This is a genomic window from Sporosarcina siberiensis (genome assembly GCF_042681925.1).
In the GTDB taxonomy this organism is placed as follows: Bacteria; Bacillota; Bacilli; order Bacillales_A; family Planococcaceae; genus Sporosarcina; species Sporosarcina siberiensis.
Map to the genome: position 1 here is coordinate 4,255 of NZ_JBHUGI010000024.1, position 115,343 is coordinate 119,597.

At 35.9% G+C, this 115,343-nt stretch carries 113 protein-coding genes, 1 pseudogene and 2 riboswitches (1 of these 116 running past the window's edge); of the genes and pseudogenes, 76 read left to right on the forward strand and 38 right to left on the reverse strand.

The window, feature by feature from the left end:
- The first annotated feature begins 67 nt into the window (after positions 1–67).
- The 5 genes from ACFSFY_RS07950 to ACFSFY_RS07970 all read left to right on the forward strand — a co-directional run bounded on the left by ACFSFY_RS07950 (position 68) and on the right by ACFSFY_RS07970 (position 5,047).
- Complete coding sequence (locus ACFSFY_RS07950) at positions 68–796, forward strand: GntR family transcriptional regulator (RefSeq protein ID WP_381536944.1); 729 nt, start codon at positions 68–70, stop codon at positions 794–796.
- A gap of 44 nt (positions 797–840) precedes the next feature.
- On the forward strand, positions 841–2,133 hold the full coding sequence (locus tag ACFSFY_RS07955; RefSeq protein WP_381536947.1) for an aminotransferase class V-fold PLP-dependent enzyme: 1,293 nt from the start codon (positions 841–843) through the stop codon (positions 2,131–2,133).
- The gene (locus ACFSFY_RS07960; RefSeq protein WP_381536949.1) at positions 2,133–3,347 is read left to right on the forward strand and encodes a pyridoxal phosphate-dependent aminotransferase; all 1,215 of its coding nucleotides are present in this window, start codon (positions 2,133–2,135) and stop codon (positions 3,345–3,347) included. The genes ACFSFY_RS07955 and ACFSFY_RS07960 overlap by 1 nt, the downstream gene beginning before the upstream one ends.
- A complete protein-coding gene (locus ACFSFY_RS07965) occupies positions 3,344–3,778 on the forward strand; it encodes a RidA family protein (protein ID WP_381536951.1) in 435 nt (144 codons plus the stop codon). The genes ACFSFY_RS07960 and ACFSFY_RS07965 overlap by 4 nt, the downstream gene beginning before the upstream one ends.
- A 369-nt stretch (positions 3,779–4,147) precedes the next feature.
- On the forward strand, positions 4,148–5,047 hold the full coding sequence (locus tag ACFSFY_RS07970) for a hypothetical protein (protein WP_381536953.1): 900 nt from the start codon (positions 4,148–4,150) through the stop codon (positions 5,045–5,047).
- A 151-nt stretch (positions 5,048–5,198) separates the two neighbouring features.
- Here ACFSFY_RS07970 and ACFSFY_RS07975 read toward each other — a convergent pair whose 3' ends face one another.
- Together ACFSFY_RS07975 and ytvA are read right to left on the reverse strand one after the other, a co-directional pair.
- Positions 5,199–5,588: an SLAP domain-containing protein gene (locus tag ACFSFY_RS07975; RefSeq protein WP_381536955.1), complete on the reverse strand. Its 390-nt coding sequence runs from the start codon at positions 5,586–5,588 to the stop codon at positions 5,199–5,201.
- 35 nt (positions 5,589–5,623) lie between these two features.
- Positions 5,624–6,394 carry a YtvA family blue-light photoreceptor gene (gene ytvA, locus ACFSFY_RS07980; RefSeq protein ID WP_381536957.1) on the reverse strand — a complete coding sequence of 257 codons (771 nt, stop codon included), beginning with the start codon at positions 6,392–6,394 and terminating at the stop codon, positions 5,624–5,626.
- A gap of 446 nt (positions 6,395–6,840) precedes the next feature.
- Between ytvA and ACFSFY_RS07985 the strand changes: the two genes are divergently transcribed.
- Positions 6,841–7,389 carry a hydrolase gene (locus ACFSFY_RS07985; protein WP_381536959.1) on the forward strand — a complete coding sequence of 183 codons (549 nt, stop codon included), beginning with the start codon at positions 6,841–6,843 and terminating at the stop codon, positions 7,387–7,389.
- Between the two features lie 39 nt (positions 7,390–7,428).
- Positions 7,429–8,511, forward strand: coding sequence for a plasmid pRiA4b ORF-3 family protein (locus ACFSFY_RS07990; protein ID WP_381536961.1), 1,083 nt, complete (start codon positions 7,429–7,431; stop codon positions 8,509–8,511).
- A gap of 80 nt (positions 8,512–8,591) precedes the next feature.
- Here the strand turns inward: ACFSFY_RS07990 and ACFSFY_RS07995 are convergent, their stop codons facing one another.
- Positions 8,592–9,761, reverse strand: coding sequence for an MFS transporter (locus ACFSFY_RS07995; RefSeq protein ID WP_381536963.1), 1,170 nt, complete (start codon positions 9,759–9,761; stop codon positions 8,592–8,594).
- 21 nt (positions 9,762–9,782) lie between these two features.
- Positions 9,783–10,175, reverse strand: coding sequence for a MarR family winged helix-turn-helix transcriptional regulator (locus tag ACFSFY_RS08000; protein ID WP_381536965.1), 393 nt, complete (start codon positions 10,173–10,175; stop codon positions 9,783–9,785).
- A gap of 169 nt (positions 10,176–10,344) precedes the next feature.
- Here ACFSFY_RS08000 and ACFSFY_RS08005 point away from each other — a divergent pair, with 169 nt between their 5' ends.
- The 8 genes from ACFSFY_RS08005 (at position 10,345) to ACFSFY_RS08040 (ending at position 19,780) form a co-directional block, all read left to right on the forward strand.
- Complete coding sequence (locus ACFSFY_RS08005; RefSeq protein ID WP_381536967.1) at positions 10,345–11,568, forward strand: M20 metallopeptidase family protein; 1,224 nt, start codon at positions 10,345–10,347, stop codon at positions 11,566–11,568.
- Between the two features lie 164 nt (positions 11,569–11,732).
- Positions 11,733–12,290: a DUF4358 domain-containing protein gene (locus ACFSFY_RS08010; protein ID WP_381536969.1), complete on the forward strand. Its 558-nt coding sequence runs from the start codon at positions 11,733–11,735 to the stop codon at positions 12,288–12,290.
- A gap of 134 nt (positions 12,291–12,424) precedes the next feature.
- Positions 12,425–13,849 carry an MBOAT family O-acyltransferase gene (locus ACFSFY_RS08015; protein WP_381536971.1) on the forward strand — a complete coding sequence of 475 codons (1,425 nt, stop codon included), beginning with the start codon at positions 12,425–12,427 and terminating at the stop codon, positions 13,847–13,849.
- Between the two features lie 26 nt (positions 13,850–13,875).
- Positions 13,876–15,000 (forward strand): DHHW family protein, encoded by a 1,125-nt coding sequence (locus tag ACFSFY_RS08020; RefSeq protein WP_381536973.1) that lies wholly within the window; start codon positions 13,876–13,878, stop codon positions 14,998–15,000.
- Between the two features lie 156 nt (positions 15,001–15,156).
- Complete coding sequence (locus tag ACFSFY_RS08025; RefSeq protein ID WP_381536975.1) at positions 15,157–16,122, forward strand: alpha/beta hydrolase; 966 nt, start codon at positions 15,157–15,159, stop codon at positions 16,120–16,122.
- 25 nt (positions 16,123–16,147) lie between these two features.
- Positions 16,148–17,449 carry an aminotransferase class V-fold PLP-dependent enzyme gene (locus ACFSFY_RS08030; RefSeq protein WP_381536976.1) on the forward strand — a complete coding sequence of 434 codons (1,302 nt, stop codon included), beginning with the start codon at positions 16,148–16,150 and terminating at the stop codon, positions 17,447–17,449.
- A 168-nt stretch (positions 17,450–17,617) separates the two neighbouring features.
- Complete coding sequence (locus ACFSFY_RS08035) at positions 17,618–18,541, forward strand: catalase (RefSeq protein ID WP_381536977.1); 924 nt, start codon at positions 17,618–17,620, stop codon at positions 18,539–18,541.
- 51 nt (positions 18,542–18,592) lie between these two features.
- Positions 18,593–19,780, forward strand: a complete 1,188-nt coding sequence (locus ACFSFY_RS08040) for an MFS transporter (RefSeq protein WP_381536978.1) — start codon at positions 18,593–18,595, stop codon at positions 19,778–19,780.
- Between the two features lie 42 nt (positions 19,781–19,822).
- Here the strand turns inward: ACFSFY_RS08040 and ACFSFY_RS08045 are convergent, their stop codons facing one another.
- Positions 19,823–20,497, reverse strand: a complete 675-nt coding sequence (locus tag ACFSFY_RS08045) for a hypothetical protein (RefSeq protein WP_381536980.1) — start codon at positions 20,495–20,497, stop codon at positions 19,823–19,825.
- Between the two features lie 161 nt (positions 20,498–20,658).
- Positions 20,659–22,002, reverse strand: coding sequence for a trypsin-like peptidase domain-containing protein (locus tag ACFSFY_RS08050; RefSeq protein WP_381536982.1), 1,344 nt, complete (start codon positions 22,000–22,002; stop codon positions 20,659–20,661).
- A 305-nt stretch (positions 22,003–22,307) separates the two neighbouring features.
- Here ACFSFY_RS08050 and ACFSFY_RS08055 point away from each other — a divergent pair, with 305 nt between their 5' ends.
- The gene (locus ACFSFY_RS08055; protein ID WP_381536984.1) at positions 22,308–23,096 is read left to right on the forward strand and encodes a SurA N-terminal domain-containing protein; all 789 of its coding nucleotides are present in this window, start codon (positions 22,308–22,310) and stop codon (positions 23,094–23,096) included.
- A 68-nt stretch (positions 23,097–23,164) separates the two neighbouring features.
- Here ACFSFY_RS08055 and ACFSFY_RS08060 read toward each other — a convergent pair whose 3' ends face one another.
- Entirely contained in the window at positions 23,165–23,827 is a 663-nt protein-coding gene (locus ACFSFY_RS08060) for a reverse transcriptase-like protein (protein ID WP_381536986.1), read from the reverse strand.
- Between the two features lie 404 nt (positions 23,828–24,231).
- Between ACFSFY_RS08060 and ACFSFY_RS08065 the strand changes: the two genes are divergently transcribed.
- From ACFSFY_RS08065 to ACFSFY_RS08090, 6 genes are all read left to right on the forward strand, one after another.
- Positions 24,232–24,747 (forward strand): hypothetical protein, encoded by a 516-nt coding sequence (locus ACFSFY_RS08065; RefSeq protein WP_381536988.1) that lies wholly within the window; start codon positions 24,232–24,234, stop codon positions 24,745–24,747.
- Between the two features lie 121 nt (positions 24,748–24,868).
- Positions 24,869–26,401 (forward strand): DEAD/DEAH box helicase, encoded by a 1,533-nt coding sequence (locus ACFSFY_RS08070; protein WP_381537529.1) that lies wholly within the window; start codon positions 24,869–24,871, stop codon positions 26,399–26,401.
- Positions 26,402–26,438: 37 nt separating this feature from the next.
- Positions 26,439–27,281 carry a YqhG family protein gene (locus tag ACFSFY_RS08075; protein WP_381536990.1) on the forward strand — a complete coding sequence of 281 codons (843 nt, stop codon included), beginning with the start codon at positions 26,439–26,441 and terminating at the stop codon, positions 27,279–27,281.
- 217 nt (positions 27,282–27,498) lie between these two features.
- Complete coding sequence (locus ACFSFY_RS08080; RefSeq protein ID WP_381537531.1) at positions 27,499–28,287, forward strand: tryptophan-rich sensory protein; 789 nt, start codon at positions 27,499–27,501, stop codon at positions 28,285–28,287.
- Between the two features lie 84 nt (positions 28,288–28,371).
- On the forward strand, positions 28,372–29,556 hold the full coding sequence (locus tag ACFSFY_RS08085) for a DEAD/DEAH box helicase (protein WP_381536993.1): 1,185 nt from the start codon (positions 28,372–28,374) through the stop codon (positions 29,554–29,556).
- Positions 29,557–29,580: 24 nt separating this feature from the next.
- A complete protein-coding gene (locus ACFSFY_RS08090) occupies positions 29,581–30,168 on the forward strand; it encodes a class I SAM-dependent methyltransferase (RefSeq protein ID WP_381536995.1) in 588 nt (195 codons plus the stop codon).
- A gap of 172 nt (positions 30,169–30,340) precedes the next feature.
- Here the strand turns inward: ACFSFY_RS08090 and ACFSFY_RS08095 are convergent, their stop codons facing one another.
- Positions 30,341–30,775: a DUF6526 family protein gene (locus ACFSFY_RS08095; protein WP_381536997.1), complete on the reverse strand. Its 435-nt coding sequence runs from the start codon at positions 30,773–30,775 to the stop codon at positions 30,341–30,343.
- 208 nt (positions 30,776–30,983) lie between these two features.
- On the opposite strand from ACFSFY_RS08095, the gene ACFSFY_RS08100 reads away from it, so the two are divergent.
- On the forward strand, positions 30,984–32,456 hold the full coding sequence (locus tag ACFSFY_RS08100; RefSeq protein WP_381536999.1) for a protein adenylyltransferase SelO: 1,473 nt from the start codon (positions 30,984–30,986) through the stop codon (positions 32,454–32,456).
- 87 nt (positions 32,457–32,543) lie between these two features.
- Here the strand turns inward: ACFSFY_RS08100 and ACFSFY_RS08105 are convergent, their stop codons facing one another.
- From ACFSFY_RS08105 to ACFSFY_RS08115, 3 genes are all read right to left on the reverse strand, one after another.
- The gene (locus tag ACFSFY_RS08105; RefSeq protein ID WP_381537001.1) at positions 32,544–33,032 is read right to left on the reverse strand and encodes a hypothetical protein; all 489 of its coding nucleotides are present in this window, start codon (positions 33,030–33,032) and stop codon (positions 32,544–32,546) included.
- Positions 33,033–33,215: 183 nt separating this feature from the next.
- Positions 33,216–33,437 (reverse strand): small, acid-soluble spore protein tlp, encoded by a 222-nt coding sequence (locus ACFSFY_RS08110; protein ID WP_381537003.1) that lies wholly within the window; start codon positions 33,435–33,437, stop codon positions 33,216–33,218.
- Positions 33,438–33,514: 77 nt separating this feature from the next.
- Complete coding sequence (locus ACFSFY_RS08115; RefSeq protein ID WP_381537005.1) at positions 33,515–34,171, reverse strand: TetR/AcrR family transcriptional regulator; 657 nt, start codon at positions 34,169–34,171, stop codon at positions 33,515–33,517.
- An 83-nt stretch (positions 34,172–34,254) separates the two neighbouring features.
- On the opposite strand from ACFSFY_RS08115, the pseudogene ACFSFY_RS08120 reads away from it, so the two are divergent.
- Positions 34,255–34,482, forward strand: a pseudogene (locus ACFSFY_RS08120) (carboxypeptidase M32); the annotation flags it as partial.
- Positions 34,483–34,527: 45 nt separating this feature from the next.
- Here the strand turns inward: ACFSFY_RS08120 and ACFSFY_RS08125 are convergent.
- Positions 34,528–35,739 (reverse strand): NAD(P)/FAD-dependent oxidoreductase, encoded by a 1,212-nt coding sequence (locus ACFSFY_RS08125; RefSeq protein WP_381537006.1) that lies wholly within the window; start codon positions 35,737–35,739, stop codon positions 34,528–34,530.
- A gap of 305 nt (positions 35,740–36,044) precedes the next feature.
- Between ACFSFY_RS08125 and ACFSFY_RS08130 the strand changes: the two genes are divergently transcribed.
- The 8 genes from ACFSFY_RS08130 (at position 36,045) to ehuA (ending at position 45,263) form a co-directional block, all read left to right on the forward strand.
- A complete protein-coding gene (locus ACFSFY_RS08130; RefSeq protein WP_381537008.1) occupies positions 36,045–37,706 on the forward strand; it encodes a PucR family transcriptional regulator in 1,662 nt (553 codons plus the stop codon).
- Between the two features lie 210 nt (positions 37,707–37,916).
- Positions 37,917–39,107: a M24 family metallopeptidase gene (locus ACFSFY_RS08135; RefSeq protein WP_381537009.1), complete on the forward strand. Its 1,191-nt coding sequence runs from the start codon at positions 37,917–37,919 to the stop codon at positions 39,105–39,107.
- 151 nt (positions 39,108–39,258) lie between these two features.
- Positions 39,259–40,662 carry an aldehyde dehydrogenase family protein gene (locus tag ACFSFY_RS08140; RefSeq protein WP_381537011.1) on the forward strand — a complete coding sequence of 468 codons (1,404 nt, stop codon included), beginning with the start codon at positions 39,259–39,261 and terminating at the stop codon, positions 40,660–40,662.
- Between the two features lie 61 nt (positions 40,663–40,723).
- The gene (locus ACFSFY_RS08145; RefSeq protein WP_381537013.1) at positions 40,724–42,055 is read left to right on the forward strand and encodes an aminotransferase family protein; all 1,332 of its coding nucleotides are present in this window, start codon (positions 40,724–40,726) and stop codon (positions 42,053–42,055) included.
- 114 nt (positions 42,056–42,169) lie between these two features.
- On the forward strand, positions 42,170–43,054 hold the full coding sequence (gene ehuB / locus ACFSFY_RS08150) for an ectoine/hydroxyectoine ABC transporter substrate-binding protein EhuB (RefSeq protein ID WP_381537015.1): 885 nt from the start codon (positions 42,170–42,172) through the stop codon (positions 43,052–43,054).
- Between the two features lie 74 nt (positions 43,055–43,128).
- On the forward strand, positions 43,129–43,791 hold the full coding sequence (locus ACFSFY_RS08155; protein ID WP_381537017.1) for an amino acid ABC transporter permease: 663 nt from the start codon (positions 43,129–43,131) through the stop codon (positions 43,789–43,791).
- Complete coding sequence (ehuD, locus tag ACFSFY_RS08160; RefSeq protein WP_381537019.1) at positions 43,788–44,477, forward strand: ectoine/hydroxyectoine ABC transporter permease subunit EhuD; 690 nt, start codon at positions 43,788–43,790, stop codon at positions 44,475–44,477. The genes ACFSFY_RS08155 and ehuD overlap by 4 nt, the downstream gene beginning before the upstream one ends.
- 12 nt (positions 44,478–44,489) lie before the next feature.
- Complete coding sequence (gene ehuA / locus ACFSFY_RS08165) at positions 44,490–45,263, forward strand: ectoine/hydroxyectoine ABC transporter ATP-binding protein EhuA (RefSeq protein WP_381537021.1); 774 nt, start codon at positions 44,490–44,492, stop codon at positions 45,261–45,263.
- 74 nt (positions 45,264–45,337) lie between these two features.
- On the opposite strand, the gene ACFSFY_RS08170 is transcribed toward ehuA, so the two are convergent.
- From ACFSFY_RS08170 to ACFSFY_RS08195, 6 genes are read right to left on the reverse strand one after another with little or no spacing between them, the layout of a single operon-like run.
- Positions 45,338–46,009, reverse strand: coding sequence for an aspartate/glutamate racemase family protein (locus ACFSFY_RS08170; protein WP_381537023.1), 672 nt, complete (start codon positions 46,007–46,009; stop codon positions 45,338–45,340).
- On the reverse strand, positions 46,006–47,364 hold the full coding sequence (locus tag ACFSFY_RS08175) for a TRAP transporter large permease subunit (protein ID WP_381537025.1): 1,359 nt from the start codon (positions 47,362–47,364) through the stop codon (positions 46,006–46,008). The genes ACFSFY_RS08170 and ACFSFY_RS08175 overlap by 4 nt, the downstream gene beginning before the upstream one ends.
- Before the next feature lie 28 nt (positions 47,365–47,392).
- Positions 47,393–48,556, reverse strand: a complete 1,164-nt coding sequence (locus ACFSFY_RS08180) for an NAD(P)/FAD-dependent oxidoreductase (RefSeq protein WP_381537027.1) — start codon at positions 48,554–48,556, stop codon at positions 47,393–47,395.
- A gap of 18 nt (positions 48,557–48,574) precedes the next feature.
- Positions 48,575–49,783 carry an NAD(P)/FAD-dependent oxidoreductase gene (locus ACFSFY_RS08185; protein ID WP_381537028.1) on the reverse strand — a complete coding sequence of 403 codons (1,209 nt, stop codon included), beginning with the start codon at positions 49,781–49,783 and terminating at the stop codon, positions 48,575–48,577.
- Positions 49,780–50,079, reverse strand: a complete 300-nt coding sequence (locus ACFSFY_RS08190) for a (2Fe-2S)-binding protein (RefSeq protein WP_381537030.1) — start codon at positions 50,077–50,079, stop codon at positions 49,780–49,782. The genes ACFSFY_RS08185 and ACFSFY_RS08190 overlap by 4 nt, the downstream gene beginning before the upstream one ends.
- Before the next feature lie 15 nt (positions 50,080–50,094).
- Positions 50,095–50,346, reverse strand: a complete 252-nt coding sequence (locus ACFSFY_RS08195; RefSeq protein ID WP_381537032.1) for a (2Fe-2S)-binding protein — start codon at positions 50,344–50,346, stop codon at positions 50,095–50,097.
- 233 nt (positions 50,347–50,579) lie between these two features.
- On the opposite strand from ACFSFY_RS08195, the gene ACFSFY_RS08200 reads away from it, so the two are divergent.
- Positions 50,580–51,866: a purine/pyrimidine permease gene (locus tag ACFSFY_RS08200; RefSeq protein ID WP_381537034.1), complete on the forward strand. Its 1,287-nt coding sequence runs from the start codon at positions 50,580–50,582 to the stop codon at positions 51,864–51,866.
- A 61-nt stretch (positions 51,867–51,927) separates the two neighbouring features.
- Here ACFSFY_RS08200 and speB read toward each other — a convergent pair whose 3' ends face one another.
- From speB to speD, 4 genes are read right to left on the reverse strand one after another with little or no spacing between them, the layout of a single operon-like run.
- Entirely contained in the window at positions 51,928–52,773 is an 846-nt protein-coding gene (speB, locus tag ACFSFY_RS08205) for an agmatinase (RefSeq protein WP_381537036.1), read from the reverse strand.
- Positions 52,763–53,614 carry a polyamine aminopropyltransferase gene (speE, locus tag ACFSFY_RS08210; protein ID WP_381537038.1) on the reverse strand — a complete coding sequence of 284 codons (852 nt, stop codon included), beginning with the start codon at positions 53,612–53,614 and terminating at the stop codon, positions 52,763–52,765. Before speE ends, speB begins: the two co-directional genes overlap by 11 nt.
- A gap of 5 nt (positions 53,615–53,619) precedes the next feature.
- Positions 53,620–55,071 (reverse strand): aminotransferase class I/II-fold pyridoxal phosphate-dependent enzyme, encoded by a 1,452-nt coding sequence (locus ACFSFY_RS08215; protein WP_381537040.1) that lies wholly within the window; start codon positions 55,069–55,071, stop codon positions 53,620–53,622.
- A complete protein-coding gene (gene speD, locus ACFSFY_RS08220; protein WP_381537042.1) occupies positions 55,068–55,895 on the reverse strand; it encodes an adenosylmethionine decarboxylase in 828 nt (275 codons plus the stop codon). Before speD ends, ACFSFY_RS08215 begins: the two co-directional genes overlap by 4 nt.
- 324 nt (positions 55,896–56,219) lie before the next feature.
- Here speD and ACFSFY_RS08225 point away from each other — a divergent pair, with 324 nt between their 5' ends.
- On the forward strand, positions 56,220–56,405 hold the full coding sequence (locus tag ACFSFY_RS08225; protein WP_381537045.1) for a hypothetical protein: 186 nt from the start codon (positions 56,220–56,222) through the stop codon (positions 56,403–56,405).
- Between the two features lie 81 nt (positions 56,406–56,486).
- Here the strand turns inward: ACFSFY_RS08225 and ACFSFY_RS08230 are convergent, their stop codons facing one another.
- The 3 genes from ACFSFY_RS08230 to ACFSFY_RS08240 all read right to left on the reverse strand — a co-directional run bounded on the left by ACFSFY_RS08230 (position 56,487) and on the right by ACFSFY_RS08240 (position 59,338).
- Positions 56,487–57,308 (reverse strand): squalene/phytoene synthase family protein, encoded by an 822-nt coding sequence (locus tag ACFSFY_RS08230; RefSeq protein WP_381537047.1) that lies wholly within the window; start codon positions 57,306–57,308, stop codon positions 56,487–56,489.
- A gap of 96 nt (positions 57,309–57,404) precedes the next feature.
- A complete protein-coding gene (locus ACFSFY_RS08235; protein ID WP_381537049.1) occupies positions 57,405–58,235 on the reverse strand; it encodes a S1C family serine protease in 831 nt (276 codons plus the stop codon).
- A 215-nt stretch (positions 58,236–58,450) separates the two neighbouring features.
- Complete coding sequence (locus ACFSFY_RS08240; protein ID WP_381537051.1) at positions 58,451–59,338, reverse strand: LysM peptidoglycan-binding domain-containing protein; 888 nt, start codon at positions 59,336–59,338, stop codon at positions 58,451–58,453.
- 300 nt (positions 59,339–59,638) lie between these two features.
- On the opposite strand from ACFSFY_RS08240, the gene cax reads away from it, so the two are divergent.
- A complete protein-coding gene (gene cax, locus ACFSFY_RS08245) occupies positions 59,639–60,691 on the forward strand; it encodes a calcium/proton exchanger (RefSeq protein ID WP_381537053.1) in 1,053 nt (350 codons plus the stop codon).
- Between the two features lie 144 nt (positions 60,692–60,835).
- Positions 60,836–61,999, forward strand: a complete 1,164-nt coding sequence (locus ACFSFY_RS08250) for an aminotransferase class I/II-fold pyridoxal phosphate-dependent enzyme (protein WP_381537055.1) — start codon at positions 60,836–60,838, stop codon at positions 61,997–61,999.
- A gap of 79 nt (positions 62,000–62,078) precedes the next feature.
- On the opposite strand, the gene ACFSFY_RS08255 is transcribed toward ACFSFY_RS08250, so the two are convergent.
- Positions 62,079–62,609 (reverse strand): 3D domain-containing protein, encoded by a 531-nt coding sequence (locus tag ACFSFY_RS08255; protein ID WP_381537057.1) that lies wholly within the window; start codon positions 62,607–62,609, stop codon positions 62,079–62,081.
- Between the two features lie 232 nt (positions 62,610–62,841).
- Complete coding sequence (locus ACFSFY_RS08260) at positions 62,842–63,156, reverse strand: hypothetical protein (RefSeq protein ID WP_381537059.1); 315 nt, start codon at positions 63,154–63,156, stop codon at positions 62,842–62,844.
- Between the two features lie 463 nt (positions 63,157–63,619).
- On the opposite strand from ACFSFY_RS08260, the gene ACFSFY_RS08265 reads away from it, so the two are divergent.
- The 7 genes from ACFSFY_RS08265 to ACFSFY_RS08295 all read left to right on the forward strand — a co-directional run bounded on the left by ACFSFY_RS08265 (position 63,620) and on the right by ACFSFY_RS08295 (position 70,671).
- Entirely contained in the window at positions 63,620–64,648 is a 1,029-nt protein-coding gene (locus ACFSFY_RS08265; RefSeq protein ID WP_381537061.1) for a TRAP transporter substrate-binding protein, read from the forward strand.
- Between the two features lie 61 nt (positions 64,649–64,709).
- Positions 64,710–65,186, forward strand: a complete 477-nt coding sequence (locus tag ACFSFY_RS08270; protein ID WP_381537063.1) for a TRAP transporter small permease — start codon at positions 64,710–64,712, stop codon at positions 65,184–65,186.
- Positions 65,183–66,457 carry a TRAP transporter large permease gene (locus ACFSFY_RS08275; protein WP_381537065.1) on the forward strand — a complete coding sequence of 425 codons (1,275 nt, stop codon included), beginning with the start codon at positions 65,183–65,185 and terminating at the stop codon, positions 66,455–66,457. The genes ACFSFY_RS08270 and ACFSFY_RS08275 overlap by 4 nt, the downstream gene beginning before the upstream one ends.
- A gap of 16 nt (positions 66,458–66,473) precedes the next feature.
- Positions 66,474–67,541 carry a tartrate dehydrogenase gene (locus tag ACFSFY_RS08280; protein ID WP_381537067.1) on the forward strand — a complete coding sequence of 356 codons (1,068 nt, stop codon included), beginning with the start codon at positions 66,474–66,476 and terminating at the stop codon, positions 67,539–67,541.
- Between the two features lie 60 nt (positions 67,542–67,601).
- Complete coding sequence (locus tag ACFSFY_RS08285; protein WP_381537069.1) at positions 67,602–68,357, forward strand: SDR family NAD(P)-dependent oxidoreductase; 756 nt, start codon at positions 67,602–67,604, stop codon at positions 68,355–68,357.
- Between the two features lie 53 nt (positions 68,358–68,410).
- Positions 68,411–69,856, forward strand: coding sequence for an aldehyde dehydrogenase family protein (locus ACFSFY_RS08290; RefSeq protein ID WP_381537072.1), 1,446 nt, complete (start codon positions 68,411–68,413; stop codon positions 69,854–69,856).
- Between the two features lie 170 nt (positions 69,857–70,026).
- The gene (locus ACFSFY_RS08295) at positions 70,027–70,671 is read left to right on the forward strand and encodes a metal-dependent hydrolase (RefSeq protein ID WP_381537074.1); all 645 of its coding nucleotides are present in this window, start codon (positions 70,027–70,029) and stop codon (positions 70,669–70,671) included.
- Positions 70,672–70,949: 278 nt separating this feature from the next.
- Here ACFSFY_RS08295 and ACFSFY_RS08300 read toward each other — a convergent pair whose 3' ends face one another.
- Positions 70,950–71,627 (reverse strand): GntR family transcriptional regulator, encoded by a 678-nt coding sequence (locus ACFSFY_RS08300; protein ID WP_381537075.1) that lies wholly within the window; start codon positions 71,625–71,627, stop codon positions 70,950–70,952.
- Positions 71,628–72,079: 452 nt separating this feature from the next.
- Between ACFSFY_RS08300 and ACFSFY_RS08305 the strand changes: the two genes are divergently transcribed.
- The 6 genes from ACFSFY_RS08305 (at position 72,080) to ACFSFY_RS08330 (ending at position 78,052) form a co-directional block, all read left to right on the forward strand.
- Entirely contained in the window at positions 72,080–72,943 is an 864-nt protein-coding gene (locus ACFSFY_RS08305) for a transporter substrate-binding domain-containing protein (RefSeq protein WP_381537077.1), read from the forward strand.
- An 86-nt stretch (positions 72,944–73,029) separates the two neighbouring features.
- A complete protein-coding gene (locus ACFSFY_RS08310) occupies positions 73,030–74,184 on the forward strand; it encodes a saccharopine dehydrogenase family protein (RefSeq protein WP_381537079.1) in 1,155 nt (384 codons plus the stop codon).
- 33 nt (positions 74,185–74,217) lie between these two features.
- Positions 74,218–74,874, forward strand: a complete 657-nt coding sequence (locus tag ACFSFY_RS08315; RefSeq protein ID WP_381537081.1) for an amino acid ABC transporter permease — start codon at positions 74,218–74,220, stop codon at positions 74,872–74,874.
- Positions 74,875–74,910: 36 nt separating this feature from the next.
- Positions 74,911–75,681 (forward strand): amino acid ABC transporter ATP-binding protein, encoded by a 771-nt coding sequence (locus ACFSFY_RS08320; protein WP_381537083.1) that lies wholly within the window; start codon positions 74,911–74,913, stop codon positions 75,679–75,681.
- Positions 75,682–75,884: 203 nt separating this feature from the next.
- Positions 75,885–76,421 (forward strand): DUF420 domain-containing protein, encoded by a 537-nt coding sequence (locus tag ACFSFY_RS08325; RefSeq protein WP_381537084.1) that lies wholly within the window; start codon positions 75,885–75,887, stop codon positions 76,419–76,421.
- Between the two features lie 131 nt (positions 76,422–76,552).
- Entirely contained in the window at positions 76,553–78,052 is a 1,500-nt protein-coding gene (locus ACFSFY_RS08330; protein WP_381537533.1) for an amidase, read from the forward strand.
- 66 nt (positions 78,053–78,118) lie between these two features.
- Here the strand turns inward: ACFSFY_RS08330 and ACFSFY_RS08335 are convergent, their stop codons facing one another.
- Positions 78,119–78,559 (reverse strand): YflT domain-containing protein, encoded by a 441-nt coding sequence (locus ACFSFY_RS08335; RefSeq protein ID WP_381537085.1) that lies wholly within the window; start codon positions 78,557–78,559, stop codon positions 78,119–78,121.
- Between the two features lie 216 nt (positions 78,560–78,775).
- Here ACFSFY_RS08335 and ACFSFY_RS08340 point away from each other — a divergent pair, with 216 nt between their 5' ends.
- A complete protein-coding gene (locus ACFSFY_RS08340; RefSeq protein ID WP_381537087.1) occupies positions 78,776–79,219 on the forward strand; it encodes a HEAT repeat domain-containing protein in 444 nt (147 codons plus the stop codon).
- 41 nt (positions 79,220–79,260) lie between these two features.
- On the opposite strand, the gene ACFSFY_RS08345 is transcribed toward ACFSFY_RS08340, so the two are convergent.
- Positions 79,261–79,938, reverse strand: a complete 678-nt coding sequence (locus ACFSFY_RS08345; RefSeq protein ID WP_381537088.1) for an ABC transporter ATP-binding protein — start codon at positions 79,936–79,938, stop codon at positions 79,261–79,263.
- 1 nt (position 79,939) lies between these two features.
- Positions 79,940–80,974, reverse strand: coding sequence for an FtsX-like permease family protein (locus ACFSFY_RS08350; RefSeq protein ID WP_381537090.1), 1,035 nt, complete (start codon positions 80,972–80,974; stop codon positions 79,940–79,942).
- A gap of 204 nt (positions 80,975–81,178) precedes the next feature.
- A riboswitch (SAM riboswitch) is annotated at positions 81,179–81,279 on the forward strand.
- Positions 81,280–81,388: 109 nt separating this feature from the next.
- Positions 81,389–81,495: riboswitch (SAM riboswitch) on the forward strand.
- Positions 81,496–81,573: 78 nt separating this feature from the next.
- Between ACFSFY_RS08350 and ACFSFY_RS08355 the strand changes: the two genes are divergently transcribed.
- From ACFSFY_RS08355 to ACFSFY_RS08395, 9 genes are all read left to right on the forward strand, one after another.
- Positions 81,574–82,698 (forward strand): PLP-dependent transferase, encoded by a 1,125-nt coding sequence (locus ACFSFY_RS08355; protein WP_381537092.1) that lies wholly within the window; start codon positions 81,574–81,576, stop codon positions 82,696–82,698.
- An 18-nt stretch (positions 82,699–82,716) separates the two neighbouring features.
- Positions 82,717–84,573, forward strand: coding sequence for a bifunctional homocysteine S-methyltransferase/methylenetetrahydrofolate reductase (locus tag ACFSFY_RS08360; protein WP_381537094.1), 1,857 nt, complete (start codon positions 82,717–82,719; stop codon positions 84,571–84,573).
- A gap of 42 nt (positions 84,574–84,615) precedes the next feature.
- A complete protein-coding gene (metE, locus tag ACFSFY_RS08365; RefSeq protein ID WP_381537096.1) occupies positions 84,616–86,907 on the forward strand; it encodes a 5-methyltetrahydropteroyltriglutamate--homocysteine S-methyltransferase in 2,292 nt (763 codons plus the stop codon).
- A 141-nt stretch (positions 86,908–87,048) separates the two neighbouring features.
- The gene (ypfJ, locus tag ACFSFY_RS08370; protein WP_381537098.1) at positions 87,049–87,885 is read left to right on the forward strand and encodes a KPN_02809 family neutral zinc metallopeptidase; all 837 of its coding nucleotides are present in this window, start codon (positions 87,049–87,051) and stop codon (positions 87,883–87,885) included.
- A 77-nt stretch (positions 87,886–87,962) separates the two neighbouring features.
- Positions 87,963–88,637 carry a hypothetical protein gene (locus tag ACFSFY_RS08375; RefSeq protein ID WP_381537100.1) on the forward strand — a complete coding sequence of 225 codons (675 nt, stop codon included), beginning with the start codon at positions 87,963–87,965 and terminating at the stop codon, positions 88,635–88,637.
- A 164-nt stretch (positions 88,638–88,801) separates the two neighbouring features.
- Positions 88,802–89,251 carry a YusW family protein gene (locus ACFSFY_RS08380; protein ID WP_381537101.1) on the forward strand — a complete coding sequence of 150 codons (450 nt, stop codon included), beginning with the start codon at positions 88,802–88,804 and terminating at the stop codon, positions 89,249–89,251.
- Positions 89,252–89,367: 116 nt separating this feature from the next.
- On the forward strand, positions 89,368–90,579 hold the full coding sequence (locus ACFSFY_RS08385; RefSeq protein WP_381537103.1) for an ATP-grasp domain-containing protein: 1,212 nt from the start codon (positions 89,368–89,370) through the stop codon (positions 90,577–90,579).
- Between the two features lie 93 nt (positions 90,580–90,672).
- The gene (locus tag ACFSFY_RS08390; protein ID WP_381537105.1) at positions 90,673–91,083 is read left to right on the forward strand and encodes a CotY/CotZ family spore coat protein; all 411 of its coding nucleotides are present in this window, start codon (positions 90,673–90,675) and stop codon (positions 91,081–91,083) included.
- A gap of 155 nt (positions 91,084–91,238) precedes the next feature.
- Entirely contained in the window at positions 91,239–93,410 is a 2,172-nt protein-coding gene (locus tag ACFSFY_RS08395; RefSeq protein ID WP_381537107.1) for a YheC/YheD family protein, read from the forward strand.
- A 36-nt stretch (positions 93,411–93,446) separates the two neighbouring features.
- Here ACFSFY_RS08395 and ACFSFY_RS08400 read toward each other — a convergent pair whose 3' ends face one another.
- A complete protein-coding gene (locus tag ACFSFY_RS08400) occupies positions 93,447–94,682 on the reverse strand; it encodes an ATP-grasp domain-containing protein (RefSeq protein WP_381537109.1) in 1,236 nt (411 codons plus the stop codon).
- Positions 94,683–94,853: 171 nt separating this feature from the next.
- On the opposite strand from ACFSFY_RS08400, the gene ACFSFY_RS08405 reads away from it, so the two are divergent.
- Positions 94,854–96,233 carry a Mur ligase family protein gene (locus ACFSFY_RS08405; protein WP_381537112.1) on the forward strand — a complete coding sequence of 460 codons (1,380 nt, stop codon included), beginning with the start codon at positions 94,854–94,856 and terminating at the stop codon, positions 96,231–96,233.
- Between the two features lie 233 nt (positions 96,234–96,466).
- Entirely contained in the window at positions 96,467–96,991 is a 525-nt protein-coding gene (locus ACFSFY_RS08410) for a YhcN/YlaJ family sporulation lipoprotein (RefSeq protein ID WP_381537114.1), read from the forward strand.
- A gap of 60 nt (positions 96,992–97,051) precedes the next feature.
- Here ACFSFY_RS08410 and ACFSFY_RS08415 read toward each other — a convergent pair whose 3' ends face one another.
- On the reverse strand, positions 97,052–97,249 hold the full coding sequence (locus ACFSFY_RS08415) for a hypothetical protein (protein WP_381537116.1): 198 nt from the start codon (positions 97,247–97,249) through the stop codon (positions 97,052–97,054).
- A 175-nt stretch (positions 97,250–97,424) separates the two neighbouring features.
- Here ACFSFY_RS08415 and ACFSFY_RS08420 point away from each other — a divergent pair, with 175 nt between their 5' ends.
- Positions 97,425–98,081: a glyoxalase gene (locus ACFSFY_RS08420; RefSeq protein ID WP_381537118.1), complete on the forward strand. Its 657-nt coding sequence runs from the start codon at positions 97,425–97,427 to the stop codon at positions 98,079–98,081.
- Between the two features lie 181 nt (positions 98,082–98,262).
- On the opposite strand, the gene ACFSFY_RS08425 is transcribed toward ACFSFY_RS08420, so the two are convergent.
- Positions 98,263–99,747: a catalase gene (locus ACFSFY_RS08425; protein WP_381537120.1), complete on the reverse strand. Its 1,485-nt coding sequence runs from the start codon at positions 99,745–99,747 to the stop codon at positions 98,263–98,265.
- A gap of 362 nt (positions 99,748–100,109) precedes the next feature.
- Between ACFSFY_RS08425 and ACFSFY_RS08430 the strand changes: the two genes are divergently transcribed.
- Positions 100,110–100,808 carry a response regulator transcription factor gene (locus ACFSFY_RS08430; protein ID WP_381537122.1) on the forward strand — a complete coding sequence of 233 codons (699 nt, stop codon included), beginning with the start codon at positions 100,110–100,112 and terminating at the stop codon, positions 100,806–100,808.
- Between the two features lie 80 nt (positions 100,809–100,888).
- On the opposite strand, the gene ACFSFY_RS08435 is transcribed toward ACFSFY_RS08430, so the two are convergent.
- Both ACFSFY_RS08435 and ACFSFY_RS08440 read right to left on the reverse strand, forming a co-directional pair.
- On the reverse strand, positions 100,889–102,052 hold the full coding sequence (locus tag ACFSFY_RS08435) for a pyridoxal phosphate-dependent aminotransferase (RefSeq protein ID WP_381537124.1): 1,164 nt from the start codon (positions 102,050–102,052) through the stop codon (positions 100,889–100,891).
- A gap of 43 nt (positions 102,053–102,095) precedes the next feature.
- On the reverse strand, positions 102,096–102,872 hold the full coding sequence (locus tag ACFSFY_RS08440) for an ABC transporter ATP-binding protein (protein WP_381537126.1): 777 nt from the start codon (positions 102,870–102,872) through the stop codon (positions 102,096–102,098).
- 171 nt (positions 102,873–103,043) lie between these two features.
- Here ACFSFY_RS08440 and ACFSFY_RS08445 point away from each other — a divergent pair, with 171 nt between their 5' ends.
- Entirely contained in the window at positions 103,044–104,129 is a 1,086-nt protein-coding gene (locus tag ACFSFY_RS08445; protein WP_381537128.1) for an iron-containing alcohol dehydrogenase family protein, read from the forward strand.
- Between the two features lie 486 nt (positions 104,130–104,615).
- On the opposite strand, the gene ACFSFY_RS08450 is transcribed toward ACFSFY_RS08445, so the two are convergent.
- Positions 104,616–105,176 carry a thioredoxin family protein gene (locus tag ACFSFY_RS08450; RefSeq protein ID WP_381537129.1) on the reverse strand — a complete coding sequence of 187 codons (561 nt, stop codon included), beginning with the start codon at positions 105,174–105,176 and terminating at the stop codon, positions 104,616–104,618.
- Positions 105,177–105,359: 183 nt separating this feature from the next.
- Here ACFSFY_RS08450 and ACFSFY_RS08455 point away from each other — a divergent pair, with 183 nt between their 5' ends.
- The 3 genes from ACFSFY_RS08455 to ACFSFY_RS08465 all read left to right on the forward strand — a co-directional run bounded on the left by ACFSFY_RS08455 (position 105,360) and on the right by ACFSFY_RS08465 (position 107,598).
- The gene (locus ACFSFY_RS08455; protein WP_381537535.1) at positions 105,360–105,812 is read left to right on the forward strand and encodes a DinB family protein; all 453 of its coding nucleotides are present in this window, start codon (positions 105,360–105,362) and stop codon (positions 105,810–105,812) included.
- Positions 105,813–106,024: 212 nt separating this feature from the next.
- Positions 106,025–106,582, forward strand: coding sequence for a sigma-70 family RNA polymerase sigma factor (locus ACFSFY_RS08460; protein WP_381537131.1), 558 nt, complete (start codon positions 106,025–106,027; stop codon positions 106,580–106,582).
- Positions 106,579–107,598, forward strand: coding sequence for a DUF4179 domain-containing protein (locus tag ACFSFY_RS08465; RefSeq protein ID WP_381537133.1), 1,020 nt, complete (start codon positions 106,579–106,581; stop codon positions 107,596–107,598). Before ACFSFY_RS08460 ends, ACFSFY_RS08465 begins: the two co-directional genes overlap by 4 nt.
- 88 nt (positions 107,599–107,686) lie before the next feature.
- Here ACFSFY_RS08465 and ACFSFY_RS08470 read toward each other — a convergent pair whose 3' ends face one another.
- Positions 107,687–108,589 carry an aldo/keto reductase gene (locus ACFSFY_RS08470; protein WP_381537135.1) on the reverse strand — a complete coding sequence of 301 codons (903 nt, stop codon included), beginning with the start codon at positions 108,587–108,589 and terminating at the stop codon, positions 107,687–107,689.
- Between the two features lie 72 nt (positions 108,590–108,661).
- On the opposite strand from ACFSFY_RS08470, the gene ACFSFY_RS08475 reads away from it, so the two are divergent.
- The 9 genes from ACFSFY_RS08475 to ACFSFY_RS08515 all read left to right on the forward strand — a co-directional run.
- The gene (locus ACFSFY_RS08475; protein WP_381537137.1) at positions 108,662–109,207 is read left to right on the forward strand and encodes an NUDIX hydrolase; all 546 of its coding nucleotides are present in this window, start codon (positions 108,662–108,664) and stop codon (positions 109,205–109,207) included.
- A 53-nt stretch (positions 109,208–109,260) separates the two neighbouring features.
- The gene (locus tag ACFSFY_RS08480; protein WP_381537139.1) at positions 109,261–109,776 is read left to right on the forward strand and encodes a hypothetical protein; all 516 of its coding nucleotides are present in this window, start codon (positions 109,261–109,263) and stop codon (positions 109,774–109,776) included.
- A 93-nt stretch (positions 109,777–109,869) separates the two neighbouring features.
- Positions 109,870–110,319, forward strand: a complete 450-nt coding sequence (fur, locus tag ACFSFY_RS08485; RefSeq protein ID WP_381537141.1) for a ferric iron uptake transcriptional regulator — start codon at positions 109,870–109,872, stop codon at positions 110,317–110,319.
- An 83-nt stretch (positions 110,320–110,402) separates the two neighbouring features.
- Positions 110,403–111,302, forward strand: coding sequence for a site-specific tyrosine recombinase XerD (gene xerD, locus ACFSFY_RS08490; protein ID WP_381537143.1), 900 nt, complete (start codon positions 110,403–110,405; stop codon positions 111,300–111,302).
- 22 nt (positions 111,303–111,324) lie between these two features.
- Positions 111,325–112,518: a phosphopentomutase gene (gene deoB, locus ACFSFY_RS08495; protein WP_381537144.1), complete on the forward strand. Its 1,194-nt coding sequence runs from the start codon at positions 111,325–111,327 to the stop codon at positions 112,516–112,518.
- A 5-nt stretch (positions 112,519–112,523) separates the two neighbouring features.
- On the forward strand, positions 112,524–113,831 hold the full coding sequence (locus ACFSFY_RS08500) for a pyrimidine-nucleoside phosphorylase (RefSeq protein WP_381537146.1): 1,308 nt from the start codon (positions 112,524–112,526) through the stop codon (positions 113,829–113,831).
- A 252-nt stretch (positions 113,832–114,083) separates the two neighbouring features.
- Positions 114,084–114,437 (forward strand): STAS domain-containing protein, encoded by a 354-nt coding sequence (locus ACFSFY_RS08505; protein ID WP_381537149.1) that lies wholly within the window; start codon positions 114,084–114,086, stop codon positions 114,435–114,437.
- A complete protein-coding gene (gene spoIIAB, locus ACFSFY_RS08510; RefSeq protein ID WP_381537151.1) occupies positions 114,427–114,873 on the forward strand; it encodes an anti-sigma F factor in 447 nt (148 codons plus the stop codon). Before ACFSFY_RS08505 ends, spoIIAB begins: the two co-directional genes overlap by 11 nt.
- A gap of 3 nt (positions 114,874–114,876) precedes the next feature.
- Positions 114,877–115,343: the 5' portion of a SigF/SigG family RNA polymerase sporulation sigma factor gene (locus tag ACFSFY_RS08515; protein WP_381537153.1), read on the forward strand. 322 nt of this gene lie beyond the right edge of the window; only the first 467 of its 789 coding nucleotides appear in the window; it begins with the start codon at positions 114,877–114,879; its stop codon lies beyond the right edge, outside the window.

Below are 115,343 nucleotides of genomic sequence, written 5' to 3' on the forward strand. Positions count from 1 at the left end.
GTATGATGTAGATAGTTAGAGTAGTTCGTTAATAACAAGTAAATCATGAAGGAGGGAAGTACATCCGATGAATCATCTAAATAACAAAAAACCGATCTATCAAGTAATTTATGATTCCATTGCTGAGGAAATTCACAACTCCGTTTATAAAGTTGGAGATGCCTTGCCCTCAGAAAGTGAGTTGGAAAAACTATTTCAGGCAAGTCGGACTCCTGTTAGACAAGCATTGAGTAAGCTTGAATCGAACGGATTAATTTACCGATCTCAGGGGAAAGGGTCGTTTGTGGCAAACTTTAATCCCATCGGTCAATGGACAACAATGACCGGTTTTAAAAACAATTATATGAGAGATTGGAAAAAAATATCGGCAAGAACAATTGAAATTGTTGAAAAGGCATCGCCTTATTATGCGAGTGTTCTTGGAATAAGTAGCCAAGCAGAATTGATTCATCTGAAACGAATTCGTACGGATGATGGCGAACCAGTTATTTATTTAGAACATTATTTACCACCTCATTTATCGGTAGATATGTTCCAAAAAGATCCTGCATTTATATCGATTGATCAGTTATTTAAAGATGAAAAAAACATTGTGTTTACAACGATTAAAGAGGAATTAGAAGCTGTTTCGGCGGATTCTCAAGTCGCAAAACATCTTCAAATCAATGTGGGTGATCCAATTTTAAAAAGTACGAGAGTTTCATTCGATCATCAATCCATTCCAATGGACGTCACAGTTATTTTTCTGAAATCCGAGAAATGGAAGTACGTTATTGAATTTAACAAAACGCTGTAATTAAGAATACACTTTACCAACAAAAAACTGGGGGTTTTATCAAAATGGGAACACATAAAAATGGTGAATTATTCAATAATGAATTACTTGCAGAAATTAGAGAGAAGTTTGCTTATGTAGGCTTCGATCCCTTAAAACAAGTGGATCGCCTGTTTTTTGACAATGCAGGAGGGTCTTTTAGATTGAAACGCGCGAATGAAATATTTTCGCAGTTTGATTTGATACCCAATTGTCCGATGCGTGAACATGAAACATCGAAATATTTAACAGATATTGAACAAAAGGGAATCGATGATACTCGAATTATTTTTAATGCTAAAAAAGGAAGTATTGCAACGTACTTTACGGCTTCTAAAGCTATTTTTGAAATTACTCGTTTGATCGCTGAAAATATTGAGGGTACAAATATAGTAACTACTGTTCTTGAACATCCCTCCGCTTTCGATGCAGCAAAGTTTTATGCAGATAAGTCGGGTAAGGAATTCCGTGTTGCTAAAAGTAATCCTGTGACTGGGGGGGTTGACGTTGAAGAAATCACTAAACTGATTGATAAAGATACTTGTTTATTAAGCGTTATTTTCGCTTCGAATATATCGGGTGCTATTTTGGATATTGAAACGATTGTGAGAGAGGCTAGAAAAATTAAACCTGATCTCTATATTGTTGTAGATGCTGTACAACACGCTCCACACGGCATTATTGATATCGAAAAAACACCAGTGGACGCAATGAACTTTGCACCTTACAAATTCTTTGGTTCAAGAGGTATTGGTGTAGCTTATCTTTCTGAAAGAGCCGCAAATCTTCCACACCAGCGTTTGTTGGGCAAAGCAGATGGTGAATTACAACTGGGGAGTTCTGTTCCAGGTCATTTTGCCTCAATCAGTGAGGTTGTAGATTATGTATGTTGGATTGGAAGTACGTTTTCTGATGTGGAAGATCGTAGAAGTTTATATGTAGAGGGAATGAATCGAATCGCTTTGCAAGAAAGAGCCCTACTAGAAACAATGCTTAATGGAACGGCAAATGCGAAGGGGTTAAGAGAGATTCCCGGAGTGACTGTTCATCTGGATTATGAAGATTTGTCTAAAAGAGATTTGATAGTTGCCATCAGTATAAATGATTTGAACTTTCAAGAGGCTGTTCTACAATATGAAAAAGCAAATGTAATTGTATATGATCGTGTATCAACGAGTATTTACTCGAATCGAATGTTAGAGTCGTTTGGAATGACTGGTGCAATTCGAGTATCCCCTTTGCACTGCAATAGTGTCGAAGAAATAGAGAAGTTTTTAGAAGTTACTAAGAAAATTGTCGAAGAAATGGGGAATGAATGATGAGTTTATTAGATAAGAAGTTTTTAAAACTTGGGGCGGAGTTTGCACCTGGGCAAGAAGTAAGACAGACTGCTAATGAAGATGAAAATCTTGGTGAGGAAATCCCTGGAACTCCAGTAGATTTTTCGCATGGAGATGTAGATGCTTTTGAACCCATTCCAGGAAGTTTAGAGCATTTCGTTGAAGGCGTTCATCTTGGAGGAAAGCAAGCTTACACTGAGTACCGTGGAAGTAAAGAAATTCGAGAAAATGTCGCTGAAAAGCTTTCGGTTTTTACGGGTACGAGTATTAATGCGGACCGAAATTTCATCATAACACCAGGTACGCAAGGGGCGCTTTTCTTGGCCATGGGCTCTACGATTTCTCGAGGGGATAAAGTCGCTATTGTTGTACCCGATTATTTTGCCAATCGAAAACTGGTTGAATTCTTTGACGGAGAAATCTTTCCTATTCAGATGGATTACTTCAATTCGGATAAAAGTGCAGGTTTGGATTTGACGCAACTTGAGGATGCATTTATAGCGGGTGTGAAACTGTTTTTATTCTCAAATCCAAATAACCCAACAGGTGTGGTTTATTCACAGGATGAGATTCTTGGAATCGCGAATTTAGCACAGGAGTACGGGGCAACTGTTATTGTGGATGAACTCTATTCGCGTCAGATTTTTGATGGACAAAGTTATACGCATTTATGCGCACAAAACATAGTGGATCCGGAAAATGTGATTACTATTTTAGGACCATCAAAAACAGAGTCGCTAAGCGGCTACAGACTAGGTGTGGCTTTTGGCTCTGCAAAAATTATTGAACGAATGGAGAAACTACAAGCAATTGTGTCTCTTCGCGCAGGTGGATATAGCCAAGCAGTCCTTAAATCTTGGTTTGCGGAGCCAGAAGGATGGATGACGGATCGGATTTCTCAGCACCAAGCAATTCGCGATAATTTAATTTCCGTACTTAATGATTCTGGAGGTTTTAAAGTCCGAACAACTGAGGCGGGCAGTTATCTATTCCCCAAAATTGTAGATTTGGGTGTTCCGATTAATAATTTTGTGAAAATCCTAAGACATCGCGCAGCTGTTATTGTTACACCGGGGTCTGAATTCGGACCACAATTCACAGACAGCTTTCGCATAAACTTTTCACAAGATCATACATCTGCTGTCTCAGCCATGAATCGTATCGTTCAGTTGGCGAAGGAGTATCGCAAATGACCAGATTTGAAGAACTTAGCAATCCGATACCACAGGGGAAATATGCTCCTGCATCACGTTTTGGAAACCTAATTTATACAGCTGGAATGACACCAAGAAAGAACGGCGTACTCATTCAAAGCGGAAAAGTAAGTACTGGGGACTCGGTGATTATTTATAAAACAGCGGTTATACAAGCCGTTTCCAATGCACTTACTGCAGTGAAAAGTTTATTAACGAAAGAAGAACAGCTGGATCAGATTATTTCTATGACAGTTTATATTAATTCGGATGAAACATTTGAGGCTCATTCAAGCATAGCGGACTTTGCTTCAGAATATTTATATGAAGAATTAGGGGAGGCTGGCATAGGGAGCCGAGCAGCAATAGGTGTAGCTTCTTTACCAGGAAACGCACCGATTGAGATTCAATTGATTGCTGGGGTATCTTAAGAAAAAAGAATCTTTTGTTTAGACCGATTGAAGCAATTACCTGAAAAAAACAAAAGTTCAAACAAACTTGAAATTGAAAGTTTAGTTTGAAAATATGAAAACAGGAAACGGTATCTCAATATTGATGCTGTTTTCTGTTTTTTTGATTTATTTTTCAAATGAGCTTGGTAAAGAAAAGTATAACGAAAGATAGCGAAATATAGTAATTTCGTCAACAAGTACTAAAATGTACTTATAATTAGCAAGAATCATTTTTAACTAAAGATATTGTCGAACGAATTTATCATATAAATAACAGGATATGAACAAGATAAATAGAATATAGGTAAGAATACAACATTATTAATCGAGGACAGAGAGGTGATTAGATTGGAATCAGACAACGAAAGAACAAGAAGAATACAAGAAGTTTTATTAGAAGATCCATTGTATGCAGTACTTCGTAATACGCCCGAGGAACATACTTTGTATAGTGAGGCGTACTTGGAAGAAATCATTGAAAAGGAACTATATTCGACTATAGAAGTTGCTCGTTTTTTTGGTGTATCCATTAAGCAAGTACGCTATTATATTAAACCGTTTGAAACGTACATTTTTTCATCGGAAGAAAATCCTTCATCCCAATCCGTCATTCGTTTAACATTTACAGCTATTTTAAAACTTCGCATGATTTTATTGTTGAAAGATGAATATCGCGTGAAAGGATTATCCAACTTGCTTGGAATTAATGAGGAAGAGGATATCAATCCACATACTTTTTCGTCTCAAGATGAACTGCTGAAAAAAGTGGAGAGGCTGAGCAATATCGTGAACGGAATTGTTGGGACTGGTTTGTTTGAAGTAAAACAAGAGGGAAATGAGAAACAAGAAATCGCCATCAGTCTAGAGTTCATCCAAGAACAAGTTCTAACGGTTTCAGGAGATTCAAATGCACAAATTGAAGAAATAAAAGCATTAGCGCTTCATTATAGTCAAGAAAATGAAAGTTTGAAAAAACAACTGGAAGAAATAAGAGAACAAAGAATCACAGATGTTGCAATTTCCATTAGAGAACGTTCTGTGGAAAATAAAATAATTGCTCATTTACATGCTGAGGCAGTGGACGAGTTCTTTCATCAAAAAAAGTTTGGTAGGTTAAAAAAAATATTTAACTCTTCAGCAATTGAAAATGAAAAAGAGCTATTTATTGCGGATTATATCCATCGTTATTTAAATGATCGGTTAAAGCTGAAAATAGAGACCTATCATGAGTTACCATTGATAGGTTAGATGAAGTGGGTAATAATGAGAAGTGCTGGATACTAACAAAAACAGACTTATTTCAGTAGTATTCTATCAGTTGTGTGTAAAAACTCTTTCTATACTAGGAAGAGTTTTTGTTTTGAATAAATAGTAGTAGAAATGAAAAAACTAATTAAGTTTATTCGACAGGAAAAATTTGGACTGTCCATTCATCGTTCGCAATAACATTACCAAATACATCATCCGGTTTAAATACGAATGACCAAGGCATCGCTGAATAAGCCGGTATGATTACATCTATTGTGAATTCAGCACTTGCGTGGCTGGTGTTTTCTTTATTATTAACTTTCACTCGAGTAGTAGTTAACTTAAGTTCTGTTTCCGAGCCGTTGCAAATTAAAACAGTTGCGACCATACCACCATTTTTCTTTTGTTTTACAACTACGGTACAAATTGAAGTGGAAGTATTGTCAGAACTATACTTGCTTAAAATCTGTTCGTACTTCTTTTTTTCTGCAACGGTTAGTGTTTGCTCCCAAACAGGGTGATAGGCTATTCTAAACTTCATTTTAGATACCTCTCTTACTTTTTAAGTATAATTGGTTACCGAATCGATTTCAGTGCCTGCTGAATATTTTTGAATGTACGCAATTGATTACTACTATCAGTCGTGCCTGCTAAAGATTGTGCTACCTTTGGGGTTATTCCTGTTACGTAAAGTGTTCCACCCATTAGTTTGAGTATATCTTGAATAGTACTCATGCTTTGTACATGTGAGTTATCGCTCCAAAACAAACCTGTAATATCCAAAATGACGTTTTCTACATCATGTTTTTGAATATATGTTGTTAACTTTTGTGTCAACAAATTAAAACGGTCTGGTGTCATTTCACCGATTAAGGTAACTACAGCAATATTGTCTTGAATTTTCAAGATTGGAAGAGACAAAAGTTCAATATCTGCATCTTTCTTCATAAGCTCAGCACGTTGGCTAAATTCTAAAGAAATATTTGTTTGGGTGCCCGTAAAAAATAATTGATCATCAATTACTAATGGGCTAACGGAAATACGATTCCAAAACATTGTTCCGTCTTTTTTATAATTTTTTAATGTAACTGTTACTGGGATTTTATCCTGTATACCTTTTCTTAATTGTCCTACACCGATGGGATCTGTTTCTTCACCTTGCAGAAATCTACAATTTTGTCCGATTACTTCCGATAGTGGATAACCTGTCATTTTTTCAAAGGTGTTGTTTGCAAAAATAATGGGGTTATCGTGCTGAGATGGATCTGTTATTAACGCAGCCACTCGACTTCCGTCTAACATTGCTTCAAGAAGTTGTAATTGAACACTTGAAGTCAGATTCTTCAACTCTTTCACATCCCATCTTTATTTAACTATAGAGTTAGGTTTATTCTATCACAATAGTATCAAAGCGGATATCGAATTAGTAAATAAGTATGATAGTCGATATCCATTGCGAACCCTAAAATTATGAAATTAAAAAGGTAAGCCACAAATGGTAGTAATCACCACTTGTTGCTTACTTTTTTCAATCTAGTTTAACTTTTAGAATTGCTCCTGTATTTGCATCTGTTGCCAATGATTTTACCAATAGTGATTTTGGTTATTCGAATTCATAAGTGAGAGTCCTTTCTGTTGATTTTAGGTCGCTCTAAGCTATTCTATTCTTGAGTAAGATTTATGTGTTTTTTATAACTCCACCAAATTGTTATTTAATCGGGTATTAAATAAAGGACTTACCTACTTAGAAGTTGAAACAGAATAATATGGATATTGATTAGGGGGATGATGTAATGAGTACTTTACTGGAAAAGGATCAAACGGCTTTTGTTTTGGTAGATGTTCAAGGCAAATTGTCGGAAATGGTACACGATAGTGAATTGGTATTGGAAAACCTAGAAAAGCTTATACAAGGTTTACTAATTCTTGACATACCAATAATTTGGCTTGAGCAGTACCCGGAAGGTTTGGGTGGAACGAATGAGCAAATATCCAAACACTTAACGGGTTTAGAGCCTATAGGAAAAAGAACTTTCAATGCTTGCAATCATCCGGAATTTCTTACTGCTGTAAAAGCAACTGGGCGCCGGCAGTTACTTGTAGCAGGGATTGAAGCGCACATATGCGTTTATCAAACAGCTTTGGGATTGAAGAGTGCAGGCTATGACGTGCAAGTTGTAGCAGATGCTTCATCGTCCCGTACTGCATCAAATAAACACATCGGTTTTGAAAAGTTGAAACACAACGAGATTTCATTGACAAGTGTTGAAATGCTTTTGTATGAATTACTGGGAACTTCAGAAGGAGAACAATTTAAGAAGATTTTACGAATTATTAAATAAATAAATGAAAATAAGGTTTAACAAAGGAGTTTTCCAATTATGCAAATTGGTTGTACAAAGAAACTATTAGATGTGCTAAAAGCCGAATCTATAACAGCTTCAGAGGTGGATCCGTTATTCTCATGGCATGCAAATGTACTGATATTTAATCGGAAAAAAGTAGTTGTATTCATAAATGAGACTACTCGTTATGTCGTTGTACTGTTTGGAATAAAAGCAAAGGAGTTTAATAAATTTAATGAAGTTGTTTTGCAGGCAATCAGAGAATCTTTTCAATCGGAGGGCATCAAGGAAGAGGTCATTAATAACTATTTTCTTAGAGTAAACGAAGTAACCATTACGAAATCAAAAGATCGTACTTCTGTTGCAAGATTGAATAAGGCCAGTGAAAATGCATCTGTTTTTTATGATGTAATAGATGAAGAAGCTATTTTTCAACCCCAATTGGGAATGAAGTTAAACCGTCTTTTTGTTGGTGATGGAAAGAAGTCCTATATTTATCCGAGCGAAGAAATGTTTAAAGCTCTTCAGCTTTTTGCGGGCCAACCTATATTCGAAACGCAGGCGGTAGTTCTTAAAGTTACGCTTAGACTAGAAAATCATGAAGTGTGGCGACGTCTAGTAGTTCCTATCCACAATACATTTAACCAGTTACATACGATTTTACAAACTGCGTTCGGATGGCAAGATTCACATTTACATGGATTTACTATATATGATAAACCTCAAAATGGTAAAAAGTTAATCAAAAGTTTAGTTTGCCATGAAGAATTACTTTCCGATGCTGGAGAGGTGAGTACGATTCTTGAAAAAGGCATTAAGCTATCGGAATATATCCCTAAGTACGAACAACTTACATATACATATGACTTTGGCGATGAATGGAAACATGTGATCGAAGTAGAGAAAATGATTGAAAACCATGAGTTCAACTATGCCGTTTGTTTAGATGGAAAAGGAAACACACCACCTGAAGATGTAGGTGGTGAACACGGATATGATCATTATATAAATGTACTCAAGAATCCGAAAGACGATGACTTTGAATATTTGACGAAGTGGGGACGAATGCAGGGATATATGGATTTTGATAAGGACGCTATAAATAGGGCGTTGAAGTAGCTAAATGAAGCACATATCTAAAATTTAGGAGTAATAAAAAAACCAGGTTCTGAGTGAATATGAACCTGGTTTTTGTACTTCTAAGCTACCACGCTGATCTTTTTTCTTTCTAAAAGCACATAAATAATTGAAGCAATTAGAATAAGGAATGCAGCTATTAAATACACATTTTGATATCCGTAACTTATTGCAATAAGTCCAAAAACGAACGACCCAATAGCAAGTCCACTATCAAATAATGTGAAGAAAGTCGCTGTTGCATATCCGCTTCTCTCAGGATCCGTCGCTTGCATTGCAAGTGTCTGGAAGCTTGGTACAATCGATCCGTAACCAAACCCTAGAAAAGCACCTGCGAATAAGAACACAAATGTGGAATCCATAAACGCTAAAAGGATCAATCCGATTATAAAACTAATAAATCCAGGAATAATAACAAACTGTGGTCCTTTTTCATCGAAAATACGACCTGTAAACGGTCTTGCAACGAGCATTACTGCTGCATAAATCAAGAAAAATGTACTCGCCAATTCCAGTAAATCTTTTGCCTGTGCGTAAATGGATAAATAGGATAATACGCTTGCGTACGAAAAGGATATGACACTCGCCAAAAGGGAAATGGGTAGGGCCTTTTTCTCGAAAAGATCGCCTAATGCAAACTTCTTTTGAACTGAGGCGGCATCTGGAAAGTCCTTTTGAATGATTGACAATGATGTAATAACACCTATTATCATAATAAAACTCATTACTATAAAGAGCATATCAAATGAATAGTATTGTATGATGAAAAGTCCTATTAGTGGGCCAAGAACAACTGCAAGATTCGTTGACATTGTGTAGTAACCGAGTCCTGCACCGCGACGTGTCACGGGGATATTGTCCACTGCAAGTGATCCGGCTGCTGTAGTGATGAGACTAAAGAAAATACCTTGAACGAAGCGCAATGCTAATAATCCTTGAAAAGGTTCAATAAAGTAATAAAGGATTGTACACCCTAAATAGAGGACCAGGCCAATCCATAGCATTTTTCTTTTACCGTAAACATCTAATATTTTACCAGTAAACGGTCGTACCAAAATGGCCGATAGTAAGAAAATGGACATTAAAAGTCCGGCATCTTTATCTGTTTTGTTTAAAACATCCTTCGCATACAGTGGTAATGTAGAAACTAAACCATAAAAAACGATGAATACCGACAAGTTTGTTAAAAACAGACTAATAAATGATTTCGACCAAATGGGTTCTTTCTTCATTAATACACCTACAACCTTTAATTATATTTTACTTAATAGAGCCCTCAATAAAACTTGCTCCTCTTGCGTTATATCCGCCAAAAAGCTCTTTTCAAACTCAATTACGGACGTTTTTATAGTAGGAAAGGTACTTAATGCTGATTCCGATAAACGCACAATTTTTTCACGACGGTCTTTTCCTTCTACCGTTGTTAACCAGCCCAGTTTAATTAATCGGTTTACTGTTCGGGTAATGGTTGGTGCTTCAACATTTAAATACTTCCATATTTCCGTCAAAGTCATCTCCTTGTGCTGGTGAATACAATAAAGGACAGACCATTGAGCTGAAAATAAGTTATGCTCTTTTAATACTTCGTTTACTTCTTTACTAATGAGACGAGATTTTTGTAAAAGTTCATGAATGAATGGATTCAAGAAGAAAACCTCCTTTTGCTTACCTAGATAAGTATAAGTTGTTTTTTAAAGAGTGTATAGCAATTTGTTTGCAAGAGTTAAAAAAACTAAATCTATTGACAACATTTTTTCTTCGGTATACGGTCAATATAAGTACATTAAGATCATTCAGAAATGAGGGGTATATAAATTGAATTCTCACATAATAAATGAAAGATTCGAGAAATTAAAAGCAGTACATCCAAAAGTATATGAAAGTATTTTATCAAACTACGATAACCTTATTGAAATTCGCCGAGATTTAAGGAAACATCCTGAACTGGCCTTTGAGGAAAAGAGAACTTCGAAAATCGTTGCATCTTACCTAAAACAATGGGGCTATGAAGTACTGGAAGGCGTAGGAGGTACAGGAGTTATCGGGATCCTAAAAGGCCAAGTTGATGGTCCTGTTCTAGGATTACGTGCAGATATGGATGCTTTACCAATGCCTGACAAAATTGAAGAGTCCTATCGTAGTATTCATGAAGGTGTAGCACATGCTTGTGGTCACGATGTACATACGACGAACTTATTAGGTGTAGCAAAAGTATTCTCGGAAATCGGATTAGAAAGAGGAACGCTTAAACTTATTTTTCAACCTGCTGAAGAGATTGGAGCGGGAGCGTTAAAGATGATAGAAGACGGAGTACTCGAGAATCCAGCAATGGATATGATTGCTGGATTACATGTTGCTCCTTCGTTAAAAGTAGGCGAGTTCTCTGTATCGAAAGATGAATACAGTGGAGCTGCAGTTGATATATTCGAACTTACCATTAAAGGTAGGGGTGGACATGCAGCACATCCGCATTTGGCAATTGATGCAATCATGGTTACTGCACAGGTTCTTGTTGCGCTTCAACAAATTGTAAGCAGACAAATTGATCCGCTCGATTCTGTAGTACTAAGTGTGGGACAAATTCAAGGGGGCACAAAAGGAACAATTCTACCTGATACCGTGACTGTGAATGGAACCGTTCGAACTTTGAATCCAAAGGTCAGAGAAGTAATGGAAGAGCGGATTCAACAAATTGCTGAGAACGTGTCAAAAGCATTTGGGGGATCTTGCGATTTAAATTATGGATATATGACTCCATCTTTAAAAAATGATAATGCGACTAAAGCGTTTTTTGTATCCGCTACTCAATCTACATTCGGACCAGAATCTGTTAGTTTCTCTAATGCATCAATGGGTGGAGAAGACTTTGCATGTTTCTCACAAGAAGTACCATCAGTATTTTTCAGGTTAGGTACGTGTTCAGGGGATTCAACATCTAATGGACTCCATACAACTCAATTCAATATTGATGAGAAAGCAATCCTTTTTGGAATAGGTGCTGTATGTAATTTAGCATTATCCTTTTTTGATAAAAAATAGATTATTAAATTCTTATGAAGTGATTTTATTAATACTTATAATACGACTCCGTGTTTTTATACGGAGTCGTTTTCATTTAAAATAACATATGAAAAATTAAATTGAAACTTTCTTATCTATGAATCGACTAATCGTATGTTAATAAAAAAAATTTGGAGGACAACATGAGAAAACTCAAGGTAATGACAATCATTATGTTTTTGGTACTAGTAGCTGGTTGTACAAATCAGCCAAATAACGATAAGGAAGATTCAGACACAGCATCTTTTGACACTATTTTAGTAGATGTTAAAGAACAAATTGCACAGTCTTTTAAAGACGATGGTGTTGAAGAAGAAGTTCTTGTCGATGGTAAACTTACATTTTACTGGGAAACTGATTTAACAGCTTCAGAAGAAAGTGATCCAGCGATAGCCATTTGGGTAGAAAAGATGGGTTTAAACAAAGAGGAAATCGTGAACGGAACAGTAATTGCCGCTATGATGAATGTGAATGCAGATGAAATCATTTTGTTAGAAGCGAAGGACGAAAAAGATGTAGCATCATTAAAATCTGCTCTTGAAAAAGAATTGGAAGGTCAAATTCAAACTTGGAAGCAATATTTACCTGACCAGCTTGAAAAAGTTGAGAATAATATTATTACTACAAACGGAAAGTATCTAATGTATATTACTTATTCAAATCCAGAAAAAATCGAAAAGATTTTTAAGGATAGTTTTTGATTAAATGATTTATATAAATAGTTATAATAAATAATTGGAAATATAGGACTGTTCTTCTTTGAAGAGCACCATCGATAGCAAAAAGGCACATATTGTGCCTTTTTGTATTTCTAAGAGCGAATGGGGATATTGCAATGGTATTCAGTAGTTTGACTTTTATATTCTTTTTTCTGCCTTTTGCATTGTTGGTCTATTACATAAGTCCAAAAAAAATGAAGAATATTGTTTTACTCGTAGTAAGTTTGTTATTTTACGCTTGGGGAGAGCCCATTTATATTTTTCTTATGCTTTTTTCCGCAACGATTGATTATTTTCATGGACTCTTAATATTTAAATACAGAATTAGTCAGAAAATCAAAGCGAAAATGGCGTTAATTTCATCTTTAATTGTTAACATTTCTATTTTAACCTTTTTTAAATATGCTGACTTTCTTGTTGATAATTTGAATAACGTATTAAGCATGAATATCGCACCATTGGATTTGCCGCTTCCAATAGGTATTTCCTTTTATACATTTCAGACGATGTCCTATTCAATTGATGTATATCGTGGACATGTAAAGCCTCAAAAGAATCCTATTACATTAGCTCTTTATGTGACATTATTTCCTCAATTGATAGCAGGTCCGATTGTGCGTTACGAAAGGATCGAAAAGGAGCTTCAGAACAGGACATGGAATGCTCAACAGTTTTCAGATGGCGTTCGGATATTTATCATTGGTCTTGGTAAAAAAGTTCTTATTGCAAACACGATAGGACAACTATGGTTTAATATTGAAAACCAAAGCATTAATGAATTGACTATTTTTACTGCATGGTTAGGAATTATGGCATTTGCTTTCCAAATCTTCTTTGATTTTAGTGGCTATTCAGATATGGCTATTGGTCTTGGGAAAATGTTTGGCTTTAACTTTCCGAAGAATTTTAATTATCCTTATATCTCTAAAAGCGTTACAGAATTTTGGCGAAGATGGCATATATCTCTTGGTTCATGGTTCCGAGATTATGTATATTTCCCTCTAGGTGGAAGTAGAAAAGGAAAGCTCATTACATATCGGAATTTATTTATTGTCTGGGGAATTACCGGACTCTGGCACGGGGCAAGTTGGAACTTTATACTATGGGGACTATATTTTGGAGTCATTATCGCAATTGAAAAAGCGGGTTTATTAAAAGTACTAAATAAAATACATCCATTTTTTCAACACTTTTATTTGCTGTTCATAGTCCTTATAAGTTGGGTACTCTTTGTGTTCGAGGACTTCTCAAAAGGGATTCAGTATGCAAAAGTCATGTTTGGCATTTCTACAAACGCCTTCTACGATACGCAGTTCTTCTATTATTTGTACACGAACATTATATTGTTTCTAATAGCAGCTATCGCGTCCACACCCGTTATAAAGTATGTAAACCTGAAAGTACTTACTAAGTTGTCTGATCATATTCGTATACCTATACAAAAATTTGTGCCACTCTTTTTTTACATATTCATATTATTTTTGTCTACGGCATATTTAGTGGATGATTCTTTCAATCCATTCTTATATTTCAGATTTTAAATGTATAAAAGTAAAGGAGGTTTCTAATGAATATACTAAATCGAATCGTAATTGGAATCTTCTTATGCTTTATTGGCGGAATTTCATTCATGCATATTTTCACAAAGGATATCCGTTTTTCTGAAGGAGAAAACCGAGTACTTTCCACAATGCCAAAATTTACAGTTCAAAGTCTTGTATCAGGCAAATTTACTAAGGACTTTGAAATATATTTAAGCGATCAATTTGTAAAGAAAGAATTTTGGACAGGATTAAAGGCTTCTGCTGAAAAGACAACTTTGAAGCAGGAAAATAATGGTGTTTATTTTGGGAAAGATGGCTACTTACTAGAAAGGTTTGAAAGTCCAGGAGAACAGCTAATGAAGAATATTATTAGTATCTCTACGTTTACAAAAGCCACCAATGAAGCATCTTCTTATTTAATGGTAGTACCTACTTCGATTGAGATGTATCCGGAGAAACTTCCATTGTTTGCACAAACAGACAGTCAATATGCAGCAATTGAAGAAATTAAGGAAAACTTAACCGGTTCTATTAAATGGATTGATGCCTACAAATCACTTAAACGTTTAAAAAACGAAGACATATATTTTCGTACCGATCATCATTGGACGACACGAGGAGCCTATGGAGTATACAAGAACATAGCTGAAGAAATGGACTTTGAACCGTATGAAATAGACGATTTTACAATTGAAACTGTTTCTACCAATTTTTATGGGACCTATTATTCTAAAGCGAATGATCATAGTATCAAAGCGGATACGATTGAATTATTCAAACCTAAGTTTACTGTTTCATACCATGTTGAAATTGAAGACAGTGAATCTACTATGAATTCACTGTATAACTTGGATTATTTAAATAAACGGGATCAATATTCATTGTTTTTAGATGGTAATCATAGCAAAGTGAAGATTGTATCAAGTATGAAAAATGGACGTAAATTGTTAATTGTGAAGGATTCATATGCTCATGCAATGGTGCCTTTCTTAGCAAATCATTTCGAAGAAATCCACATGATTGACTTACGTTATTACCATAGCAGTTTGAACGAGTATGTGAAGAATAACGACATCACTAATACACTGTTTTTATATAATATCGTCACTTTTTCCGAAGATACAAATCTAATATGGCTGCGGCAATAGAATTAAAAGCTAGGGTGTTGACGAAGATATTTTAGATTGGTGTTATCTTTGTAGAAAACTCATGTAATTCATCGCTATCCGTTCATTTTCATAGATTTATCTACTATAATAGAGATAGGTATCATTCATACCCAAAGATAAAGAAATTAAAGGGGAATGAGTAAAATTCGAAACAATTGGAAGAAACTTCTTATTATTTTTGCTGTTGTCTTCGTGGCAATCCAGATCATTGGTAGTTTCTTTTTTTACGAACTAGCCGTCAAGCGGGGTCCGAAAGATTTTCTGGAAAAGAATGCGGATTTGGACGTGTCTGATGAAGCGATGGATCTTTACACAAATGGAGATTGGATAGATTGGGTGAATGACCAAAAGTTTGAACGACTTACTTTGACTTCACGCGATGGATTAGAATTATCAGGTTACTATTTACCAGCATCCAAACCTACCGATAAATTAGTCATACTTACTCATGGTTATTTAGGAAATGCAAAACAAATGGGGTTATTCGGTCAGTTTTATCATACTGATTTCGGTTATAACATTTTCATGCCGGATGCGAGGGGGCATGGAAAGAGCGGAGGGAATTATTACGGATTTGGTTGGCAAGATCGACTAGATTTAATTGATTGGACAGAGCTATTAGTAAAAAAGCTAGGGACTGAGTCAAAGATTAGCTATCATGGTTTATCCATGGGTGCAGCTACTGTTTTGATGGCAAGCGGAGATGACGGCCTTCCACGTCAGGTTAAAGCCATTATTGCAGATAGTCCATATGAATCTGTCTATCAGTTATTCTCCTATCAAATGAATCGGATGTTCCATTTACCTGCGTTTCCTTTGTTGGATAGTACAAGTATATTGACGAAAGTTAGAGCGGGTTATTCATTTAGAGAAGCAAGCGCACTGAAAGAAGTAGGGAAAACGAAAGTTCCAATTCTATATATCCACGGAAAAGGCGATACTTTTGTGCCTACTGAAATGGCGGAGGGATTATACCAACATACTTCTAGCGATTCTGAACTTTATCTAGTTCCGAAAGCGAACCATGGTGAGGCTTTTGCACTTGCAGGCGATAAATACAAAGAGAAAATAAATAGTTTTCTAATGAATACTATAAAATGATGGTTTTTAAAAGGAGAATGAATGTATGGAAAATAGTTTATCTTTGCGAGATGTATTTGAACATTCACGTACATATTTTCCGAGTCTGTGTCAATCGTATAAAGGTCATCCTGTTTTGTTTTTCGATAATTCAGCGGGGGCACAGGTTTCCAGTTTCGTAATTAATCGTGTTATTGATTATTACATTAATCGGAATGCGCAAAAAGGAACGATTTTCACTCGTACAGAGGAGATGCAAAAAACGATAATTGAGGGCCGACAGTTAGCTGCGGATTTTATCGGCGCTTCTGACCACACGGAAATTGCTTTTGGACTGAATGCAACAAGTTTCTTTCAATTATTTGCTCATAATCTGGGAAGAGATTTAACTGCAGGTGACTCTGTAATTATTACTGAGGCAGACCATCATGCTAACGTAGATCCTTGGATCGAATTAACTGAACGTGGCATCAACGTAGATATATGGAAGGTTGATGCAACAGGAGACTTAGACTTCGTTCAGTATAAAGAATTACTAAGTAAAAAACCTAAAGTAGTTGCGGTTGGATGGGCTTCGAATGCTACAGGTACAGTACATGATATGGAACGAATTACAAAAATGGCGCATGATGCCGGCGCATTAGTCGTAGCGGACGGTGTGCAAGCTGCAAGTCATATGGCAATTGACGTGAAGAAAGCTGGAGTCGATTTTGCAGCATTTTCAACGTATAAAATATTTGGACCCCATATGGGTTTCTGTTATGTCAATCGTGATAATTTAGAGCGGCTGAACGGCTGGAAAATTCAACAAGAACTAACGACAGATGCATATTTCTTTGAAGTAGGATCGCAAAATCATGAAGGTATTGAAGGGTTTATTGGTTCGATGGAGTATCTAGAACAAATTAGTAAAGATGCTGTGGAAAAAGGGTTATCCATTAACATGACTTCTTTAAAAGAATGTTCACCTAAGCGACAGAAACTTGCGGGTACAATGCACTGGGCATACTTATATGAGCAACAATTATCGGTATACTTTTTAGAAAGACTAAATCAAGTAGAAGATGTAGTTCTTTATGGTAAAACTATGGATCAAATAAACGAAAGACTTCCTGTATTTTCATTTAACATTGAAGGAATTGCTACGGACGATATTGGCCGGGCACTTAATAATTACGGGGTTGAGGCGCGAACGGGGAACTATTTGGCCATTAACCTAATGAATAATATAGCTTCTGAATTCAATGGCAGTGCACTGAGAATTAGCTTAGTACATTACAATACAATGAGTGAGATCGATCAGTTTTTTGATGCATTAAGCGAAATTCTTGCTCGAAAAGTCATATAAAATTTGTGCTTAAATTGTATATAGAATCGAAAACCTGAATAGAATGGGATTGTCCCATCTTTTCACGGCTTTTTAGTTGAGGACAAGCGATAATTTGATCTTTAAATCTTCTTTATATTAAGATTGTATAAAATGACCATACACTTTTTTAGGAAGCGAAGTGAGGATATGAATACAGATGAAGAGGAAATTGCTAAGGAAACAGTGGATGCTATTGAAAAAATAGTTGGAATTTCACCTGGATACAGAAGAGTTCATGCCAAAGGGATTTCATTTAATGCAGTATTCGAACCGAGTGGAATGGCTTCATCATTAACGACAGCTTCCCATTTGCAGAAAGAAAAAACGAGTGTGATTGTGCGTTTTTCACATACTTTCTCAAGCCCAGAACGTTATGAAGCGCTTGTTCCAATAAAAGGAATGGCCGTTCATTTTCTATTGCCAAATAATCAATTTACAGTATTGACGATGGTAAATGTACCTGTTTTTATTACAAAAACTCCAGAGGCATTTATAAATTTATTAAAGGTCATGTCAAAAGATTCATTAACAGGTAGAGTAAAATTCGAGAAATTACGTAAATCATTTGAATGGAGTACAATCCCTAAAGTATTACTTAGTTTGAAACCTGTAGCTAGTTTTTCTACTGAAACGTATCATGCACTGCATACTTATTATTTAATAGGCTCGAATGGTGAGAAACAAGCTGTTCGATTCAAATGGGTGCCAATTATAAATGAGTCTTTGGAGAAAAGTTCTTTGAAACATGGTGATTTGGAAAAAGAAATAGCTACTAAACTAGATAAAATGCCGATTCGTTTCCGTCTCATTCTTCAGTTGGCAACTAGCGAAGATCCAATTGAGGATCCAAGTGTTGAGTGGCCAGATGAGCGGCAAACGATTGATGCGGGTCTACTCACGTTAAAAGAAGTAATCGCAGACGGTGCCGAAGATTTAGTATTCGATCCTACTGTTGTTACTGAAGGTATAGAATGTTCGGAGGACCCAGTTTTACAATTTCGTTCATCTGTATACAAAGAATCTGCTCTTCGGAGACACGGAGAACGAAAAAAGCTTTATCCAGATGAGTGATTATATTTAACTAAGTCGTAAAAGAACACTTGTAGTTGGAGGCGTAAGTTTGTGAAGTTTCGTACATATGTAAATAAACATCGTTTTTGGGTACTCGTTCTAATCGTTTCAATTTCTGGTTTTTCACAAGGGATGTTGCTACCGCTCATATCAACAATTTTTGAAAGAGACGGTGTTTCAAGTACTTTGAACGGCCTAAATGCAACGGCTTTGTACATAGGAACTTTACTTGTATCACCATTTATGGAAGCACCGTTACGTCGATTTGGATATAAGCCTACAATTATTTTTGGTGGAGTATTTGTCATACTATCCCTGTTGTCGTTTCCACTTTGGAAAAGTATTGCATTTTGGTTTTTCTTACGTATATTGATTGGGATTGGAGACCATGCACTGCATTTTTCTACACAAACATGGGTGATAAGCTCAGCTTCACCTGGTCGGCTTGGTCGAAACATTTCTATATATGGACTTTCCGTGGGTGTAGGATTTGCAGTGGGTCCAATGTTCGTACCTTTAGTAGATATATATGAAGGATTGCCGTTCATCGTTTCTGCAGGTTTAAGTTTACTTGCCTGGTCTTTTGTGTTTTTGTTGAACAATGATCATCCCGAAGCCATGATGGGGGATTCATCTCAGGTTGGATTTATTTCACGTGCCAAGGCTACGCTTGTTGTATCATGGATAGCGTTCTTAGGTCCATTTGGATTCGGTTTTCTTGAGTCTTCTTTAAATTCTATGTTTCCTATTTATGCTTTGCGAAATGGAATCCCCCTGGCTATGGTGTCATTAATAATACCGGCCTTTTCCGTCGGAGGAATCCTTACGCAGATTCCATTAGGTATTCTATCGGATAAGATTGGTAGAAAACCCGTTCTATTATTAACACTAGGTGGGGGAAGTGTCGCTTTTGCAGGTGCCGGACTAATGGGAGAAAATGCTGTTGGTATTATGATGATGTTCTTTATTGCTGGTCTTTTTGCAGGATCGATTTTTTCATTAGGTATTTCTTATATGTCGGATCTAACTCCGAAATCACTGTTGCCGACGGGGAATTTACTATGTGGAATCTTTTTCAGCATCGGTAGCCTAACCGGTCCAATTCTAGGAGGATTTTTCTTAGAGCTTCAAACAGAATTCAGTTATCTTTTTTTATTCACGCTGTTTTTGGGAACTTTATTCATAATCACTTTGGTATCTAAGCCTACTAAATTCGTGCAAATTGAAACGGGCATCTAAATAGTATTATAAAAAAGAAAACAGGTTAATGAAACCTGTTTTCTACTCTATACTTTCTATTACAGATGTTACTTCGAAAATATTACCATTTTCTTTGGCAATGTACTCGCGCTTTATTTCCCCGAATCCAACAGCAAAATAACTTCTTGAAAAAGCTTCCTCTTCATATTGTTGTTCAAGAACAATAACATTCGAAAAAAATTGTAAAGGTGTATCCAGCTCTTCGGAGATGGATACAACCGTCCATTTATCGATAACCGTACCAACCTCTAAAGGAAATGTTAAATAGTCTCTTATTGGCTGCATCTTATCTAGTTCTTCAATAGTTACAGTGTATATCTCAGTCTCCTTAGGCACTTCTTGCAATACTACGATAGTGTCATCCTCCAAACGATAAGACGTTACAAGTTCCACACCACCATTATCCTCAAATACATTCACGTGATGATCGCCTAACCATTCAGTACGAGATGTGTAAGTAGAGAATTCAATTCCATCACCTTTAAAATAGGCAGTTGTTTTATCAGGCAGAAAGAATTGAGACAAATCCGTTTCTGTTTGTTCTACCGATTCCTCATTAGATTCTTCTTCAGAATTATCTACTTTACCTGGGAGAGTGGCGGTTTTTTCAGTATCGACATTAGGAATGGTGTTATCGATGGTACAAGAAACAAGAAGTAGAACTGAAAGTAATAGTAACGGTATCCATCGCCACATGAAATAACCCAACCTTTCTTATTAAGAATATGTACTACAGTTATCAAAGTTATCCCAATTCATGGTGCATTCAAGCCGTTTTAGTATTCATCCTCATAATCTTATACAAATGAAAAATTAGTACAACAATGGGATTAAACTTCATTGTTGTACTAAAATAGTTACTCATAAATATAGATATCAGAGATTCTGTAAAATCCGTTATCATCGTATACAACTGTATATTCTTTTGTTCGCTCATGAAGGGAATACTCGCCACTCGCGGATATAAACTCGAAAACTTCAAATGTAGTTACGATTGCGTAATCACCTTGGTAACTAATATCAAGAACGGTATTTTCAATAAACTCAAAGGTCATTCCTTTACTAGAAATCTCTTCGATGTAATCGAGCAGTTCGAAGTAAGCTGTGCTACTTGGTAAAATCATATCTTCAATCCAATAAAACTCTTCGTACTCCAGTGCCATTTCATAAGAATCCCTATAATTGAGGATGAAATATTCCAAAGAGTACTCATCGTATATAATATCCGATTCATATTCTTCTACATATTCATCATCAAAAGAGTCATTGTTATAATCGTCTTCAAAATAAGTGTAATCGTCATAGACATCAAATTTCCCATACACTTGCTGTTCGGTCATAGGTGAGTCAGCCCAAGAATTGACGAGATCTAAAACGCTGTACATTGGAATTGAAAAACCAATGCCCACATTCTTTGTATAGAGTAAAGAATTTATGCCGATAACTTTACCAGATTTCGCATCGATTAACGGACCGCCACTACTGCCTTGGTCTATTAGGGCATCAATTTGATACGTATTATCATACGTAAATCCGTATTCAATATTTCGCCCAATGCCTGTTAAATATCCTATAGATGCTGTGTTTTCAAAACCTTGCGGACTACCAATGGCTATTACTTCAGTGCCAATTTCTGATTCCTTTAATTCAGTTAGAAGGGGATCGATGTGAACATAATCTTGTGCGTAAATTAAAGCAATATCGGATTTGTCGGAAATACCGATTACTTTGCCAGGAGTGTCTATACCATTGGAATTCCTGACAACTACATCTGTGTAGCCAACTACCACATGGGCATTTGTTATAATGAAGCCGCCTTTTTTATATAGAAATCCAGAACCAAATCCATCTTCAGTGAAAATGGTGAATACTTTTGGCATTGATTCTTTAATGACGATTGTTTTATCTTTTTCATTAATGACAGTTGAAATTGGTTTAATAACTTCTTTTTTTTCAGGAGCAATAAAAAGTGTTTCTTTTGGTGCAACGATAGTTTCATTATCAATTACTTGTATTTCATTTTTTGGCCATACTTGTATGAATAGATAACTTATACCGGCAATACATAATAAAGAAAACAACAATCCGGAAATCAACCATTTTCGACTTGGTGATTGTTTGTTTTGCTCAATTTTAGTTCCACAATTTTCACAAAAATGTGCAGAGTCAACATATTCTTTACCACATTCACGGCAAAACATTTTATACACCTCCGAGAACTACTTGAAAAAACTATTCAATAATAGTCATTCTGAAAAGTCTGTTTTATACTCTATTATACTATAGAAAGATATAATGCATACCCTTTGAGGGATAAGTCGATTCGGGAATAGTGTTTCGATAGTTTAAAACTTTTACTATTGACTATATAGTTTGCTAAATTACAGCAATATCACAAATGTGTGTCTTGGAGGGTTATCTGTTTAACTCTTGTGGAATATTGGTTAAGATACAGTCTAAGCTTTAATTTACAAAATCAATGCATTTGAAAAGGAGTTTGTTGGATATGAAAATTAAAAAAATCCTATTTCCATTTATAGTAGGTGCACTAGCATTTAGTTTAGCTGCATGTGGTGATGATGACAAAGCAAAAAAAGAGGAAACTCCTAAAGGTGAAGTACAAGAAGAAGCAAAAGAAGAAGTAAGTGAAGATGCAAATGCTGAGCAGGAATCTGCTGAAGAGATGCAAGCAAAGTTAGAAGAACAACAACTGGACGCGAAAAAATTAGTTGCTGTAGTAAATGATGAGGAACTTACAGGTGAGGAATACAACGTTGCATTGGCATCGATTCAAAGTCAAATGATGCAAACTGGACAAGACTTAACTAGTAAGGAATCGATTGAACAAATAAAAGAACAAACAATTGATACGCTTGTGAATCAAGCATTGATTCTTCAAAGTGCAAAAAAAGAAGATATAAAGGCATCAAAAGCTGAGATTGATGAAAAGTATGTAACATTTGAAGAACAATTTGGTGGTAAAAAAGAATTAGAACAAGCGCTTAAAGATCAAAAAGTGGATGAAAAAACTTTTGAAAATCAAATCATTGACTCAATAATATTTGCAAAATATCTTGAAAAGATGATTCCGACCGAAAAAGTATCGGATGAAGAAATTCAAAACTACTACGATCAAGCTGTCGCTGATGCAAAAGAAGCAGAACAAGAGGTTCCACCTTTTGAAGAAGCAAGCGAACAAATCGCAGGTATTCTTTCACAACAAGAACAGCAAAAAAACTTAGCTGCACATGTTGAAGAATTAAAAGAAAATGCTAAAATTGAGTTGAAAATATAAGAACTCATTTTCAAAAGAATATGACATGGGCCACTTAACCTAAACGGTTTTGCGGTCCATGTCTTTTTTTATTCTTTTGCTAATTCACTCGTAGCTGTAATGTCTATTCCGTTCAAGGACTGTGTAGCAAGTCTGTCTGCTTCTGCATTTTGTTTTCGTTGTACGAGCTTATATTCAGGTTGAATACCAAGTTGATTTAATTTCTCTTCTACTTGATCCGCCCAGGCTGAAAGTACTTTTTCTACTACAGACCACTCATCGCTTAGTTGGTTTATGACTACTTGTGAATCTCCAATGAATTGAACGGGTAGATGATGGACTTTCAACTGTTCAAGTTCTTCTATCCCTAAGTACAATGCGGCATATTCTGCCTCATTGTTTGAACGGTGTTCAATTGAGGATGCATTTTTTCTTAATCGAAACGATTTTCCGCTTTGCGTATAGTAGATAACGCAACCCAGTCCGGATTTATTTGTAGATACATCAAAGCCGCCATCAAAATAGACAGTCACATTATGTGGCTCGGTTTCAATTTCGTTCAAATAGGTATTTAATTCTTTTAAAGTCCAATAGCTTTCATATTCATCAATGAAGCGTATATGTTTTGTACGTCCTGTTCTCTCCAAATCTTTTGAAAATAATAGAGCTTTTTCAGCAGACATATCCTTTGATTGAAATATGGTTTCTGCTCCGTTGGGAGTTTTATAAGCCCATTCAATTATTAGCTTCATCTTCAATCCTCCTAATCCATTTCTCATATTATATGAGTTTACCCACTATTCAAGTTATTCATCAAACTTCATGAAATACAAATTGTAATAGGTATATACTATAATTGCAGAGATAAACAATAAGTAAAGTACTTCTTTCTAAATGGAATTGTACTTTATGTGGATCCCAACGATTAAGAGTGAAAAGTAAATTAGAAACACTTGCTATTGAAGAGGCTATGGTGGTAGAAGAAAATGAAAATAGTTAAGATGAGTATTCTTGCGAATAATGTAGACTTTTAATACTTGCAATATAATGGCGATATATATTCATTAAAATAAAATAAAATTATACAGTTTAAAATAGCACGGCTAAACTTTAGCCATGCTACAATTTTAAATTCGAATAGACTGGAGGACTAAAAATGTATGATCCAACTGTGTTTGAAAATTTAAAAGTTGCATTTGAAAATCAAATATATGACCTGGATAATATTGAACAAAAAATAACGATTTCGAACCGTTTAGACCGAATGGACTTATCTATTTTGGCAAGAGATTTCGCTTTGGAGTTTACATTAATCGGAAAACCAGATGTTGCCGTGGAGATCGTTTTAAAAGCATCCTTACAAGATTTATCCGATGAAATATTGGAAAGAACTTCAGTAAATTTAGGTTGTTCTTTATTTGTTAAGTTTAAGAAACAAGTTCATAATGTCGATGTGCAGTGTGAACAGATTGACCAAATATTAAAAAATGCTTGGGAAGATGAAATTAAAATCGTTCAAAAGATCAGTTTTATATATCAAGATGAGTCTTCAACATATTTCGACAATATCGAAATTGAATTCCTTGAAAAAATCAATGAAGAACATATAAGTGATATCAACACATTTTTAAAGCAGATATTGAAAACATTAGAAGAGCTAAATTGTACTTGACCAAAACTTTTATAAGGTCTGTTAACAACCTCACCAGCACATATGGAAAAATTAATTTGTCATAGGAAACACTTTTAGGGACAACCTAATCAGCAATAAGAAGCTGACTGAGGTGAATCAGTTGATAATTGAAAAATCATTAGAATGGAAAGAGGGCTTTATAGAACGGGTTGAAAATCGTGAAGGTTGGGATAATTGGAAACTGTACACTATGAGTTATGAAATAGTGGAAAAAAACTTAATAAAAGAGTTTGATGGTCTGCAGTCTCTTAGATACTTACTTGATTTTACCCCACTCGACCATCAATTAGAGGTAGCGAAGACGGTCATTGAGAGGATGAATGGCAAGGCGCTCCTAGCCGATGAGGTTGGACTTGGAAAAACGATTGAAGCGGGTCTCATCTTAAAGGAGTATTTGGTCCGGGGACTTGTGAAAAAGGCGCTGATTTTAGTTCCAGCCTCTCTTGTCAATCAATGGATTGAAGAACTAAATCAAAAATTCCACATACCGGCTATACAGTATAGAAAGAATTATGATTTAAATCATTGTGATATCGTCGTCATGAGTATGGATATGGCGAAAAGAAGCCCCCACAAAGAAAATATCTACGAACAAAGTTATGATTTAATTATTATTGATGAAGCGCATAAACTGAAAAACCATAAAACGAAAAATTATGAGTTTGTGCAAAATTTAAGAAAAAAGTTTTGTTTATTATTAACTGCCACGCCAATTCAAAACGATGTATTTGAGATTTTCTATTTAATATCCTTGCTAAAGCCAGGACATCTAGGAACTTATGAAAGCTTTCAATCGTCTTTCTCTGCTCGTAAACACAGTTTAGAGCATAATGAATATTTAAAGGAATTAGTGAGTCAGGTGATGGTGAGAAATAGAAGACAAGATACAGAAATTGAGTGGACAAACCGTCGAGTTCAGATATTGCCTCTTGAATTTACGAAAGAAGAAAAGGAAGTATATGATTTAATTTCACAATTAAAAGATGTTTCAACTGTTTTTACAGATTCTTTTTCTATGATCACATTGCAAAAGGAAATGTGCAGCAGTAAAGAAGCTACTTTCTTAACCTTAATAAAAATGCTTGATAAATGTACATGCCTTGAAGATATGTCCCATATGGAAAAAATTATTCGAAAGTTATCCGTATTAGAAATAAACTCAAAAGCTGAAAAAGCATTTGAAATTATTTCGAAGGCAAATGATAAAGTAATCCTCTTCACAGAATACCGAGCAACTCAAGACTATTTACAGGAATTTCTTAATTCGAAGGGAATCTCTAGTGTTATTTTTAATGGACAATTAAATAAAAACAAACGTGAGTGGATCAAACAATTATTCAAGGAAAAAGCACAAGTGCTGATTGCTACAGAATCAGGTAGTGAGGGAATAAACCTTCAATTTTGTCACCACGTTATTAACTACGATTTACCATGGAATCCTATGAAGTTGGAGCAAAGAATTGGACGAGTCCATCGGTTAGGTCAAGAACACGATGTTCATATTTACAATATGGCTATTAAAAATACAATCGAAGATCATATATTGGACTTACTTTATGTTAAAATAGGCGTCTTTGAAAAAGTTGTAGGTGAGTTGGACGATATTTTATCAGCGTATAAAAAATCCATTTGAGATGCATTTGAAGCTTAATATCAAGGGGAGGATGTATATGTATCCGCAACAGATTCACAACTACTTACTTCAATTTTTCAAAGAAAACAAATGTCCGATTTTAAGTAACAATGATTACTATGTTATTGTCCAACTAACAATTGAGATGGATAAAAAAATCATGAACCGGCCATTTTATTGGAAATACCAAGAGAGTATAGGCAGTGAACCAAATCCAGCACAAATAACCTTTATTACAAATAAAAACAAACTAGAGGAAGCCATTACGGGTGAGGTAATCCATTTTGGTTCGCCTCGTTTGGCACAACTTTTTCAAGTAACAAAAGAACTCGGTTCATTTGTACAAATGTTTGAGGAAGTACCTGATGAATTTGGAGATAAAACAATATTAACGCCTTGGTTAGGCATTAATTATAAGGTATCGTACTATAGTGACCAAACAAAAGAGACACTTTATTCTCTAGGTTTAAATTTAATCAATGGCGAACTTGTAAATAACTTTCAAGAAACAATTCGTACTCTCAAATTAGACAAAGATGTTTCAAATAACACATTCAACTTACCCTATGTTATCAAACCAATACGCGCTTTGGAACGATTGGATTCAACCGTAGAAAAAATCATACAAGAAGATGATCACTCATGGGCTGAGGAAGCAAAAATCAGACGGCAAAAAGATGAGAAAACATTGGAGTATTTCTATGCAGAAGTGGAAAATAAGCCAGAGTGTTATGAGATTGAAAAAGAAGCAATGAAACAACAATACGAATCACGAATAAAAATTGAAATCATAAATGGCGGTTTATTTTACTTGAAAAATGTAAAAGAATTTCTTTCAAAAAATAAAAATGAAGGAGTATTGGAAAGTATGTATCGATAGAATTTCTGGTGTGACTATACACCAAGGCCAAACCTTCACCACTTACCGTTGTATAGGTAGGTGGTGTTTTTTAATATGTTTAAGGCCTGTTAACAAAAGGAATATAACTTATTATTAGGTTCAACTGAATGATTATATACATATTCAGAATTTAAATGAATAGAATGGGAATAACATAACAATCGTATAGTCATATTAAAAGGGAGGGTTCTCATTGGTGAAAAATGATACAAGAACATCTATTAAGATCATTGTGACGGTAACATTTTTGATGATGGTAACAATGAATATATTAGCGAATGTTTTACCAATAAACGGCATAACAACAGGTGAAGTATCGGATAAGTACAGCAATTTATTTGCGCCAGCAGGATATACCTTTGCAATTTTGGGGCTAATCTATATTCTCTTGGCAGGTTATACAGTGTACCAACTTGGAATTTTTCAAAAAGTAAATGAGAATTATTTATTGTTGAATAAAATTGGCGTATACTTTTCAATATCTTCTATTGCGAATGTATTATGGATATTGTCATGGCATTTTGACAAGATTGGCTACTCAGTAATTTTGATGGTGGCCATACTTCTATGCTTGATCCAAATAAATCGCATGACATCCAATGAAATCCTTTCACCGATAGAGAAGTTATTCATCCGCCTTCCATTTAGTATCTACTTTGGATGGATCACGGTTGCTTTGATTGCCAATATTACTACTTACTTGGTGAGTATTGGTTGGAGTGGTTTTGGCATTTCTGAAGTGGTGTGGACAATACTCATTCTTTTGGTCGGGGTTATAATCGGAACTATTACAATGTTAACAAATAGAGATGTCGCTTATGGACTTGTATTTGTATGGGCTTATCTAGGCATATTAGTTAAGCATGTATCTGTAAATGGCTATAATGGAGAGTACCTGTCTATAATTGTAATGGCCGCAAGTTGCATACTTTTTTTGATTGTTGAGCTCCTTTATTTATTCAAAGCCAATCGTATTGAACTATAATATGAAAGGCTTTATTCTTTATTTAAGATGAGTTTTCACAGCTATACAAATCTAGGAACCGTATTTTGAAATGAGGTCCACTATATGAGCGAAAACACCTTTGACAACTACCAGTTTGACGACGAAATTAAAAGAGCCCTAGCTTTATTAAAATATGAAATCCCAACAAAAGTTCAAATAGAAGTCATACCAAAAGTATTCGAAAACCGAGATCTTATTGTGAAGTCTCAAACTGGAAGTGGAAAAACAGCATCTTTTGGTATTCCAATTTGCCAAATCATAGAATCAGATTGCATAAATCCGCAAGCCTTAATTTTAACACCAACTCGTGAACTAGCAACTCAAGTACGCGATAACATATCAGATATTGGACGTTTTAAACGTATTAAAACAGTAGCTCTTTATGGTAAAGAACCGATTTCACAACAAATAGAGGAATTCGAACAAAAAATACATATTATCGTAGGAACGCCTGGACGCTTGAAAGACCATATCGAAAGAGGAACCTTTATACTCGATGAAATAAAATACCTGATAATAGATGAAGCAGATGAAATGCTGAATATGGGGTTTTTAAAAGATGTAGAAGCTATTCTTACAAAACTCCCTATAGATAGAAGAACAATGGTTTTTTCAGCAACATATCCTAAAAAGGTTGAAAATATCTGTCGTCAATATATGACAGATCCTATCAATATTTCAATTGCTTCTGAAAATATCCTAACAAATAAAATCGAACAACAAATAATTGAAGTCAATGAAGCAGGGAAGATATCAATGCTTAAGGATATCACAATTGTTGAGAATCCGGATAGTTGTATTATTTTCTGTAAAACTAAAGGACGTGTTGATAAAGTATTTGCCGAATTGGAGAAGTCCAATTATTCATGTGAAAAGATTCATGGTAGTATCAAACAAAATGATCGTTTTTCGGTAATGGAAGGTTTTAAAATAGGGAACTTTCGATATCTTGTAGCGACGGATGTTGCAGCGAGAGGAATTGATGTTAATAATATATCCTTGGTGGTCAATTTTGATATTCCTATTGAAAAAGAGAGCTATGTTCATCGAATAGGTAGAACGGGTCGTGCAGGGAAAACTGGCAAAGCAATTTCTTTTAAAACACCAAGTGACGGCGAAAATTTAAAAGCTATTGAAAAGTACATTGACTATGAAATACCTGTTAGAGTACCGCCAACCACACAAGAAATAGTAAAGATGAAAAATCTTTTCGAGAAAAAAGTTCGAGGTCGCAGAAACGGTATTTAAAATGGGGAAAAAGGTGTAGATGGTATGGGGAAATGGTTTCCACGTTTGTATGATGTAGCAATGAAGCCTTTAGAAAAAACACGGTTTAATAAAATTAGAACCGAGCTTGTTGGCGAAGCAAAGGGAAGAGTCTTGGAAATTGGTTCAGGGACGGGTGTTAATTTTCCGTATTATAAGAACGCTATCCGAGTCGATGCAATCGAACCAAATCCTCTAATGAGTAAGCAAGCCCTAAAACGCATCCAGGAATCACACGTACCGATTGAATTATATTCAGCATCAGCTGAAGAACTTCCATTTGCAGACTCTACATTTGATACCGTCGTTTCAACTCTCGTTTTTTGTACCATTCCTGATCCAGTTAAAGCGTTAAAGGAAATCAGACGGGTTAGTAAAACAGACGCTGAAATAGTGTTTTTTGAACATGTACGAATGGATCAACAAGTATTGGGGAAAGCACAAGACTTATTAACACCACTATGGAAAAAAGGGTTTGACGGATGTCATTTAAACCGCAACACATTAGAAGTAATAAAAGAGTCTGGCTTAGAAATTGAGGGTGTCGATTCTAATTATGGAGGACTATTTCTCACAATTAAGTGTTTGAACTAAAATAATGCAGAAGAGATTTTTTTAAACGAGATAGAGAATAAATGTTTTATCTGAAGAATTAAACATAATACGGTTTCGAAGTTACCTGTCGACTTATTTAGACTTTTTTATTACGGTTCAAAGAAAAACACACAGTCTATAAAATATGGATAGACTGTGTGTACATATTAAGTTAAACACGATGATAATCGGAACGCCAATCAACTATAGATTTTTTTATTGAGTCTGGAGTCATACCTTCTTCAGCAGCTTTCTTTGCCAAAACTGGGAGTTCGGCATCAGATGCAAAACGAAGTGCAATCAGCTGTTGTATTGTTAATCTTGGGTCGATAGGTTCCTTTGTTAAAATAAAATATCTAAATTGTTCTTCTGTGCGAATTAATCGGTCTTGCATTTTTAGTGCATAACTGCGTGCTAAGACACCTGGAATAATACTTAATACAACCAATCCGACTAATAAAAGAGTTTCAAATGTGAAGCTACCATTAATTAACTGCATTACTAGATAAACAATTGTTCCAATAAGCATCAGGAAACTAAGTGGTAACCAGATATAATGCTGTAATGGATAGTATCGTGAGTGATTTTCGTACGATTGTTCTTTCATTTCATACATTCCTCCAAATGGTATAATACCTATAGAGGTATTATACCTCCTATTAAGAAATAGTACATTTCTTTGCTTAGATAATAAAAAATATCATTGCATATAAGATGAAAACATTTTATTAAGTGAGGATAAGGGTATAATGTATTAAAAGTGGTAGACACTGAGTCGGTGAACCTTGAAAAAAAGAAAGAAGAAAGGAGTATTTATGACTAAAATAAATAATATAGACGAAGCAGGATGGAATCTTGAAAACAGCTATAGTCGTTTATCAGAATCCTTTTTTTCTATCGTCAAACCCAACCTTGTGCAATCACCTAAACTTGTTATATTTAATAACTCCTTAGCTGAATCGTTAGGTTTCAATATAGAGCATTTTAAAAGTGAAAAAGGTGTAGCAATTTTAGGTGGAAACGAACTTCCTGAGGGTGCTGTTGGTTTAGCTCAAGCTTATGCAGGCCATCAATTTGGTCATTTTGCGATGCTTGGTGATGGACGTGCTTTGTTAATCGGAGAGCAAGTCACTCCTACAGGCGAGCGTTTTGACATTCAGCTTAAAGGGTCAGGTTTAACACCATATTCTAGAGGAGGGGATGGCCGAGCTGGGCTTGGGCCTATGTTGCGTGAGTACATAATTAGTGAAGCCATGAATGCACTAGGGATTCCGACTACTCGTAGTCTTGCGGTTGTTACAACTGGGGAATCCATTGCGCGCGAAACGTATCTTCCGGGGGCAATACTAACCCGCGTTGCTTCAAGTCATTTGCGTTTTGGTACATTTCAATACGTCGCAAAATGGTGCACACTCGACGAACTTAAATCTTTAGCAGACTATGCAATTAAACGTCATTATCCAGAAATTGAACTGGATGAAAATAGATATCTTTCATTCATTCAAGAAGTCATCAAACGACATGCTTCTCTAGTTGCAAAATGGCAACTGGTTGGTTTTATTCATGGTGTTATGAATACCGATAATATGACTATAAGCGGAGAGACCATCGATTATGGCCCATGCGCTTTTATGGATGATTACAGTCCAACAACTGTTTTCAGTTCAATTGATGTACAGGGAAGATACGCTTACGGCAATCAGCCACATATTGTTGGTTGGAATCTTGCACGATTCGCGGAAACTTTAATTCCATTACTGGATGAAGATGATGCCGAAGCTATTAAGCTGGCACAAGAAGCAATCTCAGAGTATCCAGGACTTTATCGTAGCAACTGGCTAGAAGGCATGAGACACAAGCTCGGCCTATTTAATGAAGAAGCTGAGGATGAAGATCTTTTTAATGAATTGCTTACTGTAATGGATAATAATAGTTCAGATTATACAAATACTTTTGTTGCACTTTCATTCGATAAGTTGCAAGGGATTTCTCTTTTTGACACAGTAGAGTTTACCGAGTGGCATGAAAAATGGCAGGTAAGATTGAGTAGACAATCAGAAACAATTGAGTTGTCTCAGCAATTGATGAAAGCTAATAACCCTGCACTAATTCCACGAAATCATCAGGTAGAACACGCTTTAGAATCTGCAGTTAATAATGGTGATTACGGAGTGATGGAGGATTTGCTTAAAGTTCTTTCGGTCCCTTATGCTCATACAGCCGATCAAGTTAAGTATTCCAAGCCCGTACAGAATTCAGTTCCTTATCAAACCTTTTGTGGTACTTAATTGTTTTTATAGAAAAAGAAATCACCAATTACCTGGTTAAAGGTAATTGGTGATATTTTATTTGGGACAGTATTATTATATGTTTAACTAACATATAACAATGATTTTAAAAGGAGTTGTTTGTGCAGGTATGCTTCTTGTGGTGGGGCCATAGGTGACGATTAAGTTGCGGTTAATAGGATTATGATTAAAGGATTGACCATTTTCTAAAACAATTTCAGTGCCGGAAGATATATTTAACATTAAACTTCCATCGCTACTGATTAACTGACTGTTAAAAAAGTCTACTTTCACATTTTGATAGGGATGTTCTTTGGTCATAACGATTGCTCGATACTGTGGTGGATAGATTAATGGAACAGGAGCATTGGCGTCATAAAACCCGGTTACACGATCTCCAACAGCCACCATTTCATGGTCAATGAAATAAGTCTCTGGTTCAATGACAAAATTCACTACATTTCCATAGCCACTATCTACTGAGAACAGTTGGTAACAACCTCTATTTTCATCGTTTGTACTTATTTGGAAATCACTAATTGATGTAACAGTCCCACTGAATTGTTGAAAGTTCATAAAACCATTTCCTTCCTAATGAAAGAATATTCACCTCATCTAGCCTATGCTTTACTGGGACTGTATGTTAATGTCTTGAGAACAAAAAGAGTCAGCTTTAATGAGCTGACTCTTTTTGATGCTATTTGTTTTAAAGGCATAGAGTGTTCAAATAGTATAGTCTATTCCGAACTTGTTTACTGCTTAAGAAAAGTCTTTATTCCGTGATTTTTCTTCCTCTTTTATAACGTGTTGCAAGTCCTTGATACTTTCTTCACGACGTTCATTTTTTTCTTTAATTGTTTTATGTTCTTTTCCAACTGCAAATTCCGCCGCAGCTTCTGCGGCTTCCATATTACTAATTGTTTTCTTTAGTATATTTACATTCGAATCGGAGTCATTGGGTTTTGGTTTAACCGGGGACATTTTCTTTCCTCCTTTTATTCAATTAAAAGTTAGTATGTCCCAATCTAATTAGATTATGTATAGGCAGTTGGTTGCGCCTATTTTTCTGTTTCATTCACAATTATTTTTGTTATGTATTTCATCGTCATTTTTAAAGCTTCATCGATATCATAATTTGTTCGATTATTTAAAACGGTAGTTAGCATTCCTTGCCATACTAAATTTGTCATTTCGTTAATATCTTCCGCTTGGTTTTTGTTAATAAGACCATTATTGACTGCGATATTCAACATTGATTCTCCTCTTTTAAAGACGCTTCGTTGCAGCAGTATAGGTTTGATACTTTCAGGAATATTAATAAGATCCGATGGATAAATTTCATAGTATTCTTCCAATAATTTTTCGGGTTGAGCACCCAAATCCATTATGAAAACAGTGTGAAAAATTTCGGGTTGTGAAAAAGAGTATTTGGAAAAACATTCCCATGCTAGTTTATATTTATCTAAGGGAGTATCTCCTAATTTAATATAAGACGCTAATTCATTTGTATAATCTTTCAGTAGAGTCATAGATGCAAAGAAGGTTAAATGTGATAGATCTTTAAAATAATTATATATCGTTGAACTATTATAACCTGCACGATCTGCAACTTTACGTATCGTGACCTGATCCATTCCTTCTTCTTGTATTATGTTTACTGTTGCTTCAATGAAATACTTCCACATTCGACTTTTTTGTATTATTTTATTGGGCATGATTGTTCTTCCTTTCTTAAACTATGAATAAAGTATACATTAATTTCTGCAATAGACTAATAATTATGTATCGTTGTTTAAATTTGAGTATTACACCACCATCGGATAGAGATGGGATTTTACAAGATATTCATTGGTCGAGTGGTGATTTTGGATATTTTCCTTCATACACACTTGGGTACATGTATGCCACACAATTACATAATTCATTAAAGAAAGAAATGGACTTTGATGAACGTATAAGTTATAAAAGTAGCGAGTCATTCACTAATGGAATGTCTCGCTACTTTTTTTGCTTATTTTTATCATGAATTGAATCTGAAATATATGATTCATTTTATTTTCAAATATAATAGCTAGTTTTGTACACCTTTCTTACGATTGACCTTTACAATGTCTTCATATGGGTTTTTTTTATTGTTTATTAAATCATTCAATATTAAAGCACCAGCCATTGAATAACATGTTCCGTTTCCTTCATAGCCTAATAAATAATATACTGATTTCATTTGTGGATCCCTTCCGATAAAAGGAAGTCCATCTACAGAGGATCCAAATAAAGCATTCCAAGCATAGGAGATTTCAATGTCGATTTCCGGGAAAATGGATTGAATTTGATTTTTTATATCATTTGCTTTTGCTAAAATGAAGTTCTGATTTTCTTCAACATAATCTATTTCCTCGTCTAATCCACCAGCGATGATTCGATGATCTTTTGTTGTGCGAAAGTATAGATAAGGATTTTTAGTTTCCCAAATCATGACTTCATCTTTCCACGGTGAAGAAGATAAAGGTTTAGAGCAAAAAGCATAGGTACGATTTATTTTGCTTTTGTTATGAATAGCGGGATATTGTTTTACATATCCTGTAGTCAATATGAGATGTTCGCATGTAATTGAATGGCCATCAATAGTGAATACCTTATTTTCTATCAAGTTATCCAAATCAATTTCCGTATGTTCATAATAGCGAACACCTAGTTCGTCATTCATTTGTGTCAATGCTTGAATAAATTTGAAAGGATTTACTTCGGCATCACCACATGTTTTTATAGCACACGGCTTGTCAATTGAGTATCTTTTTATTAATTCTTCATTTGTAAGAAATTCCACTGGGAACTGATACTTCTTTAAATATTCGAATTCCACCTTCAACTTTTGAACATCTTCATCACTTGAGGCATAGTAGATGCTATCTTTATTAATGTATTCCGTATCATCGCTTAGCTGTGCATTGATTGAGTCTAGATGCTTCATGGCATTCAAACACATTTTATAAAATAATACAGCTTGTTCTTCGCCTATATCATCTACAAAATCACTGAGCATTTTATCGCTCGTATATTGCAATAAACCAGTATTCGCGGCGCTGCTGCCTTCTCCAATTCGATGACGTTCAACTACTGTTACTTCCATTCCGTTAGCTGCTAGTACATGTGCAGTTAAAGCTGCTGACATACCTCCACCAACAATAAGAATTTCTGTATGAAAAGATTTTGTAATTTTATCAAACTTAGAATTTGCATCCATTGTTTTATTCCAGTAAAGATCACCACTATGTAGCTTCATAAAACTTCCTTCTTTCCCAAATGTTTTATTAACTTTTACTTTCCCCTAATTGAAAACTTAAAAACAATATTCACGTAATTCTTCAATTAAACATGGAATCGAGTTAACAAATTTCACGAAGATCACATAGAAATGCTGTTCAAATGAACTGAACAATGAAGCAGAGTAGTTCTAAAGATATTAGAGTAATGTGAAACGGGGGACATCCAATGTTCTCCGTTTTTTATATTTAGTATCATTACATATAAAGTTGTGAGAAGATTACGTATAATGGTTCATTTAAATCGATAAAGGGGGTCCAAGAGATGTTTTTATCGATCAAAGATATTATGGAGTTGGAATTGTTAGCGAATGCAACGATTAAAGCTGGAAAAGAGATAATAACAGACAAAGTGGTGGAGTGGATCTCAGTGATTGAAAGCCCAGTAGAAAACTTTGTTCGTGAAAATGAACTCGTTCTAACTACGGGAATAGGATGCTTTAAAGACTCGGAAGAATTAATGGGATTTGTCCATGATGTATATGAATCGGGCGCATCTGCTTTAGCGTTCGCAACGGGAAGATATATTTTTGAAATTCCTGGAGAAATTATTCACTATGCTGAAGAAAGATCTTTTCCTATAATTGATATTCCGTGGGAAGTGCGGTTCGCTGATATTATTCATGAAGTGCTGTTTAAATTAAAAGATTTGAAGAAAGATGAAATGAAACGGAGTGAAAAAGCACAACAGCTTCTTATACAAATGATTATTCAAGGTAAAACGTTAGAACAAATTACTGCATATATAGAAAAGGAATTAGGAAAACCAGTAATCATTCGCAATCGGCTCGGTGAAGTAGTTGCAGGAACTAACATATCACCTGATATATTTAAAGTTTTAAATGAAGTGAACACTGAAATTGAAATTCAACAGTCACATCACCCGATTCATTCAGAAATAAAGAAAATAGAAAGTGCCACTCATCAATATTTACACTTTGCTATTCAGTCGAATGGTAATTATGACGGAGATTTCTTCATTCAACTAAAATTCGAGGAAAATCTAACTGAACAGGATATCGTAATTGTCGAACAGGCGGTGGTTGCGACCGCTTTGTGGTTTTCACGGACAAGTGCTGTCATGGAAGCGGAAAGCCGCATGCAGAATGAGTATATTTTGAGGTTAGCAAAAGAATCCGAAATGACAGATGAGTATGTAGAATCTCATGCTGCTTTTTTCGGATTTAATCTATCACTACCTTATGTATGTATCGTTGGTCATCCGCAAAATTTATCAGATTTAATTGAACACAAAAAAAATGTCAACGACTCTGCTAAAACTCATTTGAAGCAGATAAGTATATACGTCCGGGAAGGATTTACTTATGCCGGAGAAAATGTTCAACGCGAAATATTAATAGGAATCGATACAAACGAAGTAATCTTATTTTTAGAAGTGGATGAAGATTCGAAGCAAGAAACAGTAAATCAATATCTTGATTTAGTGGAACGAAGATTTAGTCATTTATTACCTGGCGCTACATTTTCATGGGGGATAGGGAGGCATAAGACTGGTTTAAAAGATTTCAATAAAAGCTATCAAAAGGCTAAATCCGCCCTGGACATGGGGATGAAACAGCGAGGAATTGGACTTCGCATACATTTTGAAGAAACAAAATTCAATCGTTTATTATTAAATCTGTCACTTAATAAGGAAGTGAGGGAAATTGTTACATCAACAATTTCTCCAATAGTAAAATACGATTTTAATAGAGATATGGAATTAGTGAAAACAATTACCGCATATACACGTAATAACGGAAATATCAGCCAAACTGCGAGAGACTTAAATTTGCATAGACAATCTCTGTTGTATCGATTGAGAAAAATAGAGTCATTAACAGATCTTTCACTTGTAGATCCAGATGACTATTTTTTAATGGATTTTAGTGCAAAAATTTGGACAGCGGGGATACTTGAAGAATAATACAATCACAATATTAAACACTCAAGAAGGTTTGGAAATGATTCATTTTCAAACCTTTTTTTTATGATTGAAAATGTGTATGAACTAATTCTTGAAAAGTTCATACACAATTGACGGTGTATTTAAATTATTCAGAATATATAATGATAGTTACCAACAAGAACTAGTTTAGCGAACCGAATTCAATTTAAAAAATAGGGAGGGGTTTAAATGTTGCAATTTAACATGAGTGAATTTATGGAAAGAATGAGTCAAACGAAAAAAAGCATGTATGAAAAAGGAATAGATGTTCTGTTAATTACAGATCCTGCAAATATGAATTATTTATCAGGTTACGATGGATGGTCTTTTTATGTAGACCAAATGCTTGTTGTTATCGCTGATGAAAATCAACCAATATGGATTGGACGGAAAATGGATGCCAAAGCCGCGCAATTGACAACTTGGTTATATCAAGAAAACATCATACCTTATCCAGAAGACCACGTCCAATCGAATCAGAAGCATCCAATGGATTTCGTCGCTAAAATACTTACACAAATAGGTCAATCAAATCGTCGCATTGGTACTGAAATGAGTTCCTATTATTTTTCAGCCTTAGCATATGAAAAATTAAGAGTAAATCTACCTAACGCTATTTTTTCCGATGCAAGTTTGCTCGTAAATTATGTTCGAATAATTAAATCCGATCAAGAAATTGATTATATGAAAAAAGCAGCTAAAATAGCAGAGCTTGGAATGGATATGGCTGTATCTTCAATTCAAGAAGGCGTAAGGGAATGTGATGTAGCTGCAAATATTTATCATTCGCTAATAAGTGGGACTACAGAATACGGCGGAGATTATCCTTCGATTGTCCCTTTATTGCCTGCAGGTGAAAATACATCTACTCCACATTTAACGTGGACTGATCGTAAATATACAAATAATGAATTGGTCATTATTGAACTAGCGGGCTGTCATAAACGATATCATTCTCCTATGTCAAGAACGGTTTCGCTTGGTAAACCAACAGAGGAGGCAACGGAGGCTGCAAGCGTATTAGTGGAAGGCATCAATTCCGTCATTGAATTTGTGAGACCAGGGGTGACATGTGAAGAAGTCGAAAAGGTATGGAATGATATAATCTCGAAATATGGAATTGTGAAAGAATCTAGAATAGGTTACTCCATTGGCATGAGCTATCCACCTGATTGGGGCGAGCGGACTCTGAGCATTCGAAAAGGGGATTTGACTATACTGCAACCAAACATGACGTTTCACCTCATGCCTGCGCTTTGGTTCGATAATTATGGTATAGAAATTAGTGAATCAATCCGAGTGACAGGTAATGGCTGCGAAGCCTTAGCAGATTATAAACGTGAACTCATTATAAAGGATCAACTTCATATTGCGTTATAGTTTATCGGGATATACACACGAGTCATTTTGACCTGGACGAGAAATGTCTGTTAATTGGGGTGACAATTCTTGTGGAATCGGCTTTAAATCTCTTAATTGAATAAGAGTTTTGGAAGGCCATCCGATTTGAAAGAGGAAGGCGTGATAAAAGATGAAAGTACAAGAGGCAAACAACTTTACTCGGATCGAAGTACTTAATCCACAGGACAATTCAATTATAGGTACAGTTCCTTCAGCGACGAAAGAAGATTTGCATCGGATAATCGAAGGTGCTAGGGAAGGTGCGAAAACAGCAGCTAAAATGACCGTTCATTTCAGAATGGAAGTGTTAAATAAAGCAGCAAATTACATTGCTGAAAATCATGAGAAATATGCAATAATGATTTCAAGAGAAGGCAGTAAAACAATAAGGGAAGCTAGATCCGAAGTGAAGCGCTGTATTCAAACATTGAAAATCAGCGCGGAAGAAGCAAGAAGAATAAACGGAGAAACGATTCCTTTCAGCCAATCCGAAGGGAATGAAAATAGAGTGGGTTATTATTACAAGGTGCCGATAGGAATTATCGCTGCAATCACTCCTTTCAACGATCCCTTAAATTTGGTGGCGCATAAGGTTGGTCCGGCGATAGCATCTGGAAATGCAATTATCGTCAAACCCTCGTCTGCTACACCTCTAAGCGCAATTCTATTGGCAGAAGCTTTTGAAAATGCTGGACTACCAGAGAAAGTGCTTTCGATAATTACAGGTAACGGGAACGTCATAGGAGATTTACTTGTATCACATCCCGCCATTCGAATGGTTTCATTCACTGGGGGTCTAGAGACAGGAGAAAAGATTGCACATAAAGTTGGTTTGAAAAAATTAAGTATGGAACTAGGATCCAATTCCCCAGTAATTGTGCTAAAAGATGCAGATTTGGAAGCCGCTGTGAAAGCCAGTGTTTCTGGCGCGTTTTATGCGGCTGGACAGAACTGCTTGGGTGTTCAAAGGGTTTTTATAGAAGAAGAAGTCTTCGATACATTTAGCGATTCGTTTGTTGAAATGACAAAAAGATATAAAGTTGGAGATAAAATGTTAGAAGCTACGGATATGGGCCCCCTCATTAATGAAAAAGAAGCGATTCGGATTGAAACTTGGGTTAATGAAGCGGTATCTAAAGGAGCAAAATTACTCACCGGTGGAATGCGTGATGGTGCATTTTACTCTCCTACGGTATTAACTGAGGTGCCTTCTAATAGCGTTATTGCCTATGAAGAAGTTTTTGGACCTGTTGTCTTACTCTATTCTATAGCTGACTTAGATGAAGCAATTGAAAAATCTAATGATGTGAACTACGGATTGCAAGCGGGAATATTTACAAAAGACTTGGAAAAAGCATTTGCTGCTATTCATAAAATGGATGTGGGTGGATTGATGATTAACGATAGCAGCGATTTCCGTATTGATAGTATGCCGTTTGGTGGGGTAAAAGGTTCTGGGCTTGGAAGAGAAGGAGTGAAATTCGCAATACAGGAAATGACAGAACCAAAAGTCGTGTGCTTTAACCTTAAATAATTTACTTCCAAAAATGAAAGACTTGAAAAGCTATTTAATTAAAAAGATGGAGGGAATATTTATGATTTTGAAAAAAAATGAGGATTTACAAAGCAAATATGAAGAATTGGCGGCTATTGATAAAAGACATTTTATGCATCCGACAACTTCTTTTAAACAACAACAAGAGCAAGGTCCTAAATTTATTTTTACAGAGGGAAAAGGTATCTATTTGAAAGATATAAGAGGGAATTGGATCATTGACGGATTATCCTCATTATGGAACGTAAATATTGGACATGGTAGACCGGAGCTTGGTATTGCAGCAATGGAACAGATGAAAAAGCTCGCCTTTAGTTCAACATTTGCTACGAATAGTCATGAACCGGTCATAAGACTTTCTGAAAAAGTTGCTGAGATGATGCCAGGAGATTTGTCGATGACTTTCTTCACTTCCGGTGGGTCTGAAGCAAATGATACTGCATTTAAAACAGTTCGACATTACTGGGAATTAAAAGGTTGTTTTGGTAAAAAGAAAATCATTTCACGGAAGAAATCGTATCATGGAGTTTCGGTTGGTGCGTCAAGTGCAACAGGATTACCTGCATTCAGAGCATTTCCTTCTTTAGCACCTGATTTTTATTACGTAGATTCACAAATAGAGTCCCTAAAAAATCTAATTAAAGAAGAAGGAGCAGATACAATTGCGGCATTCATCTCGGAGCCAATTCAAGGGTCCGGGGGAGTAAATTTACCACCTGAAAATTATTTCAAAGAGGTTCGTGAAATTTGTGATCAAAACAACATCCTGTTTATTGCCGATGAGGTGATTACTGGATTTGGTCGAACAGGAAAAAATTTCGGAATGGAAAATTTCGATGCAGTTCCAGATATCATGGTCATTGCGAAAGGAATCTCTAGTGGCTATGCTCCCATAGGTGGAATGGTAATTTCCGAAAAACTGAAGAACGAACTCATAGAATTGTCTGAAGGTGTCTTCATGCACGGTTATACGTATAGTGGTCACCCAATGTGTTGTGCAGTCGCATTAAAAAACTTAGAAATTATTGAAGAAGAAAATTTGATTGGAAATGTACGAAACATGGGTGATAAAATGCAAGAAGGCTTTAAATGGTTGAAAGATCGTCACGAAGTGATTTCGGATGTTCGAGGTATGGGATTATTAGGAGCTATCGAACTAATGAAAGACAAAGATACAAATACATCTTTTGAACAGCCTCTCTCAGTAAAAGTAGTGGAAGAAGCTTTAAATCATGGGTTGTTAGGACGAAGTATTATTTATGAAGGTCAGGATACTCTGGCTTTTGCACCACCATTTTGTATAAATAAAGAACAAGTAGAGAAGATCATTTCAATTATCGATACGTCTTTAACGAAGGTTTTAAAAGGATAAGTTATTCACGCTCAAATTTTCCTATAAAAATGACTAGGAACAGCAAAAACACTTCATATGTATTGTTATTCCACAATCCAATTTCAGATTTGAATACGGTTTAGGAGGGAAACAATGAGGAAAATATCACTATTAGTTATGCTTTTTGGAATTCTGTTATTGCTAGCAGCTTGTGGTTCTGAAGAAAAGGTGGAAACCGATGAAAAGAATGTTTTAGAACAACTTCAAAAAGCAGGGAAAGTTAAAGTTGGCTTTGCAAATGAAAAACCATACGCTTACGAAGATGATGATGGCGAGTTAAAAGGTGCTGCTGTTGAGATTGCAAAACAAGTACTTCATAATCTGGGTATTAAAGAAGTTGAAGGGCATCTTTCGGATTTTGGAAACTTAATTCCAGGTTTGAATGCGGGGAAATTCGATTTAATTACAGCGGGTATGGCAATTACTCCAGATAGATGTAAAAATGCGGCTTTTGGCGAACCTGAAATTCAATATGGTGAAGGATTGATTGTTGCTACAGGAAATCCCATGAATCTTCGAAGTTATAAAGATGTAGCAGATAATCCCGATATAAAAATTGCAGTTATGAGTGGAGCTACGGAAATAGACTTTTTACTTCGTGAAGGTGTAGCCGAGAATCAAATTATGAAAGTTCCTGATATTCCAGCATCCTTTTCAGCAGTTGAATCCGGAAGGGCACATGCGACAACTGGTACTGAAATGACAATTAAAATGGCATTGGAATCCGCGAATAAGGATAAGTTGGAGTTCGTAAATGATTTTGAACAACCTAAAATTGAAGGGAATCCAAGTTTTGGTGCAGCAGCTTTCCGTATTGACAATGTTGAACTAAGAGAAGCATACAATGCAGAGTTAACCAAATTGAAAAAAGAAGGTAAAATTGCTGCTTTAATTGAACCTTCAGGCTTCAGCGCTGAAATGAATGTTGTTGATGTTGATCTTACGACAGCCAGCATTTGTAGTGGTGAAAATTATTAAATTCAATTTGTGGTCATACCTTGCTGGGTTTGGCCATTTTTTTATAATTAGAATCCTAAAATGGAGTTGTTGAAATGAACTCAACAATCGATATTTCTCTTGTCTTGTTAAAAGGAATAAAAGTGACATTAATTGTTTTAGTATTTTCCGTTGTTTTATCAACTATTATTGCATTTGTGGCTGGTCTTTCAAGAGGATCTAACTCGGTGGTATTAAGCAGATTCACAGGGCTTTATGTGGAACTATTTAGAGGAACCTCTTTGATCGTCCAACTTTTTTGGTTTTCCTATGCTTTGCCAGGATTATTTAATATCCATTTAGGTAGTGATATTTGGGCGGGAATATTAGCAATATCTTTAAATTACGGTGCCTATATGTCTGAAATTGTGCGTGGTTCGATTCGCTCGGTACCAGAAGGCCAAACAGAAGCATCGATTGCGCTAAATTTGTCTGGATTTCAACGGATGCGCCTCATAATATTGCCACAGGCCGTCCGTATGATGCTGCCGGAATATGGAAATTACTTAATTCAAATTTTGAAAGGAACATCCCTTGTTTCGTTAATTGGATTGACGGACATCTTATATTACGGAAATATCTATAAAAGTACACATATATCAGAAACACCATTGGTTTATTTCGTAGTACTTATTTTTTATTTTCTTTTGGCATTACCACTTATTGCATTTACGCGTAAAATGGAAAAGGTTTCAAAGAAAGGAGTTGAACAAGGATGACATGGAGCTGGGAAGTGTTTTTCGAAGTAATTCCAATTATATTTAAAGGACTATGGATTACTCTCGGTTTAACCATCGCATGCTATCTCTTTGCAGTAGTTTTCGGTTTCTTTTGGTTACTCCTTAATGCAGTCCCCTCAAAGATTCTTCGTTGGCTTGCAAGGTGGGTTGCTGAATTCATCCGCTCAACTCCACCACTTGTTCAGCTGTTCTTTATTTACTATGCATTTCCAATGGTTCCAGTTGTCGGAATTTCACTGAATCCGTTTGCAGCAGCTATTATTGGGCTTGGTTTACATTTTAGTACGTACTTATCTGAAGTGTATCGTTCAGGAATTGAATCGGTTGAAAAAGGCCAATGGGAGGCTTCTACAGCGCTTAATTTATCTACAAAAGATAAATGGCTAAAAGTGATTTTACCGCAAGCCATTCCACCAGTGATTCCAATGCTCGGAAATTACCTGATTATCATGTTCAAAGAAGTTCCGCTTGCTTCCACAATTGGAGTAGTTGCTATGCTTCACTTGGCAAATGATTATGGTGCACAGCATTGGAAATATGTAGAACCTCTCACTGTAGTGGCACTCTTTTTCTTACTTTTAAGTTATCCGGCAGCTCTTCTTATTAATAAACTGGAAGTAAAATACAATCGGAATTACAACAAGAATTCAGTTAGTAAAACATAAGGGGGATGAACTATGGGAGAATTCGTTGCCAAATATCGGGATGTGCATAAATCTTTTGGAGATGTAAAAGTACTAAGAGGAATCGATTTAGATATTTCCCCATCTGAAAAAGTAGCATTAATAGGACCCAGTGGTTCTGGTAAAACGACAATTATTCGGATGTTGATGACTTTAGATACACCTACATCTGGTACTATTGAGGTCAACGGAAGAAATCTATGGCATATGGAAAAAAACAACGAACTTCTCCCAGCAAATGAAAAGCATTTGCGTGAAGTTCGTGGGGATATCGGGATGGTCTTTCAACATTTTAACTTATTTCCGCATTTAACTGTTTTAAAAAACTGTATGACTGCACCAATTAACGTTAGAAAAGAGAGTAAAGAAACAGCAAAACAACGATCTATAGAAATGTTGGAAAAGGTGGGCCTTGGTGATAAATTAAATCATTATCCAAGTCAATTATCAGGTGGTCAAAAACAACGTGTGGCAATGGCAAGGGCGTTAGTGATGCGACCCAAAATCATGCTGTTTGATGAGGTCACATCGGCATTAGACCCTGAGCTTGTAGGTGAAGTGCTTGAAGTAATTCGGGACCTTGCTGAGGAAGGGGAGATGGCAATGATCCTTGTGACACATGAGATGGATTTCGCACTGGATATTGCAGACCGAGTACTTTTCTTAAATGATGGTGTTATTGAAGCGGAAGGGCCACCGTCGGAAATACTTAAAAATCCAGAAAGTAAGAGATTGAAGGATTTTTTAAGCCGTTTTACATCCAGTTGATAGTGGTGTTTAGTCTACAGTAAAACCCGTTAATGTGCGCAAACACATCAACGGGTTTTAAGTGTTTTTATAATTCAAGCTAGGGATTCAACTACATAGTTCGTAAATTTATTTAAATCGAAAATGGGTAAGTCTGTAACTTCTCTCATTGCATGAATATAGGGTGGCATATTTGTACATTCCAATAGGATTGCTTTTATCTCGGGGTGACTATTGATCATTCGTTTTGTGACAGTCTTTATCTCGATAGCAACTTGTTCCATATTTAAGGGTTTACTTTGATCAATTATCGCGTCCGTAAAGTTGGGCATATCATCCATACCTTCAATAACTACGGGAATATTTCCAGCATCTACACCTAACAGATGCTGTTTCGTTAGGCTTGCTTTTCGTGCGGTTATAATCCCGACAGGTCTACCAGTAAGTGCATATGCAATTGGGATTTGCAGTAAACTAGAAGCATAAAAAGGCACATCAAGTTCACGTTGTATTTCTTTTTGAAAAAGAGCGAGAAAGCCACAACTCGTAGTAATGGCTTTAACTTCTCGTTCTTGTAATCTTTTCGCAGCAGCAATAAAGTGTTGAATTAGATTCGAGTCACCAACTTTTACTACACGTTCAATAGTTGCTGCTTCAATCCTTTCGTACGCAACAGGAAAAGTAAATGTAGATGGATTTCCGATATCACCAATAGGTCTATGAAACGAAGTATTCAGCATTAAAATTCCAATGACGGGTTTACTCAAAACACAATAAACCAAGCGGCTAATCCAACACCTAAGAAATAAAGTGAGTTAGGTAGAGCCAATACCATTACTTTTATAGGATCTACTTTTGTATTTAATATACCACCGATTAGCCCACATATAACAAAAGCTGTTAATCCGACAGGTGGCATATTTTGTCCTGCTGCTGCAATATGTGATGCACCTAAAGCAATAAGTGTTGGATCGACATTCAATTTTTCTAGTATAGGTCCTAGAAAGGTAACGTTCACTGATTGGGCAGTAGTTTGAGAACCAGTCATCATTCCAACAACAACTATTGATAAGGCACCACCGAGCTTTACGAAAGACTCAGATAGCCCTTCAGCCATTAATGCAACTTTATCAATCAATCCAGATGCATAAAATACTCCTACCATAATCCCTGCACTTAGTTGAATTTGAACCGTTTGACTTACTTTTCCAAATCCCCCTTTAAGTACGCCTTTCGATTGTTTCCAAACAGATGGGAAAAGAAAACTAACGAAAATGGCCACAATAATTGCCAACACCACAGGAAATGTAATTCCTTTGATAATGGGAATTTCTTTTAATGGATCTAGAACAAATGCTAGGAATTTAATTTCTGTGAAAATATTATATTTAAATATAGTATTAGTCAATACAATTGCAATGAGGACAATTAGAGGTATTAATGTTTTCCAACGTTCTCTCAAGATTTGAAAAATCGATTCAGTTGGAATTAATTCCTGTGGCATCATTTTTCCACGGACAAAACGGAAAGATTCCAATATCGCGAGAATTGCGCCGATGCTTACAGTTATATAAGCTAAATTAATTACTGGACTAGGGTCTATGCCAACTAAAGAAGCGGACAAAAATACGCCTTGCGTAATAGGAGGCATTATGGATCCAATAGAAGCACCGAGTAAAATTATCATTCCTATTTGCTCCGGTTTTAACTTAAGTTCTGTTAGAGAGTTAATAACAAGGAAGCCTATAACAGTAGCAGATGCAATTGCGTCACCAAGTAGGGAGCCTGCCAAAATAAGAGTGAGAAATATCGCAACAATTAATCCTCGTGGTGATTTACCGAATACTGCTCGAAAGCTATTGAGTGTTGTATCCATTGCACCTATCTTTACTTGCGATTCTGCATACAGACTTCCAAATATAGAAAGCATAATCACCCATGATAATCGATCAATTCCATCGATGAAACCAAGAAGTGTCTCTAATGGTGTTAGCCCAGATAGAATTGCGGAAGTTATTGCTGCAACAATCAGTGCAACACGAATATCTCCACCGATTTTTGGGATCTTTTTAACCAATACGATAATGAACAATAAAGCCAACGGTAAAATGATTTGAAACAAATTCTCATCCTTTCATTATAGTTTTTAATTATTTAGTCAATAAACGATCATAACTTAAAGGCTTTAGGAAGTTTTTATACTTTGAATGATTGTCTAATAAAGCTGTTACTAAATGACCTGTAATAGGAGCTAAGGCGATGCCATCACCTTCATGTCCAGCGGCAATTATATATCCTTTTATTCCGGGAACAAAATCGATTACTGGGAGACCATCACCGGTATAGGGTCTAAATCCAACCATCGAACGAATAATTCGAACAGAACTTAATGAGGGTACGATTCGTATTGCGTGTGCAGCGATAGCTTTTAGTAGATCAGAGGATACAGACTTATCAAACCCAACAAATTCTCGACTACCACCGATTAATAAATTACCGCTATCCGTTTGTCCAAGTGAAAGCCCAATACCGAATGGTGGGAGTTCATCTTCGTCAAGATTGGTTAAATGTTTTGCAACAATGTATTGTGAACATAATACATTTCCTGAAACGATTGGTTGTATTTTTTCTGAGATAAGAATGACACCTCGACGCGGTTGTATAGGCAGATGAACTCCTACCATTTTTGCTAAACTTGGGGAAAATGGACCTCCAGCATTAATAACGAGTTCAGTACCAATAAAACCATTATTCGTTTGAAGTCCTATAACTTTCCCATCATTCACTTCAATGGATTGTACTTCTGTATGTGTTTGTATTTCTACACCATATTGTTTAGCAGCTGAGGCAAATGCTTGACTGAGTAATAAGGGATTTACTTCAGCATCTTCACTGCTGTAAGTTGAGCCAATCGTGCGAGGTGAGAGACACGGTTGGATTTCCAACGTATCTTTTTGATTTAACAAATGTATATCCATACCAGCTGCCTTTTGAATATCAACAAAGTTTTTCATGAATTCTAAATGTGCTTCTGATTGAATTACAATCATTCCACCTGCACGTTTGAATTCAAAAGATACACCTAATTCTTCTTCTAAATTCTCATAGACTTTGCGACTGGCTTTTGCTAACTGACTTGGGAAGCCTGGTTTCTTTGATTGTAGAAATATGGCTTTATCGCAAGACGCAGAGGTTTCAGCTCCAATTCCTCCTTTTTCTATTAAAATGACTCGCCTTCCTGTAGCGCCTAATCTATAGGCGATTGATGTACCAATGACACCACCGCCAATAACGACTACATCCGCAGAATTCATAAAGGATAGCCCCCAAAGTTATAGTTTGAAATGTTTATTCCAAAGAATATCTGCTTTTTCCCTGCCGATTTCGATATGTTGTTGAAATGTGATAGGGGAGTTTTTACGTGTCTTTTTGACTTTTTCTTGAGCTTGTTTAATTAAATAAACAGAATTCTTTTTTATTAAACCCAATCGCTGACTAATAACTACACCAGCTAGTTCGCCTTGAGCCATTGCAATTTTGGCACCTTCAATTCCTGTACAATTTCCAGCGACAAAAATTCCTTGCTGAGTCGTTTCCATTTCGGGACTGTATAGAGGAACATGTCCACCGAGCTCTTCAATATAGATAAAATCACATTTTGCGGCTGCAGCCAGTTCAACTAAAGGGTATAAGCCACCCGAGATACAAACGCAATCAACGTCAATTTTATATTGTGAATTTTCAACAAGTCTGCCATCAGTGGTTACATTGGCAATTTGAATCTGTTCGACCTGATTGTCACCCTTTATTTCAATAATAGTCTTTTTCAAATAGAGAGGAATCCCCCAAACTTTAATTCCTTTTTGGGGATAATAGCGTGCGCCCATTGTTTGAATGAAGTTCGTTTTGGCCAAGTTTCCGGATAGCTTCAGCAGAGGACTGGGTGCTAAATTGGCCATAGTGGATAAATAGGAAATTATGTTTTTGGGATTGGATAGTCTATGAATATAATCTATAGGCGGAGGAATAAAAATACCAACTACATCAACACCGACTGTTTTCAATTCGTTTGCAGTAATTAGGGAAAGGGGATCAATTCCAATTATAGCAACCTTCTTTCCTGGCTTGACACGGTGATAATTGGTTAACATTTGTGCGGCGCCGATTGCCATAACGCCTGGGATTGTCCACCCTGGAATCGGAATTGCTTTTTCAACTGCTCCAGAGGCTATAAGGACATGATTTGTCTGAAGTTCCATACTGTTATTTAACAACACTCTCCACTTGGGAAAAATACCCCATACTTCAGTATTCTGAAAGATTGTGATGTTTAATTGTTTCATAGTTTTCTCTAGTTCATGTGCAATATCTTTGCCAATCCACCAACTATTTTTTGATTCTTTATGAAGCTGAGCTAATAGTTTGCCTCCTGCAACGGGATTTTCATCTACGACTGCAACCGTTGCTCCATTTTTCGAAAGTGTAATGGCTGCACTCATACCAGCGGGTCCAGAACCAATCACGACAGCGTCATATTTCATGAATTTTCCTGGCCTTGTGTGTGTATTTGCATATGTTCTTCTACATTTGTTATGCAAGTGCGAACACTTCTTTGTCCATTCACAGTCGCCCTGCATTCATAACAGTTACCGATACCGCAATATATACCTCTGGGCATATTTAGTTTTTCAGAATAACGAATAGTTCTAATATTATTTGCAAGTAATGCGGCAGCAATGGATTCGCCTTCTATTGCCTCATAGTTTACTTCGTTAAAAGTAAATGTGATTCGTTCTTTTCTTAAAGATCCAAATAAGGGATGTGTAAGTATTCTCATGAGAGCAGCTCCTTTCTAGTAGTTTTTGGCAAGTTCCGCTATTGTAAGCGGGCGGATTGGTATGTTATGTGTTAAGTGAGTTTTCTCGGGTAATTCTGAATTCGTATAAAATGAAATAACTTGTTCTAAAAGGGGGCGACATGTTTTAGACTGACAAATTCCCATAGCCGCTCTTGTTCGTAGTTTTACATCTTTTGAAGTTATTGCTCCACATTTTATTGCATCTAAGATATCACTTAGGTAAACCTCTTCACATCTACAAATCATGGTATCTTTAATGACAACTACCTCCTATCGGAAATACATAATCTACTATAATTTATGATTTGTTTATGGTATTTAGAATTGAATGCGTGGTAACAATAAAAGACAAGATTTGAAATAACGCAGCAATTCAACTATCAATACTATTAGATTAAATAATGTTTTTCTCACATCTTTATTTAATGTTAAATCGTGTATAGTATAAGTACATATGAACAAAGCAACGGAGGAAAAGTATGAGAAATATAATAGGTGGGGTTCAGTGGGCGATTTTTCTTATCGCTTCGTCCATTGCAGCTCCGATTGCAATTGCACATGTATTTGAAATGGATACAGGAGATACAACACTATTTATTCAACGAACCATATTTGTATTAGGGGTAGCTTGTATAGTACAAGCGTTTTTCGGTCACCGATTACCGATTAATGAAGGACCTGCGGGATTATGGTGGGGAGTATTCGTTGTGTATGCAGGTATGGTGGGGGTAATGTATCCTACAGCTGCTGATTCCTTAAGGGCATTGCAAAGTGGTATGTTGTACAGTGGTGTATTATTTATATTTTTAGCACTGACGGGCGTCGTCACCAAAATGAAACGATTATTTACACCAGCAATTACATTTACATATTTACTCTTACTTATATTGCAACTGAGTGGAACATTTCTCCAAGGAATGTTTGGCATAGAATCTGCGACAGATAGTATTGATGGAACTGTTGCGTTTGGTAGTATTGTTGTGATTTTTATTACCTTTATTACAATGAACCATAAAAGTAGTTGGGTATCAAAATACTCGGTACTCATTTCGATCGGTCTAGGTTGGTTATTATTTGCTGCACTTGGAAAGGCTTCCCATATAGAATCTAAAGCCACGAAACTCATTGCTTTCCCAGATGTTTTTGTATATGGAAAACCAATTTGGGACAGCGGAATGTTTGTCACTACTCTGTTTATAACATTATTATTAATTGCTAATATGATGGCTTCCATACGAGTTATGGAAAACCTGTACAAACATTCATTTGCTATCGAAGTTCCTGATCGTGTGAAAGAAGGATCTATTGCATCAGGTATTAACCATCTTCTATCAGGTGTTTTCTCCGCAATTGGACCCGTACCAATCTCGGGTGCAGCAGGATTTGTAGGGGCGACAAGAATGATTTCAATTAAGCCTTTTATCATTGGAAGCGTGATTGTTATTGGGATGACTCTTTCTCCAGCGGTTATGAGTTTTTTTGCAACATTACCAGCACCTGTTGCTTATGCAGTAACTTTTGCAATTTTTACTAAAATGGTTGAAATGGCATTTACAGAATTGGCAACAGATAAAAACCAATCACAGGCTTATAAAGTTGTTGCATTTGGATTAATGATTGGTGTTGGATTAATGTTCATGCCGGCAACTAGTATGGCGAGTTTACCAAATATCCTAGCAACGACATTATCGAATGGTCTTGTTACTGGGACAATTATCGCGATGATGATTGAACAGTATTTACTATGGAAAACAAAAGCAAGATAATATAAAACATCCCCTGTAAATGTTGCATTTACAGGGGATGTTTTTATCTACATTTATAAAATTAAAGCATTAAAATTAATTCACGTAATACTTTGCATGCAACGGCAGTTGAGACACCGCTTTGGTCGTAAATAGGGGATAATTCATTCACATCGCATGCGATGATATTAAGCTCACTTACATCGAGCATTGCTTGCAATAACTCAAGGAAACTAACTCCACCAGCTTCAGGTGTGCCTGTACCAGGGAAGACAGAAGGGTCTAATACATCTAAATCGATTGTTAAGTAAATCGGTTTACCCTTTAGTTTTTCAACGATTTCATTCAACCCATCGAAGTTGAATTTGTTTGTATATACATGATCTTTACCCCATTGAAATTCGCTTCGGTCACCTGAACGTATACCAAACTGGTATATTCGACCGTCCCCAAGAATATCCCACACTCTATGTATTACAGAAGCATGAGATAAAGATTCACCTAGATAATCATCTCGTAAATCAGCATGTGCATCAAATTGTATGACATGTAAATCAGGATATTTCTTAGCTGCAGCTCGAACTGCACCTAAAGTAACTAAATGTTCGCCGCCAATCATGCAAGGAATTTTATCGTCTTCTAAAACAAGGGCAGTAAACTCTTCGATTTGTGTAAGCGCCTTTTCGGGATTACCAAAACTGAGCTCTAAATCTCCGCCGTCAAAGACTGTAATATCTTCCAAATCTTTATCTTGGTACGGACTATATGTTTCAATCCCGAATGATTCACTTCTCATTGCCTTACTGGCAAAACGAGTTCCTGGACGGTAGGAAGTTGTTGAATCGAAGGGCGCTCCAAAAATAACGATTTTGGATTCCTCATACTCATTTTCACATCCGAGAAAAGTTTCAATGTTTTTACTCAGCATCTTCTAATTGTTCCTTCACATAATTTGGAAGGGCGAACGAGCCGACATGGATTTCAGTATTGTAATATTTTGTTTTCAGATCTAAAGCGTTCCATGCTGCGACATCCAAGTCTTTAATTGGATCGAATTTCTTTGAAGCGAATCCGAAAAGCCAATGGCCTGATGGATATGTCGGGATATGTGCTTGATATACATGACAGTTCGGGAAAAATTCTACAATGCGATTATGTGCACGTTGCATAGAAAGAGCATACTCAGCATAAAAAGGGCTTTCGTGTTGATTCACAAGAATTCCGTCTTCATTTAAGGCATTATAGCAATTGCCGTAAAATTCTTTTGTGAATAGTCCTTCACCAGGACCAAATGGATCGGTAGAGTCAACGATTATTAAATCGTATTCATTTTCCTTTGTACGAACAAACTTTAGACCATCCTCAAAAAATAGATTTACTCTAGGATCTGTTAGTTTTGAAGCTGTTAGGGGAATGAACTCTTGACAGACATCAACGACCATTTTGTCAATCTCAACCATATCTATTTGCTCAATCGTTTCGTATTTAGTTAGTTCACGAACAGTACCACCATCGCCTGCACCTATAACTAAAACCTTTTTAATATTTGGATTTGTCGCCATTGGAACATGAACAATCATATCATGATAAATGAATTCATCTTTTTCCGTTAACATAACTAAACCATCAAGAGTTAGAAGTTTACCAAACTCTGTTGTTTGTAAGACATCAATTTTTTGAAACTCACTCTGTCCTGAGTAAAGATGTTGTTCTATTTTCATGGATAGTCGGACTCCAGGTGTATGTTCTTCTGTATACCAAACGTTCATTGTGATCACTCCCTAACTATATTAATAAATTCAATTTGATTGTCTTCAGTTCCTGTTAAAAAGCAACCTTTTTCTTTACAATACTCAATATAAGCTAAAATCTCTTCGGTAATCCTTTCGCCAGGCGCGACAATTGGGATTCCGGGGGGATAGCACATTACGAATTCACTAGAAACATTTCCGGCACTTTCTGAAATTGGAAGCCTGTCTTTAGGTGAATAAAATGCTTCCTGTGGAGTCATAACAACTTCTGGATTAATGTATTCTTGATCAAATAAACCATTCTTTTCTTTACCATAACGACGTTTTATTTCCGCCAATGCCGCAACCAGTCGTTCGAGATCTCGATGTCGATCACCGACAGATATATAAGCCAACAAATTGCCTAAATCTCCAAATTCGATTTGAATATCGTACTCATCACGAAGGATATCATATACTTCGACCCCCGCGAGCCCAATATCCAGGGTATGGACAGAGAGTTTGGTAACATCAAAGTCGAAAATGGTATCTCCATTCAGCAATTCTTTCGAAAAGGCGTAATATCCATTGATCTTATTGATTTCATCTCTTGTGTATTGTGCCATATCAGAAACTTTTTGAAATATTTCTTCACCATTTAAGGCAAGGTTTTTTCTTGAAATATCCAATGATGACAATAACAAATAAGAACCACTAGTTGTCTGGGTTAAGTTAATAATTTGTCGAGTGTATCCAACGCTTACATTATTATTAATTAACAAAAACGAACTTTGTGTCAGGGAACCACCAGATTTATGCATACTAACGGAAGCCATATCAGCTCCAACCGACATAGCAGAGGCGGGTAGATCCTTTCCAAAGTAGAAATGTGTGCCATGCGCCTCATCTACGAGGACGAGCATTCCATGCAGATGTGCAAGATCTGTAATGGCTTTCATATTAGAACAAATTCCGTAATAGGTGGGATTGTTAATAAGAATTGCTTTAGCATCTAGATTTTCTTCAATTGCTCGTTTTACGTCGCTTAAACTCATCCCTAAGGGTATGCCTAAATCTTTATCTACTCCAGGATTTACGTATATAGGGATCGCACCGCTGATTATAAGAGAATTGATGGCACTGCGATGCACATTACGGGGCATAATTATCTTTTCACCCGATTTGCAAGCAGTCATAATCATTGCTTGCACGGCAGAAGTTGTCCCGTTCACCATGAAAAAGGCATGTTTTGCCCCAAAGGCTTCAGCGGCCAATACTTCTGCTTCGGCAATGACTGAAACTGGATGACACAGATTGTCCAAAGGCTTCATGGAGTTTACGTCCATAGTGAGACATTCTTCACCTAAAAAATCTGTTAGCTCTTTATTTCCTCGTCCACGCTTATGGCCAGGTACATCAAAAGGAACAACCCGCTTAGATTTATAGCGGGTCAATGCTTCCATAATAGGTGCTTTTTGTTGTGAGAGTTGTGTCATTTTTGTAACTCTAGTTCTTCGTATATATTTGTTCCACTAAAGATTTCAATCATTTCCCTACGTAAATTATTTGTTATTTGTAGCCTTTCTTTAGGGGGGATTTCATAAACATCTAAGTTAAACAAATAATCTTGTAGAACAATCTCTTTTATAAGTAATTTTGTATGAAAGATGTTGGATTGATATACGTTTACGTCGATTGCATCATACTTTTGTAATGTTTGTTTATCGATATAGTCTTGAATCGATGCCATTTTATGATCAATAAAAAGTTTTTTTCCTTTTTCATCACGTGTAAAACCTCTGACGCGGTAATCCGTAGTAATGATATCTGAATCGAAACTTCCTATTAAATAATCCAATGCATTTAAAGGCGAAATCTCTCCACATGTCGATACATCAATATCCACACGGAACGTGGCAATTGAGTTGTCTGGATGATACTCAGGATACGTATGAACAGTGACATGACTTTTATCCAAATGGCCAACAACAGTTTCACGTGTCTTCAAAATATCGATTTCACCACGGTTGCATGATTCGTCAATTAGGCCGACTGGAATAGATTCTTCGGATATGAGAATCGTTACACTTGCTCCTTGTGGATCATAATCTTGTTTGCTCACGTTTAATACAGTTGCGCCGATAATTTCGGTTACATTTACGAGTATATTGGTTAATCGTTCTGAGTTATACTGCTCATCAATATAAGCAATATAGTCTTTTTGCTCCCGCTCACTTTTTGCATAGCTCACATCAAAGATGTTGAAGCTAAGTGTCTTGGTGAGGTTGTTAAAGCCATATAGTTTCAGCTTATTTTCCAACCCTAACTTCACGCCCTTCATACATATTAGTGGATTATAATTTGAAATTTTGTTGGATAAATAAAGCCCGCCAAAATTTGAACTATAGATTCATTATAAAGTATAGCAACTCACAATAAAAGTAATACTCCAAATTTAACAAAAGTATATTAAATGTAACAAATTTGATAAAGAAGAATTTATATTTAACAGCTGCATATAATTAGTTAGAAAGCCCAGAAAAGTTTTTATTGATAAAAGTTCTCAGTTGGAGTATGATTAGGTTGAGAAGAGTTCTCAGTACAGTGCATATTTAAAGATAATGTAGTGGAAGGATGATGGATTGTGATTCGAATCATAATGTTGGCACTAGTAACGGGGAGTGTCCTAGGATTAACAACAAGTACTGTTTTCGGTGGAATTAATATAGATGGGGCTCTATTAGGAATTATGTCCATCATTTTCTTAGTTGTCGTAAGTTCTTCTATTATCTTTATAAATCAAAAGAGAGTACATCATAACGAAATATAATAAAATAAGTGTTTTATAAATTGATCATAAAAAAACGCAACTCTTTTAACAAAAGAGTTGCGTTTTTATTACGATATTCAATCAAACTTCTTTTTGTACTTCTTTTACAGCAGTTTCTACTTCAACCCTTGTCATTTTATCTTTACCGCTTTTTAAGGCTTTTAAAGTTTTATGTGCGAGTACTAAAGGGACTTTACAAAAAAGAACGATTCTTCTATGCTGAATACTTTTAATATATTCATCGGCTTTTGCTAAATTTTCCTCTGCATATGCAAACATGTCTTCTCTTGTCCAACCCTCTGGAAAGAATTGAACACCGCGTTCATTATCTTCATCCTTGTTACGTAATATATTAACCGCTTGCAGTCCGCGACCATAACTAATCGCCAATTCACGATCTGTGACAATATCCGCGTTTTCCTCCCATAAATCGGAAAGCATAATTCCTACAAGTCCAGCAACATAATATGTATATTCATCTAAGTCTTCTTTAGTTTTCACTTGCCAGTCTTTTTCTACCCACTTAGCCATACCGATTGCCATTTCACTTGTAGAAGCTTTTACTTTTGCTAGTGAAACAACCGGACAAAAATCCAACCAATCACCAAGTCGTATTGAAACTTCTGGCAATTGATCTTCGTATTCTGCTATAAGTTGTGCATAAGCAGTTTTATCAAAATCAGTTAGTAACATTTCACTCGTTTTAAGCAATAGATGTTGTTTTACTTCAGCATCTAATGTTTCATGATCTTCGATTTCATCAATAGCGCGCATACATAGATAAGCAGATGCGACAGCATTTTTTAATGTGCTGTCTAAAAAAGTAATGGGAATGTAAAAAGTTCTACTAGTTTCTTTAAGTACCGCCATAGCTTCTTTTTGTAAAGTTTTACTGTTACCCACAATAATGCCTCCAATTCTTACAATCCTTAGCTTGTATTTTATTTTATCTAATTATCAGGTAAAATGGTAGGGAAAACATCTTTCACATTATCCTTTTTATTCAGCAGATGAATTTAATGTCCTTAAATAATAGTCAATTGGAATGAATAAACCCACTTTCCCAAAGTCCTCGTGATTTAATGTGGCAAATATGATTCCAATTACCAACCCATTTTCATTTAATATTGGGCTACCACTATTACCACGATAAACAGGCGCTTTAATCATAATGACTTCTTCTTCCCAATCTTTTAATTGAATAGGCTCAATAATCGTTCCTTCATTGGCGATCCCGTGAAACCGAAGAGGGTTTCCAATAAACTGAATGGGTTCATTTTGTATGAAGGATTTTTCTTCAGAAAGTTTTAGAAAGGGTAAGTTTTTACTGTCTACCTTCAACACGGCAAGATCGATAGATGGGTACTCTTCTATAACCTTGGCCGAATATCGACCATCATCTGGAAAATAAACAGATACCGTTTCATTTCCTTCAATGACATGATAATTCGTTAAGATGGTTCCATCACTGGATATTGAAAAGCCGGTCCCTTTACTGTCTTCTGTTGAAATAACTACAACAGATTTTTTATACAAAGCTATCTTTTCATCACTTGAAAGTTCAGCCGATGTGCGTAAAAAATCAATCGCTGGAATTGAATATATTTCGAAAATAATCGAAAATGTATTTACTCCAAGTACAATAGCCATTAGCCAAAATATCCACTTTGGAAATTTCCGTTTCGTTTTTTGTTGTTCTTTTTCTTGGGCGGCTTTCAGTAATGCTTCGCGCTGTGCTTCCCAAACAAGTTCGTGCATCTCTTCTTCGTCAATATCTTCGTAGAACTCATTATCATGTCCATTATGTTTATCATCTAGGGATTCCTTCAATTATTCTCACATCCTTACGCAACTATACTAATGTTGCCATAGATGTTGTTACAATTCAAAATTTAATGATGGTTACGTTCATTATGATTGAGTGATGTGCTAAGAACTGCCACAAATGACAGGTAAGTTAGATTTAAATTTTTACTATTAGAAAACCGGATTCTGATTAGAATCCGGTTTTTTTCTTGGAGTATCGATTTTTCATCTTTTATTTGTTATTCTAAAATCTTTATTTTAACTGTTTTTCTACCCCAATTAAGTGCATCTTGCCTGTGTTCAATAAAGACATCGATAATATTTCCTTTTATAGCGCTGCCAATATCCCCAGCAATCGCCTCGCCGTAACCCTCGACCCATACCCTAGATCCAAGTGGAATGATTCTCGGATCAACTGCAATTACTTTTTGGTTTGGATTGGCACGTAAGTTAATGCCTGTGTATGTCGTTCCAGAACAGCCTTTACAATAGGCGGTATATGCAGTTGCCGTCATAGTCATTTCTTTACCAGGTCCGTTGTTTATGGTAGCTGCTTGAACTTTAGCTTTAGCAATAGGCTGAGAAGTTGATTTTGTTTTTACTTGAGCGATTTCTTGAGGCTTCTTGGGAATTGAGATTGTTTGTAATGTTGCTTGATGTGAAGGATTATTTATCCCGTTTAATACAAGTTCTTGACCTGGAAGGATTAACTCACTTGAAATTGTATTCCAATTAATCAATTCCTCTATGGATAGGTTGTTTTCTACTGCAATATTAATAAGCGTGTCTCCAGGTTTTACAATGTAGGTTTCCAAATCTTTTTTTACGCTGCTTTCAATTTCATTTCTAAACTTAGAAATTTTATTTACAATTAATTCTTGTGTTGGATGGATTATTGTCGAGTCCAGGTCATTCCACTTTAGTAAGTCATCGATGAGGACATTGTTTTCATTTGCAATTGACCATAAAGTATCACCTGGTTGAACAGTTTGATAAGATGACGACTCAAATTGTACCTCAATTGAATCCTCAATATGAATCGGAAATGGTAACGTCGCAGCAAAGGCTGTAAATCCTCCTGTAAATAGTACAGTGATTATAGCTAAAACTAAAATGTGTTTCTTCATAATAAAGACTTCCTCCTCTTTGTAGGTAAAAGAATGATATTAAGACAAACTCTTATGTCAATAGAATTTAACTATTAAATAGTTAAGAATTATGTCTTTAAGAGTAGTAGTAACCATGTCTTCTAAAATATATACATTCTGACTATCGATACTAGTGATAAGAGTGGCCGATTTAGTAACAGTTCGAGTATAGAAAATTAGTAATAAGTCGTTGTAGCTAAGCTCTTTTAAGTGATGTTTGTAAGTTCTTTATGGAGGGAAGGATAATGAGAAACTTAATTACATGAAGAGGTGTTTTATATGAATCGGATAATTGCAATCCTTGTATTTACAGGTGTTCCACTTGTAATTTTAGGAACAATTTTAAATTGGTCAGATATATTTATGTTTGTGATAAGTTCTTTAAGTATTATTGGACTTGCTGGTTATATAGGAAGAGCTACTGAAAGTTTAGCAATAGTAAGTGGTCCCAGAATTGGAGGATTATTAAATGCGACTTTTGGTAATGCAGTTGAACTACTTATATCAATCTTTACATTAAAGGCGGGAATGGTTGGGATTGTTCTAGCTTCGCTGACGGGATCCGTTCTTGGAAACTTACTATTAGTGCTTGGACTTTCGTTCTTTGCTGGTGGTATTAAGCATAAACGACAGAAATTCAGCTTGCATGATGCGCAATACAACTCTGGTTTATTGATATTCGCTATAATTGTTGCTTTTGTTATACCCGAAGTCTTTTCGATGTCCATGGATACAAAAACAACATTGAACTTAAGTATAGGAATTTCGGTCATACTGATTGCAATTTATCTCGCTGGCCTCTTTTTCAAATTAGTAACGCATCGTGGAGTTTTTTCTGCATCCGATGATTCTGGTCATGAACTCGAAAAGCCAGAATGGACAAAAAAGAAATCTATTCTTATTCTTTTCATTGCAACTATGGCAGTAGCTTTTGTATCGGAACGCCTAGTACATACATTTGAAACGATTGGGGAGCAGTTTGGTTGGACAGAGTTGTTTATTGGTGTAATTATTGTAGCGATTGTTGGAAATGCTGCTGAACACGTGTCAGCCATTACTATGGCTGTTAAAAACAGGGTAGATGTTTCTGTGGAAATTGCCGTCGGTTCGACATTGCAAGTAGCGATGTTTGTTGCGCCAGTTCTTGTACTAATCTCACTTTTTATGCCCGTACAAATGGCTTTGGTTTTTACGATACCAGAACTTGTTGCTATGATAACCGCAACACTTTTAGTCATTAATTTATCCAATGATGGGGAGTCAAATTGGTTCGAAGGTTTAATACTGTTCTCAGCCTATTTAATAATGGGGATAGGATTTTATTTACTTTAATAAAAACAGAAAATGCGGAGTTACAAAACAGTTCGATACTGTTTTGTGATTCAGCATTTTTCATTGTAAAAATATTCTTTCACTTAAGAAGAGAAGTTGTGATAGTATGATAATTAAACTTTTCATTACTAAGGGGAAATTGATATGAAGATTAATGTTTCTAAGAAAATGTCTGTATTCGCACCAGCAATATTTGGAGACTTAAGAAGGGCAGCGGAAGCCAAAAAAGCCGCAGGTTTCGAACTTTATGATTTAAGTTTGGGCAGTCCTGATTTACCTCCAGATGAAAGAGTTCGAAAAGTATTATCAGATAAAAGCTACTTGGCTGATTCATATGGGTATACATTAGGTGGAATAAAACGCTTTAACGAAGCCGTAGTTAATTATTATCAAAGACGATCTAACGTTACATTAAATCCAGAAACGGAAGTAATTCAGACAATGGGCTCACAAGAGGGGCTTGTTCATCTTCCTTTTGCTTTTTGTGACGAGGGAGACTATGTCCTAACGACAAATCCAGCATATGTAGCTTATGATGCAGGAATAAAACTAGCTGGAGCAGTACCTTATTACATGCCTTTATTAGCAGAAAATGATTTCTTGCCTGATTTAGATGCAATACCTAAAGAAATTGCGCTTCAATCAAAATTAATGATCTTAAACTTACCAGGAAACCCTGTCCCAGCAATGCCTGATCTTTCATTCTTTCAAAAAGTAGTGGATTTTGCCCATACATATAATATTATTGTGCTTCATGATGCTGCCTACTCAGAGTATTATTTTACTGGGAATTCGCCGGTTAGTTTTCTGTCTACACCCGGTGCAATGGAGGTGGGGCTCGAAATTAATTCGTTATCGAAGAGCTTTAGTTTAGCAGGTGCTCGAATTGCATATATTGTAGGAAATGCTGAGATGATATCCGTTATTAAGCAGCTGAAGTCTAATTTAGATTACGGTACGTTTGCTCCAATCCAAGAGGCTGCAATTGTTGCATTAGACAATGCAGAAGAAATAACGAATCGGCTTCGAAGTGAGTTTTCAGAACGACATAATGTATTGATGAAAGGCTTAGTAGACATCGGTTGGACACCAACACCTTCAAGCGGTGGAATGTTCGTTTGGGCTAAATATCCATATGAAATGGACGACAAGGAATTTGTGTTTAAATGTATTGAGAAAACAGGGGTTATTATGGTTCCAGGGAGTATTTTTGGTACGAATGGTGTTGGATACGTACGTTTAGCACTTGTTCAAAAAGTAGATGTACTCCAAAATGCAATCAAACAACTAAGAGATTTACAATTGTAATAAAAAAGTACACTACTAAATTCAATTTAGTAGTGTACTTTTTTATAGTGTTTCTCTAAAGAGGCTATAGCTTAACAGTTTAATTTAAGATTTTAATTTTAACTGTTTTATTGCCCCAAATGAGTGCTCGTTTTGTATTCGGAATGAAAACATCTATTTTATTACCTTTTATAGCTCCGCCAATATCTCCAGCAATTGCTTCACCATACCCTTCAACCCAAACGCGTGAGCCAAGTGGAATGACTTTCGGATCTACTGCAATGACTTTTTGATTCGGATTTGCACGTAAATCGATTCCAGTTGACGTTACCCCCGAGCAACCTTTACAAAAGGCTGTGTAAGCCGTAGCCGTTACAGTTATTTCAGCCGAATCTATTGAATTAGATGAGTTTCTAGTGTTTTCTAATACTAATTCTTTGCCTGGTATAATTAAATTGCTTGAAAGGCCATTCCACTCTTTTAAAGTCGCAACAGAGACATTATTGTTTTGAGAAATTGCCCATAGTGTATCACCTTTAACCACTGTATGTATGCTAGACGCTGATGTTTGAAGCGCAGTACCAATAGATAACAACATGGTTACTGAAAGAAATAGAAATATTTTCTTCATAAATAGAGTACCTCCTTTTGATCATTAAGGAATAGCATAGCACTCTAATGTTTCAGCAAGATTACAAAACTATGTGCGGAATAAATCAATATATAATTGCTTTGTAATATATGGAAGGATTCAAAATGTTTGAGGGAATTCTAGATAATAAAGAGACCAATTTTCCGTGTAAAAGTCTCATTCACTGTTCCTTTTGTTGTTTTATTTAGTATTAATAAAATTAAAGTAAGTTCTAATATAAAAAGGAATGTCCATCGCGTAAGTTTTTGTATTCTCGAATGAATTCTTTTGGATTCATGTCGATATCGTATGTGAAAACACCCTGGTTTGTATGTAAATAGAAAAGCCCAGTTCCTCCCGAAAAAGGTTTATATGAAATATCGTGTACATGATCCAGTTGGAATATGTGTTTCGAAGTTGTAATAGTATCTGAATATAAATAAATATGATGGATAGTTTGATGTTGTTTCTGCACAAACCAGTCAATCGTACGCTCAACCGACCGATAAGTTACGGAATGAATAACTGTTTTATTTTGTTCGTTCATTTCTATACCTCCCTAAGAAAAGGATAATAAATAGTATACTTACCCTAACAGTTTTTCATTATTACTTCCAAAAATAATGCTTATAGATTAGAGAAGTTTAAGTGTTCAATTTAAACTTTTATTGAAATATCTTTGATAGGGCGTATTATTACACAGGGTTTTATAATGAGAATATTTATTATGTAAGTGTAAATAATTAGACCATTCAGCAATAATTTTAAAAAAGCATTGAACTTTTTAAATTATGACTCTATAATAATAAAAGACGTTAGAAAGGTGTGAACACTTCTCAAAATAAAAAGCAATATATTGCATACTCTGTAAATGACCTACAATACATACCATGTATACAGGTGGATGTTCTGACGAGCTCAGAAAACAGATAATTCAAAGTCGTGGCACATTTTGCTGTAAAGTGGAAAATGATTTTCAAACTAAAGTACAATCACAGGGGGAATTTAATATGTTTAAGAAGAATATTTTAATCGCTCTAATGGCGGTTATTATGCTTGTATTAGCTGCATGTGGATCGGATAAATCAGATGGTGCGAAAGAAGATGGAGCAAAAGACGATAAAAAGGATGATGAAGTTTTCACGCTACAAGCAGGTCACTCATTGCCGAATGACCATCCTTACCATCTTGGATTTTTGGAAATGGCTGAAAATGTTAAAGAACGTACAGATGGACGAGTTATTATAGAAGTATTCCCGAACAGTGAAATTGGTGCTGAACGTGAACTGACAGAAGGTATGACACTAGGAACAGTGGATTTGGTAATGTCATCTACAGCACCAGTTACGAACTTTGTTCCTGAACTTGGAGTACTTGATGTGCCATTCCTATTCAAAGATCGTGATTCTGCTGTAGAAATATTAAACGGTGAAATTGGCGATGAACTATTTGAAAAATTAAAGGAAAATGGAATCATTGGTTTGTCTTGGGGAGAAAATGGTTACCGTCATATTACAAACAGCAAACACCCAATCAACAAACCTGAAGATTTAAAAGGACTTAAAATTAGAACACAAGAAAATGAAATACACATTGCTGCATTTAAAGAAATGGGTGCTCTAGCGACACCAATGGCATGGACAGAAGCACTAACTGGTTTACAACAAGGAGTTGTAGACGCACAAGAAAACCCAGCAATCGTTGCTGACCAGTTTAAACTTTATGAATCTAAACAAAAATACATGACATTAACAGGTCACGTATATTCAGTTGCTATGTATATGATGAGTCAAAAAACATACGATAAGCTTCCAGCTGACCTCCGAGATATTGTTATTGAAGAAGGTCAAAAAGCTGGTCCTAAAGAACGTGATTTAATCGTTGAAATGGAAAAAGAATCACTTAAAGTACTTAAAGAAAATGGCGTAGAAATCGTGGAAGATGTTGATATTGCACCTTTCCAAGAAGCTGTTAAACCCGTCTATTCGATGATTGAGTACCAAGAGTTATTGAACCGCATTTTAGATGCACAAAAATAAAAATTACAGTAAAAGGGGAGAGATTGTTTCTCCTTTTTTCTATTCAATGGGAGGGATTTAAGTGGATAAGTTTATTGGATATATGAACTTGACATTAAAACATTTACTTAATGTAATCATGGCTGTATTGACATTGTCTGTTTTTGCACAAGTTATATTCCGATTTGTAATTAAACAGCCACTTTCTTGGACAGAAGAATTAGCAGTTTACTGTTTAGTATGGCTGACATTCTTGGGTGCGGCTTATGCAATGTCACTTAAAGCCCATATTGGTGTAGAATTTTTCACAGATTTGTTTCCTTTGAAACTTAGACAGGTATTATTTGTCGTGGCAACAGTAGCTAGTATTTCTTTTTATCTAATCATGGTTATTCAAGGATACGACTTAGTTAGACAATCGTTAACCCAATTAACACCAGTGCTTAGACTCCCAATGGGATATGTATATTCTGTAATTCCAATTAGTGGATTATTTTTAATCATAAACTTAGTTCATCTATTCGTTAAAGAAATTAAGACTGGAGGTAAGACAGTATGACAGCACTATTATTTATCATGCTTCTTGTTCTTTTTCTTATTAATGTGCCTATTGCTGTCGCTTTGGGTTTATCTGCAGCTGTTGTGTTTTTTGTAGATGGACAAGTTTCTTTGATAGTACTTATGCAAAGGATGTTTAATTCAGTAGCATCTTTTCCGCTTTTAGCGATTCCATTTTTTATACTTGCTGGAAAGCTAATGGAGAATGGCGGTATTTCTAAAAGGTTGATTCATTTGGCAAATGTTATGTTTGGTCGCGTGAATGGCGGGTTAGCTATTGTTTCTATAATCGCATGTGCTTTTTTTGCGGCAATTTCGGGATCAGCAGCAGCAACGACCGCTGCAGTAGGTTCGCTCCTTATTCCAGCAATGGTTAAAAAAGGGTATGACAAAAGTTTTTCCACAGCGGTTCAAGCTGCTGGAGGAACTATTGGAGTTATGATTCCCCCAAGTGTTCCATTAGTTTTATATGGTGTAACTGCTGGAGTCTCTATTAGCTCACTATTTATTGCGGGTATTTTACCAGGACTTTTAGTAGTAGGTTCTTTACTAATACTTGTATACGCGATTTCATTAATCAAAGGATACGGTGGCGGGGAAGCTTTTTCTTTTAAAGATTTCCTTAAGGCATTATATGACGCAATCTTAGCTCTTCTTATGCCGGTTATTATATTAGGTGGAATTTATGGTGGTTTTTTTACACCTACAGAAGCCGCTGTTATAGCGGTTATGTATGGCTTAATTGTAGGAATATTTGTGTATAAAGAAATTAAATTTACTGATTTAGTCGAAATATTCTCTTCTTCAGTTGTCATTTCGGCAGTAATCATGTTCATAATAGGTGGTGCTTCTGCATTTGGTTATTATTTAACACGTGCTCGAATTCCTAAAGAACTAACGGAATTAATGCTGGGAGTAACCGATAACTGGATTATTGCTTTGTTGATTATTAACGCTCTACTATTAGTTGTTGGGGTATTCTTGGAAACTTCTGCTGCAATCATTATTTTAACACCAATTTTAGTTCCAATTGTTAGTGCTTTAGGAATAGATCTTGTTCATTTTGGTATAATAATGATTTTCAACTTGGCAATTGGTTTTATAACACCACCTGTTGGTATTAACTTGTTTGTTGCAGCAAATATTGCGGGTACAAAATTTGAAAGTTTAATGAAAGCAATTGTTCCTTTCCTAATAATAATGATTTTAGACATCATTATAATATCATTCATACCAGGGATTAGTTTGTTCCTAGTGGGATTACAAAAGTAAAAGTGGAGGTATATAGATGACTACTTACCGAATTGCGGTTTTACCGGGTGATGGTATCGGACCGGATGTGACTAATGAAGCTATTAAAGTTTTAAATCGATTGGAAAAAATGGATGAAACATTTAAATTAGATTTAGAAACATTCGATTGGAATAGTGAGTATTTCCTGAAACACAATACTATGATGCCAGAGGATGGATTGGACCAACTAAAAAAATTCGATGCAATTCTTTTTGGAGCAATTGGTGATTCTCGTGTTCCAGACGAAATATCAATTTGGCAACTAATCATGCCCATACGAAAACAATTCAAACAATATGTGAATATGCGTCCAATTAAACAGCTACCTGGAATAAAATCACCATTAAAAAGTGATGCTCCGATCGACTTTGTTGTATTTAGGGAGAACGCCGAGGGAGAGTATTCAAATATTGGCGGTAGTCTTTATGATGGACAATCACAAGAAATGGCAATACAAAATACAGTGATTACGGCACAAGGTGTTGAAAGAATTGCAAAGTATGCTTTTGAGTATGCTCAAAAAAACAATGTTAGAAAAGTAACAAGTGCGACGAAATCCAATGCGATTATTCACTCAATGAAATTATGGGATACAGTAGCAGAAAAAGTAGCTAATAATTATGAGGGAATTGAACTCGAAAGTGTTTTCATCGATGCGTTAGCTGCTTATTTTATTCAAAAACCTGAATCTTATGAAGTTGTAATTGCTTCAAATTTATTTGGGGACATATTAACGGATTTAGGAGCAGCACTTGTTGGCGGTTTGGGCGTTTCTCCTTCAGGAAACATCAATCCAGAAAGAGAATTCCCTTCAATGTTTGAAGCGATTCACGGATCTGCACCAGATATTGCAGGAAAAGGCATTGCGAATCCAATTGCCCAAATTTGGTCTGCAGCAATGATGCTTGAACATCTAGGTAGGGAAGACCTGGCCACAGTTGTTATGAATGCTATCGAAAAAGTGATTATGCAAGGCCAAATTGTTACACCAGACCTCGGTGGTACAAGCACTACCGAACAATTAGGGGATGCAATTGCAAATGCAATAGAAGAACAATTTTAACTTAATACAGCGGGAGAATAATCTCGGATGTATTAAGTTGAATAATAGGAGGAATTGCAAATGAACTTGAAAAACAAAGTAGTTGTTATTACAGGTGCTGCTGGAGGTATGGGAAGAGTTACTGTTGAAAAAGTTCTAAACTTCGGTGGAAAAGTAGTGGGCCTGGATATTAACATAGATTCCTTACAAGCTTTAAAAGAACAATACAAAGAAGATCTTCTTGTAATTAAAACGGATATTACATCTGAAGAGAGCGTTAATTCTTCAGTTCAACAAGCTGTAAAAACTTATGGGCAAGTGGATGTATTAGTCAATATTGCTGGTATTGCTCAAGCTGCAACAGAGATTGAAAACGTAACACTTGAAGATTGGTATCGTATTTTAAATATCAATACGACCTCTGTATTTTTAACTTCTCGTGCTGTAGTTCCTTTTATGAAAAAGAAAAGACAAGGTGTGATTATTAATATTGCATCGATTTCGGCTGAAAGACCGAGACCAGGATTAAATGCATATATTGCTTCAAAGGGTGCAACGATATCATTAACAAAAGCTTTGGCAATCGAGTTAGCGCCTTATAATATTCGGGTTAATGCCATTAATCCAGGTCCAGCAGATACGCAAATGCTTGGTGAGTTTACAGCAACCGGTACAAATGTAGAGGAAGCGAAAGAAAACATTTTCAAAAAAAGTGTTCCTCTTGGTAGACTTATTATTCCTGAAGATATAGCGAATAGCATAGTCTATCTAAGTTCCGATTTGGCAACGATGATTACGGGTAGTGTTTTGAATGTTGATGGTGGACGCGGTATTTAACAGTATTCAGCGGTAGTGTTCCGCTTTTATGAATGAGAAAGGTGTTTTACGAGATGAGTGAGAATCATTTGATGTATATTAATGGCGAGTGGGTTGAAAGTGTTAGTAAAGAAGTAATTGAAACGAAAAACCCTGCAACTGGTGAAGTATTAGGATCTATTCCTAGAGGAGTTACAGAAGATATCGAGTATGCTGTGAAAGTTGCCAGGGAGACATTTGAGTCGGAAGAGTGGCATACATTTGCTCCGATTGACCGTGGGCGGATTCTTTATAAAATATCTGAAGAGTTATTGAAAGAGAAAGAGGAAATAGCACTTTTGGAAACATTGGACACTGGTAAACCAATTTCCCAAGCAAGGAAAGATGTGGAAGCCGCGGCTTTGTATTTTGAATATTATGCCGGTGCAGCAGACAAGATGTTCGGCGAAACAATTCCAATACAGGCGGGTATTCTTAACTACACATTACGTGAACCAGTTGGGGTTACAGGACATATTATTCCATGGAATTATCCTCTTCAAATTTTGTCGAGAAGTACAGCGGCTGCAATAGCAACTGGCAACACGGTAGTTGCAAAACCCGCAGAAGATACGCCTTTAACAGCTATCAAGTTGGCAGAAATTATTGATCGTACAAAGTTGCCAAAAGGCGTTTTTAATTTAGTAACAGGGTATGGAAAAGAAGCTGGTCTAGCACTTGCAAATCATCCTGATTTAGATCACATTACGTTTACGGGTTCTGTTCAAACAGGCTCAGCCGTAATGACTTCAGCCGCTAAAAATATCACACCTGTCACGTTAGAACTTGGTGGAAAATCACCGAATATTGTATTTGACGATTGTGATCAAGAAGACGCGGTCGAATGGGTTTTACGTTCCATTATACAAAATGCAGGTCAAACATGTTCAGCGGGGTCGAGACTAATCATTCATGAGTCTATTAAAGATGAATTTGTTAAAAAGCTTGTCCAAAAGATTGAAAAGTTAACGATAGGACATGGCGTAGATGATTCAGACATAGGTCCAATTTTGAATGAAAACCAATACAACCGCATTGAACAATTTATGGAGATTGCACGAAATGAAAATGCTAATTTCTTAGTCGGTGGGGAAAGAGCGACGGACAAGAGACTTGAAAATGGGTTCTTTTTCAAACCGACTGTTCTAGATAATTTACAAGCAGATAGTTATGTTGCTCAAGAAGAAATTTTTGGTCCAGTTGTGTGCGTGTTCACGTTCAAAGATGAGGAAGAAGCGATTCGCCTTGCAAATGGCACAGAATATGGTCTTGTAACAGGTATTTGGACAAAAGATGGTGCTAGATCTCATCGTGTAGCGAGTAAAGTACGCGCCGGTCAAATCTTTATAAACAATTATGGTGCTGGTGGCGGTGTTCAAATGCCTTTCGGCGGATTTAAGAAAAGCGGATTTGGGCGTGAAAAGGGTATCGAAGCACTACGTAACTATACAGCACTCAAAAATATTGCATTAAAATATTAAGCGATTCTAAACAGAATGAACAATCCCTTTCACCTGAAAATCAGGTGAGGGATTTTTTAAAGATTTGTTTTATCGAGATTATGTATTCGGTTATAGCACAGTGTTGAACATTTGAGTTTCAAAGATGTTGTGAAATATAAATTAAAAAGAGTAGGTTAGGATTGGTATAAATGAAAGGCAGTTCACATTTAACATTAGGAATAGCAGCAGGTGTTGGCATTGGGTTATATACTCAAGCGGAGCCCGTTACAATTGGTGTATTTGCAGTTGTTGGAGGGGTAGCAGGTTTATTCCCAGACCTAGATACGAATGGGCTTGCAAGTAATAAGATCACATTATCAAAAAGTCTCATAAAAATGCCTTTAATGATTATGGGGATTTGCGTTATGCTTTATTCCCTTTTTGAATCATTTATGGCAATGAAGATTGATTTTCAAATTTGGGGAGGAATTTTAATCGGTGGTGTAATGATCCTATTATCCTCAGTTATAACTCAGAAAAGGATGTTGTCATTTACCGGTGTGGGAATCATACTAGGTGGAATAGCAGTGGATATGAGTTATTGGATTATATTAGTAGGTATATATATTGTAATTGCATCATTTTTACCACATCGTTCGTATACACATTCTATTATTGGACTCGTTTTTTTTAGTGTGATTTTGTATATGGCTCAAGAAGCATTGAATCTAGAAGGATTGTTTATTGTGGGGATGGTAGGTTACATAAGTCATTTAATAGCAGACATGAAGTGGCTGCCAATGAATCGAAGAGGGGTTAGGCTTTTTGCACCGATTTGGAATAGAGAGTTCTAAAATGCGGCACTACTGAGCAATCCTCAGTTGGATAGGTGTGGTATTGTTTTCCACTTTCCGTCGAATGTGCCCCAGCACGGGATAGAGAAGTGCCGCGTCTCTATGACTTACAGTATATTCATAATTACTTGAAACTATGCACGAGTAGAATAATAAACATAAAAGATGCTATCTATGAGTACGATGTAAAATCGTATCCATTCATAGCATCTTTTAATTTATCTACTTTCTAAGTAGTTTTATCTGTATAGGTAGATTGAACGTTACCTTAGGTCATATCAAAATAATTCATCGACATTTTGATAGACTCTGTCAGTTAATGCAAGGCTCTCAATTGCAAATTGATAGTGTAAAGTTAGCGTTTCTTTTAAGCCAGGTAAATCTTTCTTTTTCAATAAGGAAATAATGAGTGCGTGTCCAATGGGACTTTTGGGAGTAGTTGATAGTTCTTCGAAGAATGAATCAAATAGTATTAAGTAAATATTTGTTTGGTTAATTAATTTCTCGATAAATTCAACTAAATATTTATTTTCCGATCGCTCAGCAATGATCATATGGAATACTTTATTTGACTCAAGATAGTTCATTAAGTGCTTATTTTCTAATGCAATGTTTTCGTCTTTTATCGACTGTTCCATTCTTTTATAGTCATTTTCAGTAAGATAAGTTATAGCATCCCTTACGGCAATGATTTCAAGCTCTTTTCTTAAGTTATACGCTTGAATAATTTCATCTCTAGTCGGATTTACAACAAAAGCCCCTTTATTTGGGATATTGTTTACGAGCCCTTCTGCTGAAAGTTTTCGAATGGCATTTCTAATAGGTGTACGACTTACATTGAGTTGGTTTGAAATAGCCGTTTCTACGAGCTGATTTCCAGGCGCTAGTTTTCGTGAAAGTATTGCTGATTTTAAAGTGTTATATATCAATTGTTCAACAGATTGTTTTCTAGTCATTGATTGGACACCTTCCTTTACTGCGTTTATAAGATAATAGTAATCTTTATAAGATGCATAATAAACCTCGTATAAAAATTAATTATTCTAATACTTATGATGTAGTTTGAATTATACATTGTTCTACAACCTTGAGCAACAACGATTGCGCAGCGTGATATAGAAGTTCGATAAGAAAAGGAGTGAATCGACAATGTTTTCCATAACCATAGTGTTTTCTATACTTAACAGGACAATGTTGGAAATCTGAATATTACTAAGTGCCTGATAAAAAAGACATTGACAATTAAGACTTCGTGGGGGTATGATAACCAATATTGGTCTACAAAATGGAAGTACATTAGTGAGACTGATAGATAAATACCTCAATGTAAATTTTTTACGGAGGGAGTGAGTTTATAAATAATATGAAGACGCTTACAAAACAAAAGAGAATATGGGGAGGTCATGATTTGAAGAAGAAATTATTATTATCAATTTTCACTTTAGTTATTTTAGGAGTTTTGGCAGGTTGTGGAAATACGGATGACAAAGATAAAGAGACGGCAACGGATACTACAACAACACCGGAAACTAAACCAGAAACTGAAACAACAGAAGATACTTTGGGACCAGTATTAACTAGACTGGAAAGTTCTAAGACTTTAAATGTAGCATTTGAAGGTACTTACCCTCCATTCAATTTCTTGAATGATAAAGATGAATTCCAAGGTTTTGATGTTGATATTTCTAACGAAATCGCAAAACGTTTAGGTGTAGAAGCTAAGTTTATTGCCACAAAATGGGATGGTTTAATTGGTGGTCTGAAAGCAGATAAGTTTGATGTAATTATTGGACAAATGACTGTAACAGAGGAACGTAAAAAGAGTGTAGATTTTACGGATCCATATGTAATTACAGGATCAGTACTAATTACACGCGAAGATAACACGGATATTACAAAGCTTGAAGATATTAAAGGTAAAAAAGTTGGTGTTGGCGGCGGTACAACATTTGAAGAAGTTGCAAAAAGCGTAGAAGGTGCAGATGTTAAATTGTACAAAGCTATGAGTGATTATGTACAGGATCTTGCAAACAAACGTTTAGATGTAATTATTAATGATCAATTATTGATCAGTTACAATATCAAAGAACAAAGTTTACCTCTTAAAATTGCAAGTGAAATTGTAAACGTTGACGAAATTGGAATGGCCATTAACAAAGGAAATGAAGACTTTGTTATAAAAATGAATGAAACATTAAGCGAAATGAAAGAAGACGGCACATATAAAGAAATCTACAAAAAATGGTTTGGAACGGATCCATTAGAAAGTTAATTCCTTTTATTATAGGGTAATTCGGAAATATCACGAATTACCCTATAATAAATAATATTCAAATAATAGAGCGGAGGAAATTAAAAATGCACATAGTAGTTTTGGGAACAGGAATGATTGGTACGACGGTTGTGAGTGAACTAGCTAAGTTCGATGGTATTGATAAAATAACTGCAGTAGATGTTAGACAAGAAAGTATTGATAAATGTATCGAAATAGCTAATAGTGAAAAAGTTAGTGGAAGAGTAGCTTCACTTGCTTCTGAAGAAGATATTGCTAAAGTTCTTAAAGATGCGGATGTAGCCGTTGCATGTCTTCCGCACTCATTAAGTCTCCCTGCTATAAAAGCAGCAATTTCACAGAAATGTAACTTAGTAGATCTCGTTGGTTCAAAATACGTCGAGAAAAAAGAATTACATAAGGAAGCACAAGATGCTGGCATCATAATCGTTCCAGGTTGTGGAGTTGCACCGGGAATCACGAACTTTTTAGCTGCGCAGGGTATTGAGTTATTAGATGAAGCAGAAGAAGCAGTAATGATTTGTGGAGGTATTCCTAGACACCCAGTTGAACCTCTTTGGTATCAAGTCGTTTTTAGACTTGAAAGTGTTTTGGGGCTGTATGGTAAACCGGCTCTTGCTGCAGAGAATGGTAACCTCGTAGAATTACCGCCTTTATCAGGTTTGGAAGAATTGACATTTGCTAGTCCTGTAGGTCTTTGTGAGGCCGTAGTAACAGATGCACATAGTACGGCATACACACTTAAAGATAAAGTTACAAAACTGTATGAGAAAACAGTTCGTTATCCTGGCCATTGGAATAAAATGAGGGTACTTGCTGAACTTGGTTACCTAGATGATACTCCATTGGAAATTGAAGGTATTGTTACTACTCCACGTGCGATTTCTGAGAAAATCTTACTACCAAAAATGACTGGAATTTCAAATGAAGATATTACAGTAGTTCGAGTAGAAGTAACAGGTAAGAAAAACGGTAAGAAAGTGAAACATCAATGGGATATGATTGACTTATATGATCATGGTCGTGGAATTACATCAATGGCTAAAACAACAGCTCTTCCAGCAGCTGTGTTTGCAAAATGGATTGCTAATAAAAGTGTTACAGAAACAGGGATTGTCGCAGTTGAAGAAGTTATTATAAATGATAGATTCCAACCATTTATAGACGAACTAGAAGGACTGGGAATTTCATTTGAATATAAAGAAGAAGTACTTGACTAACATTAGCATCTTTTTTTGAAAGGGGGATATTGTATGGACTTCACGATTGTTATTGATTCATTACCATCTCTATTAAAAGCTGCTTTAATGACTATTTTCTTATCGGGCGTATCAATCATTATTTCACTGTTTATTGGATTTTTTACTGCTTTGATAAGAGTTGCAAAAGTGAAAATTGCCTATGGAATAGTTAGTGCATATATTTCTATTATCAGGGGAACTCCGCTTCTTGTTCAGATATTTGTCATCTACTACGGTCTACCGCAAATAGGAATTACTTTGGAACCAATTCCTTCGGGTATCTTAGCACTAAGTTTGAATGCTGGTGCATATTTATCAGAATCCTTTAGAGCTTCAATTCTTGCAGTAGATAAGGGGCAAATGGAAGCATCTATGTCGATGGGAATGACTTATTGGCAAGCGCTAAGAAGAATAATTCTTCCACAAAGTTTGCGGATTGCGATTCCTACACTTTCAAACTCTTTTATTACGCTAATAAAAGATACATCACTTGTCTCTGTCATAACAGTTACAGAATTACTTCAAATGTCAAGTTTAATAATAGCTATCAACTTTGAACCGCTAACAATTTACTTAGTAGCAGCAGCGATTTATTGGGTGATTATTTCGTTCTTTACGGCTTTGCTTGATCGATTGGAAAGAAATAGTTCCAAGCACTTAGCACGCTAAGGAAGTTGTTAGATATAGAAAAAGGAGGTGACTGCTTTGGCTGTTATAGAAATAGAAAATCTGAAAAAAACATTTGGCGATAATCCTGTGTTAAGAGGAATCGATCTTTCTGTAAATGAAAGTGAAGTAGTTGTAATAATGGGGCCAAGCGGTTCAGGAAAATCAACACTTTTGCGATGCATTACGTTTTTAGAAGAACCTAATGAGGGAATCATTAAAATAGGGGACTACAAAGTAGATGCTTCTAAAAAGAATGATAGACATCGTAAAAAAGATATTCGTGAAATGAGAAAGCGGACGGGCTTTGTTTTTCAAAACTTTAATCTTTTTCCTCATAAAACAGCAATTGGAAATGTCATGGAAGGTCCACTAACGATTCATGGTGCGAAAAAAGAGGATGCTCGACAATTGGCAGAAGCACTTTTGATAAAAGTAGGTTTAGGAGATCGTACCAATCATTATCCCGCTCAATTATCAGGTGGACAACAACAACGTGTTGCGATAGCAAGGTCGTTATCGCTAAGTCCCACAGTTATGCTTTATGATGAACCAACGTCTGCACTGGATCCAGAACTTGTTCGTGAAGTTCTTCAAGTTATTAAAGCTTTAGCAGAAGAAGGTATGACAATGGTGGTCGTTACCCACGAAATGAATTTTGCGAAAGAGGTAGCGGATCGTGTGATATTTATGGATGGTGGCGTAATTGTTGAACAAGGAACGTCGAAACAGATATTTGAAAATCCTCAAGAAGAACGCACGAAAAAGTTTTTGAGGCAAGTCGAAGAAGAAGTAATAGAAGTAAAATGAATTTTACGGAATTGTATTTTTATCTCAGAGGTCTGGGATAAAAACACAATTCTTTTTTATTTATTTGTATACTATTGAAAAACCATAAATTCGACATAAGTTAATGACAACAAAACAAATATTAATGCAAAAACGCTTCTTTTTATTATATTGTGATAAACTTATTAAATTGGATAAAAGAAATGTATTGGAGTGTTGAGTTTATGAATGGAAAACCATTTAAAAAGAGAAATTATCGACCACTTATCATACTATTATCAGTCGTACTGATTGGCGCTATCGGTATACTTTCTGGAGTGCCTGGTGTGGAAGACTTTAATGCTTTTGATGTAACGATTTTACCCCTTTTGAATGCAATATTTAATACGTTTACGTTTATCTTTTTAGTTTGTGCACTTGTTGCAATTTTAAAAGGAAAGGTATCAGTACATAAGCGATTCATTTACGCTGCATTTGGAACAACATTTTTATTTCTAGTCTCTTATGTGTCCTTTCATTATCTCGCGCCCTCAACTCCTTTTGGTGGAGACGGATTTTTAGCAGGTTTTTATTACTTTATTTTAATTACCCATATTGTGCTTGCAGCAGCCATTGTTCCGTTAGCTCTTACAACAGTAACACGAGCTTGGAATATGGAAAATGAACGCCATAAAAAAATTGCCCGTTGGACAATGCCGATTTGGCTGTATGTAAGTTTTACGGGTGTTCTTGTTTATATTCTCATTAGTCCATATTACTGAAAATTGAATAGGAACGTTCCAAAAAGATCAGAAAGGATTCTAATCCCCTGGTCTTTTTTGAATTTCAAAACTTTAGATGTATAAAATTTAATGATACAGTTAGAGAAGTATGATTATTGGGGGAGAAAGAAATAGATCTTTTAACATATAGTAAATTAGATGCTATGGATATTGCTCAGTCCATTCAACAAAAAGAAATGAAACCTAGTGAATTTGTTGAATTAAGTTTACAACAACTAAACAAAGTGAATCCGTTGTTAAATATTGTAACGAATACCCGTAAGGATAAAGTTTTAGACGAGGCGAAGACCAGTTTGCTGGGGGAGAGTCCTTTGTCAGGAGTTCCATTATTATTAAAAAATATTTCGCAAACAGTTAAGGGTGAACCAATAACAAGTGGTGCTCAATTATTTAAAAACGTAATAGCTACACATGATTCAAATTTTGTAACACGGCTTAGAAATGCAGGTTTATTGTTCGTTGGCCATACAAACTCACCTGAATTTGGTCTTAAGAACATTACGGAGCCAGTGTTACATGGACAGACTAGAAACCCTTGGAACGCTGATTATTCACCAGGTGGTTCAAGTGGAGGTTCAGCAGCAGCGATTGCATCTGGAGTGGTCCCAGTTGCTGGTGCAAGCGATGGGGGAGGGTCCATTCGTATACCGGCATCTTTCACTAGTTTGTTTGGTTTAAAACCAACACGTGGCCGTACGCCGGTCGGTCCGGGAGTAGGGCGACAGTGGCAAGGTGCGTCGATTGACTTTGTTCTAAGTAAGTCTGTTCGTGATAGTGCTGCAATGCTTGATCTACTTCAAGTAATTCAACCGTCTGCGGCATTTCAGACACCTTTATTTCCAAGAAGTTACAATGAGGTTATGAAAGAATCTTTTGGAAAAAAGTTGAAAATTGCTTTTTCCATTAAATCTCCAGTAGGAACAGAAGTTTCTGAAGATGCAGAGCAAGCTGTTAAAAAAACGATTAAATGGTTAGAAGAATTAGGACATGAGGTTTATGAAGTAGATAATGGAATTGACGGAGTTCAATTAATGGAAGACTATTATCTGATGAATAGCGGTGAAATTGCGACCGTTTTTAATGGTATTGAAAGATCTATAGGCCGTAAAATTCAAGTAGATGATGTTGAGATTGAGAGTTGGTTATTAAACGAGGCTGGGAAATCAGTATCTGCTGCACAGTTTTCAGAAAGCCTTTCCTCATGGGATACTGCTGCTGAAAAAATGGCTATCGTACATGAAACATATGATTTCTACATTACGCCTTCTACGGCATTTACAGCTCCTAAAATCGGGGAGCTTACACATTCACACGAACAACAACATATACTTCGGGATCGAATGAGCAGTGCAACTGAGGATAAGAAGCAGTCTATAATATATGAAATGTTTTTACCAAGTTTAACATATACTCCGTATACACAGCTTGCTAACTTAACAGGACAACCCGCGATGTCTGTCCCGGTCCATATGTCAAAGGATGGTCTACCGCTTGGAGTCCAAGTAATGGCATCTAAAGGAGACGAACACCGTTTGCTACAGCTTGCATATCAACTTGAGCAATCAGAACTTTGGGTAGGTATGAATGGGAATCCATATCTTACTAATTAAATTGAAAACAACCTCCGATTCTTTCTAGTTTCGGAGGTTGTTTTATAAAAATGAATAGATATTAAATTAACTATTCACTTTGTCGTTCTTTATAGCTCCATAATTGACGGTGAAGTTTGAACCAATATTAGGGTCTGTATAACCGGTTTGAAACTCTGTTTTTTGCTGCATAAGTTTAGCGTATTCTTGATCTACATATAACAGAAATCCACCGTTTTTAACTTCATTAAAATATCTTTCTGCTTCTTCTTGTGTGAAACCCATATGGATAAATGCGGATTTTACAGGTTCATCACCACTAAGAAATGAAATAAATCGCTTTAGCCAACCACCTTCAGAAGACCTTAAATCTACATCTGTTAATCCTCGAACGATAGATAATGTGTCCAAGTTATTTGTTATAACATAAATATCATTTTCTTTAAATCCTAAATCCTTCAACTCCGCAATTTTATCGAGTACATCGTTTTCTGTATGTAATGAGCCTACATACTTCTTATTCCCCATCTTAAGCAACCTCCCAATAGTTCAAAAATTCTTTCAGACTTATTATGTGTAAAGTACCCGAAACTTTAGTAATCAAACGTATTCGATTTATTTGTTTTTATTTATATGGGCTGAAAAAGTATTTGAAACAGCAGAAGATGGTACAATAGATAAGAAGAGTGTCTTGAAATGAAAAACATATTTTCAATTGGATTTAAAAAAAGGAGAATGGTTAAAATGAATAAAGCAATAATGAATGAATTACCACCAAATTATGATGAGCTGAAAAAGGCTGCGAATCGCACGTCGAATTGGCGGGAGCGCTTTGATGCAATTGAAGAATTAGGAAAATGGAAACATAAAAGAACAATTGATGTTCTTGTAAATAGAATGGAAAATGACGCAGTATATAAATTACAAGAAGCTGCTTATCGTCATCTAAAGGGTTTTGGTGAAGATGTTTCAATGCCAACTCAGAAAAAAGGTGATTTAATTAAGGATGCATCTAAAGTTTTTGTTAGAATTAAGAAAAGTTTACCTGCAGGACATACGTATGAGGAATATAAGGAAAAGTTGAAAAACATGAGACTGGACTTATACGACACGTATGAAGGTGAAAAGGGAACTGAATTTGATAGCTGGCTTAAGAACATATGGGAAGAAGCAGCTACAAGAAGATAAATATAAAAAGAACGCATGGAGATTTCTCCATGCGTTTCTTTTTATTTAACTACTAATCCATCTTTTACTGTAATAACATGATCCGCATAGCCCAGCATGTCTTCATCATGAGTAACCATTAATGTGGTAATATTCATTGTTTTAGTCAAGTCACGAATTAATAACATCACATCTTTTGATCTTTTAGAATCCAGGCTTGCAGTTGGTTCGTCTGCGAACAACATTTTTGGTTTGTGTATAATTGCACGAGCAATCGCAACTCGTTGCTTTTCTCCTCCTGATAGGGAAGAGGGATATGCATCTTTTCTATGATTCATATCTACTAATTTTAGGATTTTTTCAACTTCTGCTATTTGTGAATGTTTTTTCAATTTCGATTCTGAGACATCTAGCATTAACATCAGTTGTTCTTTAACTGTAAGGAAGGGGACAAGATGAGCAGATTGAAAAACAAAACCAAAATCACTTGATCGTATTTTACGAATCTGTTCTTGATTCATATTTGTTAAGTATTGTCCTTCGAATACTATATCGCCATCTGTTGCTTGCTGAAGCCCTGCCGCAATCGTTAAAATTGTACTTTTACCAGACCCTGAAGCGCCTACTAATGCAGTTATCTCTCCTTCTTTTAATGAAATATTAACCCCTTTTAAAATTTGTTCTTCTACATCACCATTTGTAAATGACTTTTTCATTTCATCTATTCTAAATATGGTCATATTAAACATCTCCTTGTTGAATAGCTTGTAGTGGTTCAACTTTTTTAATTTGTATACCAGAAAGTGTAGCCCCAATAAAGCCAATGATTATGAAAATGATTGATAATTGAATAGTCGTTTCATAAGGCAAATTATAAGGCATTCCCTTAGGAACAATAAAATTAAATCCTTGACTAAGTGCTATTGATAACGTTAAAGCAATCGCTGTTACGAAAAGCATTTGTGTCCACATCATTTTAAATAATGAGCTTGTTTTTACTCCAATCGCTTTAAGAATTCCGTATAATCCTATTTTTTGTACATTCATCATATAGAAGAAAATAGCGAACAACATACCACTAATGACAACTAAAAACCAAACAATCATATTTAGTGACATTTGTTCTGCACTGTAACTAGGAATAGTGTTTAAAAAGCTTTTATTAGAAAAAGATTGAAGCCCAGTGTACGTTTGACCCTTATCTTGTCCTGGAATAAATACCAATTGCATTTCATTAACACGATAGATTTCTTTGTAGTTTTCCATATTAATGTATGCAACAGGCGCATGACTGTATTTTTCTTGATCTACAAAACCTTTTACAATAAATTCACCACTGAACTGATTGTTTGTAAGTACATCGCCAATACTAATTCCTGCATCTTCCAATGATTGATCTAATATTATTTCTCCATCTTTTACTTTTTGGAACAGATTCGATTCAGTCGATGTTACAAACGCAACACTTCGTTGTTTATCTTCTGGATCATTTAAAAATCCCATTTGAATAGAAAATGCCGCTGCATCCTTTTGTTCACTAAGGATTTGGTCTTGCACATTGACATCTATTCGTGAAAGATTGTACGTTTCATCGGCATCTGAATTCATATAAAATTGACCATCAGATAGATTTTTTATTAAGGCGGCATTATCTTGTGATAACCCGTTCGATAATCCTGATATGATAAAGGTTAAAAAGCTAACCAGAAATACAATCGATCCTAATATTATAAAACGTGTCTTATTCTTTTTGATTTCTTTCCATGCAATATACATAAAATCTCCTCCATAAATTAGCTTCTTAATATAGTGTAACGCTCGAGTATGAACGGAACATTAACTTGAGTACACTTTTTCTATGATGAAGAAATATTAAAAAATCGAAAAAGAGATTTAATTATAAGGTTTCCCACTTTTTAAAATTGCTTGACACTTTCAAATGTTACGTGTAATGTGAACATCAATAACTTAATAGAAATTTTCTTATCCAGAGAGGTGAAGGGACTGGCCCTATGATACCTCAGCAACAGACTTTTATAGTACTGTGCTAATTCCAGTAGTTAATAACTTGGAGATGAGAAGAGAAAAACGCGAATTTTGCAAAACCCTCTTCTTTTATAATGAAGGGGATTTTTTATTTAGTAAATTAATTTAGAGAGTTTGGAAATCGATATCTAAAATTGAATAGTTTTCTTATCTAGAGAGGTTTAGGGACTGGCCCGATGACGCCTCAGCAACCCCCATTTATGGAAAGGTGCTAATTCCAGCAAGTCTATCAACGACTTGGAAGATGAGTTTTATTTGGTCATCTTCCTATGCATTTGAGGGAGATGATTTTTTATTTGTAAGATTTTAATTCAAAGGAGGGATTGTTTTTGGTTCATTTTAGTAAACAGACAGAACTCGTACAAATAGGTAATCGAAAAGATGAAAAGCATGGTGCTATAAGTACTCCGATTTATCTTTCAACAGCATATCATCATGATGAAATTGGACTCGGTCAAGGTTATGCTTATTCAAGAACTGGAAGTCCTACGCGAGATGTATTAGAAGAAGCAGTCGCAAGTCTTGAAAGTGGTGACGATGCATTTGCCTGTAGTTCCGGAATGAGTGCAGTTCAACTTGTATTTTCAATGTTTGAAAAAGATTCGCACTTTATTGTCTCTCGAGATCTTTATGGTGGCTCTTATAGAATGTTTGAATTATTTGAGAGGAATTATGGTTTTACTTTTACGTATTGGGACGGGAGAGAAGAAGAGCAACTTAACGAATATATTCAGGAAAATACAAAGGCCGTTTTTCTTGAGACACCGACAAACCCGCTGATGCAGGAAACAGATATAGCGTTAACGGCCAAATTCACTGAGAGACATGAGCTGTTATTAATTGTAGATAATACTTTTTATACTCCTTATATACAACGTCCAATTGAAGAAGGTGCAGATGTTGTGATTCACAGTGCAACTAAATATTTAGGGGGTCATAACGATATACTTGCTGGTCTCGTTATTTCAAAAGGAGAAAAGTTAGGCAAAGAATTAAAGTATTTACACAATGCATGTGGATCTATCCTAGCTCCTTTTGATTGTTGGCTTTTAATTAGAGGCTTAAAGACACTTGCACTGCGTATGAACCAACATGAAAAGAATGCTCTTATCATTCAACAATTTTTAGAAGACCATTCTTCAGTAACGGATGTATTTTATCCTAGAAGAGGAGGTATGGTTAGCTTTTTAATAGCAAAAGAAGAATGGGTGTCGACATTTTTAAAGTCGCTGAAATTGTTTTCATTTGCGGAAAGTTTGGGTGGAGTGGAGAGTTTTATTACGTACCCCGCAACGCAAACGCATGCAGAGATACCTGAAGATATCCGAAAGGAATATGGACTAACCAATTGTTTGCTTCGAATTTCTGTAGGGATAGAAGATGAAATAGATTTGGTTGCAGATTTACAACAGGCATTTCAAGAGTGTGAAAAATTATTGAATCTTGAAGTTTAGGAAAGGGAAGTGAATTGGTTGGATTTACTAAAAACGATGAGGGAACGCATACTAATTGGCGATGGCGCAATGGGAACCCTTCTATATTCTCACGGAGTGGACCGCTGTTTTGAAGAGTTGAACTTGACACACCCAGAACAAGTTCTTCATATACATCAAGCTTATATTCAAGCGGGTGCCGACGTTATTCAAACGAATACATACGGTGCAAATTATATTAAACTTTCAAGATACGGTTTAGAAGATCAAGTGAAAAAAATCAATCAAGCTGCTGTTAAATTAGCAAAACAAGCAGCAAAGGAAGATACATTTATTCTTGGAACAATTGGAGGTATTCACGGCTCCCAAACTGAAATTGGAACTAAAGAGGAAATCAAGAGAAGTTTTAGAGAGCAATTGTATTGCCTTCTTCTTGAAGGGGTGGACGGATTAATTCTTGAAACTTATTATGACTTTGATGAGTTAACAACAGTACTTAAAATTGCTCGTGAAGTATCAGACCTACCAATCATCGCGAACGTTTCAATGCAAGAAGCTGGGGTCTTGCAAAATGGGATGACGCTTGCAGATTCCCTTTTAAAATTGGAGGAATTGGGAGCAGACGTTGTTGGTATCAATTGTAAATTCGGCCCTTATCATATGCTTAAATCATTGGAATTCGTACCCCTCCCAAAACGTGCAATGCTTGCAGTGTATCCAAATGCGAGTTTGCCTAGCTATCAGGATGGGAAATTATTTTATGAGAATAAACCGGAGTATTTTAAAGAGCAGGCAGAGAGTTTCCGTAGTGAAGGGATTCATCTTATCGGTGGATGTTGCGGTACAACACCTGAGCATATTCAGGCATTAGCAGAGGGTTTCATCAACAGAAAGCCTGTTACAGAAAAAATCATTAAAACAGAAGAAATTAAAGTGAATGTTTCAGAGCAAAAGCGATTAACAAAACCCAGTTTACTAGAGATTGTGAAAGAACGACATTCTATTATTGTAGAACTTGATACACCAAAACATTTAGATACTGACCTATATTTTCAAGGTGCAGAAGCATTGCAAAAAGCCGGTGTGGATGCCATTACACTTGCAGATAATTCGCTTGCAAGTCCTAGAATATGTAATGCGTCAATGGGTTCATTAATTCAACAGAAATTTGACGTGTCGCCACTTGTTCACATTACTTGCCGGGATCGAAACTTAATAGGCCTGCAATCACATCTTATGGGTTTGCATACTTTAGGCATAACTGAACTACTAGCGATTACGGGTGATCCTACAAAAATAGGCGATTTCCCTGGAGCAACCTCAGTTTTTGATGTCACATCATTTGGTTTGCTTGAAATGATTCAACAATTTAATGCTGGAATATCACCCTCAGGAAAGTCTTTGAAACAAAAGACGAATTTTACAGTTGCGGCTGCATTTAATCCAAACGTACGTAATCTAGATCGAGCAACACTACGTCTGGAAAAGAAAATTGAAGCAGGTGCGGATTACTTTATTACGCAACCAATTTACAGTCCTGAAAAAATTATTGCTGTCTATGAAGCAACTAAACATTTGAAAGCACCCATTTATATTGGAATTATGCCTTTAACTTCAACTCAAAATGCCGAATTTCTTCATAATGAAGTCCCAGGTATTAAATTAACGGATGAGGTCCGAGCAAGAATGGCTTTGTTTACAAATGACCGTGAACAATCAACACGTGAAGGAATTGAAATATCAAAAGAGCTCATTGATGTTGCACTCGAGTATTTTCATGGAATCTATTTAATCACTCCTTTTACTCGCTATGACATAACGGTTAAATTGACAAATTATATAAAAAGTAAAGTAAATGTAGAGGCAGTAGCGAAAGCATTGGTGACATTGAACTAAAAAACAGAACAACTAAAACATAAAACTGAGGAGATGGATGATATGGTAAAAGTACAAAGTTCAACTATTGGATACCCACGTATTGGTGGAAAGCGCGAATGGAAAAGAGCATTAGAAAGTTTTTGGAGTGGGTCAATTTCAGAAGTCGAATTATTAACGAAGACAAAAGAAATACGTCTAGACAATCTTCGGAAGCAAAAGGAAATCGGTATTGATTTAATCCCTGTAGGTGACTTCTCATTATATGATCATGTACTAGATACATCAATAATGTTCGGAATTGTGCCGACCCGTTTCGAGTATGCTGGTGGGAAAGTTCCATTAGATACCTACTTTGCTATAGCCCGTGGTAATAAAGATGCAATTGCTTCAGAAATGACTAAGTGGTTCAACACAAACTATCATTATATCGTTCCAGAATTGGATAATGTAACGCCAAAATTGGTTGAGAATCGTCCACTAGAATTTTATCGAGAAGCAAAAAAAGAATTAGGGATTAACGGTAAACCAGTTCTTCTGGGCCCAATCACATTTATAAAACTAGCTAAATCATCAGGGGATACTCCTTTCGAAGAGACAGTAGAACAATTTACACCGCTATATATAGAAGTGTTAAAAGAACTTGCAGAAGCAGGCGCGGAGTGGGTTCAAATAGATGAGCCAGTATTTACAAGCGAACTGTCGGCAAATGAACACAAGGCTGTACAGAAGGCCTATACCGCAATTCATGAGGCTGTTCCAAGTTTGAAAATCATAGTCCAAACGTATTTTGAGAAGGTTGCAAATTATGCAGAGGTTTCAGCACTTCCTGTGCATGCGTTAGGTCTTGATTTTGTTCATGGCAATACAATTGAATTGCTCCAAAAGTTTGGATTTCCAAAGGATAAAGTTTTATTAGCAGGTGTCGTTGATGGTAGAAACGTATGGAAATCCGATTTAGATGTAAAACTTTCGCTGTTGGATGAAATTCAATCCCATGTAGAGAAAGATCGTCTGATTATACAACCATCATCTTCATTACTTCATGTTCCAGTAAGTATTGAACTTGAGTCGAAATTGGACAATGTGATCAAAGGCGGACTTTCGTTTGCAGATGAGAAGCTACTTGAAATTGTTCATCTGACAAAAGCGGTTCAAGATGGCAAGGAAACAATTGCAACAGAGCTAGAAGAAAACAAGAACGCTCTTACTACTCTTAACAATTCTAAATATCGTCAAAACGTGGTAGTTAAAGGTAACATTAAAAACTTGACAGAAAGTGATGTAAATCGAGCAGCACCATTTGCTGAAAGAATTCTTGCTCAGCGAAAGCGTTTTAATTTACCACTTCTTCCTACAACTACGATTGGGAGTCTTCCACAAACAGCAGAGGTGCGTAAGCAAAGATCTAAATGGAGGAGAGGAGAGAGCACTGCAGAGCAATATGAACAGTTTATCAAAGATCAGATTTCAAAATGGATAGATATTCAAGAAGAAATTGGTCTAGATGTATTGGTTCATGGTGAATTTGAAAGAACAGATATGGTGGAATATTTCGGGGAGAAGATTGATGGATTCGTTGTTTCCCAATTTGGTTGGGTTCAATCATATGGATCACGTTGTGTAAAACCACCGCTTATTTTGGGTGATGTTGCTTTTAGTCAGCCAATTACGGTGAAAGAAAGTGTCTTTGCACAATCGTTAACGAAAAAACCGGTTAAAGGAATGTTGACAGGTCCAGTAACTATTCTGAATTGGTCATTTGTACGGGATGATATTCCTCGTTTTGAAGTTTTAAATCAAATAGCGTATGCACTACGTCATGAAGTAGAGGAACTCGAAAAGAATGGTATCCACATGATTCAGGTGGATGAGCCAGCACTAAGAGAAGGACTTCCACTTAATCTTTCAGACAGAAAGGGATATTTAGATGCAGCCGTTCATGCTTTTAAAATTTCAACTGCATCTGTTGAAAATGACACGCAAATCCATACACATATGTGTTATTCTGATTTTAACGAAATTATCGACTCGATTAGTGCGCTAGACGCAGATGTAATTTCAATTGAAGTTTCCAGAAGCCATGGAGAACTAATTTCAGCATTTGAGAAAAACACTTATGATAAAGAAATTGGATTAGGAGTATATGATATTCATAGTCCGCGTGTTCCGAGTAAAGATGAGTTAAGACAGAATATAAATCGTGCATTAAAAACGATTAACCCTAATCAGTTTTGGATCAATCCAGATTGCGGACTTAAAACGAGAAATGAAGAAGAAACAATTGCAGCTTTAAAAGTAATGGTCGAAGCTGCTAAAGAAATTAGAGCAGAACAACTTGCACTTGTAAAATAATGTTCTACTACCACTTCTTAATTGAGAAGTGGTTTTTTTATTTCAATAGAATGCACTAACTTTTTGTATTTCGGGTATACCTGTATTATGAAATAATCTTTTTCAATCTTACAGTTAAGAGTTTACTTTAGGAGGTATGAAATGAAGACAAAAGGTCGTAAACGAAGTACTAATGTTGAAGATCGTAGAGGTATGGGAGGTAAAACGTTAATGGGAGGCGGTATTGGTGGAATAATAATTGTTCTTATCATTACCTTTATGGGGGGAGATCCGGGAGAAGTTTTAAATAATATACAACCCAATTCGGACAGTAGTACACCCTATGTAGAATCGGAGGAGGAAAAAGAGTTAGTGGAATTGGTTTCGGTTGTATTATCGGATACTGAAGATGTTTGGACAGATATTTTTGAGGAAAATGGTCTTATTTATGAAGAGCCGGTTCTTGTCATTTATACAGGAAGTGTTCAATCAGCATGTGGTGCAGCAGGTGCATCTGTAGGTCCATTTTATTGTCCTGGGGACCAGAAACTCTATATTGACCTCAGTTTTTATAATGACTTGAAAGAAAAATTTAAGGCACCAGGGGATTTTGCAATGGCGTATGTGGTTGCTCACGAAGTCGGACATCATGTTCAAACTCTGTTAGGTACGACTGATGAAATTATGCCACTTCGACAAAAACTAAGCGAAACAGAATTTAATAAATACCAAGTACGATTTGAATTGCAAGCAGATTATTTTGCTGGAGTTTGGGCCCATCATGCACAAGGGATGGATTTACTTGAGAAAGGGGATCTTGAAGAAGCTTTAACTGCAGCAAGTGCAATCGGTGATGACACTTTACAAAAGAGGGCGCAAGGCTATGTTGTTCCCGAAAGTTTTACGCATGGAACCTCAGAACAAAGGAGGAATTGGTTTTATAAAGGATTTGAAAATGGCACACTTGAAGGCGGGGATACATTTAACTTAATTGATTAAAAGTAACAGAAATATAGACATTAATTGTGTTATCTTATAAGCTTAGGTTATTATCATAAAAGTAATGGAGGGTTTTTGTGAATCTTTTACAAGTTCGAAAAGGTCAGTTCGTTTATTATAAAAATGAATTACACAAGGTATACTCGGTTCGACCACTTTCTAGGTTATCGGTTTTAATGTACCGCATAAAAGACATGGTTCAAGAATCTTGTAAAGCTGAAGACCTAACGCTTTATAAGCCGCAACATATGGATTCATTAATGTTGTTGGGGGTTCGCTACACCTTAAGAAAAGACGTAGGAGCAGAAGAGGGCGGTTATATATTAATTACACGTCCACACCCAAGCCAAATGGATTACTATTCATTGAATGAGTTTGAAAAAGTGGAAAGTCTCATTGATGTTGGTGTATATACAACTTTTCATAACACAGTTCGAAAAAGAGAATACTTGGTGATGGTTCCTGGTGTCGATAGTGACGCCAATGAAATTGATTATCTCGATTATTCAATTGTCACAGAGAGTCAATTAGAAGAGGATATACAATTAGAAAATGAAGCGAAAAAGCTTTCGGTTGCAAAACCTTCTGTTGGAGATATTTATATAAATCTAGACAACGGAATTAAAGCAATGGTAGTCGCTATTATTGACGATGAAGTTGCTCTAGGAACAGGAGAACGAGTGAAAAGTACTGAATTAATTGAATCAAACAGTTGGAACTTAATTTATAAAACTGGGAATGAAAGTTTCTAATAGAAATTCGAAATAAAAATACCGTCACTCAATACATAATCATGTATTGGGTGACGGTATTTTTGAATTTAGCTTTAATATAAAGTTCTTTCGTATAAGCCGATCATGCACCGGTTACATTAAGGTTAATACTATATTATTGATGTGAAAAGAGGATTGAAATTTTGAAAAGTAAAATAGCACATTATATTTTATTACTAATGATTACGTTACTCATATGTGGTGCCTGTGGAAATAAAAATAAAGTGACAAAGTTTCCAGATGGGACGAAGGAAAAGGATAACGAACCTGGCGAAGTTTACGGATATTCTGAATATAATATGACAATAGATATTAAGGAATTGAAGGAAGCCATAATTGTTGAATTCAAAGAGGGGCAAAATAAAACGGAAGCGCTTTATGAAAACAAAATCGACAATATTTATTTACATGGCAATAAAGCTTTGGAAAAGATAGGTCCCTTATTTGAAAATCTTGATTTTGATCCAACTATGGATGATCTAGATATGATTAAGAAAGCATCCGATGTATTTGAAATAAATGATTACACAAGTTTGAAACTGGATATTAAATTTAAAGGATACGATAAAAAACAATTAAAATTTATGAAGTAATCTATCGTGCTGATCATCCATGATTTTTATGGGTGATTTTTTTATACACGAAAATACAGACGATGCATACAAATGATAGTAGTGACAATTCTATTTTCACGAAAGAGTGAGGATAAATGAAATCAATTGTATTTATTGAAACGACTAAAACAGGCTCTGGTCATGAAGGGATAAAAACGGTATTTCGATTGGGCTATGCACCTATCTTAGTTACGGATCGAAGGGGCCTTTTTGAAAACCAAGAAGAGTTTCCTGAAGTTTCTCGGATAATATTTGTATCTGAAATTGTAGAAGAATTGATTGGTATAGAAATTGAAATTCTTCAAAAAGAAGGTTGTGAGATAGCCGCGATTATTAGCTTTGTCGATCCTTATGTTTCACTGGCAACTAATTTATCAAATGCGTTTTGTGGTTCGAATATCTCAGCAGGTGCACTAAGAATTATGGAGAACAAAGCGATTACAAGAGAATTTCTTGAAAAAGATAGGATGAATGCTCGTTATGAAATATATGATGCGAAAATAGGGGTTGCTAAAATGAGAAATTGCTATCCATTTGTTATTAAAGCAGCCGTTTCAAAAGCATCAAGGGATGTCTACTTGGTTGAAAATAATTTTGAAGCAGAAAATGTTGTAAATAAATTAGTAAGACTTTATCCAAATCAAGAAATAATTCTAGAGGAGTATCTGAATGGACCCCAGTATTTAGTAGAGGTTGTTATTTATAATGGGAAAGTAAACATTGTCGCAATTATCAAGCAGGAAATTGAAAAAGAGGTTAAGTTTATTGTTACGGGATATATGGTTTTATTAAATGTAGAGGAATCGATGTATGCAAAAATTTATGATGCCGTTACATCCATTCAGGAAACATTAAAGATTTCCAATGCTGCATTTCATATAGAAATAAGAATCATAAATGGATGTGTGAAACTTGTTGAACTGAATCCGAGGATATCTGGCGGAGCGATGAACCGAATGATTGAAGAATCTTTTGGAATTAGTTTGGTGGAACAAACGATTAAGATATATCTTGGGTTGGAGCCCGATTTAATTAATACACATGAAAAAAACATTTATGTTCATTATATAACAATTCATTCATATGGTTATTTACTAAAGATTACTGGTATTGATAGTGCAAAGAAATCTGAAGGGGTCCGGGAAGTATTTGTGAAACCGATAGTAGGATCAATAATCATTCCTCCAATTTCGATGGGACATCGATATGGATATGTAATTGCAACTGGGGATACTGTAAGTGAGGCAAAGAGGAATGCGATGCAAGCTGCGAGTAAAATTAAGTTTTATATAGAACCACTGGATTAGGCTTGGAACTTTTTTAAAAACCCATTCCTGTAAAAAGTCCAAACATATACTAGAAAAGGAGTAGATGTTTTTGGAGGGAGGGGACAAGTCGGGATGCATCAAGAAAACACTATTTGTAAAGCAATGAAAAGACTTTTAGAAGAACAAGACATTATTGCAATGAAGGATATTGAATTTCAATTTATATGCAATTTAAAAAAGTATGATACCATTCCGTTTATGATGATTTCTTCAGAATATAAGGAGCCATTTTCAGTTCACTATAAATGTATTACTACATCTCATTTTAGATTGGAAAAAATAGATGCAGAAACAAGTTGTGCAACATTATCATTGCTTGTACCAGTAGATATTGAAGGAAACTTTATAAATTCGAGTGATGAGTTTTATGCACTACGAAAAACAAAAACATGTGTAATTATCAATTTAAATTGTTTTTGTGCAATCAATCCACTTCCTCCAGAATTAGTTAACCGACCCCAACCCATTGTTTTTCCAAAATGATAAAATAGTATCTTTTATACATTACACCGCAGCATATGCAGTTGCGGTTTTTTACAATTAAAATAAATTCGCACAACCTGAACGTTTGTCCTTATCAAAAGCACTGTTCATTGAATGTAATAGAGAAGAAACAGAGATGAAAAGGAGATTATTAAATGATATTGATAGGAATGTTACATCATAGAAAAGACCCCACGACAGTTCTAAAGTCTTACGCGTACGCAGCAGTTGCCAAAGTAGAAGGAGCTACTTTTTTTTATTTTACACCTGGAGAGGTGAATTTTACAAACCGCACAATTAGCGGACAAGTTTATGAGGATGGGAAATGGATAGTGAAAAAAATGGCCTTTCCTGATGTAATTTACAATGCTGGAAGTCCTGAAAAATTAGCGAAATCGAAAGAAATAATTAAAAGATTGAAAAGGGAAATCCCTTTTACGACGTATTCGATAGGAAATAAGTGGAATATTACTGAACGGCTGAATGAAGCGGGAAAATTCTCGACATATTTAATTCCGACTGAAATTATTAGAAGCACAAGTCAGTTTTTTAAATTTAGTAGTGCTTTTGAAAGAATTGTATTAAAGCCAATTGACGGTAGAAAAGGAATAGGAATATTGTTTATTTCAAGAAAAGGTTCAAGTTTTACTGTCGGAAGTAATGCTGTAACGACAATCTTTACAAAACAACAGCTAGCTGAATTAATAACAGAGAAACTTAAAACCGGAAAATATATAGGTCAGCCATACATTCAATCTAGAACAAACTCTGGCCAAGTATTTGACTTTAGACTACATGTTCAAAAAAACGGTGAGGGCAAGTGGGTGATTACGACCATTTATCCACGAGTTGCGCCACTTGGATCAATCATCCCTAATATCAATAGTGGCGGTTTTACAAATTACTTAGAACCATTCTTAAATCAAGAATTCAAAAAGGATGCGTTCAATATTAAAAGAACATTGGAGTACTTCTCCTTATCTTTAGCAAGTCATTTGGATGAACTTCAAATGATTCAATATGGTGAGGTCATTGACGAAATAGGAATTGATATCGGTCTTGATGAGAATCAGAAACTGTGGATTTACGAAGTAAATTGGCGACCCGGTTGCCCTCCTGCATTTTATTTGGAATTGGATGTCGTTAAAAACGGGATTAAATATGCTATCTATTTAGCGGAAAATCAAGAAAAGATAAAAAGAGAAATAATGGAGTTGAAACAAAAAAGCATTGGAAATAAAATGAATACGCCAATTATTGCAATCACAGGTAGTGCAGGTAAGACGACTTCCAAAGCATTTCTCGCCTCTATCTTAGCAAAAAAGTGGAAAGTATTTGAATCTAAGGATTATTGGAATACAACTGACCATACAAAAAAACACGTTACAGAAATTAAGCCAGATCATGAAGCGGTCGTTTTGGAGTACGGTATGGCTTATCCTGGTGTGATTACACATCATTGCGGCATCATAAAGCCTACTATTAGTATCGTTACGAATATTGGAATGGCGCATGTCGGCAATTTCGGTGGAGATGTTAAAAAAATTGCAGCAGCAAAATCCGAACTTATACACGGTATGGATCAAAAAGGCCTGTTGTTCCTTAACAATGATGATTCGAATTCAAAGTATTTGGAAACGAAGAATTTCAAAGGAACTATTATTACAATTGGCATCAAATCGGAAGCAGATTATATGGCATATGATATTACTTATGTAGATGGTGGAATGAGTTTTAAAATGAATTTACAAAATCAAGAAATGACATTATTTATACCGATTTTAGGTGAGCATCACGTATATAATGCGTTGAACGCTATTGCTGTAGCTGATCAATTGGGATTTAGTCCTATGGATATTAAGTTAGGTTTACTTTTTCGGAAACCGCCTAGAAGAATGACGATATATAATTGTAGTAAAAGTATTACTGTAATCGATGATACCGTACACTCACATCCTGAAGGGGTAAAAGCGGCTATAGATGTCTTAACAAACATTGGGAAATACCGTAAACTGGCAATAATAGGCCAAATGCGAGAACTGGGAGAGTTACGAGAAAAATCATATGAATTGTTGGGGAATTATCTTTCTGAGTCAGACGTAGATGTACTCATCACCTATGGTTTCCGAACAGAAGAAATTGGACAGCAGGCAATACGGAATGGATTCCCAGAAAACAACATATATCATTTTACAAACCGTGAAAAATTACATGAGTTGTTAAAAAAATTACTTCAAGAGAACGACACAGTATTAGTTAAAGGTGCTAGTAAAACAAATATGTTCGATACCGTAAAATTCATTGACACGCATTTTTCTAATGAATAATAGAAAGGACACCTGCTCATCGCAGATGTCCTTTTATTATTCTTCTTCATCCTTTATATGGAAGATGATTTCATTTGCACCATTTTTAGCATTCAATTGAGCCTCTTCCATACTGTCACCGGTTGCGATTACATAAGCATACCTATGACCCATTGAAAGTGGAGGAGTTAGGTTTGTGCCTTTCTTCGTTTTTACAAATACTTCTAAAACACCAGGTGATTTTAGAGCCCTTCCTTTACCAGTCACTTTTTCTAAAACCCCTTTTTTGGATACAACAATATATTGCGTAAATACATCCTTTTCATATTTGTTTTGAATTGAAGGGGTATCTCCAAGATAAAGTTTTAACGTTTCTTCTACCAAATTATAACCAAATGCTGCTTGGATCATTTTATTCATTGCGCCTCCAGATATTCTTGGATTTACTTCGATGAGTTTCCAACCCTTCGTAGATAATCGTAATTCGAGGTGAAGGGAACCATACTGAATTCCTAACTGTGATGTGACAGAATGGAGCACTTCTTCAAGTCCTACCTTAAGTTCAGTTGGTATTTCCAAGAGTACACCATAACCAGTAATGATGAACCGCTTGTCATGTGTGATTTCTTGTTTAATGATTGCTGCTATTTGGACCGCACTGTCGGAAACAATAGCTTCGACTAAATATTGATCACCGACTATATATTCTTCAATAATAATCGTTTCATTTGGATCTCTTTTTCTTAATTTGGCAATTTGTTTTTTTAATTGTTTTTTTCCAGTTGCAAATAATACATCTTTGGAACCGGTAGACTTTGGTGATTTAGCAATAACAGGAAATACAAGTTCAGAACGGATTTTTTTAAAGGAAGGCTTTTGGCCCGCTTGAATGATATGAAATTTCGGTGTATATTGTTGGTTTTGAAAAAAGGTTCTTGTTTTCTCTTTGTTTTCCATTATTTCTATAGCTTTGGACGATGCGATATTTCGGCAAAATTCATCACATAGAATTGAAGCTATATGGACATTGGAATCAATGAAGCTAATAATAATTTTGATATCCATTCCTCTGGATTTTAGTGCGTCTATCACATTCCTCATGTCAGTAATACTAGTTGTATCAACGGAAATCATTTCATGTACATTTGTGTATTCCTCTCTTTGCCGTAATTGTTTCTCATTATTAGTAAAAACAACTGTAAAGTATCCAAGTTGTTCAGCGGAGTGAATTGCATCTCTACTGGACCCAGATTTATTGGTGTTTATAAAGATAATTGTTTTCAAATAACCCACTCCCAAAATAGTTTCGAGTAAGACAACTCTCTATATATATGTATGAATTAATTCATTCCCAGCTTGGTTCCGTATCACGATAGAAAAAAACTTGCGGTAATAGTTGATTGTACAAGCGAAGTATCGAAATACGCATATGATAGGGAATATGAAGGGAGTGAACAGTTCACAATGAAGCCACTCTCAGTAAAAGAGCTGAAAGCTGTGATTGCTGGTGAATTGACGCAAGGGCATGATGACATGATTATTGAACAAGGTGCCTATCGAATTAAACAAGTGAAAAAAAAGAATACGGTTCTCTTTTCGAAAATAAAGATTTTAAACTGGAATGATTTAAAAGAATTTTTCCCATTAGTCCTTGTTACGAATCAAGAATTAACCGAACGCGATCAAATTGATCAATTATCAGTTATTACAGTTCAGGATGTTGACGTAGCGTATTGGAAATTTATTAATTACTACCGAGATTTGTTTGAAATTCCTGTAATTGCAGTAACCGGAACTTCTGGAAAAACAACTACAAAAGAAATGATTAAGCATATTCTTTCGAAAAGTAAAAGTACTGTTTCAACGGACAGTACAAATAACTCTCGTACGGCTCATTTACACTATCTTTTAAGCATTGATGATACTACGGAAGCTGCTGTTTTCGAAACGGCTGTAGGTGCTCCAGGAGACGTATTAATTGCAGGGAAAATATTTAAGCCAACAATAGGTATTATTACAAATATTGGTGCACATCATTTGAATTATTGTAAGACAATCGAGGCATATATTAGTGCGAAGGGAGAAATGTTGCAAGCGCTGAATAATGAGGGTGTGCTAATAATTAATTCAAATGATGAAAACAGCAAGAAAGTAGAATTAGAAAAGTATAATGGTCGTGTGATCCGTGTGGGTATGGATTCATATTGTGATTATTATGCAAAAGATATTAAATACATTAATAACGGAATGCAATTCGTTCTTAGACATAAAAGAAAAAGATATAAGACGTTTGTGCCGGGTCTAGGAAGACACCAAGTATTTAACGCATTAGCAGCAATTGCTGCAGCCCATGAAGTCGGGATTAGCTTGAAAAAAGCTAGAAAACAATTGAAAACATTTCAAACCTTTAATAAACAACTTCAAGTATTTCCGGGGATTAATAACAGCATTATTCTGGATGATACATGGAGTATAACAACGACTTCTTTGGAGGCGGCTTTAAAAGTTTTAAAGGATCTTGGAAAAGGAAAAAAAACGATAGCGATTGTGGGAACGATAACAGATTTAGGATCCTGGGGTAATATTGTTCATAAACAAGCAGGGACGCTGATTTATGAAATTGGTGTAGACGTTTTAATAACAATTGGAGAGCATGCACGGATAATGGCCGAACAAGCACTGGCATGTGGAATGACATCTTCAGTTTATTCGTTTAATAACAGTATACTTGCAAATAAACTGTTAAAAAATATTGTTGATGAGAACACAATTATTCTAATCAAAGGTGACATGTACAGTCAGGCAATTGTTGATTTAGCCTATAGTTTACGAAGAGAGAAATAGTTCTTCTTCAACAAAAGAGAAGGAATATTATTGAGACCTTTATTAGTAAGTTATTTTTGGAAATTACTTATGGGAAATTAGCATGTTTCAGAGGCGATTTACTAAAATAACGATAGCATTCATATTTAATCTGATGCAAAAATATTATTGAAAGGAATAAGTTTTTTAATAAATAACATAAAACCTCCTTTTATGGATACTCTAAGTTAGTAACCAAAAAGGAGGAAAATATATTGAAACGATTTGGGTTAATTACAATGGCGTTAATCATTTCTGTTTTACTTTTAGGATGCGGAATGAACAAGAATAAAACGGAGACAGATAAAACATCAACAGATACAACGACAGACACAGTGCCGGCAGAAAACTCAACGCCTTCAGAGGTTGAAGACAAAGTTACAGATGAAGTAGGTGACAATGAATCCAAGCTGGAAGTTGCTAAGGATGCAGCGAACCTTATTACAGAATTAGATGAAGTCCAAAGCGCTACAGTTATTGTAACGAATAACAATGCATATGCCGCTATTGTTTTACATGATCAAGCTAGCGAAGAACTATCACCGAATGTAGAAGATAAAATAGCGGATAAAGTACGATCTGCAAATAGTACTATTGAGAATGTCTATGTGTCATTAAATCCGGATTTTGTTAAGCAAATGAATGACTATGGTGATAAAATTAATGAAGGGAAGCCAGTAGAAGGATTTTTCGAAGAATTTTCAGAAGCGATGAAAAGGGTATTTCCTGATGCTCATTAATGTTAGATAAAAACAAGTAATAATCAGCTATTTTCAAATAGCTGATTATTACTTGTTTTATTATTTTGTGAGTACCCAAAAAACAATAAATACAATTCCGAACGTCACCCATATTAAGGATAAGTAGAGTTCTCTTTTTCTTTTATCCTCCATACCCCGTGTGAAATAACGTGTTACAATCTCAATAATAATTGCAAATAAAATTAATAGAATCCATTGTATGATTTTCAAACCCCCCGCATTTGTTATTAGAAACAAGAGCCTACTGCTCCTCATCGATGATTGTACCAAACACAGCTTAAACAAACAATTTAATAAATACATTACATCGATTGTGTAAAATTCATCATAGCTTCTCTTAGTGATATACTAGAAAGAGAACTTAAAGAAAGAAGTAGACTACATATAAATTTAATCTAAGTGGGGGGAAATCATGTTTAAGTCTGTTACGTTTTATACAAACAAATTAAAAGCACTAAAACGTTTCTACGGTGATGTAATGGAATTTAGTATTGTAGAATCAACAAATGAACAGTTTGTTGTTGAAATAGGACAATCTGCAATTACGTTCATACATACAGATCAACCAGCTTTTTATCATTTTGCAATTAATATACCAGGAAATCAGTTTTCTATGTTGAAATTTTGGATGCAAGATCGAGTGACGTTAAACCGTGGGGAATCATTAGATGAAATTTACTTTTCAAGTTTTGACGCGGATTCAATGTATTTTGAAGATCCAGCAGGGAATATAGTTGAATTAATTGGGCGTAGAAAACAGGATTTATTTGGGGAGGTGTCAAAAGCATCTTTTCTAAATATAAGTGAAGTTGGTATAGTAACACCTTTTGTTGCAAGTGTAGGGGATCAACTGCAAGACTTCGGGATTCCATTGCGAGGTGGAACAGATGTAAATCCGATGACATTGAATTTTTTAGGAAAAGGCGATGCATTTATCGTACTAGTTCCACCTAATAGAAAATGGTATTTTTCAGAGAGAATGTCCGAAATTTACCCATTAAAAATTGAATTAAATGATCATCGTCAAATTATCATCGATGAAGAGGGCAGTATTACTTTAATACCTTAATATAAAAATTTCTGTAAGAGAAGTAAAAGTGTCTAGGGCAGTGTATTTAAAATATTCCAGACCTAAATCAGAAATAATCAAAAAAGAAAGCATCGGCATTAACCGATGCTTTCTTCTTCATTTAAAAGTGTAATTTAGAGAACTGATTAATAAAGTGAAATTCGTTTTCAAAATATTTGAATCAGACTAAATCGACTTCGTCCATCGAAATTCCACAAGCCATTGCAACGCCTTTTCCATATGCTGGATCGGCTAAATAACAATGTTTAATATGTTTAATAATGACTTCTCTTGGAGCTCCATCGATGTTTCGAGCTGTATTCCCAAAGAGACGCTCTTTTTGTTCATCATTCATAAGATTGAACAATTTTCCAGGCTGTGTGAAGTAATCACTGTCATCCTCACGGAAATCCCAAATATCTGCATCACCGTTTAATTTAAGTGGTGGCTCTTTGTATTCAAGTTGCTCTTTCCATTCGCCGTAGCTGTTTGGCTCATAGTGAAGCGTGCTTCCCATATTGCCATCAGTTCTCATTGCACCATCGCGGTGGAAGCTGTTGAATGGACATTTCGGTGCGTTTACCGGAATCTGGTGGTGGTTGACCCCTAGACGGTAGCGCTGTGCATCACCGTATGAGAATAATCTTGCTTGTAGCATTTTGTCAGGAGAGAATCCGATTCCCGGCACAACTGCAGCAGGTGAGAATGCAGATTGCTCTACTTCAGCATAATAGTTTTCAGGGTTTCTGTTTAATTCAAACTCTCCTACTTCAATAAGAGGGAAGTCGCCTTTATACCAAACTTTTGTCAGGTCGAATGGGTTATATGGCATGTTAAATGCTTCTTCTTCTGTCATTACTTGGATGTACATTTTCCATTTCGGGAAATCACCATTATCGATACTGTTCATTAAATCTCTTTGATTGCTTTCACGGTCTTTACCGACAACTGCTTCCGCTTCTGCATCTGTTAAATACTCAATACCTTGTTGTGTTACAAAATGGAATTTAACCCAGTGACGTTCATTTTGTTCGTTGATCATACTGAATGTATGGCTACCGAATCCGTGCATATGTCTAAGCGACTTTGGAATTCCACGCTCACTCATAGTGATTGTTACTTGATGAAGTGATTCAGGAAGTGATGTCCAGAAATCCCAGTTGTTTTTCGGACTGCGCATATTCGTATGCGGATCACGTTTTACAGCATGGTTCAAGTCTGGGAATTGCATTGGATCCCTGAAAAAGAATACAGGTGTATTGTTCCCAACGAGATCCCAGTTTCCTTCTTCAGTATAAAACTTCATTGAGAATCCACGAATGTCACGCTCTGCATCAGCCGCACCACGTTCTCCGGCAACTGTAGAGAAACGTGCGAACATTTCTGTTTGTTTCCCAACTTCTGAGAAAATTTTTGCTTTTGTATATTTAGTAATGTCATTTGTTACAGTAAACGTACCATATGCACCAGAACCTTTTGCGTGCATACGACGTTCAGGAATAACCTCTCTGTTAAAATGGGCTAGTTTTTCCAGTAACCAAACATCTTGTAAAAGTACTGGCCCTCTAGGTCCGGCTGTCATTGAGTTTTGATTGTCAACAACTGGAGCACCTGCAGCAGTTGTTAGTTTTTTATGATTCTCATTCTCGTTATCTCTTTTACTCATTAGCATAACTCCTCCTTATGTTCTGTATGTACATCTACTACTATAGCAAAACTTTTTAAAAATTACTAATAATAATCATTACAATCAAGTAATGATTATTAAGGGGGGAGATAACTTACCTTCACTTGAAATCTGTGCTTAGTATCTATCATACTATTAAAGTTTTTACTTTTGTTCAACTTTAATAGTGTGTTAATTTAATTCATGCTCTATTACTAATAGTGTGTTAATATAGAGGTGTCTTATTTTTCTTCTTTCTTCAAGAATACAGGTAGTTGCATATCATACAATTGTATAGTACTAGACCTTATTAATTGAGTTTTGTTGTTCATTTAGTTTAAGCATGAAAAGGGGGGAGTTACATGGCTAATGAATCCGTTTTAATCGTTGAAGATGAGGATGGAATTCGCAGTCTGCTGCAACTTTTTCTGAGAAATAAGGGCTATGAGGTACATGAAGCTAAGAATGGTTTAATAGCTTTGGCGATGTTAAAAGAACAAAAGCCTGAAGTTATTTTATTGGATATAGAAATGCCAGAGATGGACGGGTTTGAAGTCTGTAAAAAGATTAGAGAGCAATCCAAAGTACCTATACTATTTATTAGTTGTCGAAAGGAATCGATGGATAAAATGACCGGTTTCCAAGTTGGGGGCGATGATTACATTACAAAACCATTTGATTTTCATGAGCTGGATGCCCGCATTCAGGCGCTCTTACGTCGTAATGATTGGATAAGTAATAGTGAAGAGGATACCGAAAAAATAACCAAAAAAACTATGACAATTTATACGGATCGATGTGAAGTGTTTATTAACGATAATAAAGTTCACCTTCTCCACAAAGAATACCAACTTTTATTAGTACTTGTGAAGCATCCGAACCGTGTGTGGACAGCAGAACAACTGTATGATCATATTTGGGGATATAATTCTGATGGTACACCGCAGACTGTGAAAGTTCATATAAGTAATTTACGAGGAAAACTGTATAAACACTCAAAAGATACTGAGTATATCCAAACCGTTAGGGGTTTTGGATATCGTTTTCCTGAGACAAATTAAATTGGTTTTTCATAGGAAATACATGAATGCATAAAAAAGGTAAGACTTCAGTAATTTCTGAGGTCTTACCTTTTTTTATATTAAAAGAGATTAAGTTTTTCAATGCGGGCTACCGCTTCTTTTAAACGATCTTCGTCTTCCAAAAGGCCGACACGAATATAACCTTCTCCGTAAGAACCGAATCCATTTCCAGGTGCAACTGCCACATTCGCTTTTGAAAGTAAGAGTTCTGCAAAGGATTCACTTGAATATTCTTTAGGTACTGGTAGCCATGCGAAGAAAGAGGCTTCTGGTGCTTCAACATCCCAACCTATTCGTTTACATTCAGATATTAAAACGTTTCTTCGGTTTTCATAAAGTGAAACAAGGTTCTCTACAGAGTCCTGACTGCTCGTCAACGCAACCGCAGCAGCACGCTGAACTGCAGGAAATGGATTTATAAACAAATGGTCTTGTAATGTATTGATGGCTTCTATGATCTCGTGGTTACCAACAGCGAATCCAATCCGCCATCCAGCCATATTATATGTTTTCGAAAAAGTGTACATTTCAATGCCAACATCTTTTGCACCTTCAGCTTGTAAAAAACTGACCGGTTTTTTTCCCTCAAATCCAATTGCACCATATGCAAAGTCATGCATAACTGAGATATTCGAAGCTTTTGCGAATTCTACTGTTTCTTCAAAAAATGGGATACTTGCAGTTGCACTTGTTGGATTGCTTGGGTAATTTAAATACATAAGTTTAGCCTGTTCTTTTTGTTCACTGGAAAGAGCGGTATAATCTGGTAGAAAATTATTTTCAGCAAGTAAAGGCATTAAATCGTATTTAATATCGGCTAAACTAACACCCGATAAATAGTCAGGATAACCTGGGTCGGGTAGTAATAATAATTCACCTGCATTCATAAGGGCAAGTGGCAATTCAACCAATCCTGTTTTTGTTCCAAACAATATTGCTACTTCTGTTTCTGGATTAATATCTACATTATATTCTCGTTTATAAAATACACCAACGGCTTCTTTTAGCTCCGTTGTACCTCTAAAAGCTGCATATCCATGTGTGAGTGGATCTTCTACTGCTTCCTGAAGTGCTTTAATAATATGTTTTGGAGTAGGTTGGTCGGGATTTCCACGGCCCAAATTGATGATGTCTCGTCCCTCAGCCATTGCAGCTTCAACGTTTTTTACCAGTTTAGAGAAAAAGTGAGGGGGCATGTTTTTTAATCTTTCCGAAATTACCATAGTTAACAAACCTCTTTTCATAATTATAGGATAGATCACATTACTATAAAGTTAGCCAAGGTCGATCGTTTTTCCAATTAATTTTAACGGGAACTTCAAATGTTTTTGATAACTTAGTGTCTATCAATACTTCCTTTTTCGGTCCGGCTGCAACGATTTCACCATTATGAAGGAGAAGAACGTGTGTCAGCTCTTTTACTAATTCTTCAATATGATGAGTAACATATATAATATGACAGTTATTTTGTTTTACATCCTTCATTATAGCAAGTAATTGTTCCCGTGATAATATATCTAGTCCTGAACAAGGTTCATCCAAAATTAAAATCTCTGGATTACTCATCAAAGCCCTTGCGATAAGCACTCTTCTCTTTTCACCTTGGGATAGAAATTGAAACGATTTCCCTTTTAAATAGCTTAAACGCATCAGTTCAATTAAAGAAGATGCTTTTTTATAATCCTCTTCTGAAACATGTTCATATAATCCGAAAGATGCAAATTTCCCACTAACAACTACTTCTTCAATCGTTTCATTATTAACAAGTTGTGAAAAACGATCTAATGAACTACTTACAAAACCAATCTTTTTGCGTAATTCAGGTAAACTGGTCTTTCCGAATTTATTTCCAAGAACAGATACATCTCCGGTAGTAGGGAAGTGGTAACCCGATACGATATTCAGAAGAGACGTTTTTCCAGATCCATTTAGACCTAAAATAGCCCAATGCTCATTAGAATTGATATCCCAGTTAATACCTTTGAGTATTGCTTGTCCATTTCTACGTAAGGATACATCTGTGAAAGAGATAACGGACTTCAAAAAAACACCCCATCTGTAAGTTTATGTTTTATTATAATAAGTTAATATATTAGCAAGTATACATCTATTGTTAAAGAATTTACAATGCTCGTATTATATGGAATACTAATGATTCAACTAGAGACATCTAGCGAAAAAGCTTGCCGATAAATTTAAAAGGTGTGATTGTTAATGAAAGAACTGATTGTTCGAGGAGCCCCAAATAAATATATTTGTAAAGAAGGTATACTGGATAATCTTGAAGCTCAGCTTTTACTACATAAAATAACTCGAGTTTTATTTGTAACTGGGGAGAAGTCATGGAATGCTGCTTCACGGTATATACCCGAATTCAAAGAAATAGAAGGAACGGTGGAACGTTACCGCGGTGAATGTTCGATTTTAGAAATTAGCCGAATCGCCAAATTAGCGATTGATTTAAAAGTAGAAGCAATTATCGGTGTAGGCGGAGGAAAGATAGTCGATCTGGTAAAAGCTGCAAGTAATAAAAGCAATACGAAAACAGTCATTATACCAACACTTGCTTCAAACTGTGCACCGTGGACGCCACTTAGTGTTATTTATACAGAGGAAGGAGTTATGACGCATTACGAGGTTTATACTTCAGGTATCGAGCTTGTTTTAGTAGAACCACATCTTTTACTTGATGCTCCAATTGATTTATTTGTAGCTGGTATTGGAGACACATTAGCAAAATGGTATGAAGCCGATGTTCAAATTAGTAGGTTGGAAGAACGATCAGTTCCAATCGAAATTGCTTATTTCGCAGCTCTACAATGTAAAGATGTTTTATTGGAACATAGTAACAAAGCTTTACAAGCGGTACGAACACGAACGATGAATACTGATTTTATAAAAGTTGTAGAAACTATTATTGTTTATGCTGGTATGGTAGGTGGGTTTGGTGATTCATACGGTCGGATTGCGGGAGCGCATTCGATTCATAATGGGTTGACTGTCGAAAGTGAAATGCACAATAAACTTCACGGAGAAAAAGTCGCGTATGGTATTCTAGTCCAATTAGTAATGGAAGATAAATTAGTTGAGTTAAAGTCTGTTATTACTTTTTATAAGGAACTAGGGTTACCAATCAGTTTAAAGGATTTAGGATTATTAACTGTCACGGAAGACTTAGTGTTCCGAATTGCAGAAAAAGCAACTTTGCCGAATGAATCGATTCATGTATTGAAAGAGGAAGGCATTCATGAAAAAGATGTATCAACTGCGATTTTTAAACTGGAAAGCATGCACTACTAAAAATAATTAAACAAAAAAACATGTCCATAAAAGACATGTTTTTTTGTTATTAATCGAAGTTTGTGCTCATGAGATATGTATTAGACCGTGACAAGTAGTCGTGCATGCAGAAATAATTATTTAGCGGTTGAAAGTAAAGACTGTCGTCTAAAGCTATAAGCCAAAGAGAAACAGAAGAAAGTGTGTTACAAATCCTTCTACAGTCTTACTATTGATATCAACTCATTTAATCCGCTTATAAAATTCTTTTTTCTAGGAGGAATGTTTAAGCGTGATTTATCAATGATAATTTTACGCCAAGGCTTACAAACCTAAATCTGTCACCGAATGTGAGAAATTGATTTACATGCATTTCGACAAATTTTAACCTTGTAAATATTGTTTACCCAGTAATGGAAAAGTTAAACATCCTTGGGGATACTTTATTTGTAAATACAACATTAGAGCTCAAATTGGCGATTTTGTTAACTCAGTTTTAGCTGGGAATCAATTTGTTGCATCTAATAATGCCTGCTTCATACCATTATACGAGGCTTTCCATATATCTGTATCCGTGGAAAAAGCTTTACGAGTTATTGTAAGCATTTCCTGTAATTTTTCCTCGTAATCATCAGCTTCTTTTAATGGTAACTCTTTTCTATATTGATCAACAAATTGTTTTGTTTTCTTTGTGATTGGTCCCCATTTTGCGACTTCGTTACCGTCTTCATCTATAAACAGGATAATAGGAATCGTTCGAGATTTACCATTGGTTAAATATTGATCCATAAGTTCAAGATTTTCATCACGCGGCAGAAGTCGTACCGGCATATCTGAGTACTTTGCAAGCTTTAGCACTATAGGAATATTAAACATGCAGTGTCCACACCATGGTTCGGCAAGTATGAGTACACGTAAGTTCATTTCTTTTATTTGCTCAAAAAAGTCTTTGTCTGGTGAAGGTTTGAAATTCTTAGCTACTAGAAAAAACTCTTCTTTTAGAGTATCTAAAGTTTCGATATATTCAGTTGCGGTTAAACCTTTTTCATACCACTGATTCAGGCCCATTAACAATTCACTCCGTTCATTTGATATGTTTTAAGTGTACTGAATTATAGGGACCCCGTAAACATAACCGCATTTGTAAAATAGAAATGTTCAGGAGACAGTGAGGCACTAAATTTGAATAAAATGAGATATGTCTTACAGTTAAAGAGAATGATTGACTAGGAGGGAATTTCAATTACAACGATACAACAATTACGACTTGCGCGTATGCATTTGATTGGCCGTATGAAGCGAGTTGAAGATAGCAAGTGGGATGTTCAACCAAGTGGATTTAATAACAACATCCGATGGCATGCCGGTCATATTTTTGTGACAATGGAAACACTGATTCACCAAAGTATAAATTCGTACGAACCAAAGCACCCTAATTGGATTCCGCTGTTTGTGGATGGAACAAGTCCTGAAGAGTGGGGCGAGGATGTTCCTTCAAATGAAGAACTTATGACTAATTTAAGAGAACAGCTTGAGTGGGTAATTCCGTTTTTAGAAGGAAAACAAGATCTAAAGATGTCTGAGCCACTAATTATAGGTGAAAATATAATGACCATCGACGATATACAAGGAATTATTCAATTTATTGCATGGCATGAAGGAGTTCATGCAGGTGTTATTGATGCATTAAGTAAAGTATCCTAACGAAAACGGCTAACCTTTGCAAAAGGTTAGCCGTTTTATTTTTTACTTCTTAACTATATATAGTTAGTTTTCCGATTATAGACAAAAGGTCTAGTTGCTTCTTAATTGCATTTCAATATATGAATCTTCTGCAATTATATTTGAGAATGTTTATGCTTCACTTACGATGTATTAAGTGTAAGGGCCTTTACAATACAAAAGGGAGTGCACAAATGAAAATTACTAGCGAGAACTTTATTAAGCGTTTTAAGAAAGGAAAGAACGATGCATTTGAATATGTGATTGATGAATTTATCGGAATTGTGAAAGCAGTTATTTTTAACGCACTTAATTCCTATAAAGATCCACAACTTATTGAAGAGTGTATAAATGATACATTCCTAGGCGCATGGGAGAATAAGAGTCAATTTAATGGGAACCAAGAAGATTTCAGGAAATGGATTTGCGTGATTGCTAAATATAAAGCGATCGATAAACAAAGGAAGCAATCCAAATCTCATATCGCTACTGAACTTGAGGAGATGCCGCTAGACACAGCGCAATCGGCAGAAGCTATATTCTTAACAAAAGAATCATCACGTGATTTATTGAAAATGATGGGACAGCTGGAGAACATAGACCGTGATGTTTTCACTATGAAGTATTTTTTAGAAATGAAAAATGGTGACATCGCCATCCATCTTGGCTTAACAAAAGCTGCTGTTGATAACCGACTTTACAGGGGAAAAAAGAGGTTACGAAAAATTCAATTAGGGGGTAATTACGTATGAAAAAGTTATATAAACAATTCAACAATTTAAAAGTGGATGAAAATATTCAAGCAATGCCAGTTAGCGAGTCCGAAATAGAGCGCGTAAAAAAGACTGTAATGAAACATAAGAACAAGGGAAGTGCGTTTCGAAATGTATCCGCGGCGGCAATACTATTTATCGCATCATCAATTACTTTGGGCGTTGCTTATCCAGCATTCGCTTCACAGATTCCTTTTATCGGGAATATTTTCTTGTTGTTTGATGATGAGAGTGAACAGTTTAAAGACTACGAAGTATTTTCATCCGGTTTAGATATAACGGAAGAAAGCAACGGCATTAGCATAACACTAGCAAACGCTGTGTATGACGGAGAAGCAGTCACCATCTCGTATATGATAGAAAGTGAAGCTGATTTAGGTGAATTTCCTACGCTTCCTGGAAGTTTCGTGATAGAAGGATACGATGGATTTCAGTCTGAGAGATCGTTGATTGAAAAAGTCGGGGATCATCGGTATGCGGGTGTGTCTGTTGGGAATTTGGTGGAAGGAGATAACCTAGAATCCATCAATGTCAGTTGGAAACCAGAATCCATACACATTGATAAAGAAATTTCAGATCAATCTATAACTGGAGAATGGCCATTCCAATTCACGCTTAATGCAATTGACAATGAAGTAGAAGCGGTTGACATAAAGACGGAAGAAAAAGGGATAACTCTTAATGTATCAAAAATGACGCAAACATCCATTTCAACAGTGTTCTACTATACACATAAAGCAGATTCATCAATACAAGAGAAGTGGGAACATGTACTGTTGAATATGACTGTTATGGATAACTTTGGGAATGAATATAAAGTAATCGATGATGTCGGATACGGTGAGAGCGCATATTCCATGGATTGGAAATTCACGACTTCAGCCATTCCAGAAGAAGTGACGTCTATCACATTGATACCCGAAATATCTGTATTCAATGACCCGGATTTAGACTTGAAAACATTTACAATCAAACCAATCGAAATCCCGTTCTAAACAACAGAAAGCTCCCAGCATGGATTATTCTGGGAGCTTTCTGTCATTTTAAAGTTTAATGAAATTGTTATGTCTGAACTTGTTTCTATTAAAGGCGATGATCCGTATAGTTATTTTTTGCAACCAATTCTTTTAGATCGTTTATTGTCTCTATTGGACAGTCTTTCTCATATGCAATAATTGAATCGAGTAGTTGGGCAGTCGTGCGAGCTCCAACAAGTGCGGATGCGACTGTTTTATTGCCCAAAACAAAAGCGATTGCTGCAGCATGTAAATCGTTTGTTTTTCTCTCTAAAGCTTGAATGGTACTTTCTAAATCCTCTGCATTATACGAAACAAATCCATTAGAATTTTGAACTCTTGATAAGCCATCAGACGTTAAGAAACCTTTCGCGATTGTTCCTCTTGTAATAACAGACGCAGCTGCCTCGTGAATCATCGGGAACCATTCTTCAGGTCTAGGGTCGAGAAGGCTGTATTGCATCATTACCGAAACTGCAGCGCCGCTTTCAAGGAAACGTTTAATAACGTTCGGTCGTATTGAAGAGATCCCGTATTGACGAATAAGTCCTTCTTTTTTAAGGCTCTCAAGTGCATCTATTGTTTCATCAACATTGTCTTCCATTGTACCTCCGTGAAGTTGATATAAATCAATGTAATCTGTACCGAGTCGGCGCAAGCTTTCTTTGGCAGCATCCATAATGTGGTTCTTTGAAGGATCCCATGTCCAACCGTCACCAGTGGAATTCATCTTATTTCCAGCTTTTGTGGCGAGAATAATTTCATCTCTACGTCCTTTAAGAGAATAGCCAACTAATTCTTCATTTTTGCCGTTGTCGTATAAATCTGCTGTATCAAAGAAATTAATGCCCGCATGTATGGCGGCGTCAATAATATTTTTAGATTCTGTAGTGTCATGCGGAAGAGACATTGTACCAAGTCCGATTTCTGAAACAAATAGACCGCTTTTACCCAGCTCTCTTTTCTTCATAAAAACATCCCTCCTATACACTTCATGTTACAATGTATGGAAAAATAAAACCAATCAGAGGAGTCGGATAAAGTGGATACATATGAAGAAAAAACACTTACAAGTACCGAAATCTATAAAGGTAAAATTATTTCATTACGAATTGAAGAGGTTGAATTACCAAATGGCAAAACTGCACAACGTGAGTTAATTAAACATCCAGGTGCTGTGGCTATATTAGCAATTACATCAGATGAAAAGATTGTTTTAGTTGAACAGTTTAGGAAGGCATTGGATCGGTCCCTAGTCGAAATTCCTGCCGGTAAAATTGAGCCAGGTGAAGACCCGAAGACGACAGCGATACGTGAATTGGAAGAAGAAACAGGGTATAGTGCATCTGAATTCACTTATATTCAATCGTTTGCGACATCACCCGGTTTTGCGGATGAAATCATTCATTTATATTTAGCAAGGGGACTTAAGAAAGTCGAGAACCCAGCAGCAGGTGATGACGATGAGTTCATAAACCTATTAGAATCGACGATAGTTGAGGCTGAGGAAATGATGACTTCTACGAAAATATATGATGCGAAAACTGCTTTTGCAATTCTTTATGCAAAAAAACTTCTACCAAATTGAGCTAAATTACAGCGGACAAGCATACTCTATATAAACTAAGCGGAGGTGCAGTTATGGTCCGTTCTTTATCATTCATACATCTATTTGTTATTCTTGCTGTAAGTTACATCGGTGGTGCTATCTTATTTCGAGAAATACCTATTTCTACAATGGAAAAATTAATTACTTTTTTCGATCCGAGAGTTGTCTATGGCCATCAGGTTGGATTCGTAAGACCTGTCGCAATGACGGTATTATTTTTTGTTATTGCTTTTATTTTGTCTAACATTAAACAAGCTCGATTTGCTATTCTCTTTTTGGGGGCTTTGAAATCCGTTCTTTTTGGGCTTTCTTCCGCCTTTTTACTTGGGTCGGGTATGAAAATTCTCGATTATTCGATTTGGTGGTTCCCATTTCAATTTGTTATATGCTTTTTATTTCTGGCATTTTGCGCGATTCTTAATCCACCCTTTTTCTTAGGTAGGAATCGTTGGAAGAAGCAAAGCACTAACGCTTTACCGGTAATAATAATCACGTCTGTATTTGTATTGATTCTAGAAATTGTAATATTTTATATTCTATTAAAATAATAAACCTTTACGTTATTATTAAATTTGCTCCCTTTATGTTGTAATAGCGAAAGTCCATTTGTTATAATGGATACAGTTTGAGGGGGGCGTCTTATGGAAAGCCGGATCGATCGAATAAAGAAACAATTGCACGGGGCCAGCTACAAGTTGACGCCTCAGCGCGAAGCGACGGTTTTGGTCCTCCTTGAGCACGAGGACGATCACCTAAGTGCGGAAGATGTCTTTTTGCTTGTCAAAGAGAAAGCACCGGAAATCGGGCTTGCTACCGTATACCGTACGCTTGAATTGTTAACTGATTTGAAAATTGTTGATAAAATTAACTTTGGCGATGGTGTTTCGAGATTTGATTTACGTCAAGAAGGTGCGAAACACTTCCATCATCACCTCATTTGTATAGAGTGTGGGATAGTTGATGAAATTAAAGAAGACCTTCTTGGTGAGGTTGAGAAAATTGTAGAAAACCGCTGGGAATTTCAAATTAAAGACCATTGGTTAACATTTCACGGTGTCTGTAAAAGATGTCAATCAAGTGAAGACGAATGATACTGAGAAAATGGGGATGGCCTAATGCTATCCCCATTTGTCGTTAAAGAGGAAGTTCCAATTTTGCAAAAGGGGGTATCTATATGAAAGATGCAACATTTGCTCTAGAAGATTATATACATTTCTTGAAAGTGGAACGACAATTAGCGGATAATACAATAATTTCATACCGACGAGATTTAGAAAGTTATATTGACTTCATTAAATTCTCTGGTTTTGAAACGATGGATGCTGTCGGTAGACAAGATATTCTCTCCTATTTACATAAGTTGAGTGAAGAAGGGAAATCGGCACGAACCTCATCCCGACATATTTCCTCGCTGCGTTCTTTTCATCAGTTTCTTCTTAGGGAAAAAGTGACGAATGGAGATCCAACAGTACATTTAGAACTTCCCAAAATTGATCAAAAATTACCTAGGGTGTTATCGATGCAAGAAGTAGAGCAGATTATTAATGCACCGGACAAAAGTAAGCCCCAAGGAATTCGAGATAATGCGCTTCTGGAAATATTGTATGGGACTGGAATGCGTGTAAGTGAACTGATTGGACTTAGTATGGATGATATCCACTTATCAATGGGGTTCGTTCGTGTCTTTGGTAAGGGTGGTAAAGAAAGAATCATTCCACTTGGTAACCAGGCAATTACAGCTTGTACCCGCTACATTGAAGAAGCTAGACCAAAATTTATTGCGAAACAAAGAGGTGTAGATGCACTTTTTGTTAATATGAGAGGCAATCGACTAACGAGACAAGGGTGTTGGAAATTGCTGAAGGGTCATGCACTTTCCGCGGGTCTAAAAAAAGAACTAACACCACATATATTGCGTCACTCTTTCGCAACTCATTTAATAGAAAATGGTGCAGATCTTCGTGCAGTTCAAGAAATGCTCGGCCATGCAGACATTTCTACAACGCAAATATATACACATGTAAGTCGTACTCACTTAAAAGAAGTATATGTAAAGTTTCACCCGCGAGCTTAGAAGAGAATAGGAGGAAATTACATTGAGTAAAGAATTATTTAAAAGAATTCATTTGGTTGTGTTAGATTCTGTTGGTATAGGTGAATCGCCGGATGCGCATATCTTTGGTGATGAAGGTGCAGATACATTAGGTCATATTGCAAAAGCAATGCAAGGTCTTAATATGCCGAATATGGCGAAACTAGGACTTTCAAATATACGTGAACTGGAAGGGATTCCGGTCGAAGCCGACCCCATTGGTTATTACGGGAAAATGCAGGAAGCATCTGTTGGGAAAGATACTATGACGGGTCATTGGGAAATGATGGGGCTCAAAATTGATAAACCATTTAAAGTTTATCCGAATGGTTTTCCTATAGAGCTGATTACGCAACTAGAAGAACGAATTGGTCGCAAAGTTATTGGAAATAAAGTTGCTAGTGGGACTGCAATAATAGAAGAACTTGGTGAAGAACATATGCGTACAGGTTCAATTATCGTTTACACATCTGCTGACCCAGTGTTACAAATTGCCGCCCATGAAAGCATTATTCCAATAGAAGAACAATATAAAATTTGTGAAATTGCTCGTGAATTAACATTAAAACCGGAGTTCCTAGTCGGTCGTGTTATCGCAAGACCATTTATTGGTGAACCAGGTTCATTTACACGAACAACGAACCGTCACGATTATGCACTTAAACCTTTTAGTCGAACTGTTATGAATGAGCTTTCAGATTCAGGTTTAGACGTGATTGCCATTGGTAAAATTGACGATATTTTCAATGGTGAAGGAGTAACCGAGTCCGTCCGAACGGTAAGTAATATGGATGGAGTCGATAAATTACTTGGCGTAATGGGCAAAGATTTTAAAGGGTTGAGTTTTACAAATCTTGTGGACTTTGATGCATTATTTGGTCATAGAAGAGACCCAATCGGATACGGAAAAGCACTTGAAGAGTTTGATGAAAGATTAGTCGAACTCATGGAGGCAATGTTGGATGATGATTTATTAATTCTTACAGCCGATCACGGGAATGATCCCGTTCATCCTGGAACTGATCATACTCGTGAATATGTACCTCTACTTGCATATTCACCATCTTTTAAAAGTGGTGGCGAAATGCCACAAAACGATACATTTTCAGATATAGGGGCAACTATTGCTGAAAATTTCAATGTGAAATCACCTGAATACGGTAAAAGTTTCCTTCCACTATTAAAAGAAAAGGTGTGATGTACATGTTAAGAATGGTAGATGTGATTGAGAAAAAGAGAAATGGTGAAATACTAACGCAAGAGGAAATTCGTTTTTTTGTTGAAGGCTATACAAATGGGACTATTCCAGATTATCAAGCAAGTGCTTTTCTAATGGCAATTTATTTTCAAGGTATGAATGCTGAAGAACAAGGTAATCTAACACTTTCTATGGTGGAATCTGGAGATAGAATAGACCTTTCTGCTATTGCAGGGATTAAAGTAGATAAGCATTCAACTGGTGGGGTTGGTGACACGACTACAATCATTCTAGGCCCGTTGGTTGCAGCATGTGGTGTTCCGGTAGCTAAAATGAGTGGACGAGGGCTTGGACATACTGGCGGTACTTTAGACAAGTTAGAGGCAATTGAGGGGTTTCACATTGAATTAACGAACGAAGAATTTATAAAACAAGTAAACGACTTGAAATTAGCAGTTATCGGTCAAAGTGGAAATCTTACACCTGCGGATAAAAAATTGTATTCTTTACGTGATGTCACCGCAACGGTCGATAGCATCCCTCTTATTGCAAGTTCAATAATGAGTAAAAAGATTGCTGCTGGTGCGAATGCAATTGTACTTGATGTGAAAACGGGAAATGGTGCATTTATGAAAACAGAAGAAGATTCGATTGCACTGGCTCACTCAATGGTTGCAATCGGTCAAAATGTTGGAGTAAATACGATGGCAATCATATCAGATATGAGTCAACCACTGGGATATGCAATTGGAAATTCACTTGAAGTGATTGAAGCGATTCAAACACTCAAAGGAGAAGGTCCAAAGGATTTAACGGAACTTTGTCTAGTTCTAGGTAGTCAAATGGTACTTGTTGGTGGAAAAGCAAAAACACTTGAAGAAGCACGTGGGCAATTGGAGAAGGTTATAGCCGATGGATCTGCACTTGAAATACTCGGACAATTTATTGAAGCGCAAGGGGGAAACCCTGCGATTATTCACGATACATCGTTACTTCCACAGGCGGCTTTTAAAACTGAAGTGAAAGCAACAGCTACAGGTTACATCACTAAGATGGAAGCAGATGATATTGGCATCGCAGCAATGTTGCTTGGTGCCGGTCGTGCAACTAAAGAAGATGCAATCGATTTAGCTGTAGGCATCGTACTTGAGAAGAAGATTGGCGATGCTGTTGAAATTGGTGAAACGATTGCCGTAATACATTCGAATATAGAGGATATTACACAATCTAAGGCGATTTTACAGAAACATATTTTTATTGAGGAAAAGCATGTTGAACCACCGCGACTGATTGGTAAAATAATTACAAATTGAAGATTAGAAATTAGAGGCTACTCATTTACTTGAGTAGCCTCTTTTTTGTGTGCTCAAAATTGGTATGATTCAACGAATCTCAGAAATACTTACCAAATACATGTGTAAATCAGCCATAAGAAGTACATACTTTCAACAGAAAGGGGCAATGTCGAAAAATAGGAAGTTTCAAATAACTATGACTAGTTCTGTCAGGCAAAAGGTTTAACCCTCATGAATGTTGAATGAATCGCATGAAGGAGGGGTTTCAGCATGGCTGATATCAATATTACAGACAATGGGATTTTAGTAGCAACACTACGCGGAGAACTTGACAATCATGAGGCGAATCGAATCCGTGCTCATATTTCTTCAACCATCTTTACTGGACAAGTTCGTGCGGTTATTTGGGATTTAGAAGGTCTTGGGTTTATGGACAGTGCAGGAATAGGTCTAATTCTTGGGAGAATGAGGGATTTAGCACCAATGGGTGGAGAAACACTTATCTTAAATCCGACTGCAACAATGGAGAAAATATTTAGCTTTTCAGGACTTGGGCAGAATATTAGACATTGTACGGTCGAAACAGCGATTGGGGAAATTGGAGGGGTAGCACATGGACAATGAAATGACGTTATCATTTGTCGCGATTGAGGAAAATGAAGCACTCGCAAGAATAGCGATGACATGTTTTATAACACCACTCGATCCAACACTTGAAGAAATTTCGGAATTTAAAACCATTGTATCCGAAGCCGTTACAAATGCAATCATACACGGTTATAACATCGATGGAAGAAGTCTTGTGACAATCCACGCGACGATTGACGAGCAAAAGGTGACGATGACTGTAAGTGACGAAGGTGAAGGAATTGAGGACATAGAACGCGCTATGGAACCGATGTTTACGACAAGGCCCTATATGGAGCGTTCAGGCATGGGATTTACAATAATGGAGAGTTTTTCAGATAATTTAAAAGTTGAATCAAGAATCGGAAAAGGAACGGTTGTCAAATTTGAGAAGACGTTTTCCCCTGTTACGGAAACGAGCAGAATGAGGTGAACTATGGACACATCCGTTGAAAAGCCGCATGCCTTACTGTCACAAGAGAAGATGAGGGAATTAATCAAGATATCGCAAGAAGGCGACAAAGAAGCAAGACGCATGATGGTAGAAGGCAATACAAGACTTGTATGGTCTATTGTTCAACGTTTTGCTTCACGAGGTGCTGATCCAGAAGACTTGTTTCAAATCGGCTGCATCGGTCTTATGAAATCTATTGATAAATTTGATTTATCTTACGAGGTAAAGTTTTCTACCTATGCAGTACCGATGATTGTTGGTGAGATTCAGCGATTCCTTAGGGATGATGGGATGGTCAAAGTGAGTAGATCCATTCGTGAACTGAGCTTTAAAATTCGACATGCCACAGATGATTATATAAAGAAAAGTGGGAAATCACCAACACTTTCTGAAATAGCAGAGATTCTTGAAGTGTCTTTGGATGACGTCATTCTGGCATCAGATGCACT

Excerpts from the sequence above, each read along its gene's own strand:
- ACFSFY_RS08155 (WP_381537017.1), top strand. The coding sequence starts at position 43,129 with ATGAACTCAACAATCGATATTTCTCTTGTCTTGTTAAAAGGAATAAAA.
- ACFSFY_RS07955 (WP_381536947.1), top strand. The coding sequence starts at position 841 with ATGGGAACACATAAAAATGGTGAATTATTCAATAATGAATTACTTGCA.
- ACFSFY_RS08180 (WP_381537027.1), bottom strand. The coding sequence starts at position 48,556 with ATGAATTCTGCGGATGTAGTCGTTATTGGCGGTGGTGTCATTGGTACA.
- ACFSFY_RS08465 (WP_381537133.1), top strand. The coding sequence starts at position 106,579 with ATGAAAAAGTTATATAAACAATTCAACAATTTAAAAGTGGATGAAAAT.
- ACFSFY_RS08060 (WP_381536986.1), bottom strand. The coding sequence starts at position 23,827 with ATGAAGCTAATAATTGAATGGGCTTATAAAACTCCCAACGGAGCAGAA.
- cax (WP_381537053.1), top strand. The coding sequence starts at position 59,639 with ATGAATCGGATAATTGCAATCCTTGTATTTACAGGTGTTCCACTTGTA.
- ACFSFY_RS08405 (WP_381537112.1), top strand. The coding sequence starts at position 94,854 with ATGAAGCCACTCTCAGTAAAAGAGCTGAAAGCTGTGATTGCTGGTGAA.
- ACFSFY_RS07995 (WP_381536963.1), bottom strand. The coding sequence starts at position 9,761 with ATGAAGAAAGAACCCATTTGGTCGAAATCATTTATTAGTCTGTTTTTA.
- ACFSFY_RS08385 (WP_381537103.1), top strand. The coding sequence starts at position 89,368 with ATGAAATCAATTGTATTTATTGAAACGACTAAAACAGGCTCTGGTCAT.
- ACFSFY_RS08145 (WP_381537013.1), top strand. The coding sequence starts at position 40,724 with ATGATTTTGAAAAAAAATGAGGATTTACAAAGCAAATATGAAGAATTG.
- ACFSFY_RS08395 (WP_381537107.1), top strand. The coding sequence starts at position 91,239 with ATGATATTGATAGGAATGTTACATCATAGAAAAGACCCCACGACAGTT.
- ACFSFY_RS08020 (WP_381536973.1), top strand. The coding sequence starts at position 13,876 with ATGAATATACTAAATCGAATCGTAATTGGAATCTTCTTATGCTTTATT.
- ACFSFY_RS08310 (WP_381537079.1), top strand. The coding sequence starts at position 73,030 with ATGCACATAGTAGTTTTGGGAACAGGAATGATTGGTACGACGGTTGTG.
- ACFSFY_RS08100 (WP_381536999.1), top strand. The coding sequence starts at position 30,984 with ATGACTAAAATAAATAATATAGACGAAGCAGGATGGAATCTTGAAAAC.
- speE (WP_381537038.1), bottom strand. The coding sequence starts at position 53,614 with ATGAACGTTTGGTATACAGAAGAACATACACCTGGAGTCCGACTATCC.
- ACFSFY_RS08480 (WP_381537139.1), top strand. The coding sequence starts at position 109,261 with ATGGTCCGTTCTTTATCATTCATACATCTATTTGTTATTCTTGCTGTA.
- ACFSFY_RS08500 (WP_381537146.1), top strand. The coding sequence starts at position 112,524 with ATGTTAAGAATGGTAGATGTGATTGAGAAAAAGAGAAATGGTGAAATA.
- ACFSFY_RS08260 (WP_381537059.1), bottom strand. The coding sequence starts at position 63,156 with ATGAACGAACAAAATAAAACAGTTATTCATTCCGTAACTTATCGGTCG.
- ACFSFY_RS08350 (WP_381537090.1), bottom strand. The coding sequence starts at position 80,974 with ATGTATATTGCATGGAAAGAAATCAAAAAGAATAAGACACGTTTTATA.
- ACFSFY_RS08240 (WP_381537051.1), bottom strand. The coding sequence starts at position 59,338 with ATGAAGAAACACATTTTAGTTTTAGCTATAATCACTGTACTATTTACA.
- metE (WP_381537096.1), top strand. The coding sequence starts at position 84,616 with ATGGTAAAAGTACAAAGTTCAACTATTGGATACCCACGTATTGGTGGA.
- ACFSFY_RS08015 (WP_381536971.1), top strand. The coding sequence starts at position 12,425 with ATGGTATTCAGTAGTTTGACTTTTATATTCTTTTTTCTGCCTTTTGCA.
- ACFSFY_RS08090 (WP_381536995.1), top strand. The coding sequence starts at position 29,581 with ATGGGGAAATGGTTTCCACGTTTGTATGATGTAGCAATGAAGCCTTTA.
- ACFSFY_RS08055 (WP_381536984.1), top strand. The coding sequence starts at position 22,308 with ATGAAAATTAAAAAAATCCTATTTCCATTTATAGTAGGTGCACTAGCA.
- speB (WP_381537036.1), bottom strand. The coding sequence starts at position 52,773 with ATGCTGAGTAAAAACATTGAAACTTTTCTCGGATGTGAAAATGAGTAT.
- ACFSFY_RS08450 (WP_381537129.1), bottom strand. The coding sequence starts at position 105,176 with ATGGGCCTGAATCAGTGGTATGAAAAAGGTTTAACCGCAACTGAATAT.
- ACFSFY_RS08435 (WP_381537124.1), bottom strand. The coding sequence starts at position 102,052 with ATGGTAATTTCGGAAAGATTAAAAAACATGCCCCCTCACTTTTTCTCT.
- ACFSFY_RS08290 (WP_381537072.1), top strand. The coding sequence starts at position 68,411 with ATGAGTGAGAATCATTTGATGTATATTAATGGCGAGTGGGTTGAAAGT.
- ACFSFY_RS08065 (WP_381536988.1), top strand. The coding sequence starts at position 24,232 with ATGTATGATCCAACTGTGTTTGAAAATTTAAAAGTTGCATTTGAAAAT.
- ehuD (WP_381537019.1), top strand. The coding sequence starts at position 43,788 with ATGACATGGAGCTGGGAAGTGTTTTTCGAAGTAATTCCAATTATATTT.
- ACFSFY_RS08315 (WP_381537081.1), top strand. The coding sequence starts at position 74,218 with ATGGACTTCACGATTGTTATTGATTCATTACCATCTCTATTAAAAGCT.
- ACFSFY_RS08460 (WP_381537131.1), top strand. The coding sequence starts at position 106,025 with ATGAAAATTACTAGCGAGAACTTTATTAAGCGTTTTAAGAAAGGAAAG.
- ACFSFY_RS08275 (WP_381537065.1), top strand. The coding sequence starts at position 65,183 with ATGACAGCACTATTATTTATCATGCTTCTTGTTCTTTTTCTTATTAAT.
- ACFSFY_RS08505 (WP_381537149.1), top strand. The coding sequence starts at position 114,084 with ATGGCTGATATCAATATTACAGACAATGGGATTTTAGTAGCAACACTA.
- xerD (WP_381537143.1), top strand. The coding sequence starts at position 110,403 with ATGAAAGATGCAACATTTGCTCTAGAAGATTATATACATTTCTTGAAA.
- ehuA (WP_381537021.1), top strand. The coding sequence starts at position 44,490 with ATGGGAGAATTCGTTGCCAAATATCGGGATGTGCATAAATCTTTTGGA.
- ACFSFY_RS07990 (WP_381536961.1), top strand. The coding sequence starts at position 7,429 with ATGCAAATTGGTTGTACAAAGAAACTATTAGATGTGCTAAAAGCCGAA.
- ACFSFY_RS08110 (WP_381537003.1), bottom strand. The coding sequence starts at position 33,437 with ATGTCCCCGGTTAAACCAAAACCCAATGACTCCGATTCGAATGTAAAT.
- ACFSFY_RS08050 (WP_381536982.1), bottom strand. The coding sequence starts at position 22,002 with ATGTTTTGCCGTGAATGTGGTAAAGAATATGTTGACTCTGCACATTTT.
- ACFSFY_RS08115 (WP_381537005.1), bottom strand. The coding sequence starts at position 34,171 with ATGCCCAATAAAATAATACAAAAAAGTCGAATGTGGAAGTATTTCATT.
- ACFSFY_RS08085 (WP_381536993.1), top strand. The coding sequence starts at position 28,372 with ATGAGCGAAAACACCTTTGACAACTACCAGTTTGACGACGAAATTAAA.
- ACFSFY_RS08095 (WP_381536997.1), bottom strand. The coding sequence starts at position 30,775 with ATGAAAGAACAATCGTACGAAAATCACTCACGATACTATCCATTACAG.
- ACFSFY_RS08075 (WP_381536990.1), top strand. The coding sequence starts at position 26,439 with ATGTATCCGCAACAGATTCACAACTACTTACTTCAATTTTTCAAAGAA.
- spoIIAB (WP_381537151.1), top strand. The coding sequence starts at position 114,427 with ATGGACAATGAAATGACGTTATCATTTGTCGCGATTGAGGAAAATGAA.
- ACFSFY_RS08295 (WP_381537074.1), top strand. The coding sequence starts at position 70,027 with ATGAAAGGCAGTTCACATTTAACATTAGGAATAGCAGCAGGTGTTGGC.
- ACFSFY_RS08250 (WP_381537055.1), top strand. The coding sequence starts at position 60,836 with ATGAAGATTAATGTTTCTAAGAAAATGTCTGTATTCGCACCAGCAATA.
- ACFSFY_RS08425 (WP_381537120.1), bottom strand. The coding sequence starts at position 99,747 with ATGAGTAAAAGAGATAACGAGAATGAGAATCATAAAAAACTAACAACT.
- ACFSFY_RS08195 (WP_381537032.1), bottom strand. The coding sequence starts at position 50,346 with ATGATTTGTAGATGTGAAGAGGTTTACCTAAGTGATATCTTAGATGCA.
- ACFSFY_RS08300 (WP_381537075.1), bottom strand. The coding sequence starts at position 71,627 with ATGACTAGAAAACAATCTGTTGAACAATTGATATATAACACTTTAAAA.
- ACFSFY_RS08470 (WP_381537135.1), bottom strand. The coding sequence starts at position 108,589 with ATGAAGAAAAGAGAGCTGGGTAAAAGCGGTCTATTTGTTTCAGAAATC.
- ACFSFY_RS08135 (WP_381537009.1), top strand. The coding sequence starts at position 37,917 with ATGTTGCAATTTAACATGAGTGAATTTATGGAAAGAATGAGTCAAACG.
- ypfJ (WP_381537098.1), top strand. The coding sequence starts at position 87,049 with ATGAAGACAAAAGGTCGTAAACGAAGTACTAATGTTGAAGATCGTAGA.
- ACFSFY_RS08255 (WP_381537057.1), bottom strand. The coding sequence starts at position 62,609 with ATGAAGAAAATATTTCTATTTCTTTCAGTAACCATGTTGTTATCTATT.
- ACFSFY_RS08215 (WP_381537040.1), bottom strand. The coding sequence starts at position 55,071 with ATGACACAACTCTCACAACAAAAAGCACCTATTATGGAAGCATTGACC.
- ACFSFY_RS08390 (WP_381537105.1), top strand. The coding sequence starts at position 90,673 with ATGCATCAAGAAAACACTATTTGTAAAGCAATGAAAAGACTTTTAGAA.
- ACFSFY_RS08200 (WP_381537034.1), top strand. The coding sequence starts at position 50,580 with ATGAGAAATATAATAGGTGGGGTTCAGTGGGCGATTTTTCTTATCGCT.
- ACFSFY_RS08190 (WP_381537030.1), bottom strand. The coding sequence starts at position 50,079 with ATGAGAATACTTACACATCCCTTATTTGGATCTTTAAGAAAAGAACGA.
- ACFSFY_RS08265 (WP_381537061.1), top strand. The coding sequence starts at position 63,620 with ATGTTTAAGAAGAATATTTTAATCGCTCTAATGGCGGTTATTATGCTT.
- ACFSFY_RS08430 (WP_381537122.1), top strand. The coding sequence starts at position 100,110 with ATGGCTAATGAATCCGTTTTAATCGTTGAAGATGAGGATGGAATTCGC.
- ACFSFY_RS08045 (WP_381536980.1), bottom strand. The coding sequence starts at position 20,497 with ATGTGGCGATGGATACCGTTACTATTACTTTCAGTTCTACTTCTTGTT.
- ACFSFY_RS08340 (WP_381537087.1), top strand. The coding sequence starts at position 78,776 with ATGAATAAAGCAATAATGAATGAATTACCACCAAATTATGATGAGCTG.
- ACFSFY_RS08130 (WP_381537008.1), top strand. The coding sequence starts at position 36,045 with ATGTTTTTATCGATCAAAGATATTATGGAGTTGGAATTGTTAGCGAAT.
- ACFSFY_RS08025 (WP_381536975.1), top strand. The coding sequence starts at position 15,157 with ATGAGTAAAATTCGAAACAATTGGAAGAAACTTCTTATTATTTTTGCT.
- ACFSFY_RS07975 (WP_381536955.1), bottom strand. The coding sequence starts at position 5,588 with ATGAAGTTTAGAATAGCCTATCACCCTGTTTGGGAGCAAACACTAACC.
- ACFSFY_RS08280 (WP_381537067.1), top strand. The coding sequence starts at position 66,474 with ATGACTACTTACCGAATTGCGGTTTTACCGGGTGATGGTATCGGACCG.
- fur (WP_381537141.1), top strand. The coding sequence starts at position 109,870 with ATGGAAAGCCGGATCGATCGAATAAAGAAACAATTGCACGGGGCCAGC.
- ACFSFY_RS08420 (WP_381537118.1), top strand. The coding sequence starts at position 97,425 with ATGTTTAAGTCTGTTACGTTTTATACAAACAAATTAAAAGCACTAAAA.
- ACFSFY_RS08105 (WP_381537001.1), bottom strand. The coding sequence starts at position 33,032 with ATGAACTTTCAACAATTCAGTGGGACTGTTACATCAATTAGTGATTTC.
- ehuB (WP_381537015.1), top strand. The coding sequence starts at position 42,170 with ATGAGGAAAATATCACTATTAGTTATGCTTTTTGGAATTCTGTTATTG.
- ACFSFY_RS08125 (WP_381537006.1), bottom strand. The coding sequence starts at position 35,739 with ATGAAGCTACATAGTGGTGATCTTTACTGGAATAAAACAATGGATGCA.
- ACFSFY_RS07950 (WP_381536944.1), top strand. The coding sequence starts at position 68 with ATGAATCATCTAAATAACAAAAAACCGATCTATCAAGTAATTTATGAT.
- ACFSFY_RS08345 (WP_381537088.1), bottom strand. The coding sequence starts at position 79,938 with ATGACCATATTTAGAATAGATGAAATGAAAAAGTCATTTACAAATGGT.
- ACFSFY_RS08335 (WP_381537085.1), bottom strand. The coding sequence starts at position 78,559 with ATGGGGAATAAGAAGTATGTAGGCTCATTACATACAGAAAACGATGTA.
- ACFSFY_RS08035 (WP_381536977.1), top strand. The coding sequence starts at position 17,618 with ATGAATACAGATGAAGAGGAAATTGCTAAGGAAACAGTGGATGCTATT.
- ACFSFY_RS07960 (WP_381536949.1), top strand. The coding sequence starts at position 2,133 with ATGAGTTTATTAGATAAGAAGTTTTTAAAACTTGGGGCGGAGTTTGCA.
- ACFSFY_RS08285 (WP_381537069.1), top strand. The coding sequence starts at position 67,602 with ATGAACTTGAAAAACAAAGTAGTTGTTATTACAGGTGCTGCTGGAGGT.
- ACFSFY_RS08140 (WP_381537011.1), top strand. The coding sequence starts at position 39,259 with ATGAAAGTACAAGAGGCAAACAACTTTACTCGGATCGAAGTACTTAAT.
- ACFSFY_RS08445 (WP_381537128.1), top strand. The coding sequence starts at position 103,044 with ATGAAAGAACTGATTGTTCGAGGAGCCCCAAATAAATATATTTGTAAA.
- ACFSFY_RS08030 (WP_381536976.1), top strand. The coding sequence starts at position 16,148 with ATGGAAAATAGTTTATCTTTGCGAGATGTATTTGAACATTCACGTACA.
- ACFSFY_RS08010 (WP_381536969.1), top strand. The coding sequence starts at position 11,733 with ATGAGAAAACTCAAGGTAATGACAATCATTATGTTTTTGGTACTAGTA.
- ACFSFY_RS07965 (WP_381536951.1), top strand. The coding sequence starts at position 3,344 with ATGACCAGATTTGAAGAACTTAGCAATCCGATACCACAGGGGAAATAT.
- ACFSFY_RS07985 (WP_381536959.1), top strand. The coding sequence starts at position 6,841 with ATGAGTACTTTACTGGAAAAGGATCAAACGGCTTTTGTTTTGGTAGAT.
- ACFSFY_RS08325 (WP_381537084.1), top strand. The coding sequence starts at position 75,885 with ATGAATGGAAAACCATTTAAAAAGAGAAATTATCGACCACTTATCATA.
- ACFSFY_RS08185 (WP_381537028.1), bottom strand. The coding sequence starts at position 49,783 with ATGAAATATGACGCTGTCGTGATTGGTTCTGGACCCGCTGGTATGAGT.